Consider the following 113,943-nt stretch of genomic DNA (forward strand, 5'->3'; position numbering starts at 1 on the left):
ACCCAACTTCCGATTCGTCGGAGAATCCAACAGGAGAATCACTATGGCAGTGAATGTAAATACAAACGTTTCAGCAATGACCGCTCAACGCTATTTGAATAGTGCGAGTAATGCTCAGCAAGCTTCAATGGAACGTCTATCTTCAGGCTTTAAGATTAATAGCGCGAAAGATGATGCTGCAGGTTTGCAAATCTCGAACCGTTTGAACGTCCAAAGCCGTGGTCTTGATGTCGCTGTACGAAATGCAAATGATGGCGTCTCAATTGCACAAACCGCTGAAGGTGCGATGAATGAAACCACTAACATTCTGCAACGTATGCGTGACCTATCTCTACAATCAGCTAACGGTTCAAACTCTAAGTCTGAGCGTGTGGCGATTCAAGAAGAGGTAACGGCACTGAATGATGAACTTAACCGTATTGCAGAGACCACGTCGTTTGGTGGTAACAAGCTACTTAATGGTACGTTCGCAACTAAATCATTCCAGATCGGTGCAGATAACGGCGAGGCAGTCATGCTAAGCTTAAACAACATGCGTAGTGACAACACGCAAATGGGTGGTAATAGCTACCGTGCTGAAAATGGTCAAGACAAAGATTGGGCTGTTCAGTCTGGTGCGAATGATTTAACTATCTCTTTGACTGATAAATTTGGTGAGCAACAAGATATCACTATCAACGCAAAAGAAGGTGATGATATCGAAGAGCTAGCGACTTATATCAATGGTCAAACGGATATGGTTAAAGCGTCTGTAGACGAAGAGGGACGTCTGCAAGTGTTTACTGATAACAATAAAGTCGAAGGTGTAGCTAGCTTTGGTGGCAGCCTTGCAGGCGAATTGGGTATTGGTGAAGCACAAGCGGTCACTGTCGATACTTTGGATGTCACAACCGTTGGTGGTGCGCAAGAGTCTGTGGCAGTGGTTGATGCGGCGCTAAAATTTGTTGATAGCCACCGTGCTCAGCTAGGTGCATTCCAAAACCGATTTGGCCATGCAATCAATAACTTAGACAACATTAATGAAAACGTCAATGCGTCTAAGAGCCGAATCAAAGACACGGACTTTGCGAAAGAAACCACAGCATTGACGAAGGCTCAAATCCTAAGCCAAGCATCAAGCTCTGTTCTTGCGCAAGCCAAACAAGCGCCAAACGCGGCACTTGGTCTTCTTGGCTAATTATCGCTATAATCCAAAAGCCCAGCATGAGCTGGGCTTTTTTATGTCTATGATCTTAATAAGGACTCGTGGGGGGCTTTATTTTCTGAATACGAGATAAAAGAAAACCCAGCGTTTAAGCTGGGTTTCTAATGATGGTGCGGAAGGAGAGACTTGAACTCTCACACCTTGCGGCGCCAGAACCTAAATCTGGTGCGTCTACCAATTCCGCCACTTCCGCATATCTTTGTAACAATTAAGCCAATGGCGTTGCTTAATTACGTTGTTAAGTTGAATAAGTCAACTCAATCAAATAATGGCAGGGCTACCTGGATTCGAACCAGGGAATGGCGGCATCAAAAGCCGCTGCCTTACCGCTTGGCGATAGCCCTACAGCGACCGCTTTTCAGCGAGTCTAGGTTCTCTATAAAAGAGAAGAATAATGGTGCGGAAGGAGAGACTTGAACTCTCACACCTTGCGGCGCCAGAACCTAAATCTGGTGCGTCTACCAATTCCGCCACTTCCGCATTTATTCGTAGTGAGTAAGCCAATGGCACAGCTTATTCACGTTGTTAAGTTGATAACCTCAACTTAGCATAATAATGGCAGGGCTACCTGGATTCGAACCAGGGAATGGCGGCATCAAAAGCCGCTGCCTTACCGCTTGGCGATAGCCCTACAAAATCTGTTATACATTGTCTTGGTGCGGAGAGAGGGACTTGAACCCTCACGTCCTAAAGGACACTAGCACCTGAAGCTAGCGCGTCTACCAATTCCGCCACCACCGCGAAAATGTATTGCAATGTAAATGGTGGCTACGACGGGATTCGAACCTGTGACCCCATCATTATGAGTGATGTGCTCTAACCAGCTGAGCTACGTAGCCACTCTGTGATCTTTCGATCTTAATATGGTGCGGAAGGAGAGACTTGAACTCTCACACCTTGCGGCGCCAGAACCTAAATCTGGTGCGTCTACCAATTCCGCCACTTCCGCATTTTGTTCTCAACTTACTAAGTATAAATGGCGATGCTCAGTAAGCTTTTCAAGTTGATAATATCAACTTGATAAATAATGGCAGGGCTACCTGGATTCGAACCAGGGAATGGCGGCATCAAAAGCCGCTGCCTTACCGCTTGGCGATAGCCCTACAGTGACCGCTTTTCAGCGAGTCTGGGTTCTCTATAGAGAGAAGAATAATGGTGCGGAAGGAGAGACTTGAACTCTCACACCTTGCGGCGCCAGAACCTAAATCTGGTGCGTCTACCAATTCCGCCACTTCCGCATTTATTCATGGTGAGTAAGCCAATGGCATAGCTTAGTCACGTTGTTAAGCTGACGATTCAACTTAAATCTAATAATGGCAGGGCTACCTGGATTCGAACCAGGGAATGGCGGCATCAAAAGCCGCTGCCTTACCGCTTGGCGATAGCCCTACAATGATAGCTTGCGCTTATCACAACTCTCGAAGAGAGAATAATGGTGCGGAAAGAGAGACTTGAACTCTCACACCTTGCGGCGCCAGAACCTAAATCTGGTGCGTCTACCAATTCCGCCATTTCCGCAAAATTTTTATGATCAAGATGGTGCGGAAGGAGAGACTTGAACTCTCACACCTTGCGGCGCCAGAACCTAAATCTGGTGCGTCTACCAATTCCGCCACTTCCGCGTCTTGATGCTTAGCATTAACTGTTAATTGGTAAAAACAGATAATGTTAAATAAATGGTGGCTACGACGGGATTCGAACCTGTGACCCCATCATTATGAGTGATGTGCTCTAACCAGCTGAGCTACGTAGCCACTCGTGGAGCGAGACAATATATACATTCTCTTGCTCAGTGACAACCCTTTTGGGGCCAACACTTTAGAAAAAATGGCAGGGCTACCTGGATTCGAACCAGGGAATGGCGGCATCAAAAGCCGCTGCCTTACCGCTTGGCGATAGCCCTACAATGATAGCTTGCGCTTATCACAACTCTCGAAGAGAGAATAATGGTGCGGAAGGAGAGACTTGAACTCTCACACCTTGCGGCGCCAGAACCTAAATCTGGTGCGTCTACCAATTCCGCCACTTCCGCATTATTCCTAAAAACTCTTACTAAAAAAGCATTTAGGAATGGTGGCTACGACGGGATTCGAACCTGTGACCCCATCATTATGAGTGATGTGCTCTAACCAGCTGAGCTACGTAGCCAAAACCTAATTTTTCTTGCTCTTAAACGAGACCACATCTCGCGGGAACGGGGCGCATTATGCGGATATCAATAAGAACCGTCAACTTTTTTTTTGAATAAATCGGGATAAACGAATCGTTCGGTTTCTTTTTAAACAAAGAGGCGTGTTAATGATCAAAAAGTGTTAGAAAACGTGCGTCTCACTGCCAATAAGATTGTCGCTATTTTTCATTTTAAAACACAGAGGCCAGCGTGAATGCTGGCCTCTCTATTTGCAAATTTAGCTAAGTTTCATCAACTTATTAAACGTTGAAACGGAAATGAACAACATCACCATCTTTGACGATGTACTCTTTACCTTCCAAACGCCATTTGCCGGCTTCTTTTGCGCCACTTTCACCATTGAATTGAATAAAGTCGTCATAGCCAACAACTTCAGCTCGAATGAAGCCTTTTTCAAAGTCTGTGTGAATTTTACCAGCTGCTTTGGGAGCAGTCGCGCCGACTGGAATGGTCCAAGCGCGTACTTCTTTTACGCCAGCGGTGAAGTAGGTGTGAAGGTTAAGCAGTTCGTAACCCGCGCGAATCACGCGGTTTAGACCTGGTTCTTCAATGCCCATATCCGCCAAGAACTCTTCACGCTCGTCATCTTCTAGTTCAGAAAGCTCAGACTCGATGGCTGCACACACAGGAACGACAACGTTGTTCTCTTTTTCAGCAAATTCACGTACAGCATCAAGATAAGGGTTATCTTCAAAACCATCTTCATTGACGTTAGCGATGTACATCGTTGGCTTCAGCGTTAAGAAGTTAAGGTATCCGATGGCGGCTAACTCTTCTTTTGACAACTCGATGCTACGAGCCATACCGCCTTCGGTGAGTACAGGGAGCATTTTTTCAAGCACAGTGAGCTCAAATTTTGCGTCTTTATCGCCGCCTTTGGCTTTTTTAGCATTACGTTGAATCGCACGTTCGCAGGAGTCAAGGTCTGCCATCGCCAATTCGAGATTGATGACTTCGATGTCCTCAATTGGTGACACTTTACCTGATACGTGGACGATGTTTTCGTTTTCAAAACAACGTACAACATGACCGATAGCGTCTGTTTCGCGAATATTTGCGAGGAATTTGTTACCTAAGCCTTCACCTTTTGACGCGCCAGCAACCAAGCCTGCAATGTCAACGAATTCCATGGTGGTTGGCAACACTTTCTGTGGATTGACGATGTTGGCCAATGCATCAAGACGTAAGTCTGGTACAGGTACTACACCGGTATTTGGCTCGATAGTACAGAAAGGGAAGTTAGCGGCTTCAATTCCCGCTTTAGTGAGTGCGTTAAACAGAGTTGATTTACCAACGTTTGGCAAACCAACGATGCCACATTTAAAACCCATGATAGTAACCTTATTCAGCTTTGAACGTGTGTAATCGATTTTGTGCTTTGCTTAGGCCATCTTTCAGTAAGATGTCGAGGCAGCGAACGGATTCATCCACCACGGCGTCTAAGCACTGTTGTTCGGATGCAGGGGCTTTACCTAGCACATAGCCTGCAACTTTGTCTTTATGCCCCGGATGACCAATGCCGATCCGCAGCCGATAGAAATCTTTATTATTGCCTTGCTTACTGATGATGTCGCGCAGGCCATTATGGCCACCATGACCGCCGCCTTTCTTAAATTTAGCGACCCCTGGTGGTAAATCCAATTCATCATGAGCGACCATGATCTCTTCAGGCGTAATTTGGTAGAACTTTGCCAGAGCTGAGACGGCTTTGCCCGATAAGTTCATAAATGTTGTTGGAATAAGAAGCCTAAGATCTTGCCCGTTAACCATGAGACGTCCAGTTAAACCGTAAAACTTTGGCTCATTTTTTAATACCACGTTGTGTACGCGCGCCAGTTCTTCAACCACCCAAGCGCCAGCGTTGTGTCGAGTGTTTTTATATTCGGGCCCAGGATTGGCTAGCCCAACCAGCAGTTTTATCTGTTGACTCAAGGTAGGATCTCTCTGGATTCTTAAAAAGCGCGGTATGATAGCACAGAAATATCCTTTGGTGCGAGATGGTGTTGAGACAGGCTTGTTTGCGGGTAGAAAACAAAAAAGCACTTCCATTTGAGAAGTGCTTTTATCATTTAACTAACGCTGGGATTACGCGTTAAACATTGCCGAAATCGACTCTTCATTGCTGATACGACGAATTGCTTCTGCCAGCATGGTCGATAGCGTTAACTGAGTCACTTTTCCGGTGGCTGCCATTTCTGGAGCTAGGGTGATGGAATCAGTGATGATCACTTGGTCAAGCACAGAGTTTTTAATGTTGCTTGCTGCGTTGCCAGAGAATACGGCGTGTGTCGCGTAAGCAAATACTCGCTTAGCTCCACGTTCTTTCAGAGCTTCAGCCGCTTTACATAGCGTACCGCCGGTATCGATCATGTCATCAACGATGACACAGTCGCGTCCTTCAACATCCCCGATAAGGTTCATGACTTCTGAAACGTTGGCGCGTGGGCGACGTTTGTCAACGATAGCGATATCGATGTCACCTAGAGCTTTTGCGGTTGCACGTGCGCGAACGACACCGCCTAAGTCAGGAGAAACGACGACTGGATTTTCTAGGCCACGGTTTTCCATATCTTCAAGCAGTACAGGCGTACCAAAGATGTTGTCTACCGGTACATCGAAGAAGCCTTGAATTTGCTCTGCGTGAAGGTCAATAGTAAGAACGCGGTCAACACCGACGTTAGAAAGGAAATCAGCGACTACTTTGGCCGTGATTGGCACACGGGCTGAACGCACGCGGCGATCTTGTCGTGCATAACCGAAGTAAGGGATAACTGCTGTAATACGACCCGCTGAAGCACGGCGCATTGCATCAATCATAACCACGAGTTCCATTAGGTTATCGTTGGTCGGAGCACAGGTAGATTGAATGATGAATACATCGCTACCACGAACATTTTCGTTGATTTGCACTGCAACTTCGCCATCAGAAAAGCGAGAAACAGTAGCATCACCAAGGGAAATGTATAGACGGTCAGCAATACGTTGGGCTAGTTCAGGCGTTGCATTACCAGCAAATAGCTTCATATCAGGCACGGTGGAAACCTCAAGGTTGCGTCCAGTTTTAGATAGATTGGTTGTCGACTAATTGGTATTTAGTCAGTGTCTCATGTAACGGTGAAGCGTTCTTGCCTTTTGCCACAAAAGCCGACGCGGTGTCGGGCAATTTTTTAAGGACAGAGAGTGCATCATTCTTGCTCGAGAATTCAGCAAAAACGCATGAACCCGTCCCCGTCAATCTTGACGGCGCGTATTGTAGCAGCCAAGAAAGTTGCTTATCAACCTCTGGGTAGAGCATTCGGACAATTTTTTCGCAATCGTTTTCGTAAGGATCGTCAAGAAGTGTTGCCAGTGCTCGCTTGGGCGTATTTCGCGTCAAATTAGGGTGCGTAAAAATGTCGGCTGTCGAAATACTGACGTTTGGCCGAACAACTAAATACCATTTTTCTTCAACTTCAACAGGTTGCAACTTTTCCCCTACGCCTTCGGCAAATGCGGCGTGTCCGTGCACGAAGACCGGAACATCCGCGCCCAGTTGCAATCCGATTTCTGCTAACTGTTCAAAAGGAAGGTTAAGCTGCCACAAATAGTTGAGTGCCACCAATACGGTGGCCGCATTAGATGAACCACCGCCAATCCCGCCGCCCATGGGTAGTACCTTATTTACTTCTATATTGGCACCAAATGGGCAACCAGAATGCGCTTTTAACGCATTGGCCGCTTTCCAAATTAAGTTATCTTGTAGAGCGACGCCAGGCAGAGTTGGGGCGAGTTCAATCTCACCACTTGTATTCGCTTGAATAGTCAGTTCATCACCATAATCGACAAATTGAAACAGGGTTTGCAGATCGTGATAACCGTTAGCTCGCTGGCCTGTAATGTATAAGAATAGGTTCAATTTGGCTGGCGATGGCCAATGGGTCTTTTCCACAATCATTAATTAAACGTCCACTTTGAAATAACGAGATTAATAGTAATGTTGTTTTGTGTTAGCTTGAGTTTACTTGGAAGCGGCGTAGCAAGGCCATTAAATGGATGGTCTTGATAGCGCAAATAATCTAAATGCCAGCGCTGGCCGTTAAGGTCTTTTTCCAACCAATCCAGTGTATGAGTTTGATTGAGTTGGTAATTATCAGCTTGATTCGGAGCGCCAAGTAGCCAAGAGGAGAGGGGAGCAACAGGCATCACTAATCCGGTGAGGCGATAAATCAACTGTTCGGCGTTGTCGGCATCTAACTTTTGGTCGTCATAAGTTTCAACATGAGCACCTGAGGGGGTGATTGTCATGTTAAGTACGGTTTGCCCAAGAAAGGTACTTAGGCGCAGCTCACTGCGTTGTGGGGAACGGCGCCAAGTGAAATTGAGAGACTGCCTTTCTTGTGGCGATATATAACCGAGTTTTCCTGATGCGCGGTAATCGGTAATGGCAGCCAATTTTTGCTGATGGGCTTGCCATTCAACATTGGTGGTGCTTTCTTTCAAACTACTACAACCCGCCATTAACAAGGCAAAAAGCAGTAGCCAAACCATACGGAATTGAGTTTTTATCATAAAGGCTCTATATTTTTCAGGCATCTATTGGCTTTAGACCACTATATCATTGATCGTACACGGTGATGAAAACAAATACCGAATGCCCTTTCAATCATACGGGGCATCAAGTAAAATTCACTTCTCATCCATATTGACCAGATTCAGAGAACCCACGATACATGTCTTTGCTCGCTATTGGTATTAATCACAATACGGCGTCTGTCGAGCTGCGCGAAAAAGTTGCGTTTGGCCCCGATAAACTGCCGAATGCTTTGCAGCAGCTCAGTGATAATCCGATAGTGAATGGCAGCGTGATTGTCTCTACCTGCAACCGCACCGAAATTTATTGTGATGTAAAATCGTCAGGAAAAAGTAAGCTGATTGATTGGTTATCGCAATTTCATCAAGTCACACCGGAAGAACTGAAACCAAGCATCTATATTCATGAAGAGCAAGCGGCGATTCGTCATTTAATGCGTGTCTCTTGTGGTCTTGATTCGCTGGTTCTTGGTGAGCCTCAAATATTGGGGCAGGTGAAACAGGCGTATTTTGATTCGCGGGGAAATAAAGCGGTTGATCCGGCAATAGAAAAGTTATTTCAAAAAGCCTTTTCGGTTGCCAAGCGCGTTAGAACTGAAACCGATATCGGTGGTAATGCAGTCTCGGTTGCTTATGCAGCTTGTACGCTGGCAAAACATATTTTTGAGTCGCTCGATGACAGTACGGTGTTGTTGGTTGGCGCAGGTGAAACGATTGAACTTGTGGCCAAACATTTGGCGGCAAACGGCTGCAAAAATATGATTGTTGCGAATCGAACGCGTGAAAGGGCAATGGGGCTAGCGGGTGAGTTTGGTACAGAAGTCATCGGTTTACCCGAAATCCCAGAACATTTAGCGAAAGCCGATATTGTGATCAGCTCAACGGCCAGCCCTTTACCTATCATCGGTAAAGGCATGGTTGAAACTGCGCTACGTACGCGTCGTCATCAGCCGATGTTGCTGGTTGATATTGCCGTTCCTCGAGACATCGAAGCGCAGGTCGGAGATCTCAATGATGTCTATTTGTATTCGGTGGATGATTTACAATCCATCATCGACAGCAATATGGAACAGCGCAAAGTCGAAGCTATTCAAGCTGAGGCCATCGTCAGTGAAGAAAGTGCATCGTTTATGTCTTGGATGCGCTCACTGCAGGCGGTAGATAGTATTCGAGACTATCGTCAGTCGGCGAATGACATACGCGAAGAGCTTTTAAGTAAAGGTTTGCAGTCATTGGCACAAGGCGCTGATCCACAAAAAGTATTAACAGAGCTGAGTAATAAGCTCACCAACAAATTGATTCATGCACCGACTCGGGCACTGCAAAGTGCCGCCGAGCAGGGCGAGCCAGCGAAACTGGCGATAATAAGACAAAGCTTGGGTCTCGACGACCCACAATAATTATCACTCCTGAGTTTAATAAACTATGAAACCCTCAATTCTAACTAAGCTAGAAACGTTAGTTGAACGTTATGAAGAAGTTCAGCACCTTCTTGGTGATCCGGATGTTATCGGCGATCAAAATAAATTCCGTGCATTGTCGAAAGAGTATTCTCAGCTCGAAGAAGTCACTAAGTGTTTTCAAGCTTACCAACAAGCGCAGGAAGATCTGATTGCCGCGCAAGAGATGGCAAAAGAAGACGATGAAGAGATGCGCGAAATGGCGCAAGAAGAGATCGCAGAGTCAAAAAATACCATTGAGCGTCTCGAAGAAGAACTGCAGATCTTGTTGCTACCGAAAGACCCAAATGATGATCGCAACTGTTTCCTTGAAATTCGTGCTGGTGCGGGTGGCGATGAAGCCGGTATTTTTGCGGGTGACCTATTCCGTATGTATAGCCGTTTTGCAGAGAAAAACAGTTGGCGTATTGAGATGATGTCAGCCAGTGAAGCGGAACATGGTGGCTTCAAAGAAGTGATTGCTAAAGTCTCTGGTGAAGGGGCTTACGGCATCTTGAAATTTGAATCGGGCGGTCATCGCGTACAGCGTGTGCCTGCTACTGAATCTCAAGGGCGTGTGCATACGTCCGCTTGTACTGTCGCGATTATGCCTGAAATTCCTGAAGCGGAAATTCCTGAAATCAAAGCCAGCGATCTAAAAATCGATACTTTCCGAGCATCGGGCGCGGGTGGTCAGCACGTCAACACCACGGATTCTGCTATTCGTATTACTCACTTGCCAACCGGCACGGTGGTCGAGTGTCAGGATGAACGTTCGCAACATAAAAACAAAGCGAAAGCGATGTCTGTGTTGGCGGCACGTATCATTCAAGCGGAAGAAGCGAAGCGTGCGGCAGAAGTCTCAGATACGCGTCGTAACTTACTGGGGTCAGGTGACCGTAGTGACCGTATTCGTACTTATAACTATCCGCAAGGCCGTGTGTCTGACCACCGTATCAACCTTACGGTTTATCGTTTGAATGAAGTGATGGAAGGCGATCTTCAAAGCTTGATTGACCCGGTGATTCAAGAGCATCAGGCGGATCAGCTGGCGGCCCTTGCTGAAAGTAACTAATGGCGATGGCGCAAACCACCATTGAACAGGCGCTTAAGAGCGCAACCCAACAGTTGGCGGCGAGTGGCAGTGACTCGCCGTCTGTTGATGCTACGGTGCTACTTTGCCACCTGCTTAATCAATCCCGCACCTATTTACTGACTTGGCCCGACAAAGTACTGTCGGCCGATCAAATCAATGACTTCCACAACTTATTGTCTCGCCGTGTTGCTGGTGAACCGGTCGCTTATATTGTTGGCGAACGTGAATTTTGGTCATTACCGCTAAAAGTCTCGCCTTCAACCCTGATTCCTCGTCCGGATACTGAGCGCTTAGTCGAACTCGCTTTGGATAAAGCAACGCCATTGACGGGCGATATTCTTGATCTAGGTACGGGCACCGGAGCGATTGCGTTGGCGTTAGCTTCAGAACTGCCGAGGCATCAAGTCATTGGTATCGATCTTCAGCAAGAAGCACAAGAGTTAGCCACGTGGAACGCGCACAATCTTGGTATCACTAATGTGCGTTTTTGCGCAGGAAGTTGGTTTGAACCGCTACCCTCTGGTACAAAGTTTGCTTTGATTGTGTCTAATCCACCGTATATTGACGCTCAAGATCCCCATTTGGTTCAAGGCGATGTGCGATTTGAACCGCGCACGGCGTTGGTTGCTGATGACCAAGGGTTAGCGGATATTCGATATATTGCTACTCATGCTCGTGAGTATCTTATCAGCGGTGGTTGGTTGATGTTTGAACATGGCTATGATCAGGGCTTAGCGGTGCGTGATATCATGCAAAGTTTCGGATACCTACAGGTATCAACTGAAAAAGATTACGGCAATAATGACCGAGTGACACTCGGAATGTTTAGCGATTAAGGATAAGAGAGACATTTATGTACGAAGGTTTAAAGCACTTTCACATGTTAACCGTAGCACTCAGTGCTACGCTACTGTCTATTCGATTTGGCCTGATGATGGCCAACTCTCCATTTCAACACAATAAATTTCTCAAAGTCTTTCCGCATATTAACGATACCTGCTTATTGCTATCAGGTATCGCCTTGATTTATATCACTGGTTTTATTCCATTTACAGACTCTGCGCCGTGGTTAACCGAAAAGATTACTTGTATTTTGGCGTATTTCGCTCTGGCGTTGTTTGCGTTGAAACTGGGTAAAAATCGCTTGCTTCGCAGCTTGGCGTTTCTTGGTGCACTCGGCTGGTTGATCATGGCGGGCAAGATTGCGATGACCAAAATGCCAATTTTGATGGGTTAGTATGGAGCATCAAATGTTAGGTTTAGTAGATGAAGACTTTGATGCAATGGAACTGGTCGAAGGAGCATTGGTACTAAATAAAGCCGTCAATCCAGAGACCCAAGTAAGTTGGAGTGAGGCCGAACTGGCCCGTTTGGTTCGCGAGGCTGAGTTAGCGCTCGCTCATGAACGTGATGAGCAACAGCGTTTTGAATCCTTCCTTCGCTTGTTTTACTCCGAGTGGGGGTTTGAGGGGGACCAAAACGCCTACTTCGATTCTGCTAATGGCTTTATCGATAAAGTGCTTGAACGCCGCAAAGGGATTCCAGTGAGTTTAGGCGCGCTACTGCTTTATTTTGGAAGAAAGCTTGGCTTTCCGATTCAAGGTGTCACCTTTCCGACGCAATTCTTGATTAAATTAGATTGGTACGGTGAAAAGCCCGTCTATATCAACCCGTACAATGGTGAGTATGTGTCACAACATACACTGCATGCCTGGTTGATTGGTCACAGTGGTCCGCTGGCAAAACTGAAAGCAGAACACCTAAAAACTGCAGACAATCCAACGGTCATCGGCCGCTGGTTAGCTTTACTCAAAAGCGCGCTGCTGAGAGAGGAGCGCTATACTTTAGCATTGCGCTGTACCGACTTAGCCTTGACCTTTGTCCCTGACGATCCTTATGAAATTCGTGATCGTGGGTTCATTTATCAGCAACTTGATTGTCATCAGGTCGCTTTATCGGACTTTCAATATTTTATTGAGCAGTGCCCCGATGACCCAGCATCAGAGCTATTAAAGAATCAAGTCACTGCACTGAGTGAAACCTCAGTGACATTGCATTAATTTAAAAAATTAGAGAGAACATGATGGAACAAAAAATCGTTCACGTTGGTGATATTCCTGTAGCCAACGATAAGCCATTTACTTTGTTTGCCGGCATGAATGTGCTGGAATCACGCGATATGGCCATGCAGATTTGTGAGCATTACGTCAAGGTGACTGAGAAGTTAGGTATTCCGTACGTGTTTAAAGCATCGTTTGATAAAGCGAATCGCAGCTCTGTACACTCATACCGCGGCCCTGGCTTGGAAGAAGGTATGAAAATCTTCCAAGAGCTGAAAGATACTTTTGGCGTTAAAATCATTACCGATGTGCACACCGAAGCACAAGCGCAGCCTGTGGCTGATGTGGTGGATGTGATTCAGCTTCCCGCATTTCTCGCTCGCCAAACTGATTTAGTCGAAGCGATGGCAAAAACCGGGGCAGTGATTAACGTTAAGAAACCTCAGTTTATGAGCCCAGGGCAAGTTGGCAATATTGTTGAGAAGTTTGCTGAGTGCGGCAATGAAAACATCATTCTTTGTGAACGCGGTTCTTGCCACGGTTACGATAACCTTGTTGTGGATATGCTGGGTTTTGGCGTCATGAAAAAATCATCACAAGGCAGCCCGATCATTTTTGATGTGACTCACTCGCTACAAATGCGTGACCCATCGGGCGCAGCCTCAGGTGGTCGACGTGAGCAGACCGTAGAGCTTGCCAAAGCGGGCCTTGCAACAGGTATTGCTGGTTTGTTTATCGAAGCACATCCGGACCCTGATAACGCGAAATGCGACGGTCCCTCGGCGTTACCATTGGATAAACTTGAGCCATTCTTAGCTCAAATGAAAGCGTTGGACGATTTGATCAAAGGGTTTGCACCAATCGATATTAAATAACCAACCTGTTCGACAAAAAAGCAGCCTCAGGGCTGCTTTTTTATTGGCTAAAATTACGCCAAAACGGAATAACACGCTCTTTTACAGAGGATTTTTATCGGTGTAAAAATTCTCTAAAGCGCATTTTTATAGGTGATCTCAACAACAGAATGATGAAAACAATCCACACTGATGTAAGGATTATTTTAAACTTTATCAGGTTTTCGCATTTATCTTTAGACGAGTCGCTTCCCTTAATGGCAAGGCGAACAATGAGTCTATCGAGCACAAGGCAGTGGCATCTCAGCAAAATAAAAAGGTAGGGTAATGACAAAACGCCTCATAACAACGTCGGCTATCAGCGCGGCAGTTCTTGCAACACTAGTGGGTTGTGCTTCGCAACCGGCTCATCAATGGCAAACAGATAAGACCTACAAACTCACTGTATTGCACACTAACGATCATCACGGGCGTTTTTGGCAAAACAAATATGGTGAATATGGCATGGCTGCGCGTAAAACGTTGATTGATCAGTTGCGCACAGAAGTTCAGCAGCAAGGGGGGAGCGTATTGCTTTTTTCTGGTGGAGACATTAACACCGGCGTCCCGGAATCTGACTTGCAGCATGCTGAACCTGACTTTAAAGGTATGAGCAAGATTGGTTATGATGCTATGGCGTTAGGGAACCATGAATTTGATAATCCGCTTGAAGTGCTATTTAAGCAAGAAGAGTGGGCTAACTTCCCCATGTTGTCGGCCAATATCTATGACAAAGCAACCGGTAAGCGCTTATTTCAGCCCTATCAAATGTTCAATAAGCAAGGGATTAAAATTGCCGTTATTGGTTTAACAACCGAAGATACGGCCAAAATAGGAAACCCTGAATTTATTGGTGGTTTGGAGTTTCGTGATCCGAAAGCAGAAGCCAAGCAATTGATTGCTGAGCTAGAAAAATCTGAGCATCCGGATCTTATTTTTGCGGTAACGCACATGGGGCACTACGAAGACGGTAAGCGCGGTGTCAATGCGCCAGGTGATGTAGCACTGGCCCGTTATCTTGATGAAGGCTCACTGGATATGATTGTCGGTGGTCACTCGCAAGAGCCTGTGTGTATGGAAGCGCCCAATGTAATTAAAAAGAATTTTGAGCCCAGTGATGAGTGTCAGCCAGACAAACAGAACGGAACTTACATCGTTCAAGCGCATGAGTGGGGTAAGTATGTTGGACGCGCGGATTACGAATTTCGTAATGGCGAACTGAATTTAGTGAGTTATGACCTGATTCCCGTCAACCTCAAGAAAAAAGTTAAAGTGAACGGTGAGAGTCAGCGCGTTCTGTATGAGCCACAAATTCCTCAAGACCAAGCCATGCTCGATTTTCTGCAACCTTATCAGGATAAAGGGCAAAGCCAGTTGAACGTTAAAGTAGCGGAAACCAACGGCAAACTTGAAGGGGACCGTAATGTGGTGCGCTTTCAGCAAACTAACCTCGGGCGCTTAATTGCTACAGCACATATGGAGCGTGCGAAGGCCGATTTCGCGGTAATGAACTCAGGTGGAGTCCGTGATTCCATTGAAGCTGGAGAAGTGACCTATAAAGATGTGTTACGTGTTCAGCCGTTTGCCAATATTATCACTTATACCGATATGACCGGCGCCGAAGTGTTAGATTATCTTAATCAGGTCGCGACAATGCCAGTTGATTCGGGCGCTTATGCTCAGTTTGCCGGTATTTCAATGACCGTACAGTATGGCAAAGTGTCAAATGTGTTTATCGGCGGCGAACAATTGCGTTTAGATGACACTTACCGTTTTACGGTACCAAGCTTTAATGCTGCAGGAGGCGATGGTTACCCGAAATTGACAGGCCATCCGGGCTTTGTGAATACGGGGTTTGTTGATGCTGAAGTATTAAAGGATTACCTTCAGTCACACAGTCCTTTAGATGTTAACCAATACGCGCCCGTTGGCGAGGTTGTTTACAAGTAACCTTGACCTTATCGTCAGATTGGATTTTACTAAAACGCCGCGTAATGCGGTGTTTTTTATGCTTTACGATTTGCTTTAGGGAGTTATCACGTCAATGACACCAGCCATCAACCTTGCTAAGAAGAAAAAAATAGCGCATACCGTGCATCAATATGATCATGATCCGCGCGCGCAAAGTTACGGTTTGGAAGCGGCTGAGGTGTTAGGGCAAAACCCTCAGCAGGTTTTTAAAACCCTATTGTTTGCGTTAAATGGTGTTGCTAACCAATTGGCGGTGGCGATCATCCCGGTTTCAGAGCAGCTCAATTTAAAATTGGCGGCGAAAGCGGCGAAAGCCAAAAAAGCAGACATGGCCAATCCAGATATCGCACAAAAAGTGACAGGTTATGTGGTGGGAGGAATAAGCCCACTGGGACAGAAAAAAGCCTTACCCACATTTATTCATCAAAGCGCTTTGGAATTTGACACCATATGCGTCAGTGCGGGCAAACGAGGGCTTGAAATAGAGTTAGCTCCAAACGACTTGGCCAGCTTGACGCGCGGTGAGTTTGTCTGTTTATGTCAGTCATGATTGGGATAAAATAAAAAGCGGCGGTTGCCGCTTTTTCTAAAATCGCCAGGGTGATAACTACTTGGTTTCTTCTTCCATTTGCGCATTATCGACCACATGGCTCTCACCCAAATCGTTTGGCAAGATAAGGTTGAGTACAATCGCGACGATTCCGCATAAGCTCACACCTTGCAGGCTAAAGTCGCCGATGCCAAATGCCATTCCGCCGATACCAAATACCAACGTCACCGCAACAATCACTAAGTTACGTGATTTATGAAGATCGACATTGTTTTTAATCAGCGTGTTTAGGCCTACGGTGGCGATTGAGCCAAAAAGCAAGATCATGATACCGCCCATCACCGGCACTGGCACGGTTTGTAAAAGCGCACCCAATTTACCTACTAGAGCAAGAATAATCGCCGTAACCGCAGCCCAAGTCATGATGACTGGGTTGAAGGCTTTCGTCAGCATCACTGCGCCTGTCACTTCACTGTAAGTTGTATTTGGTGGCGCGCCAACCATTGAAGCCGCAATGGTTGCTACCCCGTCACCGGTGATGGTGCGGTGAAGACCTGGCTTTTTGATATAATCTTTTCCGGTCACGTTTGAAATCGCCAGCATATCGCCCACGTGCTCTACGGCGGGGGCAATAGCCACTGGAATCATAAACAGTACGGCATTAATGTTGAACTCAGGGAAAGTAAAGTTAGGCAGCGAGAACCATGCGGCTTGTGTAACGGCATCAAAACTGACCACGCCGAAAAACAGGCTAACGACATAACCCGCGACAATCCCACCAAAAATCGGCAGTAACTTCATAAAGCCTTTGGCAAAGACGCTAATCGCGATAGTCGTCAGCAAGGACACGGCGGAAATCCACAATGCCGCATCGGCCTCGACCAATTGAATTGAGCCATCACCAGCCTTACCCAAGGCCATGTTAACCGCGGTTGGTGCGAGTCCAAGACCAATCACCATGATGACTGGGCCAACCACCACTGGGGGAAGAATTTTATGAATAAAACCCACGCCGCGGACTTTAATCAAAGCGCCTAGCGCAACGTAGACACACCCTGCAGCCATCAAACCACCCATGGTGGCAGCGATACCCCAGTTTTGAACACCGACGAGAATAGGAGCGATAAAAGCAAAGGAAGAAGCGAGGAAGATAGGAACGGAGCGGCGAGTAATCAGTTGGAAAAGTAGGGTGCCCATACCAGCACCGAATAACGCGACATTTGGGTCTAAACCGGTGAGTAGCGGAACCAACACCAGCGCACCAAAGGCGACAAACAGCATTTGCGCCCCTTGTATGACATTTTTCATTTCTTACATCCCTTGCAGTAAAACAAAATTCGCGGGATTTTATCACCATAGCAATCGTTTGCAATCTGAATTAGATCAAAGTTTGCATTTAATGCGTTAGTTTAGTGTTAGATTGGTGACATCAACGCTTTGTTTAGTCGCCACGGTGTTGCTCAAGATGATATAGTTGCTTATCATCCATTTTCTCTATCAATTATGTAGGAAGAGTATGCGTAAATTAGCTTTATTGGCATTAGCAATGGTCCACCTTCCAGCCTTTGCATTGAGCCATGTTGATCTTTATCGAACCGAAGTCGCGGTAGATCAAAATGAAAGCAACGCAGAAAGCGCGGCGCGGATCGCTGGTATGAAAGAGGTCATCGTTCGAGCATCTGGCGATCAAAATGCGGTAAATAATGAAGCAATTCAAAAAGCTTTATCGCGAAGCTCAAATTACTTGGCGCAGTTTAGTCAAAGTAAGAATGGCGACCAGACGACAATGCGCATGGTGTTCAATGACCGCCAAATTCGCGATTTATTCACTCAGGCTCAAGTCCCATTTTGGCCAGCAAACCGCCCTGATGTTTTAGTTTGGTTGGTAGAAGAAAATCGTTACGATCGAACTATTGCTTGGGAGCATTCGGACTCGCGAGTATTGGCGCAAGTGCGTCAGCAAGCCAAAACACGTGGCTTACCGATTACAGCCCCGGTGGGGGATTTTGATGATATCACAGGTATCGAAGTGTCTGATTTATGGGGTGGCTTTGTCGATCCTTTGCGTCAGGCGAGTAAGCGTTATCAAGCGGATGCTGTTTTAGTGGTGAAAGCGCAAGGTGAGCAACTGCGTTGGACGCTGTATGATCAAAAGCCGGTTATGCTCGGACAAACCCGTCAAGCACCACTGGTTGGAAGCGCTTCCGGTGATGAGGCTGCAACGGAGATGGTCAACAAGCTCAGCGATTATTTTGCGAAAAAAGCCTCAGTGGTTGTCGCGAGTGAATCGTCGGAATCGTTAAAAGTCCATTTTTCTAATATCGAAAGTGGCGTGAGCTTCTTTGTATTAGAGAATAAATTGAAAGCACTGAGCTCGGTGGCATCACTGGATATTTTGACGATTCAAGCCGATACCGTCACCTTTAATGTGCATTTACTGACATCAGCCCAAGAGTTCGAACAGCAAGTCAATAGTATGGGGCTCGTGTTGCAACTCGAAGATTCAGTGATGCCAAGCGCGCAAAGCCAAACGTATGCATCGCAAGATCAGGTCAAGTCTGAATTAGCTGGAGGCGCACTGCCACTTGAAACCAATGCTGAGGTAGAAGCGATTTCAATGAATGGTGGCGATGTTCCCGTTGTTGCGCCGCAGCGAGTGCTTAACTTCCAATGGCAAGGGCAAGGCGTGGTGCCAGAGTTTGATGAAGCTGAAACCTCATCAGCCGACCAAGAGTAAAACAAAAAAAGAGCCTTTCGGCTCTTTTTTATATCAACATAACGTGGTTAACGATCTTCAAAAGATTGTTTTTCGCGTTTTTCCACTTCTGACAGCTTCGTCAACTTCATGCCCAACTCCTTACCGCGTTTACGTGCATAGACGGTATTTCCGATAAAGGCGCAAAACGTCAGCATTAGCTCAATGGCTGCCAACCAACGTTCGCCGTTATCAACGTATAACAGCGTTAATGCATGTAAGAAATAGAGCATCAAGACAAAATTCGCCCAAGCATGGGTATAAGGTTTTCCGGCCAGAATACCGGGCAGGGGCAGAAGCAACGGTATACACCAAGCGATCGCTAAGGAGAGGCTACTGAGGTGCGGGTGAGGAGAAACGAACAGTTGCCATAAGGCGACCCATGCCAGTAACCCCAAGTTTCCGACCAACGCCAATAAGCGATAGTTGCGCGTAGATGGTTGCATGTCACTCATGCTTGAGTCCTCTTACTCTTGAGCCAATTTTTTAGCGGTTTGTGCTAAGCGCTTACCCAAGTTCTGAGCGAGTTCGCTCTCTTGTTGACTAAGCCCACTGTGTTGGTTGTTGGCATGGGCTGAGGCGCCATAGGGAGTACCGCCACTGCGGGTTGTATGTAGGCTTGGCTCGCTATAGGGAATCCCGAGCACCATCATTCCGTGATGCAGTAGTGGGTACATCATCGTTTGCAGTGTCGTCTCTTGTCCTCCGTGTAAACTGGATGACGAAGTAAATACACATGCTGGTTTATCAATGAGTGAACCAGAGACCCAAAGCTCGGTGGTTTTATCCCAAAAATGTTTCAGCGGCGCTGCCATGTTCCCAAACCAGACTGGGCTTCCCATGGCTAAACCATGGCAGTGCTTGAGTTCACTGGGGGTGATGAGCGGGTCATCAGGCGGTGGGCTCTCAACCTCTATTTCTGCCACGCAGCGCAAAAGCGCTTCACACTCAGCAACCGATTCAACCCCTCTTGCAATTTGACGAGCCAGCGCCCGGGTTGATCCATGTCGACTGTAATACAGTACGACAATTTGATAGCTCATAAAATCTCAAGAACCTGCTCTGGTGGGCGGCCAAGTTTGGCTTTGCCTTGGTTAACGACAATAGGGCGCTCAATCAATTTAGGATGACTGGTCATGGCTTCAAACAGTTGCTCATCGTTGGCATCTGCCAGGTTGAGCTCTTTGTATTCTGCTTCTTTTGTACGCATCATTGCGCGTACATTATCCACGCCGAGTTGAGTATAAAGAGTTTTGAGTTGTTCAACACTTGGCGGCGTTTCAAGATACTTTACGACTTCAGGGGTGATATTTTTCTGCTCTAAAAGCGCAAGGGTCTCGCGGCTTTTAGAACAACGAGGGTTGTGATAAATAACGACAGACATGTGGGTTTTCTCCTAAATATTATTGTTATTGCAGGGCCATAAAGCGGTCACGTTGTGACATTAATTGGTCAATGCGTGCGTCATAACGTGCCTGTTCTAGGCTACCTAAATCGGCAAGTTTACTGGCTTGCGTATAATACTGAATCGCTTTATTCCAATCCGCTTTTAAGGCCAGAATTTCACCTCGTGCCGCGAGGTCTTCTTGACTTTTCCCTAGGTGGGAATTGGCTTCTGAAAGTAGGTGCCAGCCATTAAGGTCATCAGGATTATCATGGGTATAACGCTGAAGCACTTTCACGGCTTGTTGGTTTTTACTGTCTTCAATTAAGCTGTTGGCATAATTAATTGTCAGTACCGAGTTTTTCGGATTCACTTTCAGTGCGGTTTCTAACAGCGATTGTGCTTTTTGATACTCTTTTTTACCTAAGTAAAGATCGGTCGCTGCATCAAGGTAAAAGTTATTGTTTGGATCCTGTTTGAGCAACGCTTCAAGCATGGGTTGCGCTTTATCAAAGTCACGCTTATCGAGGTACACCAAAGCTCGACCATAATCAAAAGCGGGCTTTAATTGCTGACTTGCGCCTTTTTCTGCTCGATTAAACCAGTCTAGCGCTGCCTCACCATTGATGCCTGCATACCGAGCGACAATTCGTGAACGTGTTAAATGATAACTCAACGATGGTGATAAGTGTTTCTCAGGATAACTGGCAGCGCGCGCTCGGCTATCGGTGATACGCGCTTCGGGAAGCGGGTGGGTGAGTAACATCGGAGGTGGTGTACTGGCATAACGGTATTCATCCGCTAGACGGCCAAAAAATCTTGGCATCGCCTGCGCTTCAAAGCCCGCTTTAGCCAAAGTGGCGATACCAAATCGATCGGCTTCTTGTTCATTCGAGCGGGTATAGTTAATTTGACTTTGTGCATTACCTGCGGTGGTCGCTGTCATTGCGGCAATACCCGCTTCAGGCGCCGCAATGGCCAACAATAGTGAACCGGCAAGTGCGGCCAAGGTTGCTGGCGAACGGCGAGCCTGGTCTTCCATGCTTCGAGCTAAATGGCGCTGCGTGATATGGGCAATTTCATGCGCCATGACCGAGGCTAATTCACTTTCGGATTTGGCGTGCAAAAACAAACCGGAATGCAACGCAACGTATCCGCCGAAAAAGGCAAAGGCGTTGATGTTACGGTCACGGATCATAAAGAAAGTAAATGGCGTTTTGACATCATTGGCATTGGCAACCAAGCGATGACCTAAACTCTCGATGTACTCATTTATCACCGGATCACTGATGATGGGCTGGCTATTGCGTAACATGCGCATATACGCGTCACCGTATTGACGTTCTTGAGCAATGGTCAATGTGCCGCTTGCCGCGGTACCGATATCGGGAAGATCAAGAGAGTTCGCTTGGCTTGGCAGCGCTGGCGATAGAGCGGTTACGATGCACAAGTAAAGTAACGAGCGAGTGCGTTTCAACATAGTATGAGTCATTGTCCTTTTCTTATTGAGGTTTGACATCACCGCAGCATTTTTGTTTCAAGCTATGAGTAAGCCTATGGGAAAGCTCGACAAATTTAAACAATAGACGTCAAATACACGCTTTGATGAGGGCGAGTAATTACTTGTGCTTTTCACTGACGCTATAGCAAAAACACTATACAATGTTGGCACTATGATAAGCATCAATCGACAGAATGAAACCCAATATTTTAGATTTACGTGATGAGCGTTGTCCGATGGCGTTATTACTTGCTAAACGTCACATTAATCACAGTGAACAGCAAGCATATACGCTTTGGGTTGGTGACAAATCTGCCAAAACAGATATCGTTAATTATCTTCATCTTCAGGGGTTTAAAGTAGAATGTACCCACATGGAAGGGTACTACTGTTTAGACGTGAGCAAAGGAAATTTATTGAATGTTTGACATGATCGTTCGCTGGTACAAACGGCGTTTTTCTGATCCTCATGCCGTGAGTCTCGTTGCGATACTCTTATTCGGGTTCATCATTATCTACTTTTTCGGTCATTTGATTGCGCCGTTATTAGTAGCGATTGTGCTCGCGTATTTGTTGGAGTGGCCCGTTGTTCAACTTGGACGGTTAGGCATTCCAAGAATGGTGGCGACCATTTTAGTCATCGTGACATTTACCAGTTTAATGGTACTGGCCGTGTTCGTCTTGGTTCCGACCATATGGCAACAGGTGGGAAATTTGCTCAATGATGTGCCAAGTATGTACAGCGGACTGCAAAAGTTCATCGCGTCGATTCCACAGCGATATCCTGAGCTGGCGAATTTACAGTTGGTCGAAACGGTGGTGGTGAATACCAAGAACCAAGTCATTCAGATGGGTGAAACCGTGGTTAAAGGCTCATTCGCCTCATTGATGAGCGTTGCCACTCTTGCTATTTACTTGGTATTAGTGCCGCTACTGGTATTCTTTTTACTTAAAGATAAGCAGCAGATGCTCAATATGGCCTCAGGCGTGTTGCCACGCAATCGTAAACTCGCGATGAAAGTGTGGTATGAGATGAACGATCAAATTACCAACTACATTCGTGGTAAAGCGTTGGAAATTTTAATCGTTGGGGTCGCAAGTTATATCACATTTGCTGTGTTGGATTTGCGTTACTCGGTGCTGCTCGCAGTGGCGGTTGGGTTATCGGTGTTAATTCCATACATCGGAGCGGCGGTGGTGACGGTACCTGTTGCGGTTGTCGGTTTGTTCCAGTGGGGGCTAACTCCTCCTTTTTATTGGTTATTATTGGCTTATGGCATCATCCAAGCTCTCGATGGCAATGTGTTGGTGCCTGTGTTGTTTTCCGAAGCGGTTAACTTGCATCCGGTCGCCATTATTGTTGCGGTGCTGGTGTTTGGCGGAATGTGGGGATTTTGGGGCGTATTCTTCGCCATTCCTCTTGCAACCTTAGTAAAAGCCGTATGGAATGCATTGCCAAGCCAAGAGGAAGAGCCGCAAGCGAACGGTTAGCCTTAACTTGCTCAGTCAATAACGCCCGTGATGCTGATTGGTATCACGGGCGTTTTTATTTAGTTGTAAGCAATTATGTCTATTAAATAAATATCTCTAAATTATATAAATTCATTACCGATATTAATAAAGAGTAAAGGAAGTATTGAAAGGAATGTTATGAGATTTAGTCAGAAGATTGTTACAGCTTCTTCGCTGTTGTTATTTGTTACGGTAAGTGTTCTTTCTCTTCATCAGATTTATACCCTAGACGATGAAATTCAGGGCGTTGTTGATACCAGCCTCAAAGAGTTGGTTGAATCCACTCGTGATACCGTCGATGCGCAAATTGAAGGGCGCAAAGCATTAGCTCAAGCGACGACAGAGCAATTGGCATTTATGCCGAATAATCGTGAGCATATCAAACGTGTGCTTGAATCACCCAAAATGAAAAGTGAATTTCTTGCCATCGGTTACGCGTTTGATAGCGATGGTAGCATGATCGAGAATGATGACGGTTGGACGCCGGGAGCGGATTACGATCCCAGAACTCGCCCTTGGTTTAAAGGCCCAAAGAATGCTCGAAAATTAACGGTGACTGCGCCTTATTTAGATATGGCTTCGAAAAAAATTATTGTGTCGATTGGTACACCTGTATATCAAGACGGACAATTTGTCGCGGGCATGTTTTACGATATCGAACTTTCTGGCTTGGCGGAGTTAATTAATAACGTCAATTTACTTAATGCCGGCAATTTACTTTTAATGACCGCAGATGGCACCACTATCGCCCATCCCGATACAGAAAAGAACGGCACCAAACTCGATACCTATCTTCCTGGGCTCAATATCCAACCCGGGATGCAAAGCTATGAGCTAGAAGGCAAAGAGTACCTCGTTTTCTTTGCCAAACTGTCCACAGAAGATTGGTATGTCGGCGCTTTGGTTGATCCTGATATCGCTTTTGCTGCGGTCGATCATATGGCAATTAACTCCTTGATATATGGTGTTGTTGGTATCGTCATCAGTCTTATTTTGCTCGGCGTGCTGATCAAATACCTAATGGGGCCGCTGCGTGCACTGAACAGCGCGATTCAAGATGTTGCCTCAGGGCAAGGGGATTTAACCAAGCGTTTAAATACTAATACCGACAAAGAGTTTGCAGAGCTTGCTGATGGCTTTAACCGTTTTTCTGAAACACTACAAAAACAGATTAGCCAGTCCAAAGAAATTGGTGCGGAGATTTTACGTGGCACGGAAATGACCGTTGCTGGGGCCCAAGAGTCAGCCCATGCCATGCGCAGTCAGTTAATGGAATTGGAGCAACTGGCGACAGCAATGCATGAGATGTCAGTGACCGCTTCTGACGTCGCGAATAATGCCCAAAGTGCAGTAGCCGCGGCGAAAGAGGCAGAAGAAGCAACCAATGAAGGGTCTAACGTGGTCAGTGATACCACGGAGTCCATCAACGCTCTGTCTGCACGGATCGACCAAGCGGTAGAAGAAGTGCAAGGCTTGGAATCGGCAACCGCTAATATTGAAACCATATTGGAAGTCATCAATGACATTGCTGATCAAACCAATTTGCTTGCATTGAATGCAGCGATTGAAGCGGCTCGAGCTGGGGAATCGGGGCGTGGTTTTGCGGTGGTTGCTGATGAAGTTCGAACCTTGGCGAGCCGAACTCAACAATCGACCACTGAAATCCGTACCATGATCGAGCAACTACAATCTGGTGCGAAGTCTGTGTCTGACGCGATGACAGAGAGCAAACACACAGCCGTTTCGGCGGTAGATAATTCGCAAGCGGCGAATATCGCCTTGGAGCGGATTGGCAGTGCGATTATGCGAATCACGGAGATGAACACCCAAATTGCGGCCGCGGCTGAGCAACAGAGTTTGGTTGCCGAAGAGATCAACACCAATACGGTGAAGATTAAAGACTTATCGACTCAAGTGGCGGAAACGACCGAAAATTCGAGCATCGCAATGCAAGCGCAAACGGAAAATGTCCGTGAGCAAGATGCCGTGCTCAACAAGTTCATTGTTTAGTCACCTTAGGTGGTGGGGGACAAAAAAGGCCAGTCAATGACTGGCCTTTTTTCATTAACCTTGAAGTTTTATTGGGCGTTTTCTTTTAGATAGTTTAAAACCACTTCATGGTGGTCTTTGGTTTTGAACTTATTAAACACATGTTCAATCACACCCTCTTCATTAATTAAGAAGCTAATGCGGTGAAGACCATCGTAGACTTTGCCCATGAATTTCTTCTCGCCCCATACGCCAAATTGCTCTGCTACGGCGTGGTCTTCATCGGAAAGTAGCGTGAAGTTGAGATTATCACGCTCAATGAACTTCCCTAGGCGTTTGACCGGGTCAATGCTCACACCAAGCACGACAACATTGTGCTCAGCCAACTCTGCGTTCACATCACGCAGACCTTGCGCTTGAACGGTACAACCTGGGGTCATGGCTTTTGGGTAAAAATAGAAAAGAACTTTTTTGCCTTTGAAGTCGTCAAGTTTGACGGTGTTGCCATCTTGGTCTGGCAATGCAAATGCCGGTGCTGGTGTACCCGCAGTTAACGTATTCATGAGGATTCCTTTTTATTGACTGTTCTTTATGAAGTTAAGTGAGCCCTGAACGCTTAGTTGCTGACACAATGCGTCGAACTCTTCTTGTAATTGCATCAAGTTACATGAGTCATCGACCGTCGCGGTAATGGCAATGTGAAATTGATCCGTGATCTGCTGAATTTTCTTCTTATCAATAGTTTGCGCACTAAGCGATGACAAACCTATTCCTTTCGCAGCAAAAAAACGGGTGAATTTCTCTGTCAGCCCGACTTGGTCATCTGATTCGATAAACACTTCGATGGTATAGGTATTATCGAGTGGCTCATGCTGTGAGGTCCGCTTCATCATGGTAATCAGGTCATGCTCTTGCCCGAGCAAGGGCAACAGGGTTTCAACCTTAGCTAAGGCATTGCTATTACCGTTGACGAGCATAATCAGAGTGAATTCATTGCCGAAAATCGCGATGCGGCTATCGACAATATTGCATCCTGATTGTGTGACCAAACTGACGACTTCGTTACAGATGCCTGGGCGGTCAGCACCGACTGCGGTGATCACCATGTGCTGAATCATAGTTGAGCTCTTAAGGTTGTTAACTTGATTGACGATAGCTTAGCACACATCGGCTGGAGATGAAGGCTTGCTGAGTGATTTGTAACTGATTCTCAACCGAGAAAAACTCAATACGAACAAAGATATAGCGGCAACAGTACGATTAATTGTTGGGTGTGATAAGCACGCGCTGAAGCCTTGGTGTGGTCAATGGTTTTGGTTTGACGTGAAGCTGACACCCAAAGGCAAAGAAAGTGTAATTTGCCAGAGCTCTAACATTCGGCAAATATTCAGCAAAATAGATGGCTTGAGCGCTTGGAATCGCTTGTTTTTATTAATCGCCTTACAGTACCATGCAAGAAGCAAAAAAATGAGGGAGAGAGACATGTTTTCAGGAAGTATCGTAGCGTTAATTACACCATTCACTCAAGACGGCGAAGTGGACTACGCGAGCTTGAAGAAATTGGTGGATTATCATGTAGACGCTGGAAGCGATGGCATTGTTGCTGTTGGCACGACAGGGGAGTCAGCGACGCTTACGATTGAAGAGCACGTCAAAGTGGTATCCAAAACCGTTGAGTTTGCTGAAGGTCGTATTCCTGTGATTGCAGGAACGGGGGCAAATGCAACTCATGAATCGGTGACCTTTAGTCGTCTCCTAAATAATTCAGGTATTGCCGGTTGCTTAAGTGTGACACCTTACTACAACAAACCAACGCAAGAAGGTTTATACCTGCACTACAAAGCAATCGCTGAAGAAAGCGATGTTCCGCAAATTCTTTATAACGTTCCAGGCCGCACTGCTGTTGATTTGCACCCTGACACGGTTGCTCGTTTATCAGAGATCGAAAACATCGTTGCGCTTAAAGATGCGACCGGAGATTTAAGCCGAGTGCAAATTCATCGTGAACTTTGTGGCGAAGATTTTATCTTACTAAGTGGTGACGACTCGACTGGCTTGGAATTTGTCAAAGCAGGCGGTCAAGGCGTTATCTCTGTAACCAACAATATTGCGGCTGCAGATATGGCGACCATGCTTAGATTGGCACGTGAAGGCAAGTTCGAAGAAGCAGAGGTGATCAACCAACGTTTGATGCCACTGCACAAGAATTTGTTTATTGAATCAAGCCCAATTCCTGTTAAGTGGGCAGCTCATCAACTTGGGCTGATTGAACACGGTTCATTGCGTTTGCCTTTGACAGTATTGTCTGAAAAAGTACAACCCGTTGTTGCACAAGCGATGAAACAGGCGGGCATCGCGTAGTACAATCATCGCAAAGTACAGTGAACAGTTAAGTGCCGAAGCTCGTTGCTTCGGCCTTTAGGTTTCTTAGGAGTTTCAATGAAGTTTTCTCGTCAGCTAGTTGTAAGTACACTGGCTGTTGTTGTTTTAAGTGCATGTTCAAGTAGCCCGACGCAGCGTCGTCAGGCGAAAGATGATTTTGAGTACCTTGATACTCCAGCGTTGCGTAGTTGGCAGAGCCCTCAAGGCGTGAAATACCAATACTATGCAAATTATCAGATTCCAGAAGGGGATTTTCAGGGGGGTATTGGCCGAGACGTTGACATTCGTCCGCCTCAGCAAGTACTCGAATTAATCCCCGGAGCCCGTTCCGAGCGTAAAGATGGCGAAGTGACTTTGTGGTTACTGCGTCAAGACGAGCTGGATAAAGTGTGGCAAACAGCACTGGAACTGGTGAAAGAAAACGACATCAATGTGCGTGAACAATCCAGTGATAGCCTTGAAACCGAGTGGGTAACATGGCAGTCAGAAGATGAAGAGAGTGAAATTGGCAGTCGTTATCGAATGACCAAATTTAACGATGGCGGCCAATACGGCTTTCGTATCTCTTTAATTGATTGGCGCGAAGGTGGCAAGCGCATGCCGGTGACCACCACCAGTAAAGAGCGTTACAATGCCTTAATGACGAATCTCGTGACGGCTCGCTATGACAGTGATATGCGTGCGGAAGCCGCGCGACAAGCTCAGGAGCAACTGAAGCAGATTCCGATCACCATGGGTTCTGACCGCAGTGGATTCCCTGTCATCATTGCTCGTACGCCTTACAATGCGCTGTGGCAACGTATTCCAACGCTTTTGCCAACCATGGGCTTTAGTGTGGAAGAGCGTAATCAATCTCAAGGTACTGTCAAAGCGAAGTACTCTTCACCCGATGATGAGTTCTGGAATGAGGTTGGTGTTAAACCGATTAACCTCAAGGGCGGTACGTACACGTTCTTGTTGGGGGATTTAGGTAACCGTACTTCGATTAACATTACTGACAGCAATGGTAAGCCAGTGGAAGAAGCGGTGCTTAAAGATATGGTGCCTGTCCTTGCGGCAATAACTCGTCAAACCGCAGAGCAGTAATGGCAGAAAGATAAAGAGAAAAAGGGGCGAATGCCCCTTTTTTTATGCTCTGATTTTACTTTATTTGTCTGTTTTTTCGTGATGCTCAGTGGCTTTTTTATCCAGTTCGTTGAGCTTATCAAGATCGCTTTTTCGTTGACGTTGCCCCACTGTCATATTCGCGGTGTATTTTAGCGCAGCAATATTGCCGACGACGACGCATACCACGATAATTACAATTACCCACGGGTTAAACAGAAAATCCATACTCACCTCTCTCGATGAATATTGGCGATATAGTCAGTGTAGATCGAATCCAGATGATTGAGCACATACTCACTGCCAAGGTAAGGCATTTGCTTGATCTCTAGAGCTAAACACTCGGGAGTCAGCGCATCAAGGCATTGAGTAGCGGTGTGATAGTGACTAATGTGCCATGGCTCTGGGGCGACGCCTCCTAAGTCCTGCTGGTAAGGAAAGAAAAAACCAAAGTTGTTCAGGTTGTCTTTGAGCCAACAATAAAACGCGTGCTGATGACCACTTAAATACTCCCATGGTTCGAGTTTAAGTGTCTCACCACTGGGTAGCGCACGGCGGTCAAAGACATCAAAGTCACTGCCCCAGTGATGGCGACTTGCCCCCGGAAGTGCTGACCAACGCAAAATAGCTTGTACCTTTTGCGCTTCACTCAGTTGACTGGGCTCTAACGGTTGACTGGCATGATCCAAAATTGCGCTGTGCCCAGACATTTTGTTGTTCCAGATGGTGGTTTGGCGCTGATAGTCGCGAAAGCCACTGGCAATATTAAATACAAACCCTGCGTCATCGGCTGCGGCTTTTAATGCGAGGAGATCGTCGCTTACTTGCTGGTGGATTAAGAACGACTTTTGCCCCACTAAGGTGGGGCATAAATGGCGTTCACTTTTTCCGGTCAGCTCAGATGGGGTCATTATTTATCCCAATAGGTTTTCCAATGTTTTTTCGTACATATCAGTGAGTTTTTCCAAATCACTGATATTCACGCACTCATTCACTTTGTGAATCGTGGCATTGACAGGGCCAAGTTCCACAACTTGAGCGCCCATTTTAGCGATAAAGCGCCCATCTGATGTACCGCCAGTCGTCAGCAACTCGGGCTCTTTATGATTCACATCGGCAACGGCTTTTACCACCGCTGTAAGTAGGTCACCGGTATCCGTCAAGAACGGATGCCCGCTGAGTGTCCATTTCAGATCATAATCTAAGCCGTGCGCATCGAGTGTTGAATGAACGCGGCTTTTAATTTCGTCAGCGGTCAATTCGGTGCTGAAACGGAAATTAAATTGCACATCAAACTCGCCAGGAATGACGTTGGAGGCGCCGGTACCAGCGGCTAAGTTTGGAATCTGAAAACTGGTTGGTGGGAAGAACTCGTTGCCATCATCCCATTTGGTAGTGGCCAACTGTGCCAACGCAGGTAACGCATTATGGACTGGGTTATTGGCAAGGTGTGGGTAGGCCACATGGCCTTGCGTGCCTTTCACTCGTAAATCACCGGTGATCGAACCACGGCGCCCATTTTTGACCACATCACCAACAAAATGTGTACTTGATGGCTCGCCGACAATACACATATCAATGGTTTCATCACGTGCCATTAAGGTGTCTACCACGCGAGTGGTGCCGTTGATAAACGGCCCCTCTTCATCCGAGGTGATCAAAAAAGCAATAGAGCCTTTATGATTGGGGTTTTGCTCAATAAAACGTTCAACGGCAATCACCATCGCTGCCAAAGAGCCTTTCATATCGGCTGCGCCGCGACCATGTAGCTGACCATCAATCACGGTTGGACGAAATGGCGGGGTATGCCATTGGTCTACAGGCCCTGCAGGCACGACATCAGTGTGACCTGCGAACGCGAAGAGAGGGGCTTCAGTACCACGGCGAGCCCAGAAGTTTGTAGTATCTTCAAACACCATAGTTTCGATGGTGAATCCCAACGCTTTTAGGCGCTCTATCATCATCTCTTGGCAACCTGCATCTTCAGGTGTTACCGATTGGCGGCTAATGAGATCTTTGGCGAGCGCCAAAACCGGACTGTCTGTCATCCTTGAATTCCTTTATTAGGCAAAAATTTGTTCGTATTGCTGAGCTTTAAAGCCCAGATGATATTGACCATCAACCACTAAAATCGGACGTTTAATCATCGCGGGTTGTTCCACGAGAAGTGGCATCGCGCTCGTTTCGTCAAGTGTCTCTTTTTGCTCTGCACTCAGTTGACGGTAAGTGGTTCCGCGTTTGTTGAGGACATTTTCCCAGCCAAGCTGAGAGCAAAATGTGCTCACCATTTCGGCATCAACCCCTTGTTTGCGGTAGTCATGAAATTGATATTCAATCTCCTGGCTTTCGAGCCACTTTTTAGCTTTTTTGATCGTATCGCAATTGGCAATGCCGTACATAGTAATGGCCATAATCATCCTTTATCTACACTGATGTTTTTATTGTCTCAGCATCCTAACAGGAAGCGCTTAAGGAGACAAAATACACGCCAAAGTTTTTATTTGATCGAAAATTAACAGCAAATACCCCTACCGAATGGAGTGTTATTGATCAAACGCAACACATGGCAAGGCAAAACAGAAATAATAACTTTGGAGATCTTTAGGGAGGTATCAATGGAGTTGAGTCCTGTTTTTGCCAGGCGTCTATATCTGGCGTTGTTAGTCGAAAATCTGGAGCGGCCAAATGTGCCGAAACTGATTGAACAAACGGGGTGGCCACGTCGTACCATTCAAGATGTCATCAAGGCCCTTCCGGGAATTGGTATCGAATTGATGTTTATTCAAGACGGGCGACGCCACAACGATGGGTATTATCAATTATCTGATTGGGGGCCGTTTGACAGCCAGTGGGTGAGTGAACGCCAGTCCGATATTGCGGCGACGTTGGGCTTTCATGCTTAACGTCGTATATCCAGTTTCAGTATAAAAAGTCAGCCTTGGGCTGACTTTTTCTTTTCTACAACGGCGATTTTTTTGCCCTCACAAACCTACAAAGCCATGTTGCAAAGCTGACAATGTCGCAAATAGAGCGAACAATGGCGATAGCGACTATTTCTAAGTTTATGATTTTTATCTATTAATTTTTTGGTGTGAATTTCGCACACAAGGTCCATGAGTCTTATTTAACTTTAAGGAGAAAGACCATGGCAATTCGTCAATGTGCGATTTATGGAAAAGGTGGTATCGGTAAATCAACCACAACTCAAAACTTAGTAGCAGCGCTCGCTGAACTTGGCAAAAAAGTCATGATCGTCGGCTGTGACCCAAAAGCAGATTCAACACGTTTGATCCTGCACTCTAAAGCGCAAAGCACCATTATGGAAATGGCGGCAGAACAAGGTTCTGTTGAGGATATTGAGCTTGAAGACGTGCTTAAAGTCGGATACGGCGATGTTCGTTGCGTGGAGTCAGGCGGTCCTGAGCCAGGTGTGGGTTGTGCCGGTCGTGGTGTTATTACCGCAATCAACTTCCTAGAAGAAGAAGGTGCGTATGAAGATGACCTCGACTTCGTGTTCTACGACGTATTGGGTGACGTTGTATGTGGTGGTTTCGCGATGCCAATTCGTGAAAACAAAGCGCAAGAAATCTACATCGTTTGTTCTGGTGAGATGATGGCAATGTACGCCGCAAATAACATTTCAAAAGGGATTTGTAAGTATGCCGCTACCGGTGGTGTTCGTCTTGCTGGTCTTATTTGTAACTCTCGTAATACAGACCGTGAGGATGAATTGATTGAAGCACTGGCTGAGAAAATCGGTACTCAAATGATCCACTTCGTTCCACGTGACAACATTGTTCAACGTGCTGAAATTCGCCGTATGACAGTGATTGAGTATGACCCAACCTGCAAACAAGCCGATGAATATCGCACCCTTGCGAAGAAAATCATCGACAACGAATTGTTTGTGATTCCAGAGCCATCAACCATGGATGAACTGGAAGAGCTATTGATGGAATTCGGCATCATTGATGAAGAAGATGAATCCATCATCGGTAAAACCGCCAGTGAAGAAGCAGTGGCATAACTTCAGCGCACTGGCGTTGACCTGATATACAACGATATCTGGAGGCAAGGATGTCAATGAATAAGCAAGAGACCCAAGCGATCATTGATGAGGTGTTGGAGGTCTATCCTGAGGTAGCTCGCGAAGACCGACAAAAGCACTTAACCGTCAATGACCCTTCAAGCGAAGGCAGCAAATGTATCACCTCTAACCGTAAATCATTACCGGGCGTAATGACCGTCCGTGGCTGTGCGTATGCAGGCTCGAAAGGGGTAGTGTGGGGGCCAGTAAAAGATATGATTCATATCTCTCATGGTCCGATTGGATGCGGTCAATACTCACGTGCAGGCCGTCGTAACTATTATGTGGGCCATACTGGTATCGACAGTTTTGGCACCATGAACTTCACCACTGATTTCCAAGAGCGTGACATCGTATTTGGTGGTGACAAAAAACTCTCGGCAGCATTGGATGAGCTGAATGAGTTATTTCCTTTGGTCAAAGGCTATTCCGTGCAATCGGAATGTCCGGTGGGTTTGATCGGGGATGATATCGAAGCGGTAGCTCGTACCAAGTCAAAAGAGTTGGAGAAAAAAGTGGTGCCTGTCCGCTGTGAAGGCTTCCGCGGTGTTTCTCAGTCACTGGGTCACCACATTGCGAACGATACCATTCGTGACTATGTACTTGATGCTCCTGACAGTGTCGAGTTTGAAACCACAGATTATGATGTCGCGATTATTGGTGACTACAACATCGGTGGCGATGCTTGGTCTTCTCGTATCATTCTCGAAGACATGGGGCTGCGCGTGGTCGCTCAATGGTCTGGTGACGGCACGTTGCCGGAAATGGAAGCGACACCGAAAGTCAAACTCAACTTGGTGCACTGTTACCGTTCGATGAACTACATCGTGCGTTATATGGAAGAAAAGCATGGCGTGCCATGGGTGGAATACAACCTGTTTGGTCCCACCAAAATTGTTGAATCTATGCGTAAGATAGCGGCGATGTTTGATGAAAAAATTCAAACCCAAACCGAAGAAGTCATCAAGCGTTATGAACAGCAATGGAATGCGGTGATTGAGAAGTATCGACCACGTCTTGAAGGCAAAAAAGTCATGCTTTATGTCGGTGGTTTGCGTCCGCGTCACATCATTGGTGCGTACGAAGATTTGGGCATGGAAATCGTCGGCGCTGGGTATGAGTTCGCGCACAACGATGACTACGTCAAAACCGTTCCAGAAATGAAAGACGCCACGTTGTTGATGGATGATGCTTCAAGCTATGAATTGGAAGAGTTTGTCAAAAAACTCAACCCTGATTTGATTGGCTCGGGTGTCAAAGAGAAGTACGTCTTCCAAAAAATGGGCTTCCCATTCCGTCAAATGCACAGCTGGGATTACTCAGGCCCTTATCACGGGGTCGATGGCTTTGCGATTTTTGCTCGCGATATGGACTTAACACTCAACAACCCTTGCTGGAACAAGATGAAAGCGCCTTGGCTTGTTGAAAAGGAATCTGACGTTGAATTAGCGCAAACCGCTTAAGAGACACGGAAGTAATTGACCGAACCATCGTTCACGCATGAGTGGCATGGTAGGAGAAACGTTATGACTCAAGATGTAGATGCAATAAAACCAGGTTTCCCACTGTTTAATCAGTCGGAATACCAAGAGATGATTGCTAAGAAGCAATCAGGTTTTGAACAACATGTGGATGAAGCCAAAGTTAAAGAAGTCTTCGATTGGACCACCACAGAAGAGTACAAGGAACTGAATTTTAAACGCAAGCACGTCACCATTGACCCTGCGAAAGCGTGTCAGCCACTAGGGAGCGTGCTGTGTGCCCTCGGATTTGAAAATACCCTGCCTTATGTACACGGCTCTCAAGGTTGTGTGGCGTATTTTCGAACCTACTTTAATCGTCACTTCAAAGAGCCGGTCGCTTGTGTGTCTGACTCAATGACGGAAGATGCGGCGGTATTTGGTGGTCAGAAAAACATGTTTGCTGGCCTGCAGAATGCTTATGCCTTGTACAAGCCTGAAATGATCGCAGTGTCCACCACCTGTATGGCGGAAGTGATTGGTGATGACTTGAATGCCTTTATCGGTAATGCCAAAAAAGAAGGGTATATTCCAGAAGATATCCCGACGCCATTTGCGCATACGCCAAGCTTTGTCGGCAGCCATGTCGCGGGCTGGGATGGCATGCTGGAAGGGGTTCTACGTTATTTCACCTTAAACGAAAAAGATCAAAACCAAGCTGGCAGTAATAACTCGATCAACATTGTTCCTGGCTTTGAAACCTATCTTGGTAACTACCGGGTTATTAAGCGCATGATGGAAGAAATGGGCGTTGAATACACCATGCTCTGTGACCCATCAGAAGTGCTTGATACGCCAGCTGATGGCGAATATCGCATGTACGCTGGTGGCACGAAAGTGGAAGATGTCAAACAAGCGCCAAATGCGAAAGCGACCTTGTTCTTGCAGCCTGATCAATCAGTGAAAAGCAGCAAGTTCATCAAAACCACTTGGGAGCAAGATGTGCCGGATGTCCACATTCCAATGGGATTGGATTGGACTGATGAGTTCGTAATGAAAGTGGCTGAAATCTCAGGTCAAGAGATTCCAGAATCGATTGTCAAAGAGCGCGGACGTTTGGTGGATATGATGACGGACTCGCACACTTGGTTACATGGGGTCTCGATTTCACTGTATGGCGATCCAGATTACTTGCTTGGCATGGTGAAATTCCTGTCTGAACTCGGCTGTGAAGTGAAACATGTCCTTTGTCATAACGCCAATAAACGCTGGCGTAAGAAAATGGAAGCGTTGTGCGCAGAGTCGCCATACACCAAAGATGCACAAGTGTTTATTGGTAAAGATTTATGGCATTTCCGCTCACTGATGTTTACCGAAAAACCGGATCTGATGATTGGTAACTCTTACGGTAAGTTCATCGAACGCGACACCTTTGCCAAAGGCCCAGAGTTTGAAGTTCCGTTGGTTCGAATTGGTTTCCCAATTTTTGACCGTCACCATCTGCACCGTGAAACCACGCTCGGGTATGAAGGCGGAATGTACATTCTCAAGACCTTGGTCAATGAAGTCCTCACTAAGCTTGACCGTGATACCAAAGTGATGGGTGTCACTGACTACGGCTTCGATTTGGTTCGATAACCTGATAGGCAGACCAGTACCGATTCGATGTGGTGCTGGTCTGCCATGCTTAGGAGAGCATCTTTATGGCAAATGTCATGATTCAGTATACCGAGCAAGGACGCTTGTCTTTGTACCTTGCAAAGAAAGATTTGGAAGAACATATCACCCGGGTTGAATTTGAAAGCGACGACAAATGGGGAGGCGAAATTGAGCTGGCGAATGGTGCCGCTTATTACGTTGACCCCGGCGCCAAACCCAGCTTTCCAATTTCGGTTCGAGCGCGGCGCCTTCGAGCGGCCGTTTAGCTAGGTGATAACAAGGAGGTCATCATGGATTCCATTGCGCTAAATGAGCATGTTGCGCTGCGCATCGGTCTTGCCGCAAAAGCATTAAAAGGGGTTGAGGTTAAATCTCTACTTGCGCTGTTAACCACCAATTTAGGTACGCCTTTAAGCGAAGAGAAATTAACGTCGTTGAGTCCGAAAAAATGGCGCTCAATGGCAGCCAAGCTTAGCAATGATTTTAGTCGCTATGACTTAGATAATGCTTATGCTGTGCTGTCGAGCCTCACAATTGGTGAAACAGATGAACCGACCATCAGCGACTATCAGCCGCTCAGTGAGCCGAGTTTAACGGTCGCCATCACCTCTAACCGTGAGCAACAACTCGATGGGCACTTTGGATCCTGTTTACGTATTTTGGTCTATCAGGTAAGTCAAAATACGCATCAACTGGTCGATGTTCGAAGTGTGAATACTCAGTTGAAAGGGGAAGAACGTTCGGTGTATTTGGTGTCATTACTGGAAGGATGTGATCTGCTGTTCACGCTTTCTATTGGCGGCCCTGCGGCAGCCAAAGTCACACGTGCGGGCGTTCATCCCGTTAAAGTAAAAGCGCCTTGTGCCAGTCAAATCCAATTAGAGGAGTTATCGGCCGTGTTGGCCAATAACCCACCTAAATGGCTCGCCAACAAACTGGCTCCGGCGATCCCTGCCTAATTATTAACTTGTGAATTGTCCTTTTGTCATTTCAGCCTGTGTCAGCAGGCTTTTTTTTGTCTGCTTTATGACAAATTGTCACCTTAAACCCCATAAATCATCATCTACTTTCAATAAAAACATAGAGTTAGAGGTTGGGTCGTGAATTGCAAGAGCAAAGAATGACTAGCAAAGGAGCGGCAAGTATGAAACAGAAAGAGATTCAAGAGCTGCAAAATGAGCCTGCCTGTGAGCACAATGATGGCAATAAGCAGGGATGTTCTCGTCCAACCCCAGGAGCAACAGCAGGAGGCTGCAGCTTTGATGGGGCTCAGATCAGCCTATTACCGATCGCCGATGTCGGCCACTTAGTCCATGGGCCGATCGCCTGTGCGGGAAACAGTTGGGACAATCGTGGGACGCGCGCTACCGCCAATAACCTATTTCGCTTTGGCTTTACTACTGACCTTAACGAGCAAGACGTAATCATGGGCCGAGCAGAGAAACGCTTGCTGCATGCAATTAAAGAGCTGATTGAAAATCACAATCCGCCAGCGGTGTTTGTGTATGTCACCTGTGTCCCCGCCCTTGAAGGTAATGATGTCGATGCCATTTGTCAGTTGGCAGAGCAGCGCTGGAATATCCCTGTGATTGCCATTGATGCAGCCGGTTTTTATGGCAGTAAAAACCTTGGCAACCGCATTGCTGGAGAGGTGATGGTTGAGCGTGTCGTTGGGACAGCAGAGCCTCCGGAAAAACCGCCGATGGCGCATGATCCTTGCCGTAAGGTGCACGATATCGTGTTGATCGGTGAGTACAACATTGCCGGCGAGTTCTGGCATGTGTCGCCGCTGTTTGAAGAGGTGGGGGTTCGAGTGTTGTGCTGCTTAGCCGGCGATACTCAATTTCATCAGATACAAACCATGCATCGCGCCGAGGCGGCGATGGTCGTCTGTTCACGTGCACAAATCAATGTCGCTCGTAAGCTGAATGAAAAATGGAATATTCCGTGGTTTGAGGGCAGTTTCTACGGCATTGAAGATACCTCCAATGCGCTGCGCGAGTTTGCGCGCTTGCTGGGCGACGCGCAGTTGACTCAGCATGTTGAGCAGGTCATCGCGCGCGAAGAGCAACGTGTTCGCGCCGAATTGGCACCTTATAAAGCGGTGTTACAAGGTAAAAAGGCTTTGCTGTATACCGGGGGAGTGAAATCTTGGTCTGTGGTTTCGGCGCTGCAAGAACTGGGTATTGAAGTGGTGGCGACTGGCACCAAAAAATCCACCCAAGCGGACAAAGCGCGGATTCAAACCATCATGGGCGATGATGCCTTAATGCTCGATGAAGGCGGGGCGCGTAACTTACTTGATGTCGCGTACAATCATAACGCGGACATTATGATTGCTGGTGGACGTAACATGTACACGGCACTGAAAGCCAAAATGCCCTTTTTAGACATCAACCAAGAGCGAGAGCATGCTTACGCAGGGTATGAGGGCATGATCACCTTAGCCAAAGAGCTGAAACGGACCTTGACTAGCCCGATTTGGCGTCACGTCAACAGCATTCCCGTCTGGCGGCAAACTCGCGACGACGTTGTGCTCAATATGCTTAAAGTGCAATTTTGTATGAAGGAGTCGATGTAATGACCGAGATTCGTACCTTAACCGATGCTCTGGTGACTCAGCCGCTGAAAACCAGCCAGCCGACAGGGGCAACTTTGGCGGCAATGGGCTTTGATTCAACCATTCCCTTGATGCACGGCTCACAGGGGTGTAGCGCGTTTGCCAAAGTGTATCTTATTCAGCATTTACGTGAGCCTATTCCGTTGCAAAACAGTGCGGTTGACCAAGTTGCAGCAGTGATGGGCGCCGATGATAACTTAATTCAAGCGCTGCACACCTTAGCCACTAAATATCATCCGCAGTGCATCGCGGTATTCACCACCGGCCTGACTGAAATGCAGGGCAGCGATATTCAGCGTGCCGTAAAAATGTTCAAGCAGCAGTACCCACAATTTTTAGGGATTGAGGTTGTCCCTGTTGCAACGCCAGATTTTAAAGGGAGTTTGGAAACCGGATACGCGCGTTTTGTGGATGCCATCGTGCGTCAATGCGCCGACGCGAACCCGCGTCACAAGCAGGCGAATTTGGTCAATGTGTTGTGTTCCTCGGCGGTGACGAGTGCCGATATTGATTTAATTCGTCGTTATCTGGATGCATTTGATTTAGAAGGTATATTTCTTCCTGATCTCTCAGAATCACTCGACGGTCATCTTGACCAAGCGGACTTTAGCCCAACCTCGACAGGCGGCACCACGCTTGAGCAGGTGCATCGCGTTTCAAGCGCGGCCTTGACGCTGGTGATTGGTGAGTCGATGTACGGCACCGCAAAGTGGTTAAAGCAGAGCTTTCACATTGATTACTTATGTTGTGGTCTAGGGATGGGGCTGCAAGCCACCGATCATCTGCTCGATGGTTTGGCACATTTGAGTGGTAAGCCTGTTCCACTGTGGTTTGAGCGTGAACGTAAACGTCTCCAAGATGCAATGCTTGACACTCACTTTGTACTTAGCGGTAGCCTAGTGGCGATTGCTGCTGAGCCAGATTTAGCCCAAGGCTACATTCAGTTGCTGCAAGAAGTCGGCGCGGAACTGCCCTTGGTGGTCACCACGTCTGCGGCCAAGCTCTTTCAGCGCTATTTGCTTGATAACGTGGTGGTTGGGGATTTATCGGTTGTCAGTCAACAACTTGAGAGTATTGATGTGGTGGTGGGCAACTCCCACTGCGCGCAAATTTGCGAGCCGCAAGTGCCGGTGATTCGCGCGGGTTATCCCTGTTACGATCACTTTGGCAATATGGATATTTTGCAGTTTGGTTATGAGGGCGCTCGTGCTCGGCTTTATGCCTTCGCCAATGCACTTTTGCGCAATCAACACCATGAAGTCGAGCCGCATATCAGCCAATACTATTTTTCAGCCGATAAGGTGGTGCCAGTATGACAGTGCGCAAGCTTCATCTCGAGACCGCGTCCGATGCGCCGTTTAACCCGGTACTGAAAGTGGCGTTTGCGACCCATTCACGGCTGATGATTGATGAGCATTTCGGTCATGCGCGAACGTTTCTTATCTATGGTGTCGATTACTCCGGGCACCAACTGCTGGATGCGGTGGAATTCACCGATGAATTAGCTCAGGGGCACAATCGTTTGCCAGATAAAATCAATTTGCTTAAAGAGTGTGATGCGGTGTTTTGTAATGCGTGTGGCGCTTCAGCGCTGCGCCAGTTATTGGCAAAACAGATCTTCCCGATCCGAGTGGATGAGGGGGTGTCGATCAGTGAGTCTCTGCAGCAAATTGGCCAAGAACTTAACCAAAAACCAGCTGGATGGATGACGCGCGCGCTCAAAAGTGAACAGCGTGGCGACGACTCATCGAGCTACCTAGATAGCTTGCTCGACGAACCTTGGTGAGCGGCAAATTTACATCCCAATATGGAAGCAATGAGAAGGAGAGAATTATGGATAATGTCGTGGGGTACACCCGAGGAGGGAGTGAGTGGAAGCCACATTTTATTGATGGGCTTGATGAAGAATGCTGCATCGGCTGTGGTCGCTGTTTTAAAGTCTGTTCTCGTGACGTGTTCGATTTAATTGAAGCCGACATGGACGATGATGACGAAGACGATGTGATGATGGTTATGACGATTAAAAATGGTGATGATTGTATCGGTTGTCAGGCTTGCGCCAGTGTGTGCAGCAAAAAATGTCACTCATTTACTGCCTAGTCACTACCTCACTTTAACGTACAAACGCCGCTTTATGCGGCGTTTGTCGTCTTTTCATCAACAAACTGTCGCTTTTCCGACAATTGTCAGTTCAGAGGCTTGTTGTTTTTGTGACATTAAATCCAACAATTGCTTATTTAATAACAAGTTAAATTCTATGCATAGGCTGGATTGCTCCTTGCAGCGGAGTAAGAACATTACAAGAGCAAGCAAATGATTTGTTCTGCACGACACCCAAGGAGAGCTTATGTGGGATTATTCGGAAAAAGTGAAGCAGCACTTCTTTAACCCAAATAACGCAAAGGTGGTCGAACACGCCAATGCGAAAGGAGACGTAGGATCAATCAGTTGTGGCGATGCGTTAAGCCTCACACTGAAAGTTAACCCAGACACCGATGTAATTGAAGATGCGGGTTTTCAAACCTTTGGCTGTGGTAGCGCGATTGCGTCATCCTCAGCATTGACCACGATTATCATTGGTAAAACGCTTGATGAAGCGAAAAAAGTCACCAACCAAGAAATTGCTGATTATTTAGATGGTTTACCACCAGAAAAAATGCACTGTTCGGTGATGGGAATGGAAGCGCTGGAGGCGGCGATTGCGGACTATCGCGGTGAAACGCTTGATGATCACCATGAAGAAGGCGAGCTTATTTGTAAGTGCTTTGCTATTGACGATGTATTGATTCGTAAAGTGGTGGCTGAAAACAACCTAACCACCTTAGAACAAGTGGTGAACTACACCAAAGCGGGTGGCGGCTGTTCGTCTTGCCATGAAAAAATTGAGCTGGTGTTGGAAGATTGCCTTGCTCAGGCAAGCGCAGCGCCAAAGGCCAAGCCCGTTGCTCGTAATATCGACGTGACGACACTGCCCACCAGTGCGCAAACCCAAGAGCAGCTTGATAGCGAATTAGCGATTATCCACGAAGTGATTGACACCGCACGTCCTGCGATTCAAGCCGATGGCGGCGATATTGAATTTGTCGATTTTGAAAATGACATGCTGTTTATCACATTGCGTGGTGCATGTACGGGATGTGGTCTTGCTGGCATGACGGTTCATGGCATTGAAAGCAAAATCAGCCTCAAGCTAAAACGCTCGATTACCGTGTATCCAGTGCAAGTCGAAGATAAGAAAGAGGGGGCTTATCATGCCTAATCATAATGCTGATTTTAGCTATCTGGACAACAATGCGACGACGCGTATTGACCCTCGAGTGCTTGATACCATGATTCCGTACCTGGATGAGTTTTATGGTAACCCTTCTTCCATCCACCAAGTCGGGGCTCAAGTGGGTAAAGCACTAGAAACGGCGCGTGAGCAAGTGCAAGCCTTGCTTGGGGCGCAATATGCCTCAGAAATTGTCTTCACTTCTTCAGCGACTGAAGCCACCGCGACCGCCATTTATTCAGCGCTTGAAGCACAGCCAGACCGTAAAGAGATCATCACGACGGTAGTCGAACATCCAGCGACGTTATCTTTGTGCCAATACCTTGAGCGAAAAGGCTACACCATTCATTGGATTGGTGTTGATAAACAAGGCCGAATTGATCTTGAGGCATTTGAGGATGCGCTAAGTGAACGCGTTGCGGTGATGTCGGTGATGTGGGCCAATAACGAAACTGGCACTTTATTTCCGGTCGAATTAATGGCGAAACAAGCCAGAGGGTTTGGGATTCAAGTGCATGTGGATGCGGTTCAAGTGACTGGAAAAATGCCGTACTCCATCGCCAATACATCAATTGATATGGTGTCTATTTCCGGTCATAAGTTTCATGCTCCCAAAGGCGTTGGCGCGCTATATTTACGCCGCGGAACACGCTTTCGTCCGTTGCTGCGCGGTGGACATCAAGAGCGCGGACGCCGCGCAGGAACGGAAAACGCAGCATCGGTTATCGGGCTTGGTAAAGCCGCTGAGCTTGCGATGGAATCGATGCAAAACAACACCGCATCGATTCAGACCATGCGTGACCGCCTAGAGCGTGAGTTACTGAACGCGATCCCACACAGCTTTATTACGGGCGATGTGGAAAATCGAGTACCGAATACCACCAATATTGCGGTCGAGTTTGTTGAAGGTGAGGCGCTGTTGCTGTTGCTTAATCAAAGCGGGATCGCGGCGTCATCTGGCTCGGCATGTACCTCCGGGTCTCTAGAACCTTCCCACGTCATGCGGGCGATGGACATTCCGTTTACTGCAGCTCACGGCACCCTGCGTTTCTCTTTGTCTAAGTTTACCACTGAGCAAGATATTGACCGCGTCATTGCCGCCCTGCCACCGATAGTCGAACGCTTACGTACCTTGTCACCCTATTGGGATAACGAGCGACAACAAGGGGATTTGCAATCATTTGAACCCGTTTACGGCTAATCATGGGCTGGTGTACACCAAGTCTGTTTGAGAGATAACTTCGAAGATTTGCGTTCAGGCATCACTCAACGCACATTCGATACAAATGGAGGAGCGCATTATGGATAAGGCGTTATTACAACATGGAGAGTTTTCTGACCTACGTGAAGTGGTGATCAACGATACCACGCTCAGAGATGGCGAACAGAGCCCTGGCGTCGCGTTTCGCTTGGAAGAAAAAGTACAACTCGCCACTCAGTTGAGTGCCGCAGGGGTCGGTGAGCTAGAAATTGGTATTCCTGCGATGGGTGACCATGAGCGTCAAACCATGCTTGCGGTTCGAGATACGGTGAAAGAAAGCCAATTGATGGGCTGGGGGCGGATGTCGATGGATGACCTCAATGCCAGTCTCAATCTCGGGTTAGATTGGATTAACTTGTCGATTCCGGCCTCTCGCCAACAGCAGAAACATAAACTGGGGTTAACTTTGGGCCAAGTATTGGCGCGCATCGATTATGTGGTGCGCTCTGCTGTACAGCATGGATTTAAAGTATCCGTGGGCTTTGAAGATGCCTCGCGTGCTGAAATGTCTGACATGTTGTTTATGGCTGACATGGCGCAAGTTGCTGGCGCAAGCCGAATGCGTTTTGCGGATACGCTCGGTGTTCTAGACCCATTTGAAACCTTTAGCCGCGTGCATCACCTCGTTTCTCACGCCAGTATTCAATGGGAGATGCACGCGCACAATGACTTAGGCATGGCCACCGCCAATTCTTTAGCGGCGATTCAAGCTGGGGTTCATTCCGTCAACACCACGTTAATTGGGCTGGGGGAACGCGCGGGTAACGCCCCCCTTGAGGAAGTCTGTGTGGCGACGTCGGTGATGCGTCACGCAAGAACGGGCGTCGCGCTTGATAAGCTTCCAGCCCTCTGCTCTTTGGCAAAACAACTTTCAGGCTTGCAGCTCGCTGGGCATAAATCGATTGTCGGCGATAACGTCTTTACGCATGAATCTGGCATTCACGTGGATGGGTTGCTGAAAGATCCCGCTAACTATCAAGGCTTTGCTCCAGAGTTGGTAGGACGGCATCACCAAATGGTGCTGGGGAAACATTCTGGGCGTAAAGCGGTGATTGAGCTGCTGCATCAGCGTGGAATCTCGGTCAGTGACGAGCAGCAGCCTCGATTTTTGGAAGCGTTGCGGTGCTGGAGTGAAGCGAACAAGCGGATTCCTTCTGACGCGGAGTTATGTCAATTGCTAGAGCAAGCCGTTGCCGTTGCGTAAAGGAGCATAAGTTATGGATGACATCGTTGATCTAGAAACCATCGATGATCTGCTGTCGATAGAGGATTTTTTTGATTATTTTGGGGTGGGATACGACCCCAAAATCATGAACAAGCAACGGGTTCCTTTACTGCGCTTGTTCCAAGCTATGTTACCTGACGATGGCCACGCACTGACTTATCGTCAATATCAACAAGCCCTTATCAAAGCCTATTGTGGCGCAATTAAAGGTGACTCGGCCCCGGCGCTAGCCATGCGCTGCGGCGGATGCCATGACTGCGAACCTTCAGAGGAGGGCGCTTGTGGATGAGGAGATGATTCGCTTCGATATTGGCGATGAAGTACGTGTCGTGCGGGATATTCGCAATGATGGCTCGGTGTATGGAAAAGAAAAAGGGGAATTATTGATTGAAGCTGGAGCCGTGGGCGTTGTGAGAAGCATCGGCTACTTTCTTCAAGATCAAGTGATTTACCAAGTCTACTTTCCTGAGCTGGATCGCTCGATTGGCGTGCGTAACAAGGAAGTCATCGATGCACAATTGACTTGGCAGCCCAACCCTTTTTATCGCACAGAGCAGGTCACGCTGAATCAGAGTTTGGCACATCAGGGCGAGGTTTTTGCCGATAAAGGTCAGCAAGTCGAAGTGGTCGACTTTGAGCGCGACCTTGCCAGCGGCAAAGTCAAAGTCCAGGTGCTTATCAATCAGTTTTGGGTTTGGTTGGATTTGCAGGCGATCCGCAAGCTTGATTCCGCCGATATTCCCTTTCAGTAATGCAATGAGGTAGAGCATGAATACCACCATCAACAATAACGAGGAAGAGTTTACCTTACAGCGTCAACAATATTTGCTGATTAAACTCGCGCTCGACCAATTTGGGGTTAACCCAGACCAGTTGAGCCGCAGCGAATACAGTAAACTCATGGTCGATGCCAAAGCGCTGTCAGATATTCAGAATTTGATTTGCCATAGTCCGGAATCGGCACTGATTTACATCAGCGACCATCAAGTCGAAGAGGCGATTGCGAAGTTAATCGAACAAAGTGGTGACGCAACGCAGTTTCAGCTAACCATGAATAAACACCGTTTAACGCGCACCAGCATTAAAGCCTGTCTTCAAGAAGACTTGCTGTGTGAACAAGTGCTAGCCAATGTTTCCGCCAATGTTCCAGCCATGGATATGAATATGGCGCGTCAATACTATTTTAAAAATCTGGCGAAATTCTCACGCTCACGGATGTGGAAAATCAGCCATATTTTGATCACGGTGAATAACGATTTTAGTGAGAACACTCGTCCGGTCGTGCAAAGTCGTATTAAAAAGCTGTACCGCGAGGCGACGGTGGACAACTTTGGTCAATTGGCTTTGAAAAACTCAGAGTGTCCGAGTGCGCTGGAAGGCGGAGAGCTTGGCTGGTGCGAGGCGGGGAAACTGTTTGGCGAAATCGAAGCAGTGCTGCAATGGTTGCCAAAGCAGATCGTCAGTGCACCGATTGAAACGGAAGCTGGTTTCCATTTGGTGGTTTGTCATGAAGAGAAAGCAGCACGGGTGGCAAGCTTTGAAGAAGCATTGCCTTCGATTGAACAGCTTCACAATGAGCGAGCGCAGCGTTACTTACAAAAGCAATGGATAGAAAATATTCGCCGTCGCAGTCAAAGTGCGATTAAGTAAGCATAGCGATCGTGAATGATCGCTGTGCCTGCACCGATCTGATTGAGCTTGTCCTTATCGGCTACACTGAGATAAGTCTCTTGGTGATAAGGTGATACAGTATGTGGCGAGCGTGGGTTCTCGGTTGGCTGATTGGAGTTAGTGCCAGTGTTAGTGCGGCGCAAGAGGTGGTTTACCCCAATTTATCTGGGTTAGGGACGGGTAGCCTTGGTTATGCTGCCTTAACACTGGCATTGGAAAAATCGGGGCAAGATTACCAAGTACGGTTTGATAGCCGTGAAGTGACCGCGACTCGCATGCAATTAATGCTCGAGCAGGGAGAAATTGATGTGATGGATGGGGGGTACTTACCGCAAGTGGCTGATCGCTTTGACATCATTTATCGTCCGATTGATATGGGGATTAGCGGTTGGCGAGTGTTTATTGTGCACCGCGATAATGCTGAACGACTCGCGAGCGTGAAGACGTTAGAACAGCTTAAAGCCTTTGTACTCGGGCAGGGCAACGGCTGGAACGACGTTGATATTCTTCGACATGCCGGGCTAACGGTGATCACCACCGCCAAATTAAATAATTTGATCAGCATGATGGAAGTCAAACGCTTTGATTTGTTGCCATTAGGCGCGAATGAAGCTTATCAGCTTCTGCAGCAATTCACGTCACAAGACAGTGCGTTACAAGTGGATGACGCGATAACGTTAGTGTATCCATTCGGGCGTTTTTTCTATGTGAGAAAAGATCGACTCAAACTGAAACAGGCGATTGAACAAGGATTGGATAGGGCATTAGAGGATGGCAGTCTAATGTCATTACTGCAATCGCATCCTTTTTCCCGTAATGCATTTGAGCGCGCGAATCTGAATCAGCGACAACCTATTTACATTGAAACGCCCAATCTTACCAAGCAGTTTAAAGCCATTGAGGATAAATGGTGGTATCACCCAGATTTGATAGAGTGAGAAAAGGATGCGCTATCAATGGGGGAATTCGATGTTGCCGAGCCGATAGCGTATCAATATTGACGGCCTTAAATCATGTCATGTTTTGGTAGCATGGTTTCTAAGACGTTTTTGCGCCCCAGTTGGTGAATCACCACTGCGGCGATGTGGGCCAATACGATGAAGGTTAATCCGATACAGGCTGCGCGGTGCATGATCAAGAAAAAATGATTAATTGCTGTGTCTGTAATCAGATTGGGAATTTGAAATAGCCAGAAAAAGCGATAGGGTTTTTCGAGCATTAAAAAACCACTAAAGAACACCACAAACATGGCAAAATAAATCAATGCATGTGTCATCTTCGCCAAGCTTCTTTGGTGTCTAGCCAGTTCGTAGCTACGCACCGGTTCGATTCGAAAATATTTCCACACAAAGCGAGCGACAAACAACGCCGCACCTATGGTCGCTAGTGACATATTGACTTCCGACAGAAAGGCGTGAACTGGAATGTTGTCTTCAAACCAATGCATACCAAACCCGGCGATGGTGGCATAGATGATCACCGCCGCCATGACCCAATGAAAGAAGCGACTGAGCGCATCGTAATATTCTATTCTCATATACTCATCACATACCGAATTTGGGCTTTTTACTAAGTGATAGCCCTCTTTATTGTATGGGTATAGTGTTTGAGTTTTCTTCTCCGTTCATTAGGAAATTGACAGGATTTCGTTATAAGAATGTGTGGTGTGCTACATCACGATAGGCAACGATTAGAGCAGATTCTGTCATACATTGAGCTGGCTTTTATCTTACGTTAGAGTTAATTCACCAAGTCCATATTGGTTGCGTGAAATAACGTGTATCAAGACAAGAGAAGGAAGGTTTTATGAAAGCATTAACGCTAACTCAACCGGGTGGTTTAGATAACATTACACTGAGTAAGATTTCAGACCCCGGCTCGCCAGGTGCTGGCGAAATTCGAGTTGCCATCAAAGCGAGCTCTCTCAACTTCCATGATTTACTGGTGGCTAACGGCACGGTGCCAACAGAAGCCGAGCGTATTTTGATGTCTGATGGGGCAGGTGTGGTCGAAGCCGTCGGTGAGGGTGTCACTGAGTTTGCCGTGGGTGATAATGTCGTGTCGACATTCTTTCCTAACTGGGAAGCGGGTAAACCGTTTGCTGGTGTTGGACACTTTGCGCATACGCCAGGTGATGGCGCTCAAGGCATGGCGGCTGAATACGTCGTTCGCCCTGTGAGTGCGTTTACTCACGCTCCAAAAGGTTGGAGCCATGCCGAATCGGCAACCATTACAACGGCGGCGTTAACTGCATGGCGAGCGTTGGTGGTTGACGGACAACTGAAAGCGGGGGAAACCGTTCTTACATTGGGTACTGGTGGCGTCTCCATCGCAGCGATTCAATTAGCTAAGGCGATGGGGGCTCGCGTGATTGCGACATCCTCATCTGAGGATAAATTGGCTAAGGTCAAAGCGTTAGGCGCTGATGCAGTCATTAACTATAAAACGCATCCGGAGTGGTCACAGCAGGTTATCGAGCTGACGGCGGGTCAGGGCGTTGACCATGTGGTTGAGGTGGGAGGGCCAGGTACCCTGGCACAATCCATTCAATCAGTTAAAGTGGGTGGTCACATTGCATTGATTGGTGTTTTAACGGGCGTTCAAGGGGATGTGCCAACCTCGGTTCTTATGGCGAAACAAGCACGTCTTCAAGGATTGATTGTAGCAAGCCGTCAAGACCAGCAAGAGTTTATTCGTGCGCTGGAACAAACTAATATCCGCCCAGTCATTGACACCACTTTCTCATTTGATCAATTAGCGCAGGCGTTTGAACATCAACAAGCGGGCAAACACTTCGGTAAAGTGTGTGTTGAGTGGTAATTAAGTACCAATAAGGTTTGTCATCCTTATTGTTTGTTTAGAATTGAAACCAAGCGTTTTTAAAGCGCTTGGTTTTTTTATGCTACAACATAACCAAATATCAACTTAAAGTAGTATATTTTAATTGTTACTAATTTTTTTATCAGTATTGATCCTGCGCACTTCATATTACAATACGCGCGGTCGCATAGAACTATGGGACGCTATACGATTATTGATGTTTTACCTTGATGAGCATGTTATGGCGCAGTGAGCACGGTCAAAAAGAAGTGGTTGAATTTCGTTAGGTAAATGTTCTTCTCTTTCACACCTTGGTCTATGATTTTTAAGAGTAAAAAATGAAGGTAAATGGGCGTGCTCAAGCAAAAGTACTTCTCTGCAAACTCAGTGATTTCTGCTATTACCTGGCTGATTGTCACGATGATGATGATCGTGGCAATCTTAGTGATCTCATTTTTATCTGTCCTTGATGGACGTACGATTGATGACACCCATGATCGCGTATCCATTGCTTTTAATTATGAAAAAAGTGCGTTATTGAAACTCAATATTGAGTATTCCTATTGGGATCGCGGTTATGAAAAAACAGTTAAAAACCCTTCACCAGAATGGCGATACGATACCTATCAAAAATATTTGGTTCCTGCATACGAACTGAGTTTTATCACCTTGATACACCCTGACAACAGGGTCGAATTGCTAGGTCAACAAGCGAGCGAACAAGGTTATGATTCGGCGAGTATTCAGCCGCTATTCTCTTCTGCGATAAAAGATAAAGTCGAACTGCTTAATAGTCGTAATCAATCGCTGATGAATAAAGCGTTTTTTTCCCTATTTGATGGTTCTACTTATTTGGTTAGCGTAGAGCCCTTTCGCCACGAGAAAACCGGAGCTTTTGTCGATGGCACGCATTTAGTCTTAGCTAAGCAAATCGATGCTGAGTATCTATCTAAATTAACCAAACAGTTCAAGTTGCCTACGTTATCGCTCGTTAGATCAGATAGTTACGATGCCTATTATGAACTGGAGGGGATCGGCCAGAGTTTGCCAACCGCCAATCTTTATTGGTCGATTGAGCGTATGACGAATCAGCTTGTTCCAGCCATTTTAGCTATTCTGGGTGTCTTCTTAATCATCACGATTGTCCTCGCTCGCGTGTTGCTTAATAAAGATTTACACGACATTGTCGAATATCAAACCGAGCTATATTCGGCAGCGATGACCGATTCTCTCACTGGCGTCGCCAATCGCCGTTATTTTCTTGAGTTTGGTAATAAGTCACTGTTGGTGAGTGTGGTTCAGAAGAAACCGCTTACCGTATTAGTTCTTGATTTAGACCACTTCAAAAAGATTAACGATCGGTATGGGCATCCTATTGGTGACGCGGCACTTCGCCATTTCTGTGAGACTTGCCAAAAGTATGTTCGCCATTCGGATCTCATCGGTCGTGTTGGAGGGGAAGAGTTTGCGATTGCCTTGCCACACACTGGGCTTGAGCAGAGTCTAAAGCTGGCGGAAGAGCTGCGCGTTATGGTCAGCGAATCGCAACTTGAAATTGAAGGCCATCAGTTACATCTTTCAGTCAGTATTGGTGCGGCAACCTTAGACAATCACTCCTCGTTTGAAGAGCTATTAGCCGATGCCGATCAGGCGCTATATCAGGCCAAAAAATCGGGGCGGAATCGAGTCGAAAAGCTGGGGTGACCATCGGCTATTTTTCAGGCTGACTATCTGGTGTGTGGAAGCTTAATAATAACTGAATGAGCCAATTGAGCTTGGGTTCGGTCGCTTTGAGTTTGTGCCAGTACAACTTGATTTGAAAGTCCGGAATCGGCATCGGCGGCGAAAGATAACGTAATGCGCATTTATCGCCTAAGCTTTGCGCATAGATAAGCGGTAAGGCTAGAAAATATTCGGTCCCTTTCAATAGGTATGGAGCACTAAGAACGCTGGGTAGAGCAATGGCCACTCGGCGTTTTTTATTGAGTTTGGCAAGCGTGCGATCAACAATTCCTTGCGATTCATTCCAAGGTGTCACCAAAACATGTGAATAGCTGAGGTAGTGGTCAAGATCTAATGTTTGTTGATTGCGCAAAATAGGGTGATTCTCATCCATTGCAATGCAGTAAGGCCCACGATAATACACCGCGTTATCTATTGAATTGGATTGTTCAATGTCATGGTCAAACCCTAGTGCAAGGTCAATCTCGCCAGACTCAAGTTGTTGTGACGGAATTCTGTGCTCTCCTTGAATCACGCGAATCTTAATATTGGGGTAGTGATTCGCTAAATACGTCGTCAATGTTGGCATCACCACCCAGGTGATGAAGTCGGTAGCGCAAATGACGAATTGATGCTCACCAACATCTGGATTAAAGCTGACGGAAGTTTGTAACCCGTCTTGAAGCAGGCTCATCGCAGGAAGTACGGATTGAGCCAAACGCTCTGCATTCTGTGTCGCTACCATATTCTGGTTCACGCGAATAAATAACTCATCATCAAGACGTTCACGGAGACGCGCTAAACTGTGGCTGCATGCCGACTGGCTGATGTTAAGCTGTTGCGCAGCCCTATTTACTGAGCGAGTGGTGTAAACGTAGTAAAAAACTTTGAGCAAATTCAGGTCGAGATTCTCAATTTTCATTATGAACCTTGTGCAGTTATCACGTGCAAATAATGCACTTAAATCATGTCGCTACTCCTTATATACTGCGAATCAACATGAAAACACAAGGGAAGTTAACGATGAATATCAGACCAGCAACGGCTGATGACGCTGGAACCATCTTCGGGTTTATCAAAGAATTGGCGGAATATGAACAAGCATTAGAATGTGTCGAAGCATCACAACAAGATATTATTGATAGTCTGTTTACTGAGCAAGCCACGGCGAAGGCTTTGATTTGCGAACACCATGGGCAAGCGATTGGCTACGCGGTGTACTTTTTCAACTATTCTACCTGGCTTGGGAAAAATGGTCTCTATTTGGAAGACCTTTATGTTACTCCTGCCCATCGTGGAGTGGGGGCGGGCAAAAGCCTCATGCAGTTTCTCGCTAAGCTCGCTGTTGAGCAACATTGTGGGCGTTTCGAGTGGTCGGTTTTGGATTGGAATCAGCCTGCAATTGATTTCTACCAGTATATTGGCGCCAAAGAGCAATCGGAGTGGCGAACTTACCGCTTAACGGGTGAGGCGTTATTCAAGTTTGCTGAGGGTTAGTGGAAATGTTGTGCCAAGTCTCTTATTGACGCCAGAGGCTTTGGTTTGTATGAGATTCATGGTTTCGCCATGAACCTCATCGAGGAAGGCATTACTTTTTGTGTTCATCAAGATAAGACTACACAAAACATTCCTTAAAACTGCTGCATTGACTGCAGTTGGGAGCCTTACATAAATAATCCCCCCCTCGTTCACACAACTGTTTATAGAAATAGCGTTTCCAGCGCATATTGTTGACGTTACCAGCGTGCAGGATGGGAAAATAGAAAGCAATCAATTTGCCGAGAGTAGGGCGTTCATTCAACCCTAAGCTTTGCCATAAGTGATAAGAACTCATACTGGCATTAGCCAGCACCCAAGCCACTTCCTTATACCATCGTAAATCGGTATCAGCATGTTCGATCAGTAGGTAGTACAAATCATCACGCTCCGCGCTCCGAGCTTCGATGAGATCAGCAAATAACTGCTGAGTTTGTTGGTGCAGCGCTTTTTGCTGCTCGCTCACTTCAAAAATACCCACATCGAGCATTTGATTTTTTAAGGTGTTGAATACCGCGTGGTCAAGCCCCATCGCCGGAGGTAGCGCGCTGCGTCCGGTGATAAAGCCGCCAATCAGCGCTTTCCAGATTTTTTGTTCACGATAGCGATAATCACTGATTTCAGTGACAGAGCAAAGTTGAGTTCCCATACTTCCTCCTTGAAGCTTGGTTGTTGAGCCGCGGGGTAAGATGACTTTATTTCCCCATGGCATGCTGGGCGCGAAGTGAATCAAAAAAAGGCCTCAGTGAGGCGATGGGCGCTAAGCTGCCTTTAGGATTCAGTGGCTTTCCTTGAAACAATATGGCTTCTTCAACGGGGCAAATGCTGGCACATTGCTTATCGTCATACAGCCCAACACAACCATTACAGCGTTTGCGGTGAATCGCGAATAATGGCCCTTCTTCCTCATCGACTCGCTTATAAATGGCTTTGTTAGGGCAGACACTGTGGCAAGCGTGGCAACCCGTACATAAATCGGTGATGGTCATATCCATATTTTTGCTCCTTGCTTATCCTGCTTGCTGATGAGTGGGGTCACTGGCTTGATTCATTTGTTCATCGGCAATGATGCCAAGCGCTTGTTCGACGTGCATATACGCCAAATCGACATTGGGTTTAACGCCATGTTCTTCGAGCGATTTCCAAGGGGTAATACCAATGCGCACACACAGTAATTCTGCACAGTCACTCAGCCCTTCAAACAGCGTTGTGCTTTCTTCATCATCACGGCATTCACTTTCACCGTGGCAATACTGCTTGGCTTGACGATGTTCAACAAAACGGATGTCATTACCTTCAATATCATAGATATCAAACCCTGTGGCGTGACCAAAATGGGTATCAATCACTTGGCTACCTTTAGTGGCGACAGCAACCCGATAAAGATTGTTATTCTCTGTGGATTTTGAACTGCAGCCGCCGCTGCCTGATTCGGTTAATGTCCCTACGGCATCAGCACGGCATTGTTGGCAATGGCTCATCTGCGGCATTGTCAGGGAGGATGCTGATCGTGCTGAGGCGATTTGCTCTTCATTGGGCCCTTTCACGTGGTTTAAACCATAAAAAGTGCCGTGCTCAGGTTCAGAAATCAGCGGCATGATGTTATGCAAAAACGCGCCGTGTTTTTTCAGCTCTTCGGACAGCGCCGAGATGTGGTGGTCATTGATACCCGGAATAAGTACCGTGTTGACCTTGACCAATAACCCAGCTTCACACGCGAGTTTTAAGCCCAGCAGTTGGCGCTTAAGCAAAATAAGCGCGGCTTCAAAACCGTAGTGGCGCTGGTGGTTGTAATAAATCCACGGATAAATACGTGCGCCAATATGCGGGTCGACAGCATTAATGGTGATGGTGAGGTGGTCCACGCCAATCTCTTTTAGTGCGTCGACGTAGTCGGCAAGCATCAAACCGTTGGTGGAGATACACAGCTTGATACTAGGGTCGGCCTTTTGAATTAAGCGTAATGTGGCAAAGGTTTGTTGGGGATTTGCCAGAGCATCTCCGGGACCGGCAATTCCAACAACGGTTAAATTGGGCATTCTTTGCTTAATGCTATGAAAACGTGCAAGACCTGCGATGGGTTCCAGAAGGTTGGAGACCACACCAGGACGGGACTCGTTACTGCAATCGAACTTACGGTTGCAGTAGTTGCACTGAATATTACACGCCGGCGCCACGGGTAGGTGAATACGAGCAAATTGTGAGGCATTCTTTGAATAGCAGGGATGATCTTCAATGCGTTTCTGAGTATCTCGACCAATAAAATGTTTGATTTTGTTATTTGGTTGAGTGGTTTCTATGTTCATAGGGCTTCCTTACCAAGTTACATCACTCCATAGAGGGGCTACTGCAAGCGCTGTGCCTCGAGGGTTTTTAATAAATAATCAATAAAAACAAAATATTAGTAATTTAAACCCGTGTGTTATTGGTACCAATCGAACGGAGTTGTCGTAAAGTGGACAAAGCGTGATGCATCACTGACAAAAGTGGCCTGTTTGATTGTCGGTGAAGGATAAAATCGACAAGCCATAAAAAAGCGGACGAAAATGCGCTGATTCTCGTCCGCGTTGGTTGATGAAAAGTATTAGAGCTGCTTGACCTCAATATTCATGGTTTGAATGCGATAGGCAATTTGTCTTGGTGTCATATTGAGTAGCCTAGCAGCTTTGGCTTTAACCCAGCCACTTTGCTCCAACGCCTCTATGACGCGAGCGCGTTCATCTTGGTCATCTTCAAGGTTTTTACCGCCGTAGCCGTTGCTGCGTAGCAGCGGATTTGGAGCAATGGGGGGCGGTGACATGTAATGGGGCTGTGGTTGCTCGGTCATAGGAGCGCCGCCGCCAAATTTAGGCACGCTAGAGAGTTGAATGAGCTGATCATCTATCACGCCATCAGCGCTCAAAATTGCGGCTCGTTCAATGGTGTTTTCCAGTTCGCGTACATTGCCTGGCCATGCGTAATTCATGATTTTATTGAGTGCGCTGTCTTTGAGTTCCAGAGTTCGGCTTTGCACCCCTGAGAGTTTCTCCAACATAAACTGAATCAGCTCTGGCACATCCTCCATCCGCTCACGAAGCGGCGGAACCACAATTGGCATTACGTTTAATCGATAATAAATATCTTCACGAAAATTACCGGCAATCACTTCGTTTTCTAGTGAGCGGTTCGTGGCTGCGATGATTCGAACATCGACCATGATCGGCTCGCTACCACCCACGCGGTCAAAGGTTTTTTCCTGTAATACCCTTAATAATTTGGCTTGAAACGCCGGGCTGGTTTCTCCGATTTCATCGAGAAAAATGGTGCCACCATTGGCGAGTTCAAACCGTCCTTTACGTTGGCTGACTGCGCCAGTAAAGGCGCCTTTTTCATGACCAAATAATTCCGATTCCAACAAATTATCCGGCAGAGCGGCGCAGTTTAATTTGATAAAAGGACGATTGGCGCGTGGTGAGTTGTAGTGAATCGCGTTAGCGATCACTTCTTTACCTGTGCCCGATTCGCCGCGGATTAAAATGGTTGAATCCCAGCGAGAGACTAATCGAATTTGATCGAAAATTTCTCGCATTGCTTTGGTATGACCAACCAGACATTGGAAGCCATAATCTTTACGGACTTTACGCCGCAAACCATCTCGTTCGTTGACCAGCTTTTTCTTCTCAGATTGAATGTTGTACGCCAGTTGAATATTGACGGTAATCAGATTGGCAATCATCTCTAAAAAATGGTGCAGGGAACGAACTTGGCTTTCAGAGTGTGTTTCCGGTTGCGCACATAAGGCGCCAATGACTTTCTTATCGACGCTTTTTAAAGGCACGCAGATAAAGGGTTTGTCGTAGTCGTAAATTTCCAGCTTGTCAGTGAAGCGAGCGTCACTGCCGAGATTCATGAGAACAATGGCATCACCTTGTTCAAACACGGCGCCGATAATGCCTTCGCCTTGCTTGTAGGAGATGCCTTTTCGTTTCCTCTCTTCAACGCCGGGTGCATGAAAGGATTCAACCAGCATGATGTCTCGCACAGGATCTTTTATGGTTAGCACTCCACCATGCAGGTGGCACTCTTCGTGAAGGATTTTGAGCGCCGCAGGAAACGTATGGCGATAATCCAAACTTTGATTTAAGTGGGTGCTTATTTTGTACAAAGTGGCAAGAAGGTTGCCTTCCTTGAGTTTGGTGTCCGTCGAACTGTACATTACTTCACCTCACTGATCATCGGTAAAGTTAGAGTGATTTTGGCACCGCCGAGTAACTCACTGTCACTGATGGCTATAACGCCATGGTGATCATTGACCACCTGCTGAACAATGGACATGCCCACGCCGCGGCAGCCGCTGTGCGTGGCGGATTTGGTGCTGTAAAACGGTTCAAAGATTTTGTTTTTGTCTTCTTCGGGAATGCCACGCCCGCTGTCTTCAATCACGATGGTGACTTCATCGGTGGTTGAATCGGTAGATAGGCGAATGGCACGTTCATTAGGATTCGCCTTCGCTATCTCATCAATCGCGTTATCAATCAGTTGGTTAATCGCCAGTAGCAGTCGCGAAGGGATGGCATTCAGTGAGTTAACGTTAGGCTGTAAATTTAAATCACAACCAATATAGGTTTTAAGCATGCGATCGGTTGAAATCGAGCAGGCGTCACGTACCACTTGGTTAATATTGGTGGTTTGATAGGGTTCATTTGCGCGCTCAGGAATGGCGTGTTGAATATACTGCAGGGCATCAAATCCTTGAGCGATGGCATCGCCCATCATATCAAGCCCGGTACATGCGTGATTACGGTTACGCAAAATACCGACAGCTGAATCAATCACGTTAAGGGGCACTTGCAATTGATGGATGGTTGCCATCAAAACTTCTTGCATGCTGTGGACGTGCTTACTTTCCGCCGTGAGGAGTTGAATGGTGCTAATCCGCCGCTCTTCAATAAAGCGTTTTTCTTTGGTGCGGTCGTTAATAACAACAATTGCATGTGCCGAACCATGGTCGGAAAAAAAGTGTTCAGTTTCGCCGTGGGATAGCGTGATCGGTTCTACCGCACACTCAAACCAGCGATATTCCCCTTTATCTCGACATTCGACTTCAAAGCGTGAGCGTTGAAAACTAAAGGCTGGCGCAGATTGTGGAATCGGCACGCCGTTTACGACCTTCACGGTTTTTTCCATTCGCTCGGAAGCGTTAAGCCTACCACGATGCATGCGTTTGGGAATGCTGTGGATTAAGGTTTCGCTGATGCTCTCAGTGAGTTGTGCCATAAGCGATTGATAAAGGCTACCTTCGCCAATTTGTTGCTTTAGGCCACTGTTTGAAAATACCACATCCAGTTTGTCATTGAGCATCAAAAACGACATGGGCGCCGCATTGAGGATGGTTTCAAAAATCGAGTTCTGATTGGATAATTGTTGATTGTCCGTGAACTGCTCGGTGACATCTTCATGGATAGCATAAAAGCCTAAATGCTCGCTGTTAGAGATAGGAAACACCGAGAGATCAGCGATATAGATGTCACCATTTTTCTTTCTATTGATTAAGTTACCGCGCCACTTTTTACCGCTCTTAATCGTTTCCCACAGGTTTTGATAGATTTCTGGAGGGGTACGTTTGTAGGACAGAATGGAGCAATTTTTCCCAAGTAGCTCGGATTCACTGTAGCCAGTCAGGCGTGTGAAGTTCTGATTCAAGGCGCGAATACAGCCTTGTTTGTCGGTTACCAGCAAGGCCGAAGGCATTTCTTCAATGATGTCGTTGAGTAGTGCCGGGTGTATCTCGGTTGCGAGCCGTTGAAATGCTGAATTTTCCATGAGAACTCCCTGTTTTCATTTACAAACTTAATCCGCTGGTTAATCACTAAGCAGAATTCGTTCCCATGTGCATAAAACCTTGTTTTATATATGGGATTATTCAAGGGTCTCTTGATCCAACGCAATTCTGAATGGCGATCACAGCGCAAATTGTCACCTTTGTGACAATTTGTCGCGTCCAACTGCGGTGAAATAGGCTCTAAAAACCATCGAATTGCGCTTAATGTCTTTATACGTGATGCATTTTGGGGCATTGGCACTCTTCATGCACCATCGCCTATCAATACACAAAAGGTGGTCAACACCTGTTTTGAATTGATGTGGAAGCATGGAGTAAAAGATTATGGATGATTGGGTTCTGTTGGTCAGTGCTGCGTTTGTGAATAACGTGGTGTTGGCTAAGTTTTTAGGGTTATGTCCGTTCATGGGAGTCTCGAAGAATCTCTCTAGTGCCCTCGGAATGGGGTTTGCGACCATGTTCGTGATCACCATCGCTGCCATCGCCTCTTGGCTTTTTGAGCACTGGGTGCTGCGTCCGTTAGATCTTCAAGTACTGCGTATTGTGTCCTTCATCGTCGTCATCGCTTCGGTGGTTCAAGTCACCGAACTCTACATTCAGAAAAATAGCCCAGCGCTGTATCAGGCCTTGGGGGTGTTTCTTCCATTGATCACGACCAACTGTGCGGTGCTGGGAGTGGCGTTACTCGTGGTGCAAGAAGATTACGGCTTTTTTCGTACCATCATGTTCGCCCTTGGGTCTTCGATTGGTTTCACTGTGGTGATCGTCGTGTTTGCGGGTTTGCGTAATCAACTCAAATTGAGCCGAGTTCCGGCGGCGCTTCAAGGAAACCCGATTGCGTTTATTACCGCTGGCTTGTTGTCGATGGCGTTTATGGGGTTTGCGGGGATGGCATAAAGCCACTCAGCTAGAGGAGATAACACAATGATTTTTATTATTTTTGTAGTACTTGGCTCGCTGATTGGTTTAGGGCTTGGTGTCGCATCAAGACGCTTTGCCGTCGAGGGCGATCCGTTAGTAGATGAAATTGAAGCGCTGTTGCCCGGAGGTCAATGCGGACAATGCGGTAAAGCCGGTTGTCGTCAAGCGGCGGAAGCGATGGTGAATGGAGAGATGGGCGTCGACGGCTGCCCACCAGCAAGTGGCGCATTTCGCAGTGCCGCCGCGAAGGTATTGGGCATCTCCATGAGCAGCGATGATCAAGACATCATCTGGTTAGCCAAAGTCGATGAAAGCCACTGCACTGGGTGCACACGCTGTTTTAAAGCGTGTCCTTACGACGCGATTGTGGGTGCTACCAAGCAAGTTCATACCGTGGTGAGTGATGTGTGCACAGGATGCAAATTGTGCGCTGACACGTGTCCTCAAGGTTGCATTGAAATGTATTCACCTCAGATGGTCGCGAACCGCTGGTTCTGGCCAAAACCAATTGAAGCGAGAGGGTAATTATTATGATGTCTGTGGATCCCAAAACGACGTTTTTTCGCCCTTTCCGTGGCGGCGTTCATCCTCGTTCTTATAAATCGCTAACCGCGAGACGTTCAAGTCAACGCAGCGTATTGATGCCAGAGAAGCTGTATTTTTCATTACAACTCCCAAATGGTGCGATGCTCAAGCCATTGGTGGCGGTGGGCGATGTCGTGACCAAAGGCCAAAAGATTGCCGAAGGCACCAGCCCGATGTTGGCACCGCTTCATAGTTCAGCCAATGGACAGGTAGTGGACATTACCTCCCACATTACCGCTCATCCGGGTAAGCTCAAAAGCCCAACCATTGTCGTTGCCACCAGTAATGATTTGAGTTGGAGCCGTGACTATCACTCTCGCTCTATTGCCTCACTCACCGCCGATGAGGTGATTAACGCAATCCTCGAAGCTGGAATTGTTGGGCTTGGTGGGGCGGGGTTTCCTACCGGAATGAAAGCCAAGTTTGCACGTCAAAGTCAGGTCGAAACGTTGGTAATTAATGGCGGTGAGTGTGAACCCTATTTAACGTGTGACGACCGGCTCATGCAGGAGCAAAGCGCACAAATTATTGCTGGTATTCGTTTATTGATGATCGCCACTGGCGCCAAACGCGCATTGGTTGGCATTGAAGACAATAAGCCGCTGAGTCTAGAAACTATGACGAATGCGGCGTCTGAAGATCCAGAGATTGAAGTGCATTCTGTTCCCTCTCTCTATCCGATGGGATCTGAGCGCCATTTGATTAAAGCACTGACCGGAGAGCAAGTCCCACTGGGTGGGCTGGCCAGTGATATCGGCATTTTGGTTAATAACGTGGCGACGGCGCATGCCATATATCAAGCTTTACGTTACGGACGACCTCTGGTCTCACGTTTGATCACGGTATCAGGCAAAGGCATCAGCCAGCCATGTAATGTGGAAGTACCACTTGGGACGCGTGTGCGTGATGTTATCGCGTTTTGCGGTGGTTTAACCATGGATTGTGAACGGCTAATTTTCGGTGGCCCGATGATGGGCCAAGTGGTGACCGATCTCGATATTCCGGTGGGTAAAACGGTTGGCGGGATTTTGGCTTTGACCTCGGAAGAAATTGGCGATTGCGATTCTAAAGAGTGTATTCGCTGTGGTCAGTGTGTGCGAGCCTGCCCCATGGGGCTAATGCCCTTTATGATCGCCGCTAATACTCGTGCTTCGGAATTTGAAAAAGCCGAAGAACTTGGTGTTAAGCACTGCTTGTCGTGCGGCGCATGCAGCTATATTTGCCCATCTCATTTGCCGCTTGTTCAGTATTTTCAGCATGCGAAAGGTGTTCTAAATCAACGCTCATCTGCGGTGCAACGCGCCGAACGAGCTAAACAGTTGGCAACGGCGAAAACCGCACGCTTAGAAGAGGAAGCTCGCGCTAAACAAGCGGCTAAAGAAGCGAAAGCAAAAGCCAAGGGCAAAGCGCGCGGTAGTCGCCGCAGTGCGCGTAAGGCCGAAACGGCCAAGGAAGGTGATGTATGATTAACTTTAAACCTGCTGCCGGGCCTTATGCCCATACCGAAAACTCGTCGACACGCATTATGTACCAAGTGGTGTTGGCACTGTTGCCCGCGACCATTTTTGGCGGCGTGCGGTTTGGGCCGTCTGCATTTGTTGTGGTACTGACGTGTGTGCTGGCGTGTGTTGGCTGTGAACTTGCCTGCCTATTGCTGCAAAAGCGTAAATTAAGTCACTGTTTGGATGGATCGGCGATTTTAACGGGTTTGATTTTAGCCATGAGTTTACCGCCCCAATTTCCGGTGTCATTGTCGATTATCGGCGCTGCGTTTGCGATTGTGGTTGGTAAACAAGCCTATGGGGGTTTAGGCCAAAACCTGTTTAACCCAGCGATGCTTGCTCGAGTCTTTCTGCTTATTTGCTTTCCTGTTGAGATGACGCAGTGGATTGCGCCGATTGTGGATGTCGAGAGTGTGCATCAATGGATGCAGTTTGATGGTGTTAGCGCGGCGACAGTTCTAAGTAAAACGCTAGACAGCGCACCAACCGTGGATCTGTTAACCGGACATCAAGCCGGGAGTATGGGAGAAACGAATGCCATTCTATTGCTGTTTGGCGGCTGTTATCTACTCTATCGTGGGATCATTACCTGGACTATCCCAGTCACTTTTATGCTGGGGATTCTCATTCCTGCATCCATTGCTTACCTTATTGATCCACAAAGTTTTCTTGCCCCTTACACTCATGTATTTAGCGGTGGGGCGATGCTGTGTGCGTTTTTTATTGCGACCGATTTGGTGACCTCACCGACAAGCAACAAAGGGCAAGCCATCTATGGCTTAGGTTGTGGTTGTCTGGTGTGGCTAATTCGCAGTGTTGGCAGTTATCCCGAAGGTGTCGCGTTTGCAATTCTGATCATGAATGCGGTGAGTCCATTGATTGATTACTACATTCAGCCAGTACTGTTCGGGCGCAAACAGGCACAAGCCTTAGGTAAGGAGAAATAGCATGCAGTGGTTCGAGACGTTAAAAGACAACCGTGACCAATTACCTTACCAAAGCTTGTTTTTGGGTGGGCTGTTTGGGGCGGTGACGCTGCTGCTGATTTTTGCGGCGCACTATACCGCACCAATCATCGATTTGGTTAACCTCAACGAACAAAAAGCGGCGGTTGCCGAAGTGTTGCCAAATGTGCACGTCAGTGCTGATTTGTTTGATCATGCCGAGTCGATAGAGGTCGACGGAGAGGAGTACCAATTTCTTACGGTAAACGACGAGCAGGGCAATATCGCTTATCAAGTGATTACCTCGCAAGTTGAAGGTTACAGCGGCGAAATTAAATTTATGTTGGGCGTTAGCAGTGACGGTGTCATTGAGCAAGTAAGAGTGCTGAGTCACAGTGAAACTCCTGGACTTGGCGACAAAATTGAAAAGATCAAAACCGATTGGATCACCAGTTTTCACGCTCACTCGCTTGAAAACACGCCGATTTGGGCGGTGCAAAAAGATGGCGGCGAGTTTGCGCAATTCAGTGGTGCCACCATTACTCCACGAGCGGTAGTGAAAGGGATTCATGCCGCGCTTCAGGCGCAACAAGTCTATTTGAAAAAACGTGCACCACAAACCGAGACAGGGAGGGAGTAATCATGGCGCAGCAAGATTCAACGTTTGATCTGATTCGCCGCGGCCTGTGGGATAACAACATTGTGCTTAGCCAATGTTTGGCGTTATGTCCGCTGCTTGCGGTGACCAATGGAGCCACCAACGGGCTTGGCCTCGGTCTTGCGACCACCGCGGTGATGGTGGTGTCCAACTTACTTTCATCATTGAGCAAATCTTACATTAGCCGAGCGATTCGTATTCCGGTCAATGTGCTGATCATCGCCAGCCTCGTCACCATGACAGACTTGATGCTCAATGCGTATTTGCATCCATTGCATAAGGTTCTGGGATTATTTATTCCGCTGATCGTGACCAACTGCGCCATTCTTGGCCGCGTCGAGTCATTTGCATCGAAAACCTCGCCGATTCCTGCGGTGATCGATGGCTTCTCTATGGGGGTTGGTTTTACTTGGGTTCTGGTGGTACTCGGTGGAGTTCGAGAAATTATTGGTACTGGGAAACTCTTCGACAACGCCAGTTTGTTACTAGGTGATGCGTTTCATTTTCTCGAAATTACCGTGATAGAGGATTATCGAGGTTTATTGATTGCCATTTTACCGCCCGGAGGGTTTTTAGTACTTGGGGCGATGTTGATGCTCAAGCAAAAAGGAAGCTTGTGGCTAAAAGCTCGCGAACAAATAAAACAACAGGCACAGATTCGTGGAGGCGCTCATGAAAGTTAGTGTGGTTTATGCGCTGCCCAAAGAACAAGTGTGGATGGATGTGATGACTGACGATAGCGCAACTGTGCTTTCTGCGATCACTCAATCCAACATCATTCGTCTATTCCCAGACATCGATTTAGAAAATCAAAAAGTTGGCGTGTTTGGCAAAGTATGTCGATTAGATACCCCGCTGAAAGAGGGCGATCGCGTAGAAATCTATCGCGCGATTACTTGGAAAGAAGACGATGACGATGAGGACGACGACGATTTGTAAGCTTTACGACAATATGCCATGAGCGTTGTCATTATTGTCGTAATTCATTGCTATTTATTCATTTATTTTCAATGGCTTGTAGTTGGTTTGTCTTTTGCATTTTAGTTTGAGTAGCCCTGTATTGTCAGGATTTATAGACAGTTTGTCGCAACATCAAGGAGTGAGATATGGCTCAAATAGGAATATTTTTTGGTACTGATACCGGAAGTACACGCAAAGTTGCCAAAATGATTCAGCAAAAATTAGGTGATGTGGCGGCTAAGCCACTGAATGTGAATCGTATTGAAGCATCAGCATTTGATGAATACGATAAGTTGATTCTTGGTACACCTACTCTTGGATCTGGTTTGTTACCCGGTATCGAAGCGGACTGTGAAATGGAAAGCTGGGCGGAGTTTGTCGAAGCGAATCCTGAACTCGATTTGGAAGGCAAAACCGTGGCTTTGTTTGGACTGGGCGATCAGGTCTCTTATCCCGACGAATTTGTGGATGGGCTTGGCGAGTTGTATGACTATGTCATTGAAGCTGGCGCGAACGTGATTGGTAGTTGGCCTACCGATGGTTATGAGTTTAATGAGTCTGGCGCGGTCGATGAAGACAAGTTTGTCGGTTTGGTCATTGATAAAGACAACCAAAGTAGCCTCAGTGAAGAACGCGTTGCGCATTGGGTTGAGCAAATCTCCTCACAATTTGGGCTGTAAGCTAAAGCTAGGTTTGTGGGCCAAAAAGCAGTTGATAATGGTGAATAACTCGTTGGCATAGAGTTTTTATAAGAACAGAGTATCGGTCACGGTGCATAGGGAAACCTCTGCACCGTGTTTTTTTGCAGCGCTTCTATGATTGACTCTAACATGGGTGAAGAGTCCGTTTTATCTCAATTTGTCCTAGTGTTTTTATGTTCAATTGGGTAGTTTTAGGTTTTTATCCAAAAATAGAAAACACAGTGCGGTACGGGTTAGAACAATACGATCATCATGGCTTTCTTAAAGCCCCGATTTGGTTATGGTTAGGCTGGTTATTTTTAGCCAAAGCATGGGTAGTGTTTGTGGTTGCAGGCGCAAGCCGCCAAAGCGGAAGTGATATTCTGGCGGTGGTTTATGCCGACCATCGGTTTTTATATTTCGGCCTGGCATTAGGGTTACCGAGCCTTATTCTGATGTGGCTGATTAACTTACGAAAACCTGATCGGTTGAAGCTCAACCGTTTTGTCGCAATGGGCCGCACCATTACCTTGTTTTCGATTGCGGCACAATGGATACAAACTAGCTACCAAGTCGTATTGACTCATGGCGCGTTTCATTGGTCAAACGCATTAACGCTGGTGATTTTGTCTTGGTTCGCGATGTATGTATATCGCAGTCGCACCGTTGCTGATAGTTTGCGTACACCTAAGTTTGCATAGAACAACGCACCTTGTGGCGAGATGTGTGTCGGTTGTGTCTGAATTGAACCGAGTGCTGATCGTCATCAAAACCAAATACTAAAAAGCCTCTACACTGGGCAGTCATATAATAAGAACCGAATGAGGGCACCACCATGTCTCAACCTCAAAGTGCAATTTTGCCTGAAGCAGGCCCGTTTGCACTGTACACATTATTAAAAGTTAAACAAAACGCAGCCAAAGTGCTTGCAGAGCTCCAAGCATTACCCACGCTGGTTGATACCACAAACAATCAGCAACCAGGAGCGCAACTCACGTTATCGGTGGCGTTCAGTCATGGATTCTGGCAGCAGCTGGAAACAGCGACGCCACCTGAATTAGTGGCCTTTACGCCATTGGGGGAAGGGCAAGCCAGCACACCAAGTACAGACGTCGATATACTGATTCATTGTCATTCCATTCGTCATGACTTGCTGTTTTATGTGTTACGTAAGTTTATGGAAGTGGTGGCGGAAGAGGTGACAATTGTCGATGAAACTTATGGCTTCCGTTATTTGGATGCCCGTGACATGACCGATTTTGTAGATGGGACCGAGAACCCCAAAGCGGAGGCGCGTCAAGAAGTCGCCATTGTACCTGAAGGCGAATTTGCTGGCGGCAGTTATGTGATGGTTCAGCGTTTTGTTCATAATTTACCTGCGTGGAACCGATTAAACGTTTCTGCCCAAGAGAAGGTGATTGGTCGGACTAAGCCTGATTCTGTCGAGCTAGATAATGTCCCGGCGGCGTCACATGTCGGCCGAGTCGATATTAAAGAAGAGGGCAAAGGGCTGAAAATTGTGCGCCACAGTCTGCCTTATGGTTCGGTAAGTGGTGAACATGGCCTGCTGTTTATTGCTTATTGCAACACGCTACACAACTTCTCTGTCATGTTAGACAGCATGTACGGCGTGACCGATGGCAAAACCGATCAACTTCTACGCTTCACGCAAGCGCAGACGGGCGCGTATTTCTTTGCGCCATCGGCTACCATGCTCAGTGAACTAACACTCAAAGCCTAACGGTTTGAGCCTCTCTCTTCAGAGCCGAGCGAAATGCTCGGCTTTTTTGTAGGTGCGTATTGATCAAAGAATGTGTTCACGTTGAATTTGGCCTAAAGAATTTGGTTCTGGTACCGATATAAATGCATTCGTTTAATTTGGAGCGACGGCAAGATGTCGATCACTGTTAATACCAATGTGCCAGCAATGACTGCCCAACGCCATCTTGGCAAGGCGACAGAATTGTTGAATCAATCTCTGGAGCGGTTGTCTTCAGGGAGCCGGATTAATAGTGCAAAAGACGATGCCGCGGGGCTACAAATATCAAACCGGCTTGAATCGCAAATGCGTGGTTTGGACGTAGCAGTGCGTAATGCCAATGATGGTATATCCATCATGCAGACCGCTGAAGGTGCGATGCAAGAAAGTACCCACATTTTGCAGCGCATGCGTGATTTGTCTCTGCAATCCGCTAACGGGTCAAACAGCGCAGCTGAACGCCAAGCATTGCAGGAAGAAATGGGCGCTTTGAACGATGAATTGAACAGAATTGCCGAAACGACCTCTTTTGGTGGGCGAAAACTGCTCAATGGTTCGTTTGGCAGTGCCTCATTTCAGATCGGGGCAAGTTCTGGTGAAGCGGTGCAACTGTCGTTGGCGAACCTGCGTTCCGATACCTTAGATATGGGCGGCTTTAGTTATGTAGCGGCTGGTAAAGCTGATGCCTCTTGGCAAGTTGGTCAGGGACAAAATAACCTCAATATCAGTTATACCGATGCGACGGGGCAGCAACAAACCATCCAAATCCAAGCAAAAGCCGGCGATGATATCGAAGAGTTGGCTACGTATATTAACGGTCAAACCGATAAAGTCTCAGCATCGGTTAATGATGATGGTCAATTGCAAATCTTTATGGCAGGTAAAGAGACCTCGGGAACATTATCGTTTTCAGGTGGATTAGCCAGTCAGCTGCAAATGAATCTCGCGGGCTACGAAGCGGTCGATGACCTCAATATTACCGATGTTGGCGGTGCTCAGCGTGCGGTGTCGGTTATTGATACTGCACTGCAATTTGTCGATAGCCACCGGGCGGATTTAGGGGCGATGCAAAATCGCTTTAGCCACGCCATCAATAACTTATCAAATGTAAACGAGAATCTTGCGGCGTCCAAGGGACGAATAAAAGATACCGATTACGCCAAAGAAACCACGCAGATGATCAAGCAACAGATTCTGCAACAGGTGAGCACCTCTATTCTTGCTCAAGCGAAACAGCAGCCAAACTTGGCACTGACTTTACTTGGCTAGAGCACAGAAAATCGTTATCGGCGTTGCTTCGCTGGACTTTAGCAAAAAAAAGTGATTTTTTGTGTTTTATTGATGCTTCATCACTATTTATTGGCGAAAGCGAGTTTTTTTAAGAAATTCGAAAAAAAATTCTAAAGGTTTAAAACCCGGCGCCGTTAAAAAAAGTAACTTTGAGAGAACTACTTGGTTTTCCGAGACGTCGGAAACCGGAAACATCGGAAAATCAATTGGAGAAATCACCATGGCAGTGAATGTAAATACAAACGTATCAGCAATGACAGCACAGCGTTACTTAAACAGCGCTAACAATGCACAACAAACTTCAATGGAACGTCTATCTTCAGGCTTCAAAATTAACAGCGCTAAAGATGACGCAGCGGGTCTACAAATTTCGAACCGCTTGAATGTGCAAAGCCGCGGTCTTGATGTTGCAGTACGAAACGCAAATGATGGTATCTCAATCGCTCAAACCGCTGAAGGTGCGATGAACGAAACCACCAATATTCTGCAACGTATGCGTGACCTATCGCTACAATCAGCGAACGGTTCAAACTCAAAATCAGAGCGTGTGGCAATTCAAGAAGAAGTAACCGCTCTAAACGATGAACTTAACCGTATTGCAGAAACTACATCATTCGGTGGTAACAAGCTACTTAACGGTACATTCGGTACTAAATCGTTCCAAATCGGTGCTGATAACGGTGAAGCGGTTATGCTATCACTTAGCGATATGCGCTCAGACAACGTCGGTATGGGTGGTAAAGCTTATCACGCAGCGGAAGGTAAAGATAAAGACTGGACTGTACAAGAAGGTTCTAACGACCTAACGGTAACCTTGACCGATAAACAAGGTGAAGAGCAAACCATCAATATTTCTGCTAAAGCAGGCGATGATATTGAAGAGTTGGCGACTTACATCAACGGTCAAACCGATATGGTTAAAGCGTCAGTTAACGAAGATGGTCAGCTACAAATGTTTGCTGCGGAGAGCAAAGTGACGGGTGATGTTGCGTTCTCTGGTGGTCTTGCAAGTGAACTGAGCTTTGGTCCTGCTCAAGACGTTACCGTCGATAACATCAATGTAACGACAGTGGGTGGCGCGCAAGAGTCTGTCGCGATTATCGACTCAGCACTGAAATATGTTGATAGTAACCGTGCAGAGCTAGGTGCTTTCCAAAACCGCTTCAACCACGCTATCAGCAACTTAGACAACATTAACGAAAACGTGAACGCTTCGAAGAGCCGTATCAAAGATACCGACTTCGCGAAAGAAACAACGGCACTAACCAAGTCGCAAATTCTTTCTCAAGCATCAAGTTCTGTTTTGGCTCAGGCGAAACAGGCGCCTCAAGCCGCATTGAGCTTGCTAGGTTAATCACGGATTCATCTCAAAAAATCCAGCTTCGGCTGGATTTTTTTTGCCTGCGATTTGGTGATTCCATCGAGGAAATAGACAAACGATATACTGTTAAATCGATCACATAATTTCGCTCTTGAATAAAAAAACAGCAATTATCGTGTTTTTTTTCTAAAGCTTCCGTTTAGGGGGCCGTTAAAGGATTGAGAGAAATGAGATGCGCTGAAGTGAGGTGAGAGACACGAAAGCGCATCACCCTTAAATGCCAAAGGAGATCGATATGGCAATTAACGTTAACACCAATGTGTCGGCGATGACCGCACAGCGCTATCTAAATGGTGCTGCTGATGGTATGCAAAAGTCGATGGAGCGTTTGTCTTCGGGTTATAAAATTAATAGCGCCAAAGACGATGCTGCAGGTCTACAAATATCCAACCGTTTAACGTCGCAAAGTAATGGTCTAAACATGGCTGTGAAAAACGCGAATGATGGTATCTCTATTGCACAAACTGCAGAAGGTGCAATGAACGAGACCACCAATATCCTTCAACGCATGCGTGACTTGTCACTGCAATCTTCTAATGGCTCAAACTCAAAGTCTGAACGAGTGGCGATCCAAGAAGAGGTAACCGCGTTGAATGATGAGTTGAATCGTATTGCAGAAACCACGTCGTTTGGTGGTAACAAATTGCTTAATGGTTCGTTTGGTAATAAGTCTTTCCAAATTGGCGCAAGTTCTGGTGAAGCCGTGATGCTCTCTATGGGCAACATGCGTTCAGATACCGCCGATATGGGCGGTCAGGCTTATGTGGCTGCTGAAGGAAAAGCACCGGATTGGTCTGTTTCTGAAGGCAGTACGGATTTCACCTTGAGCTACACTAATAAAGAAGGTGAACAGCAAGAGCTCACGATTAACGCGAAAGCAGGTGATGATATTGAGCAGCTTGCGACATACATCAATGGTCAAAGCTCTGACATCAAAGCATCGGTAGGGGAAGAAGGTAAATTGCAACTGTTTGCATCTTCTCAGCAGGTGGATGGTGAAGTTACGATTGGTGGTTCGCTAGGCTCTGAAATTGGCTTTGGTGCGGCGCAAGATGTGACAGTGGCGGATGTCGATGTGACTTCTGTCGCTGGCTCGCAAATGGCGGTTTCCGTCATTGATGGTGCGTTGAAAGCTGTGGATAGCCAACGGGCGGAACTGGGGGCATTCCAGAACCGTTTTGGTCATGCTATCAGCAACTTAGATAACATCAATGAGAACGTGAATGCATCACGTAGCCGAATCAAAGATACTGACTATGCAAAAGAAACGACGCAAATGACGAAGTCGCAAATTTTGCAACAAGCCAGTACCTCTGTTCTGGCGCAAGCGAAGCAATCACCATCGGCAGCTCTAAGCTTATTAGGTTAATCGATAGGTTCTTATTGAGCTTATTGGGACAAGCGATATTTATGTTGCAGACCTAAAAGGTGGAAGGGAGATTGTTATGGAACTACCGTCCTACACATCGAACGTCCAGCCTTACGGCTCACAAAGTGGCACTAAAATTGCTTCTAAATACGATAATGCCCAGAGTGTGTCTTCGCAAAATGAAGGAAATGCGTTAAGAGAGGTGGCTGAACAGGCAACCCAATCTGTAGACCAAGCGATCGAGCGTACACAAATGCGCGAGAGGTTAAACAGAGAGGAGCGCCAAAAACTGGTAGAGCAGATGAACGAATTTATTTCATCCATCAATACCGGGTTATCTTTTCGAGTCGACGAAGAGTCGGGGAGAGAAGTGGTCACCATCTACGAAGCGCAAACTGGCGATATTATTCGCCAGATACCGGATGAAGAGATGCTGGAAGTGTTACGACGCTTACGAGTTCAAACCGCCCGCTATTCATCAGGGTTGGTGAATGACAAAGTGTAAATCGTTGAAAGTTTGAGGTAATTTGAATGAGTCTAGGCCCTATAGGGATGAATTCTGGCATGGATATCAATTCCATGGTCAGCAAAATTGTTGAGGCAGAGCGGCTTCCAAAGCAGCAACGCATCAACAATGAGCAGACTAAAATTGATTCCAATATCAGTGCCTATGGGCGACTCAGGGAGTCGCTGGACACAATGAGAAATCTCATGACGAATTTTCGTCAGGAGAAAGCGTTTGCTGCTCGACGTGTTGAAACGAGCAATGACGGTGTTGTGTCCGCGACCGCAACAACGGAAGCGATCGCTGGTCGATATGCTATCGATGTGTTGCAGCTTGCTCAAAGTCATAAAGTGGCGTCCGACGTATTACCGGAGGACGCCAAATTTGGACCCGGAAAGCTGCAAATTTCTATGGGTGAACGCGATTTTACCGTCGATGTTCGCAACAATTCTCGTTTGATTGATATCGTGCGTGGTATCAACAACAGCAATTCAAACCCTGGCGTCCGAGCCTCTGTGATTAATGATATGCAGGGACCCCGGCTCATCGTTGCCGCCAACTTACCCGGTGAAGACAACCAAGTTGGTATTCGTGTTGATGCAGCAAAAGGCGATAACCTCAACCGTTTCGAATACAAAACCCTTGAGCAGCGAGTACGTGATTTAGAAAAAGCTCGTAATCAGGCTCAAGAGCTGTTGGCTCCGCTGTCACCAGAGGAGCAAAAAGTTGCCGATGAGATAGCCAACCGCAATGTTGAAGCGGCAAAATCTGCCGATCAACAACTGGCGAGCAGTGCTGAACAGGCTGCTTTGCAGACTGACCCGACAGCGGGCAGTGAAATGTCAGAGTCAGCATTGGCTGCGGCGGCGAAAGCAGGCACCGAAGCGAATCGCTATCTTAAGCCTGAAGAAAGAATTCCTGGCTGGACAGAAACCGCGTCAGGTACATTACTCGATTCATACCAAGAGCCAGAACCTGAACTCGACGAAAAAGCGTTAGAAAAATCGCAGCAAGTACCAGGATGGACCAATACCGCCTCTGGGACACTCACAGATTCTTATGTCACGCCTCAAGAAGCGCAACAAGCGTTAGAAGTTCAACTTGAAGCGGAGCGTGATGCGATCAACCGTGCAATTAAGGCTGGAGATTTAACCGAGGAAGAGGCAAAACAAGCGGTAAGAGCTCAACTTCCTGAAGAGCAGCGGGCTTATCTAGAGCGTGTGGATAAAGCCAAGCAAGACCTCGATTCAGCCCAAGACGCCTTTGATGCCTACCAAGGTATGATTCAGGTTCAAGCTGGGCAAAACTCGGAAGTGTTGCTGGATGGCATTGCTAAACTATCGAGCAATAATAATGTCATCGAAGATGCTATAGAAGGGGTAAATTTAACCCTGAAAGGCAAAACCGATCCGAATCAGCCTGCATCAGAAATTGATGTCGAATACGATCGTGAAGGAGTACGCCAAGATATTGAGCAATTTGTCGCGTCTTATAACCAATTCCACCAAGTAGCGAAAGAGTTAGGCGGTGTTGATCCGCGTACTGGCGCTGCTGGGCCTTTGGCGGGAGACAGCGTTGTTCGTAGCGCCGAATCACGTTTAAAAACGGTGCTTTCAACCTCAATTGACACAGCGCCGCCGGACCTTAAAAGTTTGACTGAATTTGGGATTACCACGACTCGACGTGGTGACCTCGAAATCAACTACAATATGTTGAATAAGCAGCTCAACAATAACTTTACCAAGATGGCCGACTTCTTTGGTGGGAACCAAGGTTTTGCCAAACAGGTGGAGGATGCGATTCAGAGCATGACTGGAGTAACAGGCTCGATTCGAACCCGCGAACGTAGCATGGTGGAACGTAACCACCGCTTACAGGATGAGCAGGCGAATTTAGACCGTCGTATGGAGTCGATAGAGCAGCGGACACACGCCAAATTCTCGGCGATGCAAGATGCGACCAGTAAAATGCAGTCGCAACTTGCGGGGATGATGAATGCCCTTGGATAAAGAATTTGAGCAGAAGTTGGTTCAATTAGGTGATCTTGATCACGATTTAATGAACTATCTTATGAGTAAAGACGTTAATACTGAAGAAATCGTCGTACTCGTCGATACAAGGGAACAGTTATTGCAATCATTGTTCAATATGGTTGAGCAGTCTCCAGACTATGCGAAGCATCCAAAATGGCATGCAGCAGTTCAAGAGACGCAGCGTATTGTTGAACTGATGCAATCCAAGACCGAAGAATTGAGCTTGGCGTTACAAAAGTATCGCTATGGTAAAAAGTCGGTTCAGCAGTACAAAAAGTTTTTATAGGAAAGAGGATAATTATGCGTGGTTCGTTACAGGCTTATAAAAAGGTATCAGTAGATAGCCAGCTCAGTGCGGCCTCTCCGCATAAGATTGTTCAAATGCTGATGGCAGGTGCGATTGAACGCCTTATTCAGGGAAAAGCGGCCATGGAGCAGGGCAATATTCCTGTAAAAGGTGAGCGCTTGGGTAAAGCCTTGGATATTATTATCAGCTTAAGAAGTTGTCTTTCGATGGATGATGGCGGAGATATTGCGCAAAATCTTGATCAGCTTTATGAGTTCATGATTACTCAAATTACCGCAGCGAACCATCAGAACAATCCTGACTATATTGATGACGTGATCGATATTATCCGTGAAATTAAGTCCGCTTGGGATCAAATTCCCAACGAATTTCATAATTTGACCGCCTCGGATGTAGGAGCGTAGGAAATATCTGACCTATACGCCTGAATTTTGCAGAATTTTTGTCCGGTTTGGATTAAAAGTCACATCAAATGACGGCTTGGTTGCCATATTTTTTATAATCCCTAGAATAAGAGCCACTATTAGCCTAGTGGCTTTTTTTGTTGCTGATATTTGTAAGTAATGTCTATAGTTAGAATTAATTAGAGAGTAAATTACAAAGTTTCAGTCACCGCGTTTCAGACTAAGGCGATCATTCTCACCTATGCAAGGTTTAGCAAAACTACTTGTGATTGAAGACAGCGCTCAGGCGCGCATCAATCTCAGTAATATCTTAGAATTTGTTGGAGAGCAGTGCGAAGCGATTCATTCTGATCAAATCAATGACATTGATTGGTCACAATTTTGGGCGGGATGCATTATTGGCTCTTTGCAAGGTGGTCAACTCACCGCAGAGTTGAGTGAAAAGTTATTTACTGCCAATCATATTCCTATCTTGATTGCAGGTAAGCATCAGTATCCTGTTGATGAACATACAAATTATGTTGGTGAACTCGAGTTCCCACTCAACTACCCTCAATTGAGCGAAGCGCTGCGTCACTGCAAAGAATTTCTTGGTCGCAAAGGCATCAATATTGTTGCATCTGCACGTAAAAATACCTTGTTCCGCAGTTTGGTTGGGCAAAGTATTGGTATTCAAGATGTCCGACATCTCATCGAGCAAGTTTCTTCTTCAGAAGCCAACGTTTTAATTTTGGGTGAATCGGGCACCGGTAAAGAAGTGGTCGCTCGCAATATTCACTATCATTCACCACGTCGAGGTGGCCCGTTCGTCCCGATTAACTGCGGCGCAATTCCACCTGATCTGCTTGAAAGCGAACTTTTTGGTCATGAAAAAGGGGCGTTTACTGGGGCCATCACCTCAAGAAAAGGTCGTTTTGAATTGGCTGAAGGGGGCACGCTGTTTCTTGATGAAATTGGCGATATGCCAATGCCGATGCAAGTTAAATTGCTACGTGTACTTCAAGAGCGCTGCTTTGAGCGCGTTGGTGGCAACACCACGATTAAGGTCAATGTTCGTGTGATAGCGGCGACTCACCGCAACCTCGAAGATATGATTGGGGATGCGTCATTCCGCGAAGACCTCTATTACCGACTCAACGTATTTCCCATCGAGACGCCAGCTTTACGTGAACGTCGAGAAGATATTCCGCTGCTACTTCAAGAGTTAATGACTCGAATGGAAGCCGAAGGCTCTCAGCCGATTTGCTTTACCCCTCGGGCCATCAATTCTTTGATGGAGCACAATTGGCCTGGCAATGTTCGAGAGCTGGCTAATTTGGTCGAACGGATGATTATTCTTTATCCAAATAGTTTGGTTGACGTGAATCATCTACCGACGAAATATCGTTACAGCGATATTCCTGAGTTTCAACCGGAATACCGTGACACCAATACGGTTGAAGAAGAAGAGCGTGCTGCGCTACACGATATTTTTTCAAGTGATTTTAGTTTGGAAAGTGTCGATAATCTTGAAGATAACTTGAGTAGTGCTCCTCAAGCCTTGCCTTCTGAGGGGATCAACCTCAAAGAGATGCTCTCTGAACTTGAGATCAATATGATTAACCAAGCACTTGATGCGCAAGGCGGTATCGTTGCGCGAGCGGCAGATATGCTTGGGATGCGTCGTACGACGCTGGTTGAGAAAATGCGGAAGTATAATATTCAGCGTTAGGCGCGAATGTTAATAGAATGGCATCTGTCAAAAAACTGACCAATACATAACTAATTGATAAATATAAAAAATAGGCTGGCGTGCTTTTTGCATTCCAGCCTATTGTAGTTTTATTGGCAGAAATACGACATGCAACCGACTCCATCCCCAGAACAAGCAATTCCTCTTGGCTCCCTAGAAGAGCAGGTGGAACGTTATCAACAAGTCATTGAAGTGATGCCAGCAGGGGTAATCTTGCTGGATACTCAAGGCATGGTACATGAAGCGAATCCAGAAGCGCAGCGCTTGCTGGAAGTGCCTCTGGTGGGCGAAAAATGGTTTTCGATTATTCAGCAGGTATTTGCACCGCGTGAAGATGATGGTCACGAGATCTCATTACGAAATGGACGTAAAGTGCGTTTGGCGATTTCGGCTTCTGCGACGGGGCAACTTATATTGATCACTGATCTTACTGAAACCCGTTTATTGCAGTCACGAATCAGTGATTTACAGCGTTTATCCTCAATTGGACGAATGGTGGCATCGCTGGCTCATCAAGTCAGAACGCCGTTATCGAGTGCGATGCTATATGCATCAAACCTCGCTGCGCCGAACCTACCCAGTGCAACGAAAGATCGTTTTCAAACCAAGCTAATGGATCGTCTTTACGACTTGGAGAAGCAAGTAAACGATATGTTGCTGTTCGCAAAAGGTGGCGATAACAAGGTCGTTAAGCCTTTTACCGTTCAAGAGTTAGCAGATGAATTTTCGCCAATGGTTGAGGCGGCTGTGAAAAACAACCAAATTGATTATGAATTGACGTTAGAGAATGCTGACGTGAGTTTACTTGGCAATGCGAATGCGGTGGCATCGGCATTGAGTAACTTAGTGATGAATGCAATTCAAATTGCAGGCAAAGGCTCGCAAGTCGATGTGTTCTTTCGTGTCGTGGATGGGGAATTACGCATTTCGGTTCAAGACAGTGGGCCTGGTGTTCCTCAAGAGATACAACACAAAATTATGGAACCATTTTTTACTACACGTTCACAAGGTACAGGTCTTGGACTCGCGGTAGTACAAATGGTTTGTCGCGCACATGATGGCCGCTTGGAGCTTTACTCCGAGCAAGGCGAAGGTGCTTGTTTCACAGTGTGTATGCCTATCGAGCGTAATACACAAGCCACACTAGAAATGACAACTGGAGAATGATGATGGCTCAAAGTAAAGTCTTAATCGTTGAAGATGATGAAGGTCTACGTGAAGCGCTGGTGGATACGCTCGCTTTAGCTGGCTACGAGTGGTTAGAAGCGGACAGCGCGGAAGATGCGTTGATTAAGCTGAAGTCAGAAAATGTCGATATCGTAGTTTCTGATGTCCAGATGGCTGGCATGGGTGGATTAGCGTTGCAGCGTAATATCAAACAACACTGGCCAAATTTGCCCGTATTGCTAATGACCGCCTACGCCAATATTGAAGATGCCGTGAGCGCGATGAAAGAAGGCGCAATTGATTACATGGCGAAACCATTTGCTCCTGAAGTGCTACTGAATATGGTCAGTCGCTATGCGCCAGTGAAATCAGATGACAACGGTGATGCCGTGGTTGCGGATGAAAAAAGCATCAAGCTATTGGCACTGGCTGACAAAGTGGCCAAGACCGATGCCAATGTCATGATCTTAGGGCCAAGTGGTTCGGGTAAAGAGGTGATGTCACGCTACATTCACAACGCCTCCAATCGTAAAGACGGTCCTTTTGTCGCCATCAACTGTGCGGCTATTCCTGACAATATGCTAGAAGCGACCTTATTTGGTTATGAGAAAGGGGCTTTCACTGGTGCAGTACAAGCGTGTCCGGGGAAATTTGAACAGGCTCAAGGAGGCACCATTTTGCTTGATGAGATCAGCGAAATGGACCTCAACCTTCAAGCTAAACTGTTGCGTGTTCTTCAAGAACGTGAAGTAGAACGCTTAGGTGGGCGCAAAAGTATCCAGCTTGATGTTCGAGTGTTGGCGACCAGTAACCGTGACTTGAAGCAATATGTTCAAGAAGGTAATTTCCGTGAAGATTTATACTATCGCCTAAACGTTTTCCCAATCTCATGGCCTGCGCTTAAAGACCGCGCCGGAGACATCGCTCCGTTAGCAAAACATCTTGTAGAGCGCCACTGTCAAAAATTAGGCATGCCAATGCCCGAGATGGCCGATGGTGCCATTCGTAAACTTTTGAGCTACCCATGGCCAGGGAATGTTCGTGAATTAGATAACGTTGTTCAACGTGCGCTGATTCTGAGTGAAAACGGCAACATCAACGATGAGCATATTCTTTTAGAAGGGGTGGATTGGCAGGATGCAGGAAGCTTACAACAAGCGGTAGAAACAGGGCATGTGGCTACGCCGCATGTTGCTCCGGTCGCAGAAGAGCTGGATTGGCAGGCAAGCCTGAACAATGCGGCAGGTCTCGGGAGCGAACTCCGAGATCAAGAATATGCCATCATTCTTGAGACCTTGGTTCAATGTAATGGACGTCGCAAAGAAATGGCAGAGAAGTTAGGTATCAGCCCACGCACGCTTCGATATAAACTGGCGAAAATGCGTGATGCGGGTATCGAAATTCCCGGTTAATCACATTGTTTAGTATAACTTTTGAGATGGCATGCTAATTGCTCCATAAGTTTAGTGAGTGATAATTTGTCAAAGAGTTGACGTCTGAGGTAGTGATGAGAATTGACGGTTTTCAAAGTGAAATGCAAGCCATGATGATGGAAGCGACAGGGACAAAAACGTCCCCGACCGGACAACAAGTTGCCAATGATTTTGGTGACATGCTATCTCGTGCCATCAACAACGTGAACGGTTTACAAAAAACATCAGGAGATTTGCAAATGCGCTTTGATCGCGGAGATGAAGATGTGTCTTTGTCTGATGTGATGATTGCTCGAAACAAATCTAGCGTCGCTTTTGAAGCGACCATTCAAGTACGTAACAAGCTTGTTGAAGCGTACAAAGAACTGATGAACATGCCGGTTTAATTTAGGTACTACGTGTGGCAGAGCAAAATCCATCTACCGATCTAACGGTGACCGAACCAGAAACTGGAACCGCGGTTGCGGCGTCTTCTGACGTCGAACTTGAGGAGCAAAATCCAGATCTTGGTGAGAAAAGTTCATCACGCTTTGATATGGCCGTGGGTGATCTCGACCTAATGCGTCAAGTCGTGTTGGTGATTTCTATTTCGATCTGTGTTGCCTTGATCGTCATGTTGTTTTTCTGGGTTAGAGCACCAGAAATGCGTCCGCTGGGTGCTTATGAAACGGAAGAGTTGATTCCCGTTCTCGATCATCTTGACCAGCAAAAAATTGATTACCACTTAGATGGTAACACCATCTTAGTTCCTTCATCCGATTACAACAGCATCAAGCTCGATATGGTTCGTGCTGGGCTGAATACTGAAAAGCAGGCCGGTGACGACATTCTGCTTCAAGACATGGGCTTTGGTGTTTCACAACGCTTAGAACAGGAACGTCTCAAACTGAGCCGCGAGAGACAACTGTCAAAAGCGATCGAAGAGATGAAACAAGTGCGTAAGGCGCGTGTATTGCTTGCCCTACCAAAACAGAGTGTTTTCGTTCGCCATAATCAAGAAGCGTCGGCGTCCGTCTTTTTAACCTTGCGTATGGGGGCTTCTCTTAAGCAAGAAGAAGTTGATTCGATAGTCGATATGGTGGCCAGTGCGGTTCCAGGCATGAAACCAACTCGTATCACGGTGACAGATCAACATGGCCGCTTGCTCAGTTCAGGCTCACAAGATCCTGCCTCCGCAGCACGTCGTAAAGAGCATGAGTTGGAACGTAAACAAGAGCAGGCGTTGCGTGAGAAAATTGATTCTGTCCTCATTCCGGTTATAGGACTGGGTAACTACACAGCGCAAGTCGATGTGGAATTGGATTTCAGTGCCATTGAACAAACGCGTAAGCAGTTTGATCCGAATACACCATCGACGCGCAGCGAATATACGCTTGAAGACTATAATAACGGTAATGTGGTCGCAGGTGTTCCCGGTGCGCTCAGTAATCAGCCTCCGGCGGATGCCTCGATTCCACAAGATGTCGCGCAAATGAAAGACGGTTCATTGATGGGCCAAGGATCTGTGCATAAAGAAGCAACACGTAACTTTGAGCTCGATACCACCATCAGTCATGAGCGTCGTCAAACCGGGATTATAAATCGTCAAACGGTTGCGGTGGCCATCAAAGACCGCGCGATCGTTAACCCAGAAACAGGGGAAACCACTTATCAACCTTTGTCTGATGCTCAACTGAACAGTATTCGACAATTGTTAGTGGGTGCTGTCGGCTTTAGTGAACAACGTGGTGATTTGCTGAATGTGCTGAGTATGCAGTTTGCTGAACCTGAAATGGAACAAGTTCAAGACTTGCCAATATGGGAAAACCCGAACTTCAACGATTGGGTACGTTGGTTAGCCAGTGCGTTAGTCATTATTGTGGTTATTCTTGTCTTGGTTCGCCCAGCGATGAAGAAACTGCTTAATCCTGCAGCGGATGACGATGACCAAATGTACGGTCCTGATGGGTTACCAATTGGTGCTGATGGTGAAACTAGCCTGATTGGCAGTGACATTGAAGGTGGGGATTTATTCGAGTTTGGCTCGACCATTGATCTACCAAACTTGCATAAAGATGAAGATGTGCTGAAAGCAGTAAGAGCCTTGGTGGCGAATGAACCTGAACTCGCAGCACAAGTAGTGAAGAATTGGATGACAGATGCCTAACGAAATCGTACCTCAAGGCCAAGATGGCGAAGAAGATGAAAACTTGGTGGATATCTCGACCATTCCGGGCGAGGAACGTGCTGCCATTCTGCTATTGAGCCTCAACGAAGAAGATGCGGCGGGAATTATTCGCCATCTCGAGCCGAAACAGGTTCAGAGAGTCGGTAGTGCAATGGCTAAGGCGAAAGACCTGAGCCAAGGTAAAGTCAGCTCTGTCCATCGTGCATTTCTCGAAGATATCCAGAAATACACCAACATCGGTATGGGCAGTGAAGACTTCATGCGTAATGCGCTGGTTGCCGCCTTGGGTGAAGACAAAGCCAATAACTTGGTTGACCAAATCTTATTGGGTACTGGCTCAAAAGGATTGGATTCTCTGAAATGGATGGATCCACGTCAGGTCGCTAGCATCATCCTTAATGAACACCCACAGATTCAGACCATCGTACTGTCCTACTTGGAACCGGATCAATCTGCAGAAATTTTGTCGCAATTTGCTGAGCGTGACCGTCTGGACTTAATGATGCGTATCGCCAACCTTGAGGAAGTTCAACCGTCCGCTTTGGCAGAGTTGAACGAAATCATGGAGAAACAGTTTGCCGGTCAGGCAGGTGCCCAAGCGGCCAAAATTGGTGGCTTGAAAGCTGCAGCCGAGATCATGAACTACATGGACAACAACGTCGAAGGCATTCTGATGGATCAGATTCGCGACCAAGACGAAGACATGGCAACGCAAATTCAAGATCTGATGTTTGTGTTCGAAAACCTCAACGAAGTCGACGACCAAGGCATTCAGAAATTACTGCGCGATGTCCCGCAGGACGTCTTGCAGCGTGCGCTTAAAGGTGCCGATGACACCTTGCGTGAGAAGATCTTCAAGAATATGTCTAAACGTGCTGCTGAGATGATGCGTGATGATCTTGAGGCAATGCCGCCGATTAAAGTATCCGATGTCGAAGCCGCGCAGAAAGAGATCTTGGCCATTGCCCGTCGTATGGCAGACAGTGGCGAGTTGATGCTTTCTGGTGGTGCGGACGAGTTCTTGTAATGAGACAGCGCTTAGCTCGCAGCGCAGAATAAGAAACATTAGGTAATCAAATGACGGTTGAAAGAAAACGCGGTTTCTTACGTATTGATGATGACACAGTCGTCGATAAACCTCAGAAATGGGGTCTGCCTGACTATGGCTCAGAAACACGTAAGAAAGCAAAAGAAACCGCGCTCAACTATGACCCAAGCTGGGCACCTGATTTTTCGGAGCCTGCAGAGCCAGAACCGATAGAATTGACAGAAGAGCAAATCGAACTGATCAAGCAGCAAGCGTATCAGGATGGATTGCATCAAGGTCAAGAGGCCGGGTTTAAACAGGGCTATGATAAAGGCAAAGAGCAAGGTTTTGCTGAAGGCCATCAAGAAGGTTTGGAAGCGGGTAAAATTGAAGGTGTCGCTGCGGGGCAAGAGTTTATTCAAGAACAAGTGAAGACGTTCATCAACCTAGCGAACCAGTTTGCACAGCCTCTTGAGCTTATGAATGCTCAGGTTGAAAAGCAACTTGTCGATATGGTGCTGACTCTGGTCAAAGAAGTGGTGCATGTGGAAGTGCAAACGAATCCACAATTCATTCTTGATACGATTAAACAAGCGGTGGAGATTTTACCCATCGCCGGACACGCCATCACTCTAAAACTCCATCCTGATGACGTAGACATCATTCGTTCCTCGTTTAGTGAAGAAGATTTAGGTATCCGTAATTGGACGCTGAATAGCGAGCCTGCACTCAATCGAGGTGATGTAGAAATTGAGGCGGGAGAGTCGAGCGTGAACTATCGCATTGAAGACCGCATTCGCTCGGTTATTCAAAGCTTTTGCGGTGTTAATCGTCATCATCAAGGTGGTGAATAATGTTAGCTCTCGCCGAACGCCTTAGTCACTATAAATCCGAGAACTTAACTTGCCGCCCGGTTGCCTCAGGCAAACTGGTGCGCGTTGTCGGCTTAACGCTTGAAGCCACAGGGTGCCGAGCACCGATTGGCAGCTTATGTAAAGTCGAAACCATGAATGGTGATATGGAAGCCGAAGTGGTGGGTTTTGCTGGCGATCGTTTGTTCTTGATGCCGAGCGAACAGATTGTGGGTGTGTTACCTGGCGCCAAAGTCACCCCTGTAACCGAAGAGGCGGGCTTGCCTGTCGGTATGGAGCTTCTTGGCCGTGTGATTGATGGTGTTGGGAATCCTCTTGATGGGCTTGGGCCGATTTACACCGATAAACGAACTTCGTTTCATGTCGATCCAATTAACCCATTAGCCCGTAAACCGATCAGCGAGCCGTTGGATGTCGGTATCAAAGCGATTAATGGTTTGCTGACGGTGGGTAAAGGTCAGCGTATTGGCCTGTTTGCCGGTTCTGGTGTCGGTAAATCGGTGACACTGGGAATGATGACTCGAGGAACCAATGCTCAAGTTGTGGTGGTTGGGTTAATCGGTGAGCGTGGACGAGAAGTTAAAGAATTTATTGAAGAAATTTTGGGCGTTGATGGACGTCAGCGTTCAGTCGTGGTGGCAGCGCCAGCCGATGCTTCGCCCTTAATGCGTCTCAAAGGTTGTCAAACGGCGTTGACCATTGCTGAGTATTTTCGTGATCAAGGGCTTGATGTCTTATTGCTGCTGGATTCATTGACCCGCTTCGCCCAAGCGCAGCGTGAAATCGCCTTATCCGTTGGTGAACCGCCAGCGACCAAAGGGTACCCACCATCGGTATTTGCAAAGCTGCCCGCATTGGTTGAGCGGGCAGGCAATGGTGATGAAAATCAAGGCTCTATTACCGCTTTCTTTACTGTCTTAACCGAAGGCGATGATCTACAAGACCCGATAGCCGATGCATCACGAGCCATCTTAGATGGGCATGTGGTGTTGTCTCGCGAAATGGCCGATGCTGGCCATTATCCAGCGATTGATGTTGAGAAGTCAGTGAGCCGGGTGATGCCACAAATCACCTCTGAAGAGCACATGTTGATGTCTAAAGCGGTCCGCCAAGTGCTTTCTGTGTGCCGTAAAAATCAAGATTTAGTCTCTATTGGTGCTTATAAACCGGGAGCCGATCCGGCAATTGACAGTGCCTTTACGTTAAAGCCGAAATTGGATGAGTACTTACAGCAAGGCATGAAAGAGAGTGTGCCTTATGATATGTGCGTCAATATGCTGAAGAATATGTTAGGAGGCTAATAAGCAATGGATAATGCATTAGAGTTTCTCCTCGAACAGTCTAAAGAACATGAAAACCAAGCCGTCATGGCGCTGGGGCAAGCGCGTACTGAGTTGGACAATTACTATCAGCAGTTGTCCCAAATTGAAAACTATCGCCTAGATTATTGTCAGCAGTTAGTGGAGCGTGGGCAATCGGGATTGACCGCCAGTCAATACGCTCACCTCAATCGTTTTTTAACGTCTTTGGATGAAACGCTCGCAAAGCAGAAGCAAGCGGAAAGTCATTTTAAGCAGCAAGTCGATAATAGCGAGCAGCATTGGCTGGAAGCGCGTAAGCAGCGCCGCTCCTATGAGTGGTTAATGGAAAAGAAACAAACCGAAAAGCAACGCCTTCAGGAAAAGCGAGAGCAGAAAATGATGGATGAATTCTCTACGTTGCAGTTTGCCCGCCGCAAAATCCAACTTGATGATTTGCCTTAAAATTCTCTCGTAATTCATAACTGGCTCGTATATTGCTTTATTAAAGAATTATTTGTGTTTGTTGAATTGCGTAAGTGGCGCCTATGAATATAAATCTCATGCCAACCTCAGAGAGCAGTAAGTTGGCAAAATCTTCATCAGAACAAGAAGTTACAACTCATGATCCCCATGAGCATGAAGGCTTTTTTGCCAAATTGATGTCGCTGGTTTCTGGCGAACCTTCAAGTGAAACAAAGGTTGCAGAGTCTTCCGGTCACAGTGGAGAAGTCGTGACCGAAGAGGCTAGTGCTGAAGCGGAGGGTGTTGACATCGATGTCGCCAAGGGCGAGATCTCTGCCGATGCCTTGAAAACAAATAGCGAAGAAGCTCCCGTGCTAGAAGGCGAAGACTCCGAGCTAGCATTGCTTGAGCAGGGCAAAACGGCTGCACCGGATCAAAAGCGACAAAGTAGCGATGACGTCGATAAGATTATTTCTGAAAGCGATGAATTATTAGCGCGTTTAGGGGAAGCCAATCAAGCGCTGCAAACACAAAGTGGCAAGAGTTTGCCTCCTGAACAGTTAGAAGACACCGAATTGGCTGACCAAGAGCTTGCTACACAACAAGCTATGCAGCAAGCTCGAACCACTGATTTGAGCACTGAGCCTTCGTCGCCGCAGGATGTGGCACAAGTGAGTCAGACAGCCGATTCAGCCAATTCTGACTTACAAAATACTGCACAAGCCTTGCCTGACGATCAACAAGTCGATTCAATAACACCGGCAGAGGGTGACGAGCTGATATCTCAGCACATTGTCTGGGGTGCGAGTGATGAAGCTAAAATGAGCAAAGATCTTAGCGTAAGTAAAGACATCCCTGTAAAAGCCGCAACGCAAACACAGGTGGCGAATTCGGTTGCACAGGCTCTGAATAGCGCGCCTCAGGCCACGGTAAACGATAAAACGGTTGTGCCTTCAGCTGCTGCCGCACCGGGTAGTGCTGAACTTAATGCCGCTCAACTGCTCGTCGGACAAAACGCAAAAGGTGGCGAAAAAACCGACGTTGAGGGCTTAAAAGCGGCTTTAAACGCGTCAATCGGGGCGAGCGTGAGTAAAAATGCGCAGGCTGAGAAACTCGCAAGTACACTTGGGCAAGGGCAAGACGAAAGCTTTGCTCAGCAACTCGCTCACGCGACTGGCCACCAAGGACAATCTCAAAGTATTAATCCTTTGGCTCGAAACGAGCAGGTTCAAGCGCAGGCACCACTTGTTTTACAACGTGATATGGCGGGTGAGCAACTGGCTGAACGCGTTCAAGTTATGTTGTCAAAGAACCTCAAAAACATCGATATTCGTTTGGATCCACCTGAACTTGGCCGCTTACACATTCGCATGAACATGAACGGCGATGGCGCCAGTGTTCAGTTTACCGTGGCTAATCCTCAGGCGCGCGACATGATTGAACAATCCATGCCGCGCCTTCGAGAGATGCTCGCGCAGCAAGGGGTACAATTAAGTGATACCTCGGTGCAGCAGCAGAGTTCAGGGCAACAGCAAAGCCATTATGCCCAAGGTGGGGATGGACAAGACGCTCAGAATTCCGGTAGCGCAGCTTCTCTCAGTGACGAAAATATTGACGCTAATGTCAAAGTTGATGTCAATGTCGCGACAAAGCGTGATGGAATCAGTTATTACGCTTAAACTATAAAAAACGAAACAAATAGAGAACGTTATGGCGGACGAACAGTTAGAACAAGATGCTCCGAAAGGAAAAGGTAAACTGCTGATCATTATTATTGCTGTCGTTGTGTTACTGCTCGGCGGTGGTGGTGCTGCCTTTTTCCTAATGGGGTCGGATGATGCGGCCAGTGAGGAAAGCGGCGCTGAGGCTCAACAAGTCGTCACATCTTCAGAGCCTGTTTCTTATGTGAATATTGCGCAGCCGTTTATTTTCAACGTGACAGGTGATAAACGAGATCGCTTAGTTCAGATTAAAGTGCAATTAATGGTTCGCGGTTCGGAGAATCAGAATTTGGCGGGTTACCATTCGCCATTGATCGAGAGTTCACTGTTAGCAACGTTCGCTTCAGCTACGGTTGATCAGTTGCGGACCACGACAGGTCGAGTCGAACTGCGTGATAAAGCAACCGAAGATATTAAAGCGAGTCTGACTCGTGCAGTAGGAAAGCCGGTGATCGAACGGGTTTTATTTACTGATTTTGTAATCCAATAGGTGACGCGTGACCGATTTATTAAGTCAAGACGAGATTGATGCGCTGCTGCACGGCGTCGATGACGTCGATGAGGCCGAAGACAGCACTACCGAGGAAGATGCTTCCGCGGTCAGTTTCGACTTCTCTTCACAAGACCGCATTGTGCGCGGTCGCATGCCGACACTTGAACTGATCAATGAACGTTTTGCACGTCATTTACGGATCAGTTTGTTTAATATGCTTCGAAAAACCGCCGAAGTGTCGATCAACGGCGTGCAAATGATGAAGTTTGGTGAATACCAAAATACACTTTATGTCCCAACCAGTTTGAATATGGTGCGCTTTCGACCCCTTAAAGGAACAGCACTTATCACCATGGAAGCACGTTTAGTGTTCATTTTGGTGGAAAACTTTTTTGGTGGTGATGGGCGTTTTCATGCACGTATCGAGGGACGAGAATTTACGCCAACCGAGCGTCGTATTATTCAGTTGCTTCTGAAAATTGTTTTTGAAGATTATAAAGAAGCGTGGGCGCCTGTGATGGGGGTTGAGTTCGAATATCTTGATTCGGAAGTTAACCCGAGTATGGCCAACATCGTTTCTCCAACTGAAGTGATTGTTGTCAGTTCGTTTCATGTTGAAGTCGACGGCGGCGGCGGTGATTTTCATGTGGTGATGCCATACTCTATGGTAGAACCGATCCGTGAGCTTTTGGATGCTGGTGTTCAATCAGACAAAATGGAAACGGACGTTCGTTGGAGTAGTGCACTGCGTGACGAAATCATGGATGTTCCAGTGAACTTTCGCGTTAACTTGCTTGAGCAAGACATTTCGTTGCGCGATTTAATGGAACTTCGTCCCGGTGACATTATTCCGATTCATATGCCAGAGCACGCGACTATGTTTGTGGAAGAGCTACCCACATATCGCGTTAAGATGGGACGCTCAGGTGAAAATGCCGCGATTCAGATTTCTGAACGCATTCGCCGGCCCGATGTAGTGAAAACGGATATCGCCTTTTTAGGCAAAGATGTGATTTCTGATTTCGAAGATGACGAAGGCGAAATCGAAGATTAACCACAAGATGAGAAATAACACTCAATAGGTAACAGAGTATGGAACCCAGTGACGACCAAAAACTAGCTGACGAATGGGCAGCCGCTTTAGGCGAAGACCCAAGTGCGCCAGATATGGATACCGATGAGGTCATGGCCGCACAGCTCGATGAATTAAAAGATACTTCTTCGCCGATTTCTGAAGATGAGCGCCGCAAACTGGATACAATTCTTGATATTCCGGTCACCATCTCAATGGAAGTCGGACGCTCACAAATTAGTATTCGTAACCTTTTACAACTTAACCAAGGCTCTGTGGTTGAGCTTGAGCGCTTGGCCGGTGAATCACTAGACGTTTTGGTTAATGGTACGTTGATCGCGCATGGTGAAGTGGTGGTGGTCAATGACAAATTTGGTATTCGACTAACGGATGTGATCAGTCAAACTGAGCGAATCAAGAAGTTAAGGTAAGTTATGAAGTTAGTTTGGCTGAGTCCGTTATCATTGTTGCCCAATATGGCTTGGGCCATTGAGGAATCAAGAGCGGCGCAATTGGATTGGGCGACGACATTTGGGTCGCTGATCATGGTGGTGGCGGTCATTTTAGTGTTGGCTTGGCTGCTCAAACGCATGCGTCTACCTGCGATAAGCCATCAAAAAGGCTTGAACATCGTTCGTCAAATTGCCGTCGGAACCAAAGAGCGTATTGTGATTGTACAAGCGGGCGAAGAGCAGTTTTTGGTCGGTGTGACCAGTCAGTCGATTCAACTCATTTCAAAGCTAGAGAAACCACTGTCTCAGGAGGAGCTGGAAACCAGTCCGTTTGCCAATCAACTGACTCAGCTGTTGAAAAAGAATGCCAAATAGAAACTTACTGTTTAGCATGGTGCTGATGGCCATGCTTTGTCTTTTTTCGCCTTGGAGTATGGCGCAAGAAGAGTTAGATACCCCAATACCCGCCAACACCACTGGCGCTGAAAATGTCACCGTCAGTGCGATGAATCAAGAAAATGGCGCCGCACGCACGATTTCAACCAGTACGATCTCTGGCGGTGGTGCAGGGATTCCTGCGTTTACGATGACGACCAACGAAGATGGCAGTGAAGATTACTCGATCAATCTGCAAATTTTAGCCTTAATGACCATGCTGGGCTTTTTGCCGGCAATGGTTATTCTGATGACGTCATTTACGCGTATCGTAGTTGTGATGTCGATTTTGCGTCAAGCTATGGGCTTGCAGCAAACGCCATCGAACCAAGTGATCATTGGTATCGCCATCTTCTTAACTTTCTTCATTATGTCTCCAGTACTAAGCCAAATTAACGACCAGGCGGTTCAGCCATATCTTAATGAGCAGATTTCAGCGCGCCAAGCCTTTGATAATGCACAAGGCCCTATGCGAGAATTTATGCTCAAACAGACGCGAGTGAAGGATTTGGAAACGTTCGTCAATATTGCGGGTTCTGATGCGCAAAATCCGGAAGATGTCTCCATGGCGGTGCTGATTCCGGCGTTCATTACGTCCGAGTTAAAAACGGCGTTCCAGATAGGCTTCATGCTATTTTTGCCGTTTTTGATCATTGACTTAGTTGTTGCTTCGGTATTGATGGCGATGGGTATGATGATGTTGTCGCCAATGATCGTGTCGTTACCCTTTAAACTGATGTTGTTTGTCCTTGTTGATGGTTGGAACCTGATTCTGTCAACGCTGGCAGGCAGCTTTGCAATGTAGGGAGAATGTATGACTCCTGAAATGTTCGTTGAACTATTTCGAGAAGCACTGTGGATGGTGCTCTTGATGGTATGCGCGATCATCGTGCCAAGCTTGTTGATAGGCTTGGTTGTGGCAATCTTTCAAGCTGCGACATCCATTAACGAACAAACTTTAAGCTTTCTACCGCGTTTGATCGTCACGTTACTGGCGTTGATGATGTTTGCTCACTGGATGACACAAACGCTGATGGACTTCTTCTATGGCATGATTGAACGCTTGCCACAGGTGCTTTACTAGGAGCCCCTATGGAGTATCCAACCAGCGTTGTTCTTGATTGGATCGCCAATTACTTTTGGCCTTATGTGCGCGTTTCTTCAATGCTGATGGTGATGTCGGTGACGGGCGCGCGCTTTGTTTCGACTCGTATTCGTCTGTACCTAGGACTGGCCATCACTCTGGCCATTATGCCGGCGATTCCTGCGGTTCCCCAAAACATTGAATTGTTATCCTTTCAGGGCTTTATGGTGCTGCTAGAGCAGATCATCATCGGTGTAGCGATGGGCACCATCACGCAATTCATGGTTCAAACGTTTGTTATTCTTGGTCAGATACTCGGCATGCAATCAAGCTTAGGTTTTGCGTCAATGGTTGATCCCGCCAACGGCCAAAATACACCACTGCTTGGTCAATTGTTTATGTTTTTGGTGACGCTGTTTTTTCTCGCCACCGATGGGCACCTTAAAATGATCAGCTTAGTGGCGCTCAGTTTTCAGTCATTACCCATCGGCAGTGGTAGTTTGAATGCGATTGATTTTCGTGAGCTGGCATTGTGGCTTGGCATTATGTTTAAAGTCGCGCTGAGTATGTCGTTGTCTGGCATTATTGCGCTACTGACCATCAATTTGTCATTCGGTGTGATGACCCGAGCGGCCCCTCAACTTAACATTTTCTCCTTGGGTTTTGCCTTTGCCTTGATGATCGGTTTGTTACTGTGTTGGTATATTTTGTCTGGGTTGTATGGACACTACCAACTGTTTTGGCCTGAGGTGGAGGGGCAAGTTTGTCGCTTCATTCGTTTGGATTGCTAGGAGGCTGAAATGGCAGAATCAGACGGTCAAGAACGCACCGAAGACGCCACGCCCAAGCGCTTGCAACAGGCTCGAGAAAAAGGGCAGGTTGCAAGGTCAAAAGAATTAGCCTCGGTGTCAGTATTAGTCGTCGGTGCCATCTCATTAATGTGGTTTGGTGATGCACTGGCCAATGGTTTATTTCAAGTCATGGGGCGGCTCTTTACGCTTAGCCGCGAAGAGATTTTTGATGTTCCTAAACTGTTCGATATTGTACTTGGCGCGTTAGGCAGTTTGATTCTGCCACTTTTACTGATACTGGTTACTTTGTTTGTCGCTGCTACGATTGGCGCTGCCGGAGTCGGGGGGATCAGTTTCTCGATGGAAGCCGCACGGCCCAAGCTGTCGAAAATGAATCCGTTAAGTGGCTTAAAGCGCATGCTAGGTATGCAAAGCTGGGTTGAATTGATTAAATCCATACTCAAAGTCGCGTTGGTGTCGGGGGTGGCGTTTTATTTGATCAATGCCGCTAAAGCCGATCTGTTTCAACTTAGCATGGACGTTTTTCCACAAAACATTTTCCACGCTCTGGATATTTTACTCAACTTTGTTTTGCTTATTAGCTGCTCGTTGCTGGTGGTCGTGGCGATTGATATTCCCTTCCAAATTTGGCAACACGCGAATCAACTGAAAATGACCAAGCAAGAAGTCAAAGATGAGTATAAAGAAACCGAAGGTAAGCCTGAGGTGAAAGGTCGAATTCGCATGTTGCAACGTGAAGCAGCCCAGCGGCGTATGATGGCTGACGTACCACAAGCGGACGTTATTGTGACGAACCCGGAACACTTTTCGGTTGCACTACGTTATAAGCATGACTCAGACCGAGCGCCAGTGGTTGTGGCTAAAGGGATAGATCATATTGCATTGAAAATCCGTGAGGTGGCACGGGAGCATGATATTTATGTGATTCCAGCGCCTCCTCTGGCACGGGCGCTTTATCATACCACTGAACTTGAACAAGAGATCCCTGACGGGTTGTTTACCGCAGTGGCGCAAATCCTCGCTTATGTTTTCCAATTAAAGCAGTACCGTAAACGTGGCGGGCAACGACCCAAACTGAAAGCCGAAGAATTGCCGATCCCGCCAGATTTACGACACTAAGTGCTTACTTCTCCGGAATGGATAGCAGTACCAGTAGTGCGCCGTTGCCACCGAACTCCAACGGCGCTTGGTGGAATGCCATGACATCTGGGTGCTGTGCCAGCCAAAGTGGTGTCTGCTGTTTCAAAATGTGCTTACCAATACCGTGCTGCACACACGCACAATGGATACCGTTGCGCACGCAATAGGTGATCATCGCCCCGAGTTCACGTTTTGCTTCCACTTGGGTCATACCATGCATGTCTAAAAACACATCCGGAACATACACACCACGGCGTAAGCGTTTGACTTCATAGTGAGAAACGCCATCTCGAGCATAACGGGTTGGGCCGTCATCGCTTAAATGAGGGACAAACTCATCTGAGAAGTAAAACTCGCTATCACTCGACTCACGCTGCGTACGCATACGTTCTTTCTGTTTAGTATTTCTTTTTGGCTGCTGGACTATGGTATCCTGTTGCAACTTTTTGACGCCTTGCATCGCTTCCTTGAATAAGGAGAAATCGTCATCTAAATGGGAGTCTTTATCGCTCATTGGATGGTATCAACGGTTTAATCAAATCAAGTTAGCGGTATTGTAGCGCTTTTCGGAGGCAATTTTGGATAAGATTTTTATTGAAGAAGCAGTTTCAGAACTTCATACGCTTCAAGATATGATTCGCTGGACGGTGAGCCGTTTTAACGCCGCGAATCTTTTCTACGGTCAAGGGACCGATAACGCTTGGGACGAAGCGGTTCAGCTTATCCTTCCAACACTCTATTTGCCGATAGATGTCCCTCCGCATGTATTGAATTCTCGTCTAACCAGCAGTGAGCGTTTGCGCATTGTTGAACGTGTTATTCGTCGTATTAACGAAAAAACGCCGACTGCTTACCTCACCAACAAAGCGTGGTTCTGCGGTTTAGAGTTTTTCGTCGATGAGCGCGTGTTGGTGCCACGTTCGCCGATTGGTGAGTTGATTCAGAACCAATTTCATCCGTGGTTGGTTGAAGAGCCAGCAAGAATTATGGATATGTGTACGGGGAGCGGTTGTATTGCGATTGCTTGCGCGCACGCTTTCCCTGATGCAGAAGTAGACGCAATTGACATCTCACCCGGTGCGCTTGAGGTCGCAGAGCAAAACATTCAAGATCATGGTATGGAGCAGCAAGTGTTCCCAATTCGCTCTGATTTATTCCGTGACCTGGCCCAAGATAAATACGATCTTATCGTCACTAACCCGCCTTATGTTGACGAAGAAGACATGAACAGTTTGCCAGAAGAGTTCACCCATGAGCCCGAGCTTGGTCTTGCTGCTGGTACTGATGGCTTGAAATTGGTGCGTCGTATCTTAGCGAATGCGCCTGATTATTTGACCGACAACGGAGTCTTGATCTGCGAAGTCGGTAACTCAATGGTACATATGATGGAGCAATATCCAGAAATTCCGTTTACTTGGGTCGATTTTGAAAACGGCGGACATGGTGTATTTATGCTCACTCGTGAACAATTGGTGGCTTGTGCTGCAGAATTCTCAATTTACAAAGATTAAACGATAGCCGCTCGCGGTTCAAAAATAGAATGCCAGCAATCCGCTGGCATTTTTTTATCACAAATGAATGTGGATTTGATCGATTTTAGGGCTTTACATCAAAACCTAATCAAGCGAGTATGAAAACACGAACAATGGAACGCACGGATGATAGTGAAGGGCTCACTATCCCGCGAATTTGAGGAACTAATGGCAGGAAATAGCATCGGACAACATTTTCGAGTAACCACTTTTGGCGAAAGTCACGGCATCGCATTAGGATGTATTGTCGACGGTTGTCCTCCCGGCTTAGAGATCAGCGAAAGCGATCTACAGACTGACCTTGACCGACGCAGACCCGGTACTTCTCGTTATACCACGCAGCGTCGTGAACCTGATGAAGTGAAAATTCTCTCTGGCGTCTTTGAGGGAAAAACCACAGGCACCTCGATTGGGTTATTGATCGAAAATACCGATCAACGCTCAAAAGATTATTCCGAGATTAAAGATAAGTTCCGTCCGGGTCATGCGGACTACACCTATCATCAAAAATACGGTATTCGTGATTATCGTGGTGGTGGTCGTTCGTCAGCGCGTGAAACCGCGATGCGTGTTGCCGCAGGTGCCATTGCGAAAAAATATCTCAAGCAGGAATTTGGGATCGAAATTCGCGCTTACCTGTCGCAAATGGGTGATGTAACCATTGATAAAGTCGATTGGGATGAAATTGAGAACAACGCGTTTTTCTGTCCTGATGTCGATAAAGTCGAGCAATTTGACCAGTTGATCCGTGACTTGAAAAAGCAAGGTGATTCGATTGGTGCCAAAATTCAGGTTGTCGCAACCCAAGTTCCAGTGGGGCTCGGAGAGCCGGTATTTGATCGTTTGGATGCCGATATCGCGCACGCACTGATGAGCATTAATGCGGTGAAAGGCGTTGAAATCGGTGATGGTTTCGATGTCGTTCAACAAAAAGGCAGTGAGCACCGCGATACGCTGAGCCCAGAAGGGTTTGGTAGTAATCATGCTGGTGGTATTTTGGGCGGGATTTCCACAGGGCAAGATATTGTTGCGAATATTGCTCTTAAACCCACGTCGAGTATTACCGTTCCGGGTAAAACCATTACCAAACAGGGTGAACAGACGGAACTGATTACTAAAGGTCGTCATGATCCTTGTGTGGGTATTCGCGCAGTGCCGATTGCAGAAGCGATGTTGGCCATCGTAGTGATGGATCACTTGCTTCGTCACCGTGGACAGAATTTTGGGGTTGAAACGGCAACACCAAAAATCTGATCAACAAATTAGCATCATAAACAAAAACGCCTTCCAGCTGATGAAGGCGTTTTTTGCATTAATGGGCTGATGTTTCTGATTCCAAATGGAAATTAGGTAGGCGCCATTTAAAACGGACTGCCGCCATACGCAATAAGTAACCCACTGTTAACGTGATAACGGTGGCATAAGGCTGAGTCACGTCACCGTTTAGCAGTGAAAGGTATAAAATGGAAGAGAGAGCGGAAATAGACGCATATAACTCTTCATGCAATACCAAGGGTGTTTGCCGACACATTAAATCTCGTAACAGCCCTCCAAATACGCCTGTAATCAGTGCTGAGACGACACAGATAACCGGGTGAAGCCCCATTTCTAGCGCGATGCGTGTTCCTATAATACTAAATACGATAAGCCCTAGTGCATCCAGACGGATAAACACGCCCTTAAATTTGATGACCCACTTAGCGATACCGGTCGTTAAGATCCCCGCGATACACGTAATGACTAAATATTCAGGATGCTTAACCCAGCCAAGAGGATAGTGACCCAGTAGAATATCACGAACGGTTCCTCCACCAATTGCAGTAGCACTCGCAACCAACATCACACCAAACCAATCCATTTTTCTGCGGCCTGCGCTCAGTGCGCCAGTCATCGCCTCGGCAGTTATGCCGATGATGTAAAGAGAGCTAAGTAACATAAATACTAAGTGACCAAGGTTGTAGGCGTCGATGACGAGTTAAACGCAACGCGAGTGGAAAGAAGAGAGGCGAGTATAGAGAGTTGAGGATTAATTGACGACGTGAATCCAAGGTAAGCGGGCATAATCAGTAAACTCTGACAGAGTTTCTCATTGTTACGCTCCTCTTTACCTGTCGCGATAAAAAAGCGAAAATGCGCGCCATTGATTGACGCATAGGCTTGCTTGAATGACACATCACTATCAAGATTTGATGACTATTTTTAATCGTACGTTTTTTGATGATTACAATACCAAACTTGAATTGGGTGGTGATGAACCTATTTATCTTCCGGCCGACCAACAGACGCCATACCATCGCATTGTCTTTGCTCATGGTTATTATGCATCAGCGCTGCATGAGATCAGCCATTGGTGTGTTGCTGGCCCGCAGCGCCGCTTGCTCGAAGACTTTGGCTACTGGTATGAGCCTGATGGCAGAACGCAAGCTAAGCAGGAAGAGTTTGAAAAGGTTGAAGTGCGTCCTCAAGCGTATGAGTGGATTTTGTCAGCCAGTGCTGGCTTTCCTTTTAATGTCAGTTGTGACAACCTACACGGCGATTTTGAACCGGATCGCTTAAGCTTTTTTGCCAAAGTGCATCAAGAAGTCATGAATATTTTGGATTCGGGTTTGCCACCTCGTGTCCAACAACTTTCTACAGCTCTCCGTCAGTTTTATGACATTCCAGAACTGCGCCGTGAAGATTTTTGTGTGAAGTGACAACTTTGTTTCAAGTAACAAGAGATAATGATGATTATAGAATTTGAAGAGCAACTCCTTGAGCTGATTGACCAACGTATCGCATCGGCGTCAGATGACGAACTGTTTGCGGGCGGTTATCTGCGTGGCCACATTTCACTGTCAGCAGCGGCATGTGAAGAAGCGGGAGAAACAGATATTCAAGTTTTGAAATCGCGTATTGAAGCGAGCCTTGATGAGGCGCGCAGTGAGTTATCGCCAGCCGATCGCACTATCGTAAATGATCTATGGCAGCAGTTGGTGGCTGAGGTATAACACCGCCGGTGTGCGTGTCGTTAGCTCGGTTATTCAAATTTTTTGAACTTAACCTTTGAATTTTTATGCTTGTTGCCAAGCTTTAAGTTTCTTATTCTGTCATTACTCCCCAATAATAAGGAAAAAGATGATGAAAATTATTGCTTTCGGTGCATCAAATAGTTCAACGTCAATCAATAAAGCGCTCGCAACTTATACGGCTAATTTGGTCGAAGGTGCAGAAGTCAAAGTATTAGACATCAATGACTTCAAAGTGCCTATGTTTAGTGAAGATCTAGAAAAAGAGATTGGCAAATCAGAAGGCGCACAAGCATTTCTGCGCGAAATTGGTGAAGCGGACGCATTGGTTATCTCTTTTGCTGAACACAACGGCCACTACACAGCAGCGTACAAAAACTTGTTTGACTGGGCATCACGTATTGAACGTGCCGTCTATCAAGACAAACCTGCAGTTTACTTAGGTACATCACCAGGCCCTAGCGGTGCGCAATCTGTATTGGCAGCGGCACAAGGGTCAGCGTCATTCTTTGGTGGTAACGTAAAAGCGACGGTATCTGTTCCTAACTTCTATGATGTGTTTAATGTTGAAGAAGGCGTTGTCAGCAACGATGCAGTCAATGCAGAACTAAAACAAGCGGTAACAGCATTGATGCTGTAAGCACCACGCTTGATTGGATTAAAAGGCCTTACTCAGTAAGGCCTTTTTTGTTGTCATAATCTAGTGAACCGATTCGCCCATTTCTTGTTGGTACTTGGCCGCTAAGTCTTGCTTCTGTTCATCACCAATCACTTTACCAGCCATTTGGAAAATATGCTGTTCTTCCTCTTCTAGATGGTGAAGAACTTGGTGCTGAAGGGATTTCATGTGAGTCAACCAAGCGGGTGAATCAAAATCCGTCTCGTCGATTTGAGCTAAGATCTTATCAATTGAGTGATGCTCAGAAATACCGTGGCGACTCATATCGATCGTCGAATCTTTTTTAATCAGTGGAATATAGAAGTTACGTTCTTCTGCTTCAGCGTGGAGTTGTAACTCTTGTTTCAGCTGAGCATAAAACTCTCGACGAGATTTACTATCACCACTGGTTTTTAGCAAAGCATCCATCAATAGACGTTGCTTCTCATGGCTTTCTCGTAGTGCGTCAAATATGTTATTCATCATTCACCTCTCTATTATTCGACTCTTAGACTTTGGACATTATTGATGGGCGAGCGTGTTAACGTCGCCCCATGGCGCCAAAGCCCATCACCAATGCGATGATAAATAGAACAACAAAGATGTAGAAAAGTACTTTCGCAATGCCCGCAGCCACGCCTGCGATACCAGTGAAACCCAGTGCTCCGGAAATAAGAGCGACGACTAAAAATATCAGCATCCACTTCAGCATGTTGCATCTCCTTAGGATAATGATTGAGTGTGTGACTTTCCTATTGCGATGATTGTGCCAATTTTTAACTCATTGATTATTATTGTTTTTATTTTTCTTGGGCACGGTTGTTGCAAAAATGCTATGAATTAATTACCGATGGAAATGTAAGAAATATCTGAGAAAGGGGCGGTGCAAAACGTATTTTTTGCACCGCAACAAGCACCTAGAGTCGGCAAGGCTTATTTTACCGCTTTGCCTTTACGTAACTTTCTTACCCACATACGGCTCGGGTGCAGAGCTTCGAGGCAATCGACTGGCAGAGGAAGTGGATCACCACAAATTTGCGATGCCAGAACTTCACTCATCAGTGGCGCTGAACTTAACCCACGAGAACCTAGACCTAACAAACAGAAGAGGTTTGGGTAATTGCTGACGTCACTTACCTGCGTTTCATCGGCGGATGCAAGGTGTTGGTATTGATTAAGTATTTGCGCCATATTGCCCACTGCGCCCACGAAAGGCAGATGGTCACGGCTTACGCAGCGGACTCCCTGACGCGACAGATTGCCACTGACATCCACTTGTTGTGGCCATGTTACCCCGGGGAGACAGTCGGTAAGCCTTTGTGCATTGTGTTGCTGCGCATCGGGATCGAATTGGTTGTCGATGTGAGTTCGGTCATAACTTGCGCCAATGCAATGGTGTTGATTGTTGGGATTGCATGGCGTCATGTAACCATCATAGCAAAGTACGGTTTTAAGCTGGTTTAATGTCTGGGTGGTTGGTATATGGCTGACTTGACCTTTCACCTTTGCGAGCGGCAGAGGCTGCGTTTGTTCAAAACGGTCAAACTCGTGGCCGTTCGCCACGACAACGACTTGATGAGTGAATTGACCTTGTGAGGTTACCAGTTGCCATTGGGAGGACTGCCAGTTGAGCGAATCAACGCGATGTTCGTAATGCGCTGTAAACAAGTCGCTTTGTTCAAGCCACTTAATGAGCCCTTGCGTCAATTGAGCGGGGGACAACCACCCACCCAGCGGGTACGAAAGGCTGGTACATTGCGTGTCCAAGCCGACAGTATGCTGTGTTTGCTGTGGGTCAAGAAAGGAAACTAGCTGTGGGTCAAAATCAGCGTGTGCAAGAGGCTCTAACTTGTTCGAGGATTTTTCGTCCCACAGCAATTGGCAGACGCCAGACCACTGATGATCAAATGCAAATTGAGTCGCTAATTGATTGACCAGTTGACGCGCAAAGACAAATCCAGGAGCAAAAATACGTGAGACACCTTGATGCTCGGCATTTAACAATGGGTAAATCGCACCTTGGCGATTTCCTGACGCGCCTTGAGCTGGATGAGCGTCCTGGCAATAGAGCGTGACGCGTTTACCGCGCTGAACCAACTGTTTAGCTAACATGGCACTGGCGATCCCTCCGCCAATAATCGCAATATCCTCGCAGTCTTGGGCGCTCGGTCTTGCAAACCAAGGTTTGTGATTACTCGGCGCTTGTCGCTCACTAAGGTGTCCGGCAATCATTTCTCGTTTGGTGCCGAACCCTTTGACTTTCTTCATATCAAAGCCAGCGTCAATTAAACCTCGTCGTACAAAACCTGCGGCGGTAAACGTGGCACAGGTACCGTCTTGTTTCGCCAGTTTTGCCATCCCATCAAACAGGGTTTGATTCCACATTTCGGGATTTTTACTGGGAGCAAAGCCATCTAAGAACCACGCATCAACGAGCCCTTGGTGTGGTGTTGGAACTAAAGGCATGCAATCTTTAATATCACCAAACCATAAATCTAGGGTGACCGCGCCATCTGCGAGAACAATACGCTGGCATTCAGGTACAGCGAGCGGATAGTGAGATTGAAGCTGCTGAGCATAGTCAGCCAATTCTGGCCATGCTTGGTGTGCTTTAATTAAGTCATCAATGTTTAGTGGATACTTTTCAAAGCTGATGAAATGGAGCTCTTTTAATGGCGCATTTGGATTTTGCCGTCTAAATTCATCAAACCACTGCCATGCAGCAAGAAAGTTGAGCCCGGTTCCAAATCCAGTTTCGGCGATCACAAAGCGCCGATGTTGAAACTCATGCCAACGTTGAGGAAGGTGGTTTTGGGTGAGAAACACATAGCGTGTCTCTTCCAAGCCGTTAACGTTAGAAAAATAAACGTCATCGAACTGGTCGGAAACAGGGGTACCGGCGTCATTCCACTCGAGTTGAGCGTGGTTTATGGTTGTCATAGTGTCTGATAACTGTGAATATGGAAAATAATTTGGAAGGATTGTACGAATTTCTGGGAAAGCTGACCACTTTTCCAACCCTTCTTAGTTATTATCAAACAGAATTTTGAATTATAGGATTGTCACATGAAACGAGTCGTAATCACCGGTATGGGTATTGTTTCTAGTATCGGTAACAACGTCGAAGAAGTTCTAGCGTCTCTTAAAGCGGGTAAATCTGGTATCACTGCATCAGAGCAGTTCAAGGAAGTCGGTCTACGTTCGCAAGTTTGGGGAGATCTGAAAATCAACCCAGCAGAACACATCGATCGCAAGCAGATGCGCTTTATGGGTGATGCGGCTGCGTATGCATACCTATCCATGCAACAAGCGATTGCAGATGCGGGTTTGAGTGAAGATCAAGTATCAAACGAGCGCACAGGTATTGTCGCAGGTTCGGGTGGCGCGTCTTCTCTAAACCAAGTGAATGCCGTTGATATTTTGCGTGAAAAAGGCGTAAAACGTGTCGGGCCTTACATGGTGCCACGTACGATGTCATCAACCGTCTCTGCATGTCTTGCTACGCCATTTAAAATTCGCGGCGTGAACTACTCAATGAGTTCGGCTTGTGCCACTTCTGCGCACTGTATTGGTCACGCAGCTGAGCTTATTCAATTAGGTAAGCAAGATATCGTGTTTGCAGGCGGCGGTGAAGAACTGGATTGGTCACTGACGATGATGTTTGACGCTATGGGCGCACTATCGACTAAGTATAATGATTCACCGGACAAAGCGTCTCGAACTTACGATGCTGACCGCGATGGTTTCGTTATCTCTGGTGGCGGCGGTATGGTCGTGGTTGAGGAGCTTGAGCACGCTTTGGCTCGCGGCGCGACTATTTACGGTGAAATCGTCGGTTACGGCGCAACGTCTGATGGTTATGATATGGTCGCTCCATCAGGTGAAGGTGCGGTACGTTGTATGAAGATGGCGATGCAAGATGTGGACGGCGTCGATTATGTCAACACTCACGGTACTTCAACCCCTGTTGGTGATGTCAAAGAGTTAGGCGCGATTCAAGAAGTGTTTGGTGGCAATAGCCCTGCAATTTCTGCAACGAAAGCAATGACTGGCCACGCACTGGGTGCGGCGGGTGTTCACGAAGCGATTTATTCTACATTGATGCTGCACAACAACTTTATTGCATCAAGTATTAACGTTGAAAACTTGGATACTGCAGCAGAAGGATTGGACATTGTAACGGCCACTCGCGAAGCGGAGTTGAATACCGTAATGTCAAATAGCTTTGGCTTTGGTGGTACTAACGCTACGTTGGTGATCAAGAAATACCAAGCGTAAATCTGTTTTGCTTGCAATAAGCAGCTCAATTTCCAGACTTGATTGGCTAAGCTGATCGGACAGACGCAGACTCTGACCCATGGAGAGCGGGTCAGGATCCTTTTGTTCTGGAATATTACCCGGCCATTGTGTCGGGTATTTTTATATATGGATTATCCAGACTTTTCTCTCGACACTGATTAGGCTTTTTTGCACAATCGTCACACCTTTTTGAATAGTGAACCAATATGAAAATCCTGATTGATGAAAACATGCCTTACGCGCAGCAATTGTTTAGCCAGCTGGGTGAAGTGATTTTAAAACCGGGTCGCCACCTTACGGCTGATGATTTAGTTGATGTTGACGCTCTGATGATTCGCTCTGTAACGAAAGTTAATGAATCACTGCTGAGTAAGGCAAATAAGCTCAAATTTGTTGGTACGGCAACCGCGGGTATGGACCATGTTGATCAGGCTTTGCTGGCCGAAAAAGGCATCTTTTTTACTGCCGCACCAGGATGCAACAAAGTTGGTGTAGCGGAATACGTAGTCAGTGTCATGCTGGTATTGGCACAGCAACAGGGGTTTTCTATATTTGATAAAACCGTCGGAATTATTGGTGCTGGCCAAGTGGGGAGTTATCTCGAACAGTGCCTTAAGGGTTTAGGGCTTAAAGTGCTAATTAACGATCCACCGAAACAACAACAAGGTGACGAGCGTCTATTTACCCCACTAAACCAACTGCTTGAAAAAGCCGATATCATCACTGTTCACACGCCAATTACCCGTGATGGTGACCACCCCACGCATCATCTATTTGACCAAGCTACCCTTGATGCATTGCGGTCTGACCAAATTTTAATCAACGCTGCGCGCGGTCCTATCATCGATAATCAAGCGCTGAAGCAACGTCTAGCGAAACAAGACGGGTTTACAGCCGCCCTTGATGTTTTTGAATTTGAACCAGAAGTTGATATGGAACTGCTGCCTCTGTTAGCATTCGCCACCCCGCACGTTGCTGGGTATGGATTAGAAGGTAAAGCGCGTGGAACGACGATGATCTTTAATAGCTACTGTCAGTTTCTTGAGCGAGATTTATCGGCAAGTGCGAGCGAACTGTTGCCAACGGCACCAGTCCCATACATCGCTCTCGATCGCGCTTGGGATGAAGCAACGCTGCATAATCTGACTCAGCTGGTTTATGATGTACGTAAAGATGATGCACTATTTCGACGAGAAATCCATAAACCCGGTTCGTTTGACCAGATGCGTAAGCAATATTGGGATAGACGAGAATACAGTGCAGTTCAATTAGCGGGTGATGAAACGTGTAATCTTTCACCACTCGACAAACTCGGTTTTCAGGTTGAGGTAAACAAATGAGCCAACAATTTAATGTCGCCATTTTCGGTGCGACTGGCGCCGTCGGTGAGACAATCCTAGAAGTACTAAAAGAGCGTGAATTTCCGGTTGGTGAGTTGTTCCTTTTAGCCAGTGAGCGTAGCGAAGGTAAAACCTACCGTTTTAACGGTAAAACGATTCAGGTACAAAATGTAGAAGATTTTGACTGGACACAAGCGCATATTGGTCTGTTTTCTGCTGGTGCTGCGTTGTCTGAACAATGGGCACCGATAGCGGCAGAAGCGGGGGTGGTTGTTATCGACAATACCTCACAGTTTCGGTACGACTACGATGTACCACTTGTCGTTCCTGAAGTTAATCCCGAAGCGATTGCTGAGTTTCGCAACCGTAATATTATTGCCAATCCTAATTGTTCGACGATCCAAATGCTGGTGGCTTTGAAACCGATTCAGGATGCCGTTGGCATAGAACGCATTAACGTTTCTACATACCAATCTGTATCGGGAGCAGGTAAAGCGGGCATTGATGAATTGGCAGGTCAAACGGCGAAGTTACTTAATGGTTTGCCTGCGGAGTCTGAGCAGTTTTCACAACAGATTGCGTTTAACTGTTTACCACAAATCGATCAGTTCATGGACAACGGCTACACCAAAGAAGAGATGAAAATGGTGTGGGAGACACAAAAGATTTTTAATGATGCGTCGATTACCGTAAACCCTACTTGTGTTCGCGTTCCGGTTTTTTATGGTCACGCTGAAGCAGTACACCTTGAAACACGTGCACCGATTGACGCTCAAGAAGTTATCCAACTACTTGAACAAACTGACGGAGTGGACGTTTTCCACGGTGAAGATTTTCCTACCCAAGTTCGCGATGCAGGTGGTAAAGATACCGTCATGGTTGGACGAATTCGTAATGATATTAGCCACCACAGTGGTATCAACCTATGGGTTGTGGCCGATAATGTGCGAAAAGGTGCGGCGACGAATGCGGTGCAAATCGCTGAAGTGCTGATTCGCGATTACTACTAAGGTTTATAGAATGCCCCAGCCTAAAAACTGGGGCTTTTTTATACACCTTGTAAGGAACTGCACAAATATTGTGTGAGATTACTGCGATTATTGCGTTTGACACACATTTTTTGGCTTACAACCTATAGTTTTAAAGTGGTTATCCGATATATTTGTTAGATCCGTGTTTTAACTTTTTGTAGCACACAGCTTGAGCTTTTTTATGCGTCGATTTTTTATACGTTTACTATTGCCCATTGCACTAGTAGCCGTGACTCAGACTTCATTCGTTAGTGCAGAGAGTATTCGTTTAAAAGGACCGAATGGTGAAATTCAAAATTCGCCGCAATTTGCCGATCCTGTCATCAGAAATAACAATAACGAACCTTCCCGTTTTTTTGGCCCCACAACGGGCTCTGACACGCTTTGGAGTATTGCCACTCGTCTAAGACCTTCTAATGATGTCACTGTTCAACAAACGTTATTGGCGATTTTTAATCTCAACCCGAGGGCGTTTGAAAATCAAAACATTCATAACTTGTTACCGGGTAGTACGCTTCGAGTTCCTTCACTGGCTCAGGTAAGAGGCACATCTAACCAAGAAGCCGTTGCGATTTTGGCAGCGCATCAAGCCAAGTTGAATGGTACGAATGCGCGTTTAACGCCTCAACCTGCCACTCCAACAAGTCCTAGTTCTCGCATTCCTGTTGCTGTGCCGACACCGAGTGAGCCTGCGACCAGCGAAGCCCCAGAAGTCACTCCCGAACCTCAATCGCAGCCTTCGATGCCAGCGGATGCACCTGAGTCTCAGCCAAGCCAAGAGCAGCAAATCGCTGAACAAGAAACCCAAGGTCAGGTTAATCAATTAGAAAACCAACTGGCTTCTTCTGAAGATGAGTTACTGGCACTTGAAGAGAAGAACCATAAGCTGCGCTTAATGCTGGCGAATGTACAGTCAGAAGTTGATGTACTTAAAGATGAGTTAAATGATGAAAATCGAATTCGAAATGAAGTCGAAAAGCTACTGAGCCAAGAGCGTGAACGTTTAGCCAAAGAGCAACAAATGGCGCCATCAGAGATGGATCAGTTACTCTCTAACCCATTTGTACTGGGCGCTCTCGCAATCATTCCTGGACTATTAATTGGCCTGCTCGTGGTGTCGCTGCTTAGTCGCCGTAACAAGAAAGACGAACAAGGTGAGCAGCAAGCGCAAACCCAACCAGAACCTGTAATGCCGATCATTCCAGAGCAAATGAATGATGAAGTCGACGACGATCTGGTTCTCGATGATGATCTCTTCAGTGACTCAAGCGATGATGAAGAGTTGCTATTTAGTGATGAGATGGATCTTGATGGCGATACGGACGAGCCAGAAGCAGAGACAGGGGAGAATGCTGAAGATGATATTTTCGCCGATCTGGATGACAACGATCTTGATTTCAATCTAGAAGATGAAGACGGCGAAGACCCATTTGCAGGTATTGGTGATGACGGTGACCTAGATACAGAGCTTGCTGATAGCGTTAGCTCAAATGGTATTAGTGTAAATGGTGAAGAGAAAGCCCTCGGTCTCGAAGAGATGGAAAAGGCGCTCGATGACGTCGCGAATGGTACCGACAGTGATGATTTCGACCTCTCTGATGATGAATCTCTCAGTGAGGATGATATCGACTCGCTACTTGAAGACAATGAAAGTCTAGACAGCGACGAGATTGATCAATCAATGCTTGATGATTTGTTATCTGACGCCGTAGATGACGAAGACGATTTTGACCTAAGCAGTGACGACGAGCTGCTTGCTCCGGAGCAGCAAGCATTGTCTGATGAACCTCAGTTAGCCTCAGATAGCGATATAGACGATATCTTTGCACAGATGGAAACTCAATCGACGCTTGATGAGTTGGAAGAGAGTGCTGATGAACTGTCTGCTGACGATGAAGCGCAATTGCTTGATGAGTTGCTCGATGATGACGAAGATACCCCAGACTTTGACCTTGCCGAAGATCAAACTCTTGACGAAGCATTAGACCCAGAAGACCAATTAGATTGGGATGAAAGCAGCACGGATTTACTCGACGAGCTGCTTGAAAGCGCAGATGATGATGAGGCGTTTGATACCGACTCAACGGCGATGCTCGACGAGTTACTTGATGATGATGCCCCCGTTGACGATGAGCAACAGGAGCATGTGAGTGATGAATTAGACGAACTAGAAAGCGCGCTGTTTGATGAAGAGTTGTCGTCTGAAGATGATCTTGATGATGCTGAAGCGACAGAGTTGTTTGATGAGTTGCTTGAAATTGAAAAACAAGCGCAATCTGAACAAGGGAGTGATGAAGGCGCACAGGATGATGAGCCTGCGCTGACGGAAGAAACCCAACCCGACTTTTCTCGTGATGAGTTTGTTGATGATTTAATGAAAGTTGCGCCAGAGGCGGATCCTCTGCTTGATGAGCTTTCCGAAGATGAGACTCAGCAACCATCATCCGATGAGTTGAATGAAACGCTTGACGACAACGACCTCGAACAAAACACTGAAGAGCCAGAGCCAGAGCCAGAGCCAGAGCCAGAGCCAGAGCCAGAGCCAGAGCCAGAGCCAGAGCCAGAGCCAGAGCCAGAGCCAGAGCCAGAGCCAGAGCCAGAGCCAGAGCCAGAGCCAGAGCCAGAGCCAGAGCCAGAGCCAGAGCCAGAGCCAGAGCCAGAGCCAGAGCCAGAGCCAGAGCCAGAGCCAGAGCCAGAGCCAGAGCCAGAGCCAGAGCCAGAGCCAGAGCCAGAGCCAGAGCCAGAGCCAGAGCCAGAGCCAGAGCCAGAGCCAGAGCCAGAGCCAGAGCCAGAGCCAGAGCCAGAGCCAGAGCCAGAGCCAGAGCCAGAGCCAGAGCCAGAGCCAGAGCCAGAGCCAGAGCCAGAGCCAGAGCCAGAGCCAGAGCCAGAGCCAGAGCCAGAGCCAGAGCCAAAATCAGAACCTCAGTCTGACCTATCTGAGCTGGAAAATGAGCCAGTATCGGATGTGGCTGGGCAGTCGGACAACCAAGAGGACGCAGCAAGTGAGATTGAGGAGCCAGAGCTTTCTGATCAGCAGGCGCTATCTGAGGATGATCTGTCTCCGATTGATGTCGACGATGAGCCGAATGTCCAGTCTCAGGAAAGTCAGGATGAGACAGACATTGAGCCGTCTGAGTTATCGGAAGAAGCTGATGTTCAATCAACCAAGAGTGACGTTGAGCCGAGTGAGTTAGAACCGTCTGCAACTCAAGATCAACAGGCGTCAACTGATGCCGAGGAATTCGAATCGCCATCATCTGAGTCGTCAGGCGACAGTGATGATGAATTTGAGTTTGACCCTCAAATCGAGGGTGAGGACACTCTTGCAGAAGCAGAAGCAGAAGCAGAAGCAGAAGCAGAAGCAGAAGCAGAAGCAGAAGCAGAAGCAGAAGCAGAAGCAGAAGCAGAAGCAGAAGCAGAAGCAGAAGCAGAAGCAGAAGCAGAAGCACCTCGTCCAGAGCCAGTCGCCAACGAATTCGGTACACCACAAGATGAAGATTGGGAGTTTGATGATGCACCTGAATCGCCTTTCGCTGAAAAGCTTGAGGACGCGCCGCAATCAGCCCCAGAAACCACATCTGATATTGAACAAAATTCCGATGCGTCAAGTGAAGAGCCAGACGCGCCGCAAAGCGCCGTGGAAGAAGAGTTTGACTTTGACGATCTTGAACTGCCTGAGTACGGCGAAGAGCAAGCCTTAGCCGAAGCGGGTGAGCCAGAACAGGACGCGTCAAGTGCAGAGCCAGACGCGCCGCAAAGCGCGGCGGAAGATGAGTTGGATTTTGACGATCTTGAACTGCCTGAGTACGGCGAAGAGCAAGCTTTAGCCGATGCCGATGAGCCAGAGCAGGATGCGTCAAGTGCAGAGCCGGAAGCGCCGCTAAGCACCGAAGAAGATGAGTTTGACGTTGATCTTGAGTTGCCTGAGTACGGCGAAGAGCAAGCCTTAGCCGATGCCGATGAGCCAGAACAGGACGCGCCAAGTGCAGAGCCAGAGGCGCCGCAAAGCCCTGAGGAAGATGAGTTTGATTTTGACGATCTTGAACTGCCTGAGTACGGTGAAGAACAAGCCTTAGCCGATGAGCTAGATACGGACACGCCAAGTGCAGAGACAGACGCGCCGCAAAGCGCCGAGGAAGATGAGTTTGACGTTGACGATCTTGAGCTGCCTGAGTACGGCGAAGAGCAAGCCTTAGCCGATGCAGGTGAGCCAGAACAGGACACGCCAAGTACAGAGCCAGACGCGCCGCAAAGCGCCGAGGAAGATGAGTTTGACGTTGACGACCTTGAGCTGCCTGAGTACGGCGAAGAGCAAGCCTTAGCCGATGCAGGTGAGCCAGAACAGGACACGTCAAGTACAGAGCCAGACGCGCCGCAAAGCGCCGAGGAAGATGAGTTTGATTTTGACGATCTTGAGCTGCCTGAGTACGGCGAAGAGCAAGCCTTAGCCGATGCCGGTGAGCCAAAGCAGGATGCGCCAAGTGCAGAGCCAGAGGCGCCGCAAAGCGCGGCGGAAGATGAGTTTGATGTTGACGATCTTGAGCTGCCTGAGTACGGGGAAGAGCAAGCCTTAGCTGATGCCGGTGAGACAGATCAGGACGCGCCAAGTGCAGAGCCAGACGCGGCGCAAAGCGCGGCGGAAGATGAGTTTGATTTTGACGATCTTGAGCTGCCTGAGTACGGCGAAGAGCAAGCCTTAGCCGATGCCGATGAGCCAGATCAGGACACGCCAAGTGCAGAGCCCGACGCGCCACAAAGCGCGGCGGAAGATGAGTTTGGTTTTGACGACCTTGAACTGCCTGAGTATGGGGAAGAGCAAGCCTTAACCGATGCCGATGAGCCAGATCAGGACACGCCAAGTACAGAGTCAGACGCGCCGCCATCAGAAATAAAGCCTGAGAATGTCGAGCAGCATAATGAACGTCGGCAGCCAGTCGAAAACTACGACGAACAAACCTTCAACGAGCTACTGAAAGAAGAAACACCCTCGAAGCACTCGTTTGACTTTAATCGTCCTATGGATGATGAAATTTCTGATAGCGCAGGCATGGATCTCGATGCGATGTTAGAAGTTGGGGGTGAGGACTGGAATGGTTTTAACTTATCGCCGGAGCAGCAAGCTGAAATTCCTGATGAGATACCAGAAGAAGAACAAGGTATCTGGAACGATGATGAACTGTCAGAGCCGCAAGCGACAGATGAAGACTGGGGCGTTCAAGATGATCTCCCGTCAGTTGAAGCGGATACCAAAGGCTACCGCACCATCGATGAACTGATGGCTGAAGTCGAAGAGGCTGAAAAGGACTCGATGCTAACGGATGACGATCTGAAGCTGGATGTCGGTTTAAATGACTTCCCAGACGTGATTGGTGATATCGGTGATAATACCGATGTCGATGCGAACTCTGAGGCCGCGGGTAAGTTGGATTTAGCCAAAATCTACATTGAAATGAACGATCCTCAAGGTGCGATTAAGCTTCTCGAAGAAGCAATTGTGGATGGAAGTGATAGCATTCGCCGCGAGGCGAAAAATCTAATAGATGCGATTCATGGCCGTTAATCTGAGTTGAATAAGGGGGCGAGAAGCCCCCTTATCATTAGCGCCGAGAACGTATATACTTCTCGGCCCAATTTTCAGTGAGATGTAGCAAATGAAGATAGCGTTAGGCATTGAATACAACGGAGCACACTATTTTGGCTGGCAACGTCAGCGTGACGTGAACAGCGTACAACAAGAGCTTGAAAAGGCGCTGACCATAGTGGCCAATCATCCCGTTGAAGTGCAATGTGCCGGACGAACGGATGCCGGTGTGCATGGCACCGGACAAGTGGTGCATTTTGAGACTAACGCATCTCGGAAAATGGCGGCGTGGACGATGGGAGTCAACGCCAATATGCCATCAGATATTGCCGTTCGTTGGGCTGTAGACGTTGACGATGAATTCCACGCTCGTTTCTCTGCAACGGCCCGCCGTTACCGCTACATTATTTATAACAGTGCATTAAGGCCCGGCATATTAAACGATGGCGTCAGCCATTATCACGGAGAGCTTAATGTGGAACGCATGCATCAGGCTGGACAATATTTGTTGGGCGAAAATGACTTTACATCATTTCGTGCTGTACACTGTCAGTCTCGAAGCCCATGGCGCAATGTCATGCATTTAAATGTGACTCGTCATGGTGATTATGTGGTGGTCGATATCAAAGCAAATGCGTTCGTCCATCATATGGTCAGAAATATCGTTGGTAGTCTTATCGTCGTCGGGCGTGGAGAACAAGCGCCTGAGTGGATAGAGTGGTTACTGCATCAAAAAGATAGAAAACTCGCTGGCGCGACAGCGAAAGCAGGTGGACTATATTTAGTTGATGTGGATTACCCGGAACATTTTGGTTTACCTGAAGTGCCTATTGGCCCGCTATTTTTACCAGATAACCTGAACTAATTTGGGGATAAATGTCTGAGTTAATAGTGGTTGAGATATCAATACAGGAAATAGGTACAACCAGTTTTTTGTCCACACTTGGCTGTTTATATGCTTTAATTCTCCACGCGTAAATTCAGAATTTTTATCTCTCGATCGCCGAGAGAGAATTAAGAGAAAAGGTCTTCCATGAGTTGGCTTGAAAAGATTTTAGAGAAAAGCAACATTGTTAGTTCACGTAAAGCGTCCATCCCTGAAGGTGTTTGGACTAAATGTACCTCCTGTGAACAGGTGCTTTACTATGCGGAGCTAGAACGTAACCTTGAGGTGTGCCCGAAATGTGGTCACCACATGCGTATGAAAGCCCGCCGTCGTTTAGAAGCCTTTTTGGACGAAGCGAATCGTGTTGAGTTAGCCGACGAACTCGAGCCGCAAGATAAGCTGAAATTCAAAGACTCTAAGCGTTATAAAGACCGTATCTCTGCTGCTCAAAAGAGCAGTGGTGAGAAAGACGCCTTGGTTGTGATGAAAGGGGAACTTCACGGTTTGCCTGTCGTTGCCTGCGCCTTTGAATTCTCCTTTATGGGCGGATCTATGGGCTCAGTTGTTGGCGCACGTTTCGTGCGCGCTGTTGAAGCGGCCATTGAGCAAAAAAGCGGTTTGGTTTGTTTCTCTGCCAGTGGCGGTGCGCGAATGCAAGAAGCTTTGATGTCATTGATGCAAATGGCGAAAACCAGTGCGGCACTTGAGCGTTTGTCTGAGAAAGGCCTACCGTTTATTTCGGTGATGACCGACCCTACAATGGGTGGTGTTTCGGCAAGCTTGGCGATGCTGGGCGATATCAATATCGGTGAACCTAAAGCCCTTATTGGCTTTGCAGGACGCCGAGTTATCGAGCAAACAGTGCGCGAAGATTTACCGGAAGGTTTCCAACGCAGTGAGTTCCTGCTTGAGCATGGTGCGATTGATATGATTGTCGATCGTCGTGAGATGCGTCAGCGTGTTGCCGGTCTATTGGCAAAATTGACCGCCCATGAGTCACCTTTGGTAGTTTCTGTGAACGATTCTCCAAATGAAGCGCCTTACACTGTACCAGAAGCTGACGAAAAAGGTTAAAGTAGACCCTAACGACACAGCCCGCAGATTTCGGTTATTAGTTAGATGAGTCAAACCCTTATACGTCCTCAAGCCACATCCTCCCTTGCGATGTGGCTTGATTATTTAAATACTATTCATTCCTCCGCCATTGATCTCGGCCTTGACCGTGTCTCTCAAGTTGCCCAGCGCGCTGAACTTACTAAACCGGCCCCCTGTGTTATTACCGTTGCAGGTACTAATGGTAAAGGTTCAACATGTGCGTTAATGGAAGCGATTTTGCTTGATGCTGGCTATAAGGTTGGTGTCTACAGTTCCCCCCACTTAATTCGCTATAACGAGAGAGTTCGCATTAATGGCCAAGATGCCGATGATCAAGCGCATATTGACGCGTTTGACTATGTTGAGCATCAACGCGGTGATATTTCTCTTAGCTTATTTGAATTCGGTACTTTGGCTGCGCTTCGTCTTTTTCAACAGCAGAAGGTTGAGGTGGTATTGCTTGAGGTTGGACTCGGGGGGCGCCTTGATGCGACCAATGTGGTTGATCATGATGTTTCCGTTATTACCAGCTTAGCCATCGATCACGTCGATTGGTTGGGCAGTGACATCAATGTCATTGGTTTTGAGAAAGCGGGCATTTTTCGAAGTGGTAAACCGGCGATTTGCGGACAGCCGCAAGCGCCTGGAACCGTAGCAGCACATGCCGACGATATTGGCGCAGATTTGCATCAAGTTGGTATCCAGTACAACTATCAGCAGATTGACGAACAGACTTGGCAATGGAACAGTGGTCCTTATCAACTTGATGCTTTGCCTGTTCCTCAGTTACCACTGCCTAATGCAGCCACGGCGTTGATGGCGCTGGGGAGTACAGGTTTAGAAATCAGTGATATTAATATCGTTAATGGCTTAAAAAATGCTCGTTTGGCTGGGCGTATGCAGGTTGTTCAGCATGAGCCCGTTGTTCTATTTGACGTTGCCCATAACCCACACTCAGCGCAATATTTAGCGGATAAAATTACGCAGCAGTATCCAGGCCGTAAGGTGCGGATGGTCATTGCGATGCTCCACGATAAAGACATCGCATCAACGCTTGAAGCGTTAAAGCCCATTGCTTCTTACTGGTATGTTTCTTCTTTAACCGGGCCTAGAGCGGCGAAAGCGAGTGAGTTGTGTGAACATCTCGATGATGACTTCATCGCTTTTGCAAAGCCAGTAACGGCTTTTAAAGCAGCGTTGACAAATGCGAGCAGTGACGACGTCATAATCGTCGCCGGTTCGTTCCATACTGTTGGTGAAATTCTTGAATACTGGCAGCAACAAGGAGAATAAATGGCGAGTAAGTTTCAAAATCGATTGGTTGGAACGATTGTTCTGGTTGCTATCGGTGTGATCGTATTGCCTGATATTTTGGATGGCCAAAAAACACATTATCAGGAAGATTTAGACAGTATTCCAATTAAGCCAGAGGTTGCCCAAAATAAAAATTTTGATGTCTTAGAGCCTGAAGAGGATACCAATGAACTGCCTCCTAGTCCGGTGTCGGCGACGGTAAAAGCACCGTCAACAGAATCAAGTTCGACGCCAGAGCAGGTTACACAGAAAAAGCCGCAAGAGCCACTTGAGGTTGAAGTGAAAGAGGTACCAGAGCGCAATGAGTACAAAGACAGCGCTTGGATCATTCAACTGATGGCACTAAAAAATGCGGACAATGCACAAACTCTCATCGAAGATCTACAGAAACGAGGGTATCAAGCTCATACCAAGTTGGAAAATGGCTATACCCGAGTGATCATAGGCCCTGATGTTTCAAAGACTAAGCTCGAACGACAAATTTCCGAATTGGAGAAAATTACCGGTTCCAAAGGTCGATTGCTTAAATTTAATCCACTAAATCCATAAGAAAACGTTTGCGTCAGCATTTTTTCTGTTAAAATGCGCGCCAACTTAAGATGTAGATAGACATGAATTGGTTAGATATTGTCATTTTGAGTGTGATCGGCCTATCGGCTTTGATCAGTTTAGTACGTGGCTTCGCGAAAGAGGCTTTGTCATTGGTGATTTGGTTTGGGGCATTTTTTATTGCCAGCCAGTATTACGCGAAACTCGCGGTATATTTCTCCAATATCCAAGACGAACTCATTCGCAACGCAGCAGCAATCGCTGCTTTGTTTGTTGCCACGTTAATTGTAGGAGCTATCGTTAATTATGTGATAGCTCAGCTTGTACAAAAAACAGGCTTGTCCGGAACGGACAGAGTACTCGGCGTTGTGTTCGGTGCTTTAAGAGGTATTTTGATTGTCTCTGCGGCTTTGTTTTTTATGGATGCGTTTACAACGTTTCCTGATACAGTGTGGTGGAAAGGATCGCAATTGGTGCCTGAGTTCAGCCGTATCATTGCACCGTTTTTTGAACACTTACAAGCAACATCTAGTTTCCTATCTGGCGCGATTTAGCGCGCCAGAAATGTCGAAAATCGAGGGTTAGGACATGTGTGGTATTGTCGGAATTGTGGGCACAACGCCTGTAAACCAGTCTATCTATGATGCGTTGACAGTGTTACAGCATCGTGGCCAAGACGCTGCGGGTATTTGTACCATAGATAGCAATCGTTTTCGTCTGCGAAAGGCGAACGGTTTAGTCAAGGATGTCTTTGAAGCTAAACACATGCAGCGCTTGCAAGGTACCGTTGGAATAGGGCATGTGCGCTACCCAACTGCAGGGAGTTCGAGCGCCTCAGAAGCGCAACCTTTCTACGTAAACTCTCCTTTCGGTATCACCCTCGCTCACAACGGTAACCTCACTAACGCTCAAGAAGTTCGCCAAAAACTGTTTGATAAAGACCGTCGCCACATTAACACGACCTCAGATTCTGAGGTGCTGCTGAATGTGCTAGCGCACGAAATTGATACAGTGAAAGGTAATGTTACAGCGGAAGATGTGTTTCGTGCGGTCACCAGTGTTCACCGTACTATTCGTGGTGCGTATGCCGTCAGTGCGATGATCATTGGTCATGGAATGGTGGCATTTCGTGATCCCAATGGCATTCGTCCATTGTGTCTTGGTAAGCGAGAAGTCAACGGTAGCTTTGAGTATATGGTGGCTTCGGAGTCGGTAGCACTTGATGCTGTCGGATTCGATTTCATGCGTGATATCGCGCCAGGCGAAGCAGTGTATGTCACCTTTGAAGGTGAGCTGTTTACTCAACAATGCGCTGATAACCCATCACTGAATCCATGCATCTTTGAATTTGTTTATTTTGCACGTCCTGATTCGTTTATCGATAAAATTTCGGTTTACAGTGCGCGTGTAGAGATGGGTAAAAAGCTTGGTGATCGTATTTCTAATGATTTCGCTCATCTTGATATTGACGTGGTCATCCCGATCCCTGAAACGTCATGTGATATTGCGCTGCAAATCGCGCAAGCGATTGATAAACCGTACCGCCAAGGTTTCGTCAAGAACCGTTACGTTGGACGTACCTTTATTATGCCGGGGCAGCAACAGCGTAAGAAATCGGTTCGCCGTAAATTGAACGCGATCCGTTCCGAGTTCAAAGACAAGAACGTATTGTTGGTTGATGACTCCATTGTTCGTGGCACAACGTCTGAGCAGATCATTGAGATGGCGAGGGATTCTGGCGCGAAGAAGGTCTTTATGGTCTCTGCAGCCCCAGAAATTCGCTTCCCGAACGTTTATGGTATCGACATGCCAAGCGCTAACGAGTTGATCGCTCATGGGCGTGACAGTGAGGCGATTTGTAAGCAAATTGGTGCCGATGAGCTTATTTTCCAAACCTTAGACGATTTGGTGGATGCAGTTGGAATGGGCAACCGTGATATTGCGAAATTTGAAACCTCTGTGTTTAACGGTGAATACGTCACTGGCGATATTGATCAGCAGTACCTTGATTTTCTTGAATCCTTACGCAACGATGATTCCAAGTTGGAGCGTGAAATTCTGCAAGAAATTGCGAGTTTAGAACTCTATAACGAAGGTGCATAACCTGACTTAGCCAATAAAAAAGGCTTCCAATGATGGAAGCCTTTTTTGTCGCTGTATCGACTTAAAACGCCGGGCGCTTAAACTGGCTCAGAATAAACATGGCCGCTGCTGAAAGTACCACAGAAG

The 113,943-nt window shown here is 47.0% G+C and carries 115 protein-coding genes and 16 tRNA genes (1 of these 131 running past the window's edge); 85 read left to right on the forward strand and 46 right to left on the reverse strand.

Annotated elements, in window-relative coordinates:
• Positions 1-43: 43 nt before the first annotated feature.
• Entirely contained in the window at positions 44-1,177 is a 1,134-nt protein-coding gene (locus M1D72_RS10620; protein ID WP_390191147.1) for a flagellin, read from the forward strand.
• Positions 1,178-1,312: 135 nt separating this feature from the next.
• On the opposite strand, the gene M1D72_RS10625 is transcribed toward M1D72_RS10620, so the two are convergent.
• The 21 genes from M1D72_RS10625 to lolB all read right to left on the reverse strand — a co-directional run bounded on the left by M1D72_RS10625 (position 1,313) and on the right by lolB (position 7,943).
• A tRNA-Leu gene (locus tag M1D72_RS10625) sits at positions 1,313-1,397 on the reverse strand.
• Between the two features lie 76 nt (positions 1,398-1,473).
• Positions 1,474-1,548, reverse strand: a tRNA-Gln gene (locus tag M1D72_RS10630).
• A 51-nt stretch (positions 1,549-1,599) separates the two neighbouring features.
• Positions 1,600-1,684 (reverse strand) — tRNA-Leu (locus M1D72_RS10635).
• Between the two features lie 76 nt (positions 1,685-1,760).
• Positions 1,761-1,835, reverse strand: a tRNA-Gln gene (locus M1D72_RS10640).
• Positions 1,836-1,858: 23 nt separating this feature from the next.
• Positions 1,859-1,945 (reverse strand) — tRNA-Leu (locus M1D72_RS10645).
• A gap of 21 nt (positions 1,946-1,966) precedes the next feature.
• Positions 1,967-2,043: transfer RNA gene (locus tag M1D72_RS10650), tRNA-Met, on the reverse strand.
• Between the two features lie 25 nt (positions 2,044-2,068).
• Positions 2,069-2,153, reverse strand: a tRNA-Leu gene (locus tag M1D72_RS10655).
• Between the two features lie 79 nt (positions 2,154-2,232).
• Positions 2,233-2,307, reverse strand: a tRNA-Gln gene (locus tag M1D72_RS10660).
• A gap of 50 nt (positions 2,308-2,357) precedes the next feature.
• Positions 2,358-2,442, reverse strand: a tRNA-Leu gene (locus M1D72_RS10665).
• A gap of 76 nt (positions 2,443-2,518) precedes the next feature.
• Positions 2,519-2,593: transfer RNA gene (locus M1D72_RS10670), tRNA-Gln, on the reverse strand.
• Between the two features lie 44 nt (positions 2,594-2,637).
• A tRNA-Leu gene (locus tag M1D72_RS10675) sits at positions 2,638-2,722 on the reverse strand.
• Between the two features lie 19 nt (positions 2,723-2,741).
• Positions 2,742-2,826, reverse strand: a tRNA-Leu gene (locus M1D72_RS10680).
• A 55-nt stretch (positions 2,827-2,881) separates the two neighbouring features.
• Positions 2,882-2,958 (reverse strand) — tRNA-Met (locus M1D72_RS10685).
• Positions 2,959-3,032: 74 nt separating this feature from the next.
• Positions 3,033-3,107, reverse strand: a tRNA-Gln gene (locus M1D72_RS10690).
• A gap of 44 nt (positions 3,108-3,151) precedes the next feature.
• Positions 3,152-3,236 (reverse strand) — tRNA-Leu (locus M1D72_RS10695).
• A gap of 39 nt (positions 3,237-3,275) precedes the next feature.
• A tRNA-Met gene (locus M1D72_RS10700) sits at positions 3,276-3,352 on the reverse strand.
• A gap of 282 nt (positions 3,353-3,634) precedes the next feature.
• Entirely contained in the window at positions 3,635-4,726 is a 1,092-nt protein-coding gene (gene ychF / locus M1D72_RS10705) for a redox-regulated ATPase YchF (protein WP_390191144.1), read from the reverse strand.
• 10 nt (positions 4,727-4,736) lie between these two features.
• Entirely contained in the window at positions 4,737-5,327 is a 591-nt protein-coding gene (gene pth, locus M1D72_RS10710; protein WP_390191142.1) for an aminoacyl-tRNA hydrolase, read from the reverse strand.
• A 153-nt stretch (positions 5,328-5,480) separates the two neighbouring features.
• The gene (locus M1D72_RS10715; RefSeq protein ID WP_093275393.1) at positions 5,481-6,428 is read right to left on the reverse strand and encodes a ribose-phosphate pyrophosphokinase; all 948 of its coding nucleotides are present in this window, start codon (positions 6,426-6,428) and stop codon (positions 5,481-5,483) included.
• Positions 6,429-6,456: 28 nt separating this feature from the next.
• Complete coding sequence (gene ispE / locus M1D72_RS10720; RefSeq protein WP_456296861.1) at positions 6,457-7,329, reverse strand: 4-(cytidine 5'-diphospho)-2-C-methyl-D-erythritol kinase; 873 nt, start codon at positions 7,327-7,329, stop codon at positions 6,457-6,459.
• Positions 7,329-7,943 (reverse strand): lipoprotein insertase outer membrane protein LolB, encoded by a 615-nt coding sequence (gene lolB / locus M1D72_RS10725; protein ID WP_456296862.1) that lies wholly within the window; start codon positions 7,941-7,943, stop codon positions 7,329-7,331. The genes ispE and lolB overlap by 1 nt, the downstream gene beginning before the upstream one ends.
• Before the next feature lie 161 nt (positions 7,944-8,104).
• Here lolB and hemA point away from each other — a divergent pair, with 161 nt between their 5' ends.
• From hemA to ybaK, 8 genes are all read left to right on the forward strand, one after another.
• Positions 8,105-9,364, forward strand: coding sequence for a glutamyl-tRNA reductase (gene hemA / locus M1D72_RS10730; RefSeq protein ID WP_456296863.1), 1,260 nt, complete (start codon positions 8,105-8,107; stop codon positions 9,362-9,364).
• A 25-nt stretch (positions 9,365-9,389) separates the two neighbouring features.
• Positions 9,390-10,478 (forward strand): peptide chain release factor 1, encoded by a 1,089-nt coding sequence (gene prfA, locus M1D72_RS10735; protein WP_390191132.1) that lies wholly within the window; start codon positions 9,390-9,392, stop codon positions 10,476-10,478.
• Between the two features lie 5 nt (positions 10,479-10,483).
• Positions 10,484-11,335, forward strand: a complete 852-nt coding sequence (gene prmC / locus M1D72_RS10740) for a peptide chain release factor N(5)-glutamine methyltransferase (RefSeq protein WP_456297383.1) — start codon at positions 10,484-10,486, stop codon at positions 11,333-11,335.
• Positions 11,336-11,352: 17 nt separating this feature from the next.
• Positions 11,353-11,736: a SirB2 family protein gene (locus M1D72_RS10745; RefSeq protein WP_456296864.1), complete on the forward strand. Its 384-nt coding sequence runs from the start codon at positions 11,353-11,355 to the stop codon at positions 11,734-11,736.
• Positions 11,737-11,749: 13 nt separating this feature from the next.
• Entirely contained in the window at positions 11,750-12,559 is an 810-nt protein-coding gene (locus tag M1D72_RS10750; RefSeq protein WP_390191127.1) for a SirB1 family protein, read from the forward strand.
• Between the two features lie 23 nt (positions 12,560-12,582).
• Positions 12,583-13,434 (forward strand): 3-deoxy-8-phosphooctulonate synthase, encoded by an 852-nt coding sequence (gene kdsA, locus M1D72_RS10755; RefSeq protein ID WP_390191901.1) that lies wholly within the window; start codon positions 12,583-12,585, stop codon positions 13,432-13,434.
• Positions 13,435-13,740: 306 nt separating this feature from the next.
• A complete protein-coding gene (ushA, locus tag M1D72_RS10760; RefSeq protein WP_456296865.1) occupies positions 13,741-15,402 on the forward strand; it encodes a bifunctional UDP-sugar hydrolase/5'-nucleotidase UshA in 1,662 nt (553 codons plus the stop codon).
• 94 nt (positions 15,403-15,496) lie between these two features.
• Positions 15,497-15,973, forward strand: coding sequence for a Cys-tRNA(Pro) deacylase (gene ybaK, locus M1D72_RS10765; protein WP_456296866.1), 477 nt, complete (start codon positions 15,497-15,499; stop codon positions 15,971-15,973).
• A gap of 57 nt (positions 15,974-16,030) precedes the next feature.
• Here the strand turns inward: ybaK and M1D72_RS10770 are convergent, their stop codons facing one another.
• Positions 16,031-17,281 (reverse strand): uracil-xanthine permease family protein, encoded by a 1,251-nt coding sequence (locus tag M1D72_RS10770; RefSeq protein ID WP_456296867.1) that lies wholly within the window; start codon positions 17,279-17,281, stop codon positions 16,031-16,033.
• A gap of 208 nt (positions 17,282-17,489) precedes the next feature.
• Here M1D72_RS10770 and M1D72_RS10775 point away from each other — a divergent pair, with 208 nt between their 5' ends.
• Entirely contained in the window at positions 17,490-18,710 is a 1,221-nt protein-coding gene (locus tag M1D72_RS10775; protein ID WP_456296868.1) for a DUF2066 domain-containing protein, read from the forward strand.
• Positions 18,711-18,757: 47 nt separating this feature from the next.
• On the opposite strand, the gene M1D72_RS10780 is transcribed toward M1D72_RS10775, so the two are convergent.
• The 4 genes from M1D72_RS10780 to bepA are packed head-to-tail and all read right to left on the reverse strand — an operon-like array spanning position 18,758 to position 21,592.
• Positions 18,758-19,183: a DUF2069 domain-containing protein gene (locus M1D72_RS10780; protein WP_456296869.1), complete on the reverse strand. Its 426-nt coding sequence runs from the start codon at positions 19,181-19,183 to the stop codon at positions 18,758-18,760.
• 12 nt (positions 19,184-19,195) lie between these two features.
• Positions 19,196-19,771 carry an NAD(P)H:quinone oxidoreductase gene (gene wrbA, locus M1D72_RS10785; RefSeq protein ID WP_456296870.1) on the reverse strand — a complete coding sequence of 192 codons (576 nt, stop codon included), beginning with the start codon at positions 19,769-19,771 and terminating at the stop codon, positions 19,196-19,198.
• Positions 19,768-20,112, reverse strand: coding sequence for an arsenate reductase (glutaredoxin) (arsC, locus tag M1D72_RS10790; protein WP_390191114.1), 345 nt, complete (start codon positions 20,110-20,112; stop codon positions 19,768-19,770). Before arsC ends, wrbA begins: the two co-directional genes overlap by 4 nt.
• Before the next feature lie 25 nt (positions 20,113-20,137).
• A complete protein-coding gene (gene bepA, locus M1D72_RS10795; protein WP_456297384.1) occupies positions 20,138-21,592 on the reverse strand; it encodes a beta-barrel assembly-enhancing protease in 1,455 nt (484 codons plus the stop codon).
• A 215-nt stretch (positions 21,593-21,807) separates the two neighbouring features.
• Between bepA and M1D72_RS10800 the strand changes: the two genes are divergently transcribed.
• From M1D72_RS10800 to M1D72_RS10810, 3 genes are all read left to right on the forward strand, one after another.
• Entirely contained in the window at positions 21,808-22,041 is a 234-nt protein-coding gene (locus M1D72_RS10800) for a sulfurtransferase TusA family protein (protein WP_456296871.1), read from the forward strand.
• A complete protein-coding gene (locus tag M1D72_RS10805) occupies positions 22,034-23,104 on the forward strand; it encodes an AI-2E family transporter (protein ID WP_390191111.1) in 1,071 nt (356 codons plus the stop codon). Before M1D72_RS10800 ends, M1D72_RS10805 begins: the two co-directional genes overlap by 8 nt.
• 159 nt (positions 23,105-23,263) lie before the next feature.
• Positions 23,264-25,135 carry a methyl-accepting chemotaxis protein gene (locus M1D72_RS10810; protein ID WP_456296872.1) on the forward strand — a complete coding sequence of 624 codons (1,872 nt, stop codon included), beginning with the start codon at positions 23,264-23,266 and terminating at the stop codon, positions 25,133-25,135.
• Positions 25,136-25,203: 68 nt separating this feature from the next.
• On the opposite strand, the gene bcp is transcribed toward M1D72_RS10810, so the two are convergent.
• Both bcp and M1D72_RS10820 read right to left on the reverse strand, forming a co-directional pair.
• Positions 25,204-25,677 (reverse strand): thioredoxin-dependent thiol peroxidase, encoded by a 474-nt coding sequence (gene bcp / locus M1D72_RS10815; protein ID WP_456296873.1) that lies wholly within the window; start codon positions 25,675-25,677, stop codon positions 25,204-25,206.
• Positions 25,678-25,689: 12 nt separating this feature from the next.
• A complete protein-coding gene (locus M1D72_RS10820; RefSeq protein WP_456296874.1) occupies positions 25,690-26,232 on the reverse strand; it encodes a glycine cleavage system protein R in 543 nt (180 codons plus the stop codon).
• Positions 26,233-26,596: 364 nt separating this feature from the next.
• Here M1D72_RS10820 and dapA point away from each other — a divergent pair, with 364 nt between their 5' ends.
• The gene (dapA, locus tag M1D72_RS10825) at positions 26,597-27,475 is read left to right on the forward strand and encodes a 4-hydroxy-tetrahydrodipicolinate synthase (RefSeq protein WP_390191104.1); all 879 of its coding nucleotides are present in this window, start codon (positions 26,597-26,599) and stop codon (positions 27,473-27,475) included.
• Between the two features lie 78 nt (positions 27,476-27,553).
• Complete coding sequence (gene bamC, locus M1D72_RS10830) at positions 27,554-28,582, forward strand: outer membrane protein assembly factor BamC (protein ID WP_456296875.1); 1,029 nt, start codon at positions 27,554-27,556, stop codon at positions 28,580-28,582.
• Positions 28,583-28,642: 60 nt separating this feature from the next.
• On the opposite strand, the gene M1D72_RS10835 is transcribed toward bamC, so the two are convergent.
• From M1D72_RS10835 to M1D72_RS10850, 4 genes are read right to left on the reverse strand one after another with little or no spacing between them, the layout of a single operon-like run.
• Entirely contained in the window at positions 28,643-28,828 is a 186-nt protein-coding gene (locus M1D72_RS10835; RefSeq protein WP_390191100.1) for a DUF2897 family protein, read from the reverse strand.
• Between the two features lie 2 nt (positions 28,829-28,830).
• Entirely contained in the window at positions 28,831-29,511 is a 681-nt protein-coding gene (locus tag M1D72_RS10840) for a M15 family metallopeptidase (protein WP_456296876.1), read from the reverse strand.
• Between the two features lie 3 nt (positions 29,512-29,514).
• On the reverse strand, positions 29,515-30,648 hold the full coding sequence (gene dapE / locus M1D72_RS10845) for a succinyl-diaminopimelate desuccinylase (RefSeq protein ID WP_456296877.1): 1,134 nt from the start codon (positions 30,646-30,648) through the stop codon (positions 29,515-29,517).
• A 15-nt stretch (positions 30,649-30,663) separates the two neighbouring features.
• Positions 30,664-31,011 (reverse strand): ArsC family reductase, encoded by a 348-nt coding sequence (locus M1D72_RS10850; RefSeq protein WP_456296878.1) that lies wholly within the window; start codon positions 31,009-31,011, stop codon positions 30,664-30,666.
• Between the two features lie 204 nt (positions 31,012-31,215).
• Between M1D72_RS10850 and M1D72_RS10855 the strand changes: the two genes are divergently transcribed.
• From M1D72_RS10855 to M1D72_RS10935, 17 genes are all read left to right on the forward strand, one after another.
• Complete coding sequence (locus M1D72_RS10855) at positions 31,216-31,503, forward strand: winged helix-turn-helix domain-containing protein (protein WP_390191092.1); 288 nt, start codon at positions 31,216-31,218, stop codon at positions 31,501-31,503.
• 242 nt (positions 31,504-31,745) lie between these two features.
• A complete protein-coding gene (nifH, locus tag M1D72_RS10860; protein ID WP_456296879.1) occupies positions 31,746-32,627 on the forward strand; it encodes a nitrogenase iron protein in 882 nt (293 codons plus the stop codon).
• A 56-nt stretch (positions 32,628-32,683) separates the two neighbouring features.
• Positions 32,684-34,150: a nitrogenase molybdenum-iron protein alpha chain gene (gene nifD, locus M1D72_RS10865; RefSeq protein WP_456296880.1), complete on the forward strand. Its 1,467-nt coding sequence runs from the start codon at positions 32,684-32,686 to the stop codon at positions 34,148-34,150.
• Positions 34,151-34,213: 63 nt separating this feature from the next.
• On the forward strand, positions 34,214-35,785 hold the full coding sequence (gene nifK, locus M1D72_RS10870) for a nitrogenase molybdenum-iron protein subunit beta (RefSeq protein ID WP_456296881.1): 1,572 nt from the start codon (positions 34,214-34,216) through the stop codon (positions 35,783-35,785).
• A 65-nt stretch (positions 35,786-35,850) separates the two neighbouring features.
• Positions 35,851-36,072: a putative nitrogen fixation protein NifT gene (gene nifT, locus M1D72_RS10875; protein WP_456296882.1), complete on the forward strand. Its 222-nt coding sequence runs from the start codon at positions 35,851-35,853 to the stop codon at positions 36,070-36,072.
• A gap of 24 nt (positions 36,073-36,096) precedes the next feature.
• Positions 36,097-36,765 carry a NifB/NifX family molybdenum-iron cluster-binding protein gene (locus M1D72_RS10880; protein ID WP_456296883.1) on the forward strand — a complete coding sequence of 223 codons (669 nt, stop codon included), beginning with the start codon at positions 36,097-36,099 and terminating at the stop codon, positions 36,763-36,765.
• A 185-nt stretch (positions 36,766-36,950) separates the two neighbouring features.
• Positions 36,951-38,387 carry a nitrogenase iron-molybdenum cofactor biosynthesis protein NifE gene (gene nifE / locus M1D72_RS10885; RefSeq protein WP_456296884.1) on the forward strand — a complete coding sequence of 479 codons (1,437 nt, stop codon included), beginning with the start codon at positions 36,951-36,953 and terminating at the stop codon, positions 38,385-38,387.
• Positions 38,387-39,742, forward strand: coding sequence for a nitrogenase iron-molybdenum cofactor biosynthesis protein NifN (nifN, locus tag M1D72_RS10890; protein ID WP_456296885.1), 1,356 nt, complete (start codon positions 38,387-38,389; stop codon positions 39,740-39,742). The genes nifE and nifN overlap by 1 nt, the downstream gene beginning before the upstream one ends.
• Positions 39,739-40,212 carry a NifB/NifX family molybdenum-iron cluster-binding protein gene (locus M1D72_RS10895; RefSeq protein ID WP_456296886.1) on the forward strand — a complete coding sequence of 158 codons (474 nt, stop codon included), beginning with the start codon at positions 39,739-39,741 and terminating at the stop codon, positions 40,210-40,212. Before nifN ends, M1D72_RS10895 begins: the two co-directional genes overlap by 4 nt.
• Positions 40,213-40,259: 47 nt before the next feature.
• Complete coding sequence (fdxB, locus tag M1D72_RS10900; RefSeq protein ID WP_390191076.1) at positions 40,260-40,526, forward strand: ferredoxin III, nif-specific; 267 nt, start codon at positions 40,260-40,262, stop codon at positions 40,524-40,526.
• 247 nt (positions 40,527-40,773) lie between these two features.
• The gene (nifU, locus tag M1D72_RS10905; RefSeq protein ID WP_390191075.1) at positions 40,774-41,685 is read left to right on the forward strand and encodes a Fe-S cluster assembly protein NifU; all 912 of its coding nucleotides are present in this window, start codon (positions 40,774-40,776) and stop codon (positions 41,683-41,685) included.
• A complete protein-coding gene (gene nifS / locus M1D72_RS10910; protein ID WP_456296887.1) occupies positions 41,678-42,898 on the forward strand; it encodes a cysteine desulfurase NifS in 1,221 nt (406 codons plus the stop codon). Before nifU ends, nifS begins: the two co-directional genes overlap by 8 nt.
• Before the next feature lie 100 nt (positions 42,899-42,998).
• A complete protein-coding gene (nifV, locus tag M1D72_RS10915; RefSeq protein WP_456296888.1) occupies positions 42,999-44,162 on the forward strand; it encodes a homocitrate synthase in 1,164 nt (387 codons plus the stop codon).
• Between the two features lie 13 nt (positions 44,163-44,175).
• On the forward strand, positions 44,176-44,472 hold the full coding sequence (locus M1D72_RS10920) for a nitrogenase-stabilizing/protective protein NifW (protein ID WP_390191070.1): 297 nt from the start codon (positions 44,176-44,178) through the stop codon (positions 44,470-44,472).
• Positions 44,465-44,935: a nitrogen fixation protein NifZ gene (locus M1D72_RS10925; protein ID WP_456296889.1), complete on the forward strand. Its 471-nt coding sequence runs from the start codon at positions 44,465-44,467 to the stop codon at positions 44,933-44,935. Before M1D72_RS10920 ends, M1D72_RS10925 begins: the two co-directional genes overlap by 8 nt.
• 16 nt (positions 44,936-44,951) lie before the next feature.
• Positions 44,952-45,833 carry a peptidylprolyl isomerase gene (locus M1D72_RS10930; RefSeq protein WP_456296890.1) on the forward strand — a complete coding sequence of 294 codons (882 nt, stop codon included), beginning with the start codon at positions 44,952-44,954 and terminating at the stop codon, positions 45,831-45,833.
• 101 nt (positions 45,834-45,934) lie between these two features.
• On the forward strand, positions 45,935-46,792 hold the full coding sequence (locus M1D72_RS10935; protein WP_456296891.1) for a hypothetical protein: 858 nt from the start codon (positions 45,935-45,937) through the stop codon (positions 46,790-46,792).
• Positions 46,793-46,860: 68 nt separating this feature from the next.
• Here M1D72_RS10935 and M1D72_RS10940 read toward each other — a convergent pair whose 3' ends face one another.
• The gene (locus tag M1D72_RS10940; protein WP_456296892.1) at positions 46,861-47,391 is read right to left on the reverse strand and encodes a cytochrome b; all 531 of its coding nucleotides are present in this window, start codon (positions 47,389-47,391) and stop codon (positions 46,861-46,863) included.
• Positions 47,392-47,660: 269 nt separating this feature from the next.
• Between M1D72_RS10940 and M1D72_RS10945 the strand changes: the two genes are divergently transcribed.
• The gene (locus tag M1D72_RS10945; RefSeq protein ID WP_456296893.1) at positions 47,661-48,674 is read left to right on the forward strand and encodes a zinc-dependent alcohol dehydrogenase family protein; all 1,014 of its coding nucleotides are present in this window, start codon (positions 47,661-47,663) and stop codon (positions 48,672-48,674) included.
• A 354-nt stretch (positions 48,675-49,028) separates the two neighbouring features.
• Positions 49,029-50,378 carry a sensor domain-containing diguanylate cyclase gene (locus tag M1D72_RS10950; protein WP_456296894.1) on the forward strand — a complete coding sequence of 450 codons (1,350 nt, stop codon included), beginning with the start codon at positions 49,029-49,031 and terminating at the stop codon, positions 50,376-50,378.
• Between the two features lie 7 nt (positions 50,379-50,385).
• On the opposite strand, the gene M1D72_RS10955 is transcribed toward M1D72_RS10950, so the two are convergent.
• Positions 50,386-51,318 carry a LysR family transcriptional regulator gene (locus M1D72_RS10955; RefSeq protein WP_456296895.1) on the reverse strand — a complete coding sequence of 311 codons (933 nt, stop codon included), beginning with the start codon at positions 51,316-51,318 and terminating at the stop codon, positions 50,386-50,388.
• 101 nt (positions 51,319-51,419) lie between these two features.
• On the opposite strand from M1D72_RS10955, the gene M1D72_RS10960 reads away from it, so the two are divergent.
• Positions 51,420-51,893, forward strand: coding sequence for an N-acetyltransferase family protein (locus M1D72_RS10960; RefSeq protein WP_456296896.1), 474 nt, complete (start codon positions 51,420-51,422; stop codon positions 51,891-51,893).
• Positions 51,894-52,011: 118 nt separating this feature from the next.
• Here the strand turns inward: M1D72_RS10960 and M1D72_RS10965 are convergent, their stop codons facing one another.
• The 5 genes from M1D72_RS10965 to nifL form a co-directional block, all read right to left on the reverse strand.
• Positions 52,012-52,581, reverse strand: coding sequence for a nitrogen fixation protein NifQ (locus tag M1D72_RS10965; RefSeq protein WP_456296897.1), 570 nt, complete (start codon positions 52,579-52,581; stop codon positions 52,012-52,014).
• A 46-nt stretch (positions 52,582-52,627) separates the two neighbouring features.
• Positions 52,628-52,927 (reverse strand): 4Fe-4S binding protein, encoded by a 300-nt coding sequence (locus tag M1D72_RS10970; RefSeq protein ID WP_456296898.1) that lies wholly within the window; start codon positions 52,925-52,927, stop codon positions 52,628-52,630.
• Positions 52,928-52,942: 15 nt separating this feature from the next.
• The gene (gene nifB, locus M1D72_RS10975; RefSeq protein WP_456296899.1) at positions 52,943-54,238 is read right to left on the reverse strand and encodes a nitrogenase cofactor biosynthesis protein NifB; all 1,296 of its coding nucleotides are present in this window, start codon (positions 54,236-54,238) and stop codon (positions 52,943-52,945) included.
• 278 nt (positions 54,239-54,516) lie between these two features.
• Positions 54,517-56,127, reverse strand: coding sequence for a nif-specific transcriptional activator NifA (gene nifA / locus M1D72_RS10980; RefSeq protein ID WP_456296900.1), 1,611 nt, complete (start codon positions 56,125-56,127; stop codon positions 54,517-54,519).
• Positions 56,127-57,734: a nitrogen fixation negative regulator NifL gene (nifL, locus tag M1D72_RS10985; protein WP_390191045.1), complete on the reverse strand. Its 1,608-nt coding sequence runs from the start codon at positions 57,732-57,734 to the stop codon at positions 56,127-56,129. Before nifL ends, nifA begins: the two co-directional genes overlap by 1 nt.
• 340 nt (positions 57,735-58,074) lie before the next feature.
• Between nifL and rsxA the strand changes: the two genes are divergently transcribed.
• The 35 genes from rsxA to flhB all read left to right on the forward strand — a co-directional run bounded on the left by rsxA (position 58,075) and on the right by flhB (position 90,400).
• Entirely contained in the window at positions 58,075-58,650 is a 576-nt protein-coding gene (rsxA, locus tag M1D72_RS10990; RefSeq protein ID WP_390191897.1) for an electron transport complex subunit RsxA, read from the forward strand.
• A gap of 27 nt (positions 58,651-58,677) precedes the next feature.
• Positions 58,678-59,199 (forward strand): RnfABCDGE type electron transport complex subunit B, encoded by a 522-nt coding sequence (locus M1D72_RS10995; protein ID WP_390191043.1) that lies wholly within the window; start codon positions 58,678-58,680, stop codon positions 59,197-59,199.
• Positions 59,200-59,204: 5 nt separating this feature from the next.
• Positions 59,205-60,725, forward strand: a complete 1,521-nt coding sequence (rsxC, locus tag M1D72_RS11000; RefSeq protein WP_390191041.1) for an electron transport complex subunit RsxC — start codon at positions 59,205-59,207, stop codon at positions 60,723-60,725.
• Positions 60,722-61,708, forward strand: a complete 987-nt coding sequence (locus M1D72_RS11005; protein ID WP_456296901.1) for an RnfABCDGE type electron transport complex subunit D — start codon at positions 60,722-60,724, stop codon at positions 61,706-61,708. The genes rsxC and M1D72_RS11005 overlap by 4 nt, the downstream gene beginning before the upstream one ends.
• A 1-nt stretch (position 61,709) precedes the next feature.
• On the forward strand, positions 61,710-62,345 hold the full coding sequence (locus tag M1D72_RS11010) for an RnfABCDGE type electron transport complex subunit G (RefSeq protein WP_390191037.1): 636 nt from the start codon (positions 61,710-61,712) through the stop codon (positions 62,343-62,345).
• Between the two features lie 2 nt (positions 62,346-62,347).
• On the forward strand, positions 62,348-63,046 hold the full coding sequence (locus tag M1D72_RS11015; RefSeq protein ID WP_456296902.1) for an electron transport complex subunit E: 699 nt from the start codon (positions 62,348-62,350) through the stop codon (positions 63,044-63,046).
• A complete protein-coding gene (locus M1D72_RS11020) occupies positions 63,036-63,302 on the forward strand; it encodes an RnfH family protein (protein ID WP_390191033.1) in 267 nt (88 codons plus the stop codon). Before M1D72_RS11015 ends, M1D72_RS11020 begins: the two co-directional genes overlap by 11 nt.
• 167 nt (positions 63,303-63,469) lie before the next feature.
• Complete coding sequence (locus tag M1D72_RS11025) at positions 63,470-64,003, forward strand: flavodoxin (RefSeq protein WP_390191032.1); 534 nt, start codon at positions 63,470-63,472, stop codon at positions 64,001-64,003.
• 242 nt (positions 64,004-64,245) lie between these two features.
• Positions 64,246-64,704 (forward strand): DUF2919 domain-containing protein, encoded by a 459-nt coding sequence (locus tag M1D72_RS11030; RefSeq protein ID WP_456297385.1) that lies wholly within the window; start codon positions 64,246-64,248, stop codon positions 64,702-64,704.
• Positions 64,705-64,838: 134 nt separating this feature from the next.
• Positions 64,839-65,744, forward strand: a complete 906-nt coding sequence (locus M1D72_RS11035; protein WP_390191030.1) for a Dyp-type peroxidase — start codon at positions 64,839-64,841, stop codon at positions 65,742-65,744.
• Between the two features lie 153 nt (positions 65,745-65,897).
• Positions 65,898-67,031: a flagellin gene (locus M1D72_RS11040; protein WP_390191029.1), complete on the forward strand. Its 1,134-nt coding sequence runs from the start codon at positions 65,898-65,900 to the stop codon at positions 67,029-67,031.
• 241 nt (positions 67,032-67,272) lie between these two features.
• Positions 67,273-68,406 carry a flagellin gene (locus M1D72_RS11045; RefSeq protein WP_390191027.1) on the forward strand — a complete coding sequence of 378 codons (1,134 nt, stop codon included), beginning with the start codon at positions 67,273-67,275 and terminating at the stop codon, positions 68,404-68,406.
• Between the two features lie 262 nt (positions 68,407-68,668).
• On the forward strand, positions 68,669-69,802 hold the full coding sequence (locus M1D72_RS11050; RefSeq protein WP_456296903.1) for a flagellin: 1,134 nt from the start codon (positions 68,669-68,671) through the stop codon (positions 69,800-69,802).
• 76 nt (positions 69,803-69,878) lie between these two features.
• Positions 69,879-70,307 carry a flagellar protein FlaG gene (flaG, locus tag M1D72_RS11055; protein WP_390191021.1) on the forward strand — a complete coding sequence of 143 codons (429 nt, stop codon included), beginning with the start codon at positions 69,879-69,881 and terminating at the stop codon, positions 70,305-70,307.
• 26 nt (positions 70,308-70,333) lie between these two features.
• The gene (fliD, locus tag M1D72_RS11060) at positions 70,334-72,316 is read left to right on the forward strand and encodes a flagellar filament capping protein FliD (RefSeq protein WP_456296904.1); all 1,983 of its coding nucleotides are present in this window, start codon (positions 70,334-70,336) and stop codon (positions 72,314-72,316) included.
• Positions 72,303-72,626 (forward strand): flagellar protein FliT, encoded by a 324-nt coding sequence (locus tag M1D72_RS11065; RefSeq protein ID WP_456296905.1) that lies wholly within the window; start codon positions 72,303-72,305, stop codon positions 72,624-72,626. The genes fliD and M1D72_RS11065 overlap by 14 nt, the downstream gene beginning before the upstream one ends.
• A gap of 14 nt (positions 72,627-72,640) precedes the next feature.
• Entirely contained in the window at positions 72,641-73,051 is a 411-nt protein-coding gene (gene fliS / locus M1D72_RS11070; protein ID WP_390191017.1) for a flagellar export chaperone FliS, read from the forward strand.
• Between the two features lie 241 nt (positions 73,052-73,292).
• The gene (locus M1D72_RS11075) at positions 73,293-74,762 is read left to right on the forward strand and encodes a sigma-54 dependent transcriptional regulator (RefSeq protein ID WP_456296906.1); all 1,470 of its coding nucleotides are present in this window, start codon (positions 73,293-73,295) and stop codon (positions 74,760-74,762) included.
• A 129-nt stretch (positions 74,763-74,891) separates the two neighbouring features.
• Positions 74,892-75,950 carry a sensor histidine kinase gene (locus M1D72_RS11080; protein ID WP_456296907.1) on the forward strand — a complete coding sequence of 353 codons (1,059 nt, stop codon included), beginning with the start codon at positions 74,892-74,894 and terminating at the stop codon, positions 75,948-75,950.
• 2 nt (positions 75,951-75,952) lie between these two features.
• Positions 75,953-77,362: a sigma-54-dependent transcriptional regulator gene (locus tag M1D72_RS11085; protein ID WP_390191013.1), complete on the forward strand. Its 1,410-nt coding sequence runs from the start codon at positions 75,953-75,955 to the stop codon at positions 77,360-77,362.
• A gap of 95 nt (positions 77,363-77,457) precedes the next feature.
• The gene (gene fliE, locus M1D72_RS11090; RefSeq protein WP_390191011.1) at positions 77,458-77,769 is read left to right on the forward strand and encodes a flagellar hook-basal body complex protein FliE; all 312 of its coding nucleotides are present in this window, start codon (positions 77,458-77,460) and stop codon (positions 77,767-77,769) included.
• A gap of 14 nt (positions 77,770-77,783) precedes the next feature.
• Positions 77,784-79,529: a flagellar basal-body MS-ring/collar protein FliF gene (gene fliF / locus M1D72_RS11095; protein WP_390191009.1), complete on the forward strand. Its 1,746-nt coding sequence runs from the start codon at positions 77,784-77,786 to the stop codon at positions 79,527-79,529.
• A complete protein-coding gene (gene fliG, locus M1D72_RS11100; protein ID WP_390191008.1) occupies positions 79,522-80,577 on the forward strand; it encodes a flagellar motor switch protein FliG in 1,056 nt (351 codons plus the stop codon). Before fliF ends, fliG begins: the two co-directional genes overlap by 8 nt.
• Positions 80,578-80,627: 50 nt before the next feature.
• Positions 80,628-81,431 (forward strand): flagellar assembly protein FliH, encoded by an 804-nt coding sequence (gene fliH, locus M1D72_RS11105; RefSeq protein WP_390191007.1) that lies wholly within the window; start codon positions 80,628-80,630, stop codon positions 81,429-81,431.
• Positions 81,431-82,750: a flagellar protein export ATPase FliI gene (gene fliI / locus M1D72_RS11110; protein ID WP_456296908.1), complete on the forward strand. Its 1,320-nt coding sequence runs from the start codon at positions 81,431-81,433 to the stop codon at positions 82,748-82,750. The genes fliH and fliI overlap by 1 nt, the downstream gene beginning before the upstream one ends.
• Positions 82,751-82,756: 6 nt before the next feature.
• On the forward strand, positions 82,757-83,212 hold the full coding sequence (gene fliJ, locus M1D72_RS11115) for a flagellar export protein FliJ (RefSeq protein WP_456296909.1): 456 nt from the start codon (positions 82,757-82,759) through the stop codon (positions 83,210-83,212).
• A gap of 83 nt (positions 83,213-83,295) precedes the next feature.
• Positions 83,296-84,891 (forward strand): flagellar hook-length control protein FliK, encoded by a 1,596-nt coding sequence (locus M1D72_RS11120; protein ID WP_456296910.1) that lies wholly within the window; start codon positions 83,296-83,298, stop codon positions 84,889-84,891.
• Positions 84,892-84,922: 31 nt separating this feature from the next.
• Positions 84,923-85,423: a flagellar basal body-associated protein FliL gene (gene fliL, locus M1D72_RS11125; RefSeq protein ID WP_456296911.1), complete on the forward strand. Its 501-nt coding sequence runs from the start codon at positions 84,923-84,925 to the stop codon at positions 85,421-85,423.
• Positions 85,424-85,430: 7 nt separating this feature from the next.
• Positions 85,431-86,480 carry a flagellar motor switch protein FliM gene (gene fliM / locus M1D72_RS11130; protein ID WP_456296912.1) on the forward strand — a complete coding sequence of 350 codons (1,050 nt, stop codon included), beginning with the start codon at positions 85,431-85,433 and terminating at the stop codon, positions 86,478-86,480.
• 38 nt (positions 86,481-86,518) lie between these two features.
• Positions 86,519-86,929 (forward strand): flagellar motor switch protein FliN, encoded by a 411-nt coding sequence (fliN, locus tag M1D72_RS11135; protein WP_093275624.1) that lies wholly within the window; start codon positions 86,519-86,521, stop codon positions 86,927-86,929.
• Positions 86,930-86,974: 45 nt separating this feature from the next.
• Complete coding sequence (gene fliO, locus M1D72_RS11140; RefSeq protein ID WP_456297386.1) at positions 86,975-87,325, forward strand: flagellar biosynthetic protein FliO; 351 nt, start codon at positions 86,975-86,977, stop codon at positions 87,323-87,325.
• A 16-nt stretch (positions 87,326-87,341) separates the two neighbouring features.
• Positions 87,342-88,190, forward strand: coding sequence for a flagellar type III secretion system pore protein FliP (gene fliP, locus M1D72_RS11145; protein WP_456297387.1), 849 nt, complete (start codon positions 87,342-87,344; stop codon positions 88,188-88,190).
• 9 nt (positions 88,191-88,199) lie between these two features.
• Positions 88,200-88,469: a flagellar biosynthesis protein FliQ gene (gene fliQ / locus M1D72_RS11150; RefSeq protein ID WP_390190999.1), complete on the forward strand. Its 270-nt coding sequence runs from the start codon at positions 88,200-88,202 to the stop codon at positions 88,467-88,469.
• Between the two features lie 8 nt (positions 88,470-88,477).
• Positions 88,478-89,260, forward strand: coding sequence for a flagellar biosynthetic protein FliR (gene fliR / locus M1D72_RS11155; protein WP_456296913.1), 783 nt, complete (start codon positions 88,478-88,480; stop codon positions 89,258-89,260).
• Positions 89,261-89,269: 9 nt separating this feature from the next.
• The gene (flhB, locus tag M1D72_RS11160) at positions 89,270-90,400 is read left to right on the forward strand and encodes a flagellar biosynthesis protein FlhB (protein WP_456296914.1); all 1,131 of its coding nucleotides are present in this window, start codon (positions 89,270-89,272) and stop codon (positions 90,398-90,400) included.
• 4 nt (positions 90,401-90,404) lie between these two features.
• On the opposite strand, the gene smrB is transcribed toward flhB, so the two are convergent.
• Positions 90,405-90,935, reverse strand: coding sequence for an endonuclease SmrB (gene smrB, locus M1D72_RS11165; protein ID WP_390190994.1), 531 nt, complete (start codon positions 90,933-90,935; stop codon positions 90,405-90,407).
• Between the two features lie 64 nt (positions 90,936-90,999).
• Between smrB and prmB the strand changes: the two genes are divergently transcribed.
• Positions 91,000-91,932 carry a 50S ribosomal protein L3 N(5)-glutamine methyltransferase gene (gene prmB / locus M1D72_RS11170; protein WP_390190993.1) on the forward strand — a complete coding sequence of 311 codons (933 nt, stop codon included), beginning with the start codon at positions 91,000-91,002 and terminating at the stop codon, positions 91,930-91,932.
• Between the two features lie 189 nt (positions 91,933-92,121).
• Entirely contained in the window at positions 92,122-93,207 is a 1,086-nt protein-coding gene (aroC, locus tag M1D72_RS11175; RefSeq protein WP_456296915.1) for a chorismate synthase, read from the forward strand.
• Positions 93,208-93,265: 58 nt separating this feature from the next.
• Here aroC and M1D72_RS11180 read toward each other — a convergent pair whose 3' ends face one another.
• On the reverse strand, positions 93,266-93,889 hold the full coding sequence (locus M1D72_RS11180) for a trimeric intracellular cation channel family protein (RefSeq protein WP_456296916.1): 624 nt from the start codon (positions 93,887-93,889) through the stop codon (positions 93,266-93,268).
• 5 nt (positions 93,890-93,894) lie between these two features.
• Positions 93,895-94,125: a hypothetical protein gene (locus M1D72_RS11185; protein ID WP_390190987.1), complete on the reverse strand. Its 231-nt coding sequence runs from the start codon at positions 94,123-94,125 to the stop codon at positions 93,895-93,897.
• Here M1D72_RS11185 and M1D72_RS11190 point away from each other — a divergent pair.
• From M1D72_RS11190 to M1D72_RS11200, 3 genes are all read left to right on the forward strand, one after another.
• Positions 94,119-94,649 carry an elongation factor P hydroxylase gene (locus tag M1D72_RS11190; protein ID WP_456296917.1) on the forward strand — a complete coding sequence of 177 codons (531 nt, stop codon included), beginning with the start codon at positions 94,119-94,121 and terminating at the stop codon, positions 94,647-94,649. The genes M1D72_RS11185 and M1D72_RS11190 overlap by 7 nt on opposite strands.
• Positions 94,650-94,679: 30 nt before the next feature.
• Positions 94,680-94,943, forward strand: a complete 264-nt coding sequence (locus M1D72_RS11195) for a YfcL family protein (protein ID WP_390191890.1) — start codon at positions 94,680-94,682, stop codon at positions 94,941-94,943.
• 130 nt (positions 94,944-95,073) lie between these two features.
• Complete coding sequence (locus tag M1D72_RS11200) at positions 95,074-95,601, forward strand: NADPH-dependent FMN reductase (RefSeq protein WP_390191887.1); 528 nt, start codon at positions 95,074-95,076, stop codon at positions 95,599-95,601.
• Between the two features lie 60 nt (positions 95,602-95,661).
• Here M1D72_RS11200 and M1D72_RS11205 read toward each other — a convergent pair whose 3' ends face one another.
• The 3 genes from M1D72_RS11205 to mnmC form a co-directional block, all read right to left on the reverse strand.
• Positions 95,662-96,102 (reverse strand): hemerythrin domain-containing protein, encoded by a 441-nt coding sequence (locus M1D72_RS11205; protein WP_390191885.1) that lies wholly within the window; start codon positions 96,100-96,102, stop codon positions 95,662-95,664.
• 58 nt (positions 96,103-96,160) lie between these two features.
• A complete protein-coding gene (locus M1D72_RS11210; protein ID WP_390190984.1) occupies positions 96,161-96,331 on the reverse strand; it encodes a DUF1328 domain-containing protein in 171 nt (56 codons plus the stop codon).
• Between the two features lie 221 nt (positions 96,332-96,552).
• A complete protein-coding gene (mnmC, locus tag M1D72_RS11215; protein ID WP_456296918.1) occupies positions 96,553-98,559 on the reverse strand; it encodes a bifunctional tRNA (5-methylaminomethyl-2-thiouridine)(34)-methyltransferase MnmD/FAD-dependent 5-carboxymethylaminomethyl-2-thiouridine(34) oxidoreductase MnmC in 2,007 nt (668 codons plus the stop codon).
• A gap of 126 nt (positions 98,560-98,685) precedes the next feature.
• Between mnmC and fabB the strand changes: the two genes are divergently transcribed.
• The 10 genes from fabB (at position 98,686) to purF (ending at position 113,817) form a co-directional block, all read left to right on the forward strand.
• Positions 98,686-99,897 (forward strand): beta-ketoacyl-ACP synthase I, encoded by a 1,212-nt coding sequence (fabB, locus tag M1D72_RS11220; protein ID WP_456296919.1) that lies wholly within the window; start codon positions 98,686-98,688, stop codon positions 99,895-99,897.
• A 227-nt stretch (positions 99,898-100,124) separates the two neighbouring features.
• Positions 100,125-101,258, forward strand: a complete 1,134-nt coding sequence (locus tag M1D72_RS11225; protein WP_390190980.1) for a 4-phosphoerythronate dehydrogenase — start codon at positions 100,125-100,127, stop codon at positions 101,256-101,258.
• Positions 101,255-102,268 carry an aspartate-semialdehyde dehydrogenase gene (locus M1D72_RS11230; protein ID WP_456296920.1) on the forward strand — a complete coding sequence of 338 codons (1,014 nt, stop codon included), beginning with the start codon at positions 101,255-101,257 and terminating at the stop codon, positions 102,266-102,268. The genes M1D72_RS11225 and M1D72_RS11230 overlap by 4 nt, the downstream gene beginning before the upstream one ends.
• Before the next feature lie 202 nt (positions 102,269-102,470).
• A complete protein-coding gene (locus tag M1D72_RS11235; protein ID WP_456296921.1) occupies positions 102,471-107,849 on the forward strand; it encodes a FimV/HubP family polar landmark protein in 5,379 nt (1,792 codons plus the stop codon).
• 91 nt (positions 107,850-107,940) lie between these two features.
• Positions 107,941-108,735: a tRNA pseudouridine(38-40) synthase TruA gene (gene truA / locus M1D72_RS11240; RefSeq protein ID WP_456296922.1), complete on the forward strand. Its 795-nt coding sequence runs from the start codon at positions 107,941-107,943 to the stop codon at positions 108,733-108,735.
• Between the two features lie 168 nt (positions 108,736-108,903).
• Entirely contained in the window at positions 108,904-109,830 is a 927-nt protein-coding gene (gene accD, locus M1D72_RS11245; RefSeq protein WP_390190971.1) for an acetyl-CoA carboxylase, carboxyltransferase subunit beta, read from the forward strand.
• A gap of 45 nt (positions 109,831-109,875) precedes the next feature.
• A complete protein-coding gene (folC, locus tag M1D72_RS11250) occupies positions 109,876-111,144 on the forward strand; it encodes a bifunctional tetrahydrofolate synthase/dihydrofolate synthase (RefSeq protein WP_456296923.1) in 1,269 nt (422 codons plus the stop codon).
• Positions 111,145-111,714 carry an SPOR domain-containing protein gene (locus tag M1D72_RS11255; protein WP_456296924.1) on the forward strand — a complete coding sequence of 190 codons (570 nt, stop codon included), beginning with the start codon at positions 111,145-111,147 and terminating at the stop codon, positions 111,712-111,714.
• A gap of 62 nt (positions 111,715-111,776) precedes the next feature.
• Positions 111,777-112,268 carry a CvpA family protein gene (locus M1D72_RS11260; protein ID WP_456296925.1) on the forward strand — a complete coding sequence of 164 codons (492 nt, stop codon included), beginning with the start codon at positions 111,777-111,779 and terminating at the stop codon, positions 112,266-112,268.
• 34 nt (positions 112,269-112,302) lie between these two features.
• Entirely contained in the window at positions 112,303-113,817 is a 1,515-nt protein-coding gene (gene purF, locus M1D72_RS11265) for an amidophosphoribosyltransferase (protein ID WP_390190963.1), read from the forward strand.
• Between the two features lie 61 nt (positions 113,818-113,878).
• On the opposite strand, the gene znuB is transcribed toward purF, so the two are convergent.
• On the reverse strand, positions 113,879-113,943 hold the 3' end of the coding sequence (gene znuB, locus M1D72_RS11270; protein WP_390190961.1) for a zinc ABC transporter permease subunit ZnuB. The gene runs 721 nt beyond the window's last position; 65 of the gene's 786 nt are visible here — the last part of the coding sequence; its start codon lies beyond the right edge, outside the window; the stop codon is at positions 113,879-113,881.

The organism is Vibrio sp. AK197 (assembly GCF_053903115.1).

What these genes read in the sequence shown, in the direction of transcription:
- nifT (WP_456296882.1), top strand. Translation starts at nt 35,851, where the DNA reads ATGGCAAATGTCATGATTCAGTATACCGAGCAAGGACGCTTGTCTTTG.
- M1D72_RS11015 (WP_456296902.1), top strand. Translation starts at nt 62,348, where the DNA reads ATGGCGCAGCAAGATTCAACGTTTGATCTGATTCGCCGCGGCCTGTGG.
- M1D72_RS10750 (WP_390191127.1), top strand. Translation starts at nt 11,750, where the DNA reads ATGTTAGGTTTAGTAGATGAAGACTTTGATGCAATGGAACTGGTCGAA.
- M1D72_RS10930 (WP_456296890.1), top strand. Translation starts at nt 44,952, where the DNA reads ATGAATACCACCATCAACAATAACGAGGAAGAGTTTACCTTACAGCGT.
- M1D72_RS10955 (WP_456296895.1), bottom strand. Translation starts at nt 51,318, where the DNA reads ATGAAAATTGAGAATCTCGACCTGAATTTGCTCAAAGTTTTTTACTAC.
- M1D72_RS11010 (WP_390191037.1), top strand. Translation starts at nt 61,710, where the DNA reads ATGCAGTGGTTCGAGACGTTAAAAGACAACCGTGACCAATTACCTTAC.
- nifL (WP_390191045.1), bottom strand. Translation starts at nt 57,734, where the DNA reads ATGGAAAATTCAGCATTTCAACGGCTCGCAACCGAGATACACCCGGCA.
- fliR (WP_456296913.1), top strand. Translation starts at nt 88,478, where the DNA reads ATGGAGTATCCAACCAGCGTTGTTCTTGATTGGATCGCCAATTACTTT.
- M1D72_RS11045 (WP_390191027.1), top strand. Translation starts at nt 67,273, where the DNA reads ATGGCAGTGAATGTAAATACAAACGTATCAGCAATGACAGCACAGCGT.
- dapE (WP_456296877.1), bottom strand. Translation starts at nt 30,648, where the DNA reads ATGACAGACAGTCCGGTTTTGGCGCTCGCCAAAGATCTCATTAGCCGC.
- M1D72_RS11075 (WP_456296906.1), top strand. Translation starts at nt 73,293, where the DNA reads ATGCAAGGTTTAGCAAAACTACTTGTGATTGAAGACAGCGCTCAGGCG.
- nifS (WP_456296887.1), top strand. Translation starts at nt 41,678, where the DNA reads ATGCCTAATCATAATGCTGATTTTAGCTATCTGGACAACAATGCGACG.
- ybaK (WP_456296866.1), top strand. Translation starts at nt 15,497, where the DNA reads ATGACACCAGCCATCAACCTTGCTAAGAAGAAAAAAATAGCGCATACC.
- M1D72_RS10805 (WP_390191111.1), top strand. Translation starts at nt 22,034, where the DNA reads ATGTTTGACATGATCGTTCGCTGGTACAAACGGCGTTTTTCTGATCCT.
- wrbA (WP_456296870.1), bottom strand. Translation starts at nt 19,771, where the DNA reads ATGAGCTATCAAATTGTCGTACTGTATTACAGTCGACATGGATCAACC.
- M1D72_RS11025 (WP_390191032.1), top strand. Translation starts at nt 63,470, where the DNA reads ATGGCTCAAATAGGAATATTTTTTGGTACTGATACCGGAAGTACACGC.
- nifD (WP_456296880.1), top strand. Translation starts at nt 32,684, where the DNA reads ATGAATAAGCAAGAGACCCAAGCGATCATTGATGAGGTGTTGGAGGTC.
- fliQ (WP_390190999.1), top strand. Translation starts at nt 88,200, where the DNA reads ATGACTCCTGAAATGTTCGTTGAACTATTTCGAGAAGCACTGTGGATG.
- M1D72_RS10775 (WP_456296868.1), top strand. Translation starts at nt 17,490, where the DNA reads ATGCGTAAATTAGCTTTATTGGCATTAGCAATGGTCCACCTTCCAGCC.
- nifE (WP_456296884.1), top strand. Translation starts at nt 36,951, where the DNA reads ATGAAACAGAAAGAGATTCAAGAGCTGCAAAATGAGCCTGCCTGTGAG.
- nifN (WP_456296885.1), top strand. Translation starts at nt 38,387, where the DNA reads ATGACCGAGATTCGTACCTTAACCGATGCTCTGGTGACTCAGCCGCTG.
- M1D72_RS11225 (WP_390190980.1), top strand. Translation starts at nt 100,125, where the DNA reads ATGAAAATCCTGATTGATGAAAACATGCCTTACGCGCAGCAATTGTTT.
- M1D72_RS10810 (WP_456296872.1), top strand. Translation starts at nt 23,264, where the DNA reads ATGAGATTTAGTCAGAAGATTGTTACAGCTTCTTCGCTGTTGTTATTT.
- ychF (WP_390191144.1), bottom strand. Translation starts at nt 4,726, where the DNA reads ATGGGTTTTAAATGTGGCATCGTTGGTTTGCCAAACGTTGGTAAATCA.
- M1D72_RS11035 (WP_390191030.1), top strand. Translation starts at nt 64,839, where the DNA reads ATGTCTCAACCTCAAAGTGCAATTTTGCCTGAAGCAGGCCCGTTTGCA.
- M1D72_RS11050 (WP_456296903.1), top strand. Translation starts at nt 68,669, where the DNA reads ATGGCAATTAACGTTAACACCAATGTGTCGGCGATGACCGCACAGCGC.
- M1D72_RS10920 (WP_390191070.1), top strand. Translation starts at nt 44,176, where the DNA reads ATGGATGACATCGTTGATCTAGAAACCATCGATGATCTGCTGTCGATA.
- M1D72_RS10960 (WP_456296896.1), top strand. Translation starts at nt 51,420, where the DNA reads ATGAATATCAGACCAGCAACGGCTGATGACGCTGGAACCATCTTCGGG.
- M1D72_RS10965 (WP_456296897.1), bottom strand. Translation starts at nt 52,581, where the DNA reads ATGGGAACTCAACTTTGCTCTGTCACTGAAATCAGTGATTATCGCTAT.
- M1D72_RS10820 (WP_456296874.1), bottom strand. Translation starts at nt 26,232, where the DNA reads ATGATTCAGCACATGGTGATCACCGCAGTCGGTGCTGACCGCCCAGGC.
- M1D72_RS11195 (WP_390191890.1), top strand. Translation starts at nt 94,680, where the DNA reads ATGATTATAGAATTTGAAGAGCAACTCCTTGAGCTGATTGACCAACGT.
- M1D72_RS10880 (WP_456296883.1), top strand. Translation starts at nt 36,097, where the DNA reads ATGGATTCCATTGCGCTAAATGAGCATGTTGCGCTGCGCATCGGTCTT.
- mnmC (WP_456296918.1), bottom strand. Translation starts at nt 98,559, where the DNA reads ATGACAACCATAAACCACGCTCAACTCGAGTGGAATGACGCCGGTACC.
- ushA (WP_456296865.1), top strand. Translation starts at nt 13,741, where the DNA reads ATGACAAAACGCCTCATAACAACGTCGGCTATCAGCGCGGCAGTTCTT.
- fliE (WP_390191011.1), top strand. Translation starts at nt 77,458, where the DNA reads ATGAGAATTGACGGTTTTCAAAGTGAAATGCAAGCCATGATGATGGAA.
- M1D72_RS10850 (WP_456296878.1), bottom strand. Translation starts at nt 31,011, where the DNA reads ATGGCCATTACTATGTACGGCATTGCCAATTGCGATACGATCAAAAAA.
- fliN (WP_093275624.1), top strand. Translation starts at nt 86,519, where the DNA reads ATGGAACCCAGTGACGACCAAAAACTAGCTGACGAATGGGCAGCCGCT.
- M1D72_RS11260 (WP_456296925.1), top strand. Translation starts at nt 111,777, where the DNA reads ATGAATTGGTTAGATATTGTCATTTTGAGTGTGATCGGCCTATCGGCT.
- M1D72_RS10995 (WP_390191043.1), top strand. Translation starts at nt 58,678, where the DNA reads ATGATTTTTATTATTTTTGTAGTACTTGGCTCGCTGATTGGTTTAGGG.
- M1D72_RS11085 (WP_390191013.1), top strand. Translation starts at nt 75,953, where the DNA reads ATGGCTCAAAGTAAAGTCTTAATCGTTGAAGATGATGAAGGTCTACGT.
- nifU (WP_390191075.1), top strand. Translation starts at nt 40,774, where the DNA reads ATGTGGGATTATTCGGAAAAAGTGAAGCAGCACTTCTTTAACCCAAAT.
- bepA (WP_456297384.1), bottom strand. Translation starts at nt 21,592, where the DNA reads ATGTTGAAACGCACTCGCTCGTTACTTTACTTGTGCATCGTAACCGCT.
- nifV (WP_456296888.1), top strand. Translation starts at nt 42,999, where the DNA reads ATGGATAAGGCGTTATTACAACATGGAGAGTTTTCTGACCTACGTGAA.
- M1D72_RS11230 (WP_456296920.1), top strand. Translation starts at nt 101,255, where the DNA reads ATGAGCCAACAATTTAATGTCGCCATTTTCGGTGCGACTGGCGCCGTC.
- fliJ (WP_456296909.1), top strand. Translation starts at nt 82,757, where the DNA reads ATGGATAATGCATTAGAGTTTCTCCTCGAACAGTCTAAAGAACATGAA.
- M1D72_RS10835 (WP_390191100.1), bottom strand. Translation starts at nt 28,828, where the DNA reads ATGGATTTTCTGTTTAACCCGTGGGTAATTGTAATTATCGTGGTATGC.
- M1D72_RS11120 (WP_456296910.1), top strand. Translation starts at nt 83,296, where the DNA reads ATGAATATAAATCTCATGCCAACCTCAGAGAGCAGTAAGTTGGCAAAA.
- flaG (WP_390191021.1), top strand. Translation starts at nt 69,879, where the DNA reads ATGGAACTACCGTCCTACACATCGAACGTCCAGCCTTACGGCTCACAA.
- lolB (WP_456296862.1), bottom strand. Translation starts at nt 7,943, where the DNA reads ATGATAAAAACTCAATTCCGTATGGTTTGGCTACTGCTTTTTGCCTTG.
- accD (WP_390190971.1), top strand. Translation starts at nt 108,904, where the DNA reads ATGAGTTGGCTTGAAAAGATTTTAGAGAAAAGCAACATTGTTAGTTCA.
- M1D72_RS10855 (WP_390191092.1), top strand. Translation starts at nt 31,216, where the DNA reads ATGGAGTTGAGTCCTGTTTTTGCCAGGCGTCTATATCTGGCGTTGTTA.
- M1D72_RS10940 (WP_456296892.1), bottom strand. Translation starts at nt 47,391, where the DNA reads ATGAGAATAGAATATTACGATGCGCTCAGTCGCTTCTTTCATTGGGTC.
- M1D72_RS11065 (WP_456296905.1), top strand. Translation starts at nt 72,303, where the DNA reads ATGCCCTTGGATAAAGAATTTGAGCAGAAGTTGGTTCAATTAGGTGAT.
- nifB (WP_456296899.1), bottom strand. Translation starts at nt 54,238, where the DNA reads ATGAACATAGAAACCACTCAACCAAATAACAAAATCAAACATTTTATT.
- fliD (WP_456296904.1), top strand. Translation starts at nt 70,334, where the DNA reads ATGAGTCTAGGCCCTATAGGGATGAATTCTGGCATGGATATCAATTCC.
- hemA (WP_456296863.1), top strand. Translation starts at nt 8,105, where the DNA reads ATGTCTTTGCTCGCTATTGGTATTAATCACAATACGGCGTCTGTCGAG.
- nifH (WP_456296879.1), top strand. Translation starts at nt 31,746, where the DNA reads ATGGCAATTCGTCAATGTGCGATTTATGGAAAAGGTGGTATCGGTAAA.
- kdsA (WP_390191901.1), top strand. Translation starts at nt 12,583, where the DNA reads ATGGAACAAAAAATCGTTCACGTTGGTGATATTCCTGTAGCCAACGAT.
- M1D72_RS11235 (WP_456296921.1), top strand. Translation starts at nt 102,471, where the DNA reads ATGCGTCGATTTTTTATACGTTTACTATTGCCCATTGCACTAGTAGCC.
- fliP (WP_456297387.1), top strand. Translation starts at nt 87,342, where the DNA reads ATGGTGCTGATGGCCATGCTTTGTCTTTTTTCGCCTTGGAGTATGGCG.
- bcp (WP_456296873.1), bottom strand. Translation starts at nt 25,677, where the DNA reads ATGAATACGTTAACTGCGGGTACACCAGCACCGGCATTTGCATTGCCA.
- prmC (WP_456297383.1), top strand. Translation starts at nt 10,484, where the DNA reads ATGGCGCAAACCACCATTGAACAGGCGCTTAAGAGCGCAACCCAACAG.
- purF (WP_390190963.1), top strand. Translation starts at nt 112,303, where the DNA reads ATGTGTGGTATTGTCGGAATTGTGGGCACAACGCCTGTAAACCAGTCT.
- M1D72_RS11210 (WP_390190984.1), bottom strand. Translation starts at nt 96,331, where the DNA reads ATGCTGAAGTGGATGCTGATATTTTTAGTCGTCGCTCTTATTTCCGGA.
- fliG (WP_390191008.1), top strand. Translation starts at nt 79,522, where the DNA reads ATGCCTAACGAAATCGTACCTCAAGGCCAAGATGGCGAAGAAGATGAA.
- M1D72_RS11005 (WP_456296901.1), top strand. Translation starts at nt 60,722, where the DNA reads ATGATTAACTTTAAACCTGCTGCCGGGCCTTATGCCCATACCGAAAAC.
- flhB (WP_456296914.1), top strand. Translation starts at nt 89,270, where the DNA reads ATGGCAGAATCAGACGGTCAAGAACGCACCGAAGACGCCACGCCCAAG.
- M1D72_RS10745 (WP_456296864.1), top strand. Translation starts at nt 11,353, where the DNA reads ATGTACGAAGGTTTAAAGCACTTTCACATGTTAACCGTAGCACTCAGT.
- smrB (WP_390190994.1), bottom strand. Translation starts at nt 90,935, where the DNA reads ATGAGCGATAAAGACTCCCATTTAGATGACGATTTCTCCTTATTCAAG.
- ispE (WP_456296861.1), bottom strand. Translation starts at nt 7,329, where the DNA reads ATGATTGTGGAAAAGACCCATTGGCCATCGCCAGCCAAATTGAACCTA.
- M1D72_RS10945 (WP_456296893.1), top strand. Translation starts at nt 47,661, where the DNA reads ATGAAAGCATTAACGCTAACTCAACCGGGTGGTTTAGATAACATTACA.
- truA (WP_456296922.1), top strand. Translation starts at nt 107,941, where the DNA reads ATGAAGATAGCGTTAGGCATTGAATACAACGGAGCACACTATTTTGGC.
- fliH (WP_390191007.1), top strand. Translation starts at nt 80,628, where the DNA reads ATGACGGTTGAAAGAAAACGCGGTTTCTTACGTATTGATGATGACACA.
- M1D72_RS10935 (WP_456296891.1), top strand. Translation starts at nt 45,935, where the DNA reads ATGTGGCGAGCGTGGGTTCTCGGTTGGCTGATTGGAGTTAGTGCCAGT.
- folC (WP_456296923.1), top strand. Translation starts at nt 109,876, where the DNA reads ATGAGTCAAACCCTTATACGTCCTCAAGCCACATCCTCCCTTGCGATG.
- fliL (WP_456296911.1), top strand. Translation starts at nt 84,923, where the DNA reads ATGGCGGACGAACAGTTAGAACAAGATGCTCCGAAAGGAAAAGGTAAA.
- M1D72_RS10770 (WP_456296867.1), bottom strand. Translation starts at nt 17,281, where the DNA reads ATGAAAAATGTCATACAAGGGGCGCAAATGCTGTTTGTCGCCTTTGGT.
- M1D72_RS10840 (WP_456296876.1), bottom strand. Translation starts at nt 29,511, where the DNA reads ATGACCCCATCTGAGCTGACCGGAAAAAGTGAACGCCATTTATGCCCC.
- M1D72_RS11205 (WP_390191885.1), bottom strand. Translation starts at nt 96,102, where the DNA reads ATGAATAACATATTTGACGCACTACGAGAAAGCCATGAGAAGCAACGT.
- M1D72_RS10970 (WP_456296898.1), bottom strand. Translation starts at nt 52,927, where the DNA reads ATGGATATGACCATCACCGATTTATGTACGGGTTGCCACGCTTGCCAC.
- M1D72_RS11040 (WP_390191029.1), top strand. Translation starts at nt 65,898, where the DNA reads ATGTCGATCACTGTTAATACCAATGTGCCAGCAATGACTGCCCAACGC.
- M1D72_RS10895 (WP_456296886.1), top strand. Translation starts at nt 39,739, where the DNA reads ATGACAGTGCGCAAGCTTCATCTCGAGACCGCGTCCGATGCGCCGTTT.
- M1D72_RS11190 (WP_456296917.1), top strand. Translation starts at nt 94,119, where the DNA reads ATGACACATCACTATCAAGATTTGATGACTATTTTTAATCGTACGTTT.
- fliI (WP_456296908.1), top strand. Translation starts at nt 81,431, where the DNA reads ATGTTAGCTCTCGCCGAACGCCTTAGTCACTATAAATCCGAGAACTTA.
- rsxC (WP_390191041.1), top strand. Translation starts at nt 59,205, where the DNA reads ATGATGTCTGTGGATCCCAAAACGACGTTTTTTCGCCCTTTCCGTGGC.
- M1D72_RS11200 (WP_390191887.1), top strand. Translation starts at nt 95,074, where the DNA reads ATGAAAATTATTGCTTTCGGTGCATCAAATAGTTCAACGTCAATCAAT.
- M1D72_RS10780 (WP_456296869.1), bottom strand. Translation starts at nt 19,183, where the DNA reads ATGAGTGACATGCAACCATCTACGCGCAACTATCGCTTATTGGCGTTG.
- M1D72_RS11020 (WP_390191033.1), top strand. Translation starts at nt 63,036, where the DNA reads ATGAAAGTTAGTGTGGTTTATGCGCTGCCCAAAGAACAAGTGTGGATG.
- M1D72_RS11180 (WP_456296916.1), bottom strand. Translation starts at nt 93,889, where the DNA reads ATGTTACTTAGCTCTCTTTACATCATCGGCATAACTGCCGAGGCGATG.
- aroC (WP_456296915.1), top strand. Translation starts at nt 92,122, where the DNA reads ATGGCAGGAAATAGCATCGGACAACATTTTCGAGTAACCACTTTTGGC.
- M1D72_RS10800 (WP_456296871.1), top strand. Translation starts at nt 21,808, where the DNA reads ATGAAACCCAATATTTTAGATTTACGTGATGAGCGTTGTCCGATGGCG.
- fliO (WP_456297386.1), top strand. Translation starts at nt 86,975, where the DNA reads ATGGCTTGGGCCATTGAGGAATCAAGAGCGGCGCAATTGGATTGGGCG.
- arsC (WP_390191114.1), bottom strand. Translation starts at nt 20,112, where the DNA reads ATGTCTGTCGTTATTTATCACAACCCTCGTTGTTCTAAAAGCCGCGAG.
- M1D72_RS11080 (WP_456296907.1), top strand. Translation starts at nt 74,892, where the DNA reads ATGCAACCGACTCCATCCCCAGAACAAGCAATTCCTCTTGGCTCCCTA.
- dapA (WP_390191104.1), top strand. Translation starts at nt 26,597, where the DNA reads ATGTTTTCAGGAAGTATCGTAGCGTTAATTACACCATTCACTCAAGAC.
- M1D72_RS11255 (WP_456296924.1), top strand. Translation starts at nt 111,145, where the DNA reads ATGGCGAGTAAGTTTCAAAATCGATTGGTTGGAACGATTGTTCTGGTT.
- fliS (WP_390191017.1), top strand. Translation starts at nt 72,641, where the DNA reads ATGCGTGGTTCGTTACAGGCTTATAAAAAGGTATCAGTAGATAGCCAG.
- bamC (WP_456296875.1), top strand. Translation starts at nt 27,554, where the DNA reads ATGAAGTTTTCTCGTCAGCTAGTTGTAAGTACACTGGCTGTTGTTGTT.
- prfA (WP_390191132.1), top strand. Translation starts at nt 9,390, where the DNA reads ATGAAACCCTCAATTCTAACTAAGCTAGAAACGTTAGTTGAACGTTAT.
- fabB (WP_456296919.1), top strand. Translation starts at nt 98,686, where the DNA reads ATGAAACGAGTCGTAATCACCGGTATGGGTATTGTTTCTAGTATCGGT.
- nifK (WP_456296881.1), top strand. Translation starts at nt 34,214, where the DNA reads ATGACTCAAGATGTAGATGCAATAAAACCAGGTTTCCCACTGTTTAAT.
- nifA (WP_456296900.1), bottom strand. Translation starts at nt 56,127, where the DNA reads ATGTACAGTTCGACGGACACCAAACTCAAGGAAGGCAACCTTCTTGCC.
- fdxB (WP_390191076.1), top strand. Translation starts at nt 40,260, where the DNA reads ATGGATAATGTCGTGGGGTACACCCGAGGAGGGAGTGAGTGGAAGCCA.
- M1D72_RS10620 (WP_390191147.1), top strand. Translation starts at nt 44, where the DNA reads ATGGCAGTGAATGTAAATACAAACGTTTCAGCAATGACCGCTCAACGC.